We start from the raw sequence: 115,343 nt of genomic DNA on the forward strand, positions 1-115,343 counted from the left end.
TCCATCAGATGAGGCAATTGTTTGATTTTCGAGGTCAACTTCAATTATTGAATTCGCACCCTTTTCTGCATCCCTCATTAGAATATCGACCTGATCTTGCGGCAAAACCACGGGCAAAATACCATTTTTAAAACAGTTATTATAAAAGATATCAGCAAACGAAGTGGAAACGACGCACTTTATCCCAAAATCTGCAATCGCCCAGGGTGCATGTTCTCGCGAAGAGCCACATCCAAAATTATCACCCGCCACTAAAATCTTTGCTTCTCTATATTGAGTTTTATTTAAAACGAAATCTGGCTTCTCATTTCCCTCACGGTCATAGCGCATTTCATCGAATAAGTTTACACCCAAACCAGAGCGTTTAATCGTCTTTAAAAAGATTTTTGGTATAATCATATCGGTATCTATATTTACCAAAGGCATGGATGCGGCCACACCAGCTAATTTTTCAAATTTTTCCATTATTGGATCTCCCTCACATCGGTAAGCTTCCCAGTAATTGCCGCTGCTGCCGCCATCGCGGGAGAGACCAAATGTGTTCTTCCACGATAACCCTGGCGCCCCTCAAAGTTACGATTGGAAGTTGATGCACAACGCTCTCCTTCAGCCAGCTGATCTGGATTCATAGCCAGACACATTGAACACCCCGCCAGCCTCCACTCAAAACCAGCCTTGCGAAATATTTCCGCGATTCCCTCTTCTTCCGCTTGCATTCGGACCAATCCAGAACCTGGTACAACCATTGCACGCATACCATCCTTAACTTTCTTGCCCTTTAGGATTTCAGATGCAGCACGCAAGTCTTCAATCCTACCATTCGTACAAGATCCTATAAAAACGGTATCAATTTCTATTTCGGATAATTTTTGGCCAGCTTTCAGACCCATATACTCCAAAGATCGTTTAACAGCTTCAATCTTACCACCAGAAAAGCTTTCCGGATCAGGCACTGCGGCCGTAATGGGCAAAACGTCCTCGGGCGATGTACCCCACGTTACTAATGGCGCTATCTCCTCTCCTTTTATGGTGACAACCTTATCAAATTTAGCCTCTTCATCGCTGAAAAGGGTTTTCCAGTAGGCAAGCGCCATTTCCCAAGACGCTCCTTTGGGGCTGTGGGGTCGGCCTCTACAATATTCAAAAGTCTTTTTGTCAGGAGCAATTAAACCAGCTCGCGCACCACCTTCTATGGCCATATTACAGACTGTCATACGACCTTCCATCGAAAGCTCTCGGATCGCTTGTCCACAATATTCTATTACATAACCCGTTCCTCCGGCTGTTCCTGTCTCACCAATAACAGCCATTGTGATATCTTTTGCCGTAACACCCGGCCGCAATGAACCGGTAATCTCTACTTTCATATTTTTAGATTTCTTTTGGATTAAGGTCTGGGTCGCCAAAACATGTTCTACCTCCGAGGTGCCAATCCCATGTGCAAGAGCGCCAAATGCACCATGTGTCGCTGTGTGGCTATCACCACATACAACCGTCATTCCCGGTAATGTCCAGCCCTGCTCAGGACCTACAATATGCACTATCCCCTGGCGAATATCGGAAACTGGATAATAATGTACTCCAAAATCCTTTGCATTTTTGTCCAATGCTTCGACTTGAATCCGGCTTTCCTCATTATCGATACCATCATTTCTGTTTGATGTTGTAGGAACATTATGATCCGGAACCGCTATGGTTTTTTCTGGGGCGCGTACTTTTCGTCCCAACAGACGCAAACCCTCAAAAGCTTGCGGGGATGTAACTTCATGTACCAAATGACGATCTATGTACAGCAAGCAAGTGCCGTCTGGATCCATTTGTACAATGTGAGCGTCCCATATCTTGTCGTATAATGTTTTTGCCGTAGACATTTTGTTCCTCTTAAAAATCCCAGATAAAGGTTTGCTTTATTATTTAACACCAACCTAATAAGACCAATTACCAGCAGCTTCAAGAGATATAGAAAGTCATACTTTACATAATGTTTACATCTCTCTGCTTTGATCGTTGAGAATATCTAATATAGATGCTAATATATAAGTATCTTTTTATAGGAGGGCTAAACTCTGACCTTGAATATCCAGGCGGCCATCACCGCAAGTAGGACTTCTCCAAATCAAAATGGAGACTTTAAAGAATCTAGCGAAATGCTATTGAACTGTATAATCAAATCCCTATCCGAAAATAAAGCAGAAGACATTACCACCATCGATCTGAGAGGAAGAACGTCGATTGGAGATTACATGGTAGTGGCATCTGGAAGATCAACGCGTCAAGTCTCTTCAATATCTCAAAAATTAGTTGATATATTAAAAACCGAGCTTGGGCGCATTTCAAAAGTTGAGGGCAAAGACGCCGGTGATTGGGTATTAATTGATACAGGGGATGTAATTGTCCATGTATTCCGACCAGAGGTCAGAGAATTCTACCAAGTCGAAAAAATGTGGACACCCATGGACCAGAAATAAAGGTCACTAATATGCTAGGTGTTACTATCTGCGCGGTTGGTCGGCTTAGGCAGAGCCCGGAAGCAGTCTTAGTATCTGACTACATTACTCGCTTCAACAAATTAGGACGACAATTGGGTTTAGGGCCCGCGAATATCGTTGAGGTTGAGGACAAAACAAATAGTGGTATTTCTGCGGAGGCTATTCTCCTTGAGAAATCTATACCTAAAAATTCCGTAGTCTGCATTTTGGATGAAAATGGGAAAGCGATGACCTCACCAAATCTTGCCTCTCTTTTTTCAAATTGGAACGATAATTCAATCAAAAATGTCACATTTTTAATAGGTGGGGCTGATGGCATTGAACCAAATTTGAAAAAAAAAGCAAATTACAGTTTATCTTTTGGTAGAATGGTATGGCCACATAGTTTGGCAAGGGTTATGCTAGCAGAACAAATATATAGAAGTGCTACTATACTTTTAAAAACTCCATATCACCGTAATTAATTTTTCATTAAATAATAAAAAAATACCAATTTTAAGGTCAGAATATTGAAAAAATATAGCCCAGTAGTCTTATGTATTCTTGATGGTTGGGGACAAAGCGATACGGTTGAAGGCAATGCCCCACTGATTGCTAAAACACCCAATTTTGATACTATCATGGCCAACAGTATTACTGCAAAACTAGTCACTCATGGAACAGATGTAGGCTTACCACATGGCCAGATGGGTAACTCCGAAGTAGGTCACACAAATATTGGAGCTGGCCGGGTAGTATCTATGGACCTTGGTCAAATTGACTTAGAAATTGAGAATGGTTCTTTTTACAAAAACAACGCGATTTTGGAGTTCGTTCAATCAGTAAAATCTAGCCAAGGTATAGCACACGTTATCGGGTTGTTGTCAGACGGTGGCGTCCATGGACATATAGACCATCTACTGGCCTCATTAAAAATTTTTTCAGAAGAAAAGGTAGGAGTCGCCCTACACCTCATTACAGATGGACGTGACGTTGCACCAGTCTCTGCGCTTAAATATGCGGACAAATTATTAAAAGAAATGCCCAGCAATGTAGAAATTTCTACGATTACTGGAAGATACTACGCTTTGGACAGAGACAATCGGTGGGAAAGAATAAGCCAAGCTTACAACGCGATTATAAAATCAGAATCTGACGTTGTTTGTCAAAATATTCATGAGGCAATCAATTCCGCGTACAAAAGTAATTTGACCGATGAATTCATTCCAGCAACTATCATAAACGGCTACCAAGGTGTAAAAGACGGCGATGGTATATTTTGTTTAAATTTTCGCTCCGATCGCGCAAGGGAAATATTGAGCGCAATTGGTGATCCAAGCTTTAAGTCATTTTCAGTTGGCGACAGGCCAAAACTCTCAAGCTTATTAGGCATGGTGGAGTACTCAAAACAACACAATAAGTTCATGGAGACGTGTTACCCAAAAGAAATTATAAGAAACACACTAGGCGAATGGGTTGCTAAAAATGGCAGAACCCAATTTCGCGTGGCCGAAACCGAAAAATATCCGCATGTTACCTTTTTTCTGAATGGCGGAACGGAGTTACCTTTTGAGGGTGAAACTAGAGATATGCTACCATCTCCTAAGGTTGCAACATATGATTTGCAGCCAGAGATGTCCGCAGAAAAAGTTACGGATCGCTTAGTTAACGCAATAGGAGCCGGCATCGATTTTATTGTCGTTAATTATGCTAATCCTGACATGGTTGGTCATACCGGCAACCTTGAGGCAGCGGTAAAAGCATGTGAAGCAGTAGACGCTGGACTAGGTCAATTGATGGCTTCTATAAAAGATAAGAATGGATGCCTTATAATGACGGCAGATCATGGAAATTGCGAGGTTATGATAGATCCAGAAACTAAAATAAATCATACCGCCCACACAACAAATCTGGTACCATTTGCAATTTATGGTGTAGATCAGAATATAGAACTACGAAAACATGGTCGCCTTGCAGATGTGGCACCAACAGTGCTTTGCTTAATGGGATTACAACAGCCTCCTGAAATGACGGGAAAAAGTATGATCGAGAAAGAAAATTGCGATTAAAGATTGCCATTTTTTTTATTCTTTTGGGTGTCGGGTTCGCCCCAAAATTGCTGGCTTATGAAACTATTTTTTCTCAAACGCAAATTATTATTGATGACTTAAATATCGCTCGAACCAAACTGAGTTCTGCCGATTCTTATCGTAACAGGATAAAAGCACTTTCCAATTTAATTCAAAAAACTGAGAACTCATTAAGTGATTTAAGATCTAAGTATAGGTTTATTAAATTACAGACAGGAAAACTAAACAAAGACCTTATATTTCAAAAAGAGAAAATATCAAAACTGGCAGGTGCACTATTAGTTGTGGGACAAGAGCCCCTTCAATCAAAATTATTACACCCAGAAGGTGCATTAAATACTGCTCGTTCATCACTAATTTTATCTGATATTTTAGAGGGGATACGTACTGAAGCTGAGGGGCTTAATAAAGATCTAGACAAGCTGCAGCTATTAACAAACCTTAGTCAAAGGGCGGAAAAGGAAATGCAGCTTTCTCTTGAAATTATTCAAACCGCAAGAGCCACTCTTGTAAAAGCAGCATCCGATAGAACGGACCTTCCACAGCGTTTTATTGATGATCCAGAAAAAATCTCCTCATTATCAAAAAGCTCCAAATCATTGGGTGAATTTGCTGTTGCACTGAATTTTCTGGAGAGAAAGCTCATTATACCGAACGAACCCATTTTAAAAAATAATAAAGGAGGCTTGGCTCCTCCAACCGAAGGTTTGGTCACTCGCAAATTTAATGAGGCAGATGCTGCTGGGATAGTAAGGCCAGGAATAATTATACGTACTAAAGAATATGCAATTGTAACTTCACCTGTCGCCGCGACAGTGCGCTATGCAGGACCCTTATCAGACTATGGAATGGTATCCATTTTGGAACCTAGTGAAGGGATTTTATTTATTTTCGCAGGCTTAAATCAAGTATTTGGTGAGCCAGGTCAAATACTGCCTGAAGCAAGCCTTGTGGGATTGATGGGAGGTGAGGATATAAATATTGAAACTTTTACAACTGAAAAAGAATTGAATAGTGGAAGACTTTCACAATCCCTATATATTGAAGTAAGACGCAATAATGAACCCCAAAATCCGTTTGACTGGTTCGAATTCGATAAGGAATAATGATATGAAGAAGTATTTGTTAGCTGGAATTGTGGGGTGTGCTTTAGGGGCTCTAGTATCTGTTAAATTAGCAGGGCCAGTATTAGCACAAGATGCAGAAACCAAAAAAACAATATACGAACAATTAGACCTCTTTGGAGATATTTTTGAACGCATCCGATCTGAGTATGTTGAAGAAGTAAGCAGCAAGGATCTAATTGAAGCAGCCATCGACGGAATGCTCACATCACTTGACCCTCATTCGAGTTATCTATCTGCAGATGATGCTGCCAAAATGAGAGTACAAACAAGAGGTGAGTTTGGAGGTCTGGGAATAGAAGTTACCCAGCAAGAAGGTTTCGTAAAGGTAGTTTCACCGATCGATGGTACTCCAGCTGACGCTGCAGGCATGGAAGCGGGAGATTTCATAACTCATGTTGATGGCCAGAGCTTATTGGGATTAACTCTTGACGAGGCAGTAGGAATGATGAGGGGACCTGTTGGATCTGAAATTGTAATTACAGTTGTAAGAGAAGGAGAGGATGAACCCTTCGATGTCTCAATAATTCGCGACACAATCAAGTTAACCGCAGTACGAGCCAGAACCGAAGGTGACACAGTGGTACTTAGAATAACTACCTTTAATGATCAAACCTACCCAAATCTAGTTGATGGCTTAGAAAAGCAGGTTAATGAAGCTGGAGGCATGGAAAATATAAACGGAATAGTTCTTGACTTACGAAACAATCCCGGTGGACTTCTAAACCAAGCAATTCGAGTATCAGACGCCTTTTTAGAAAAAGGAGAAATTGTTTCCACACGCGGTAGATACAGCAAAGATAGTGAACGATATACCGCAAAGCCGGGAGACTTGGCAGATGGAAAGCCAATTGTTGTCTTAATAAATGGCGGATCTGCATCTGCCTCTGAAATTGTTGCAGGCGCTTTACAAGATCACCGCAGGGCAATTGTTGTTGGCACCCGTAGTTTTGGTAAAGGTTCCGTTCAAACTGTCATGCCCCTAAGGGGCGAGGGAGCAATGAGACTTACAACATCCCGCTATTACACTCCTTCTGGAAGATCTATACAAGCTTTGGGTGTATCACCTAATATTATAGTCGAACAGCCAAAGAGAAAAAGTGCAGATTCAGAGGAAGAAGAAAGTAGGCGTAATCGTAGTGAAGCAGATCTTAGAGGTGCACTCTCCAATGATAGCCTTTCAGAAGATGAAATTCAGCAGATAGAGGCTGATAGGCTGAAAGCAGAAAATGCTGCTAAACTACGAGAAGACGATTATCAATTAGCCTATGCAATTGATATTTTAAGTGGCCTATCTGCTATCGCCATCCAGAATTAATGCAAACCATATATAAAGATCTCCCATATCGAGCCAATGTTGGGATAATGTTGGTAAATGATGACGGATATGTATTTGTGGGTCAAAGGTTAGACAACAATCAAAATGCTTGGCAAATGCCACAGGGAGGTATTGATGGAAATGAAGAACCTGAAACAGCAGCATATAGAGAACTATTAGAAGAAACGGGCGTTAAAAGACACAACGTTCAATTGATTGCTTCAACTTCAAAATGGCTATCATATGATTTACCAGAGGACTTAATCCCTAAACTTTGGAATGGTAAGTACAGAGGTCAAAAACAAAAATGGTTTTTATTTAAATTTCTTGGCAAAGACACAGACATAAACATTACCACTGAGCAACCTGAGTTTTCAAAATGGAAATGGATATCAAAAGAATATTTATTAGATGAAATAGTTCCATTTAAAAAATCTGTTTATAAAACTGTTCTTGAAGAGTTTGATAATATTTAAACAATCTCAAAACTTGAGTTTGTATCCCTCAAGAGCCCTATAAAATGGCAATGCATTTCTTGAAATTCCGTTTTGCTCCGAATTAAGAATTGGGAGATTAGCCTCTTCACCAGAAAAACCTTCCGACAAATGAACAGACCCATACCAATGACTAGCCCAAATTCCATCACTTTTGTGTCCACCTTTTGGCCAAGAAAGCATTTCAGACATAAATTCTAAACCAACCTCGTTACAAAGACATTCTAAAGCTGATCGGGGGTCTTTGCGAATATCAAAGCTATCAATAACTATCGGTTTTTGACCAATTGAAGAAACATAATTAAATAAATTAAGTTGTTGTTTGAACCCTATGTCCTCAATAGTGGCATGATTTAATTTTTCACCAAAACTTTTTATGACCCTCGCAGGGTGTCTGATTAAAAAAACATTTATTACTTTTTTCATCCAGGTTAGATCAAAATCTTTGAGCATATGCTGAGTCATATGTTTTTGATAACGATGAGACCCACCGTCATATTTTTTATTTAACAAGTCACTTATAACAGACTCTGGATCTATCTGCTGAGATGAAATTATTTCATCTCGCATTGGATGAACGATCCCAGTTTTATTTAGATATGCTGCATAAAAGGGCTCATCAATAACATCAAAATCAGGCCTATTTCCAAATGAATACATCATCGCTGTTGATAAATTTCTAGGTCCAGACCACATTGCAATTTGCATTAATTTGTGACTTTCTTGATTAGGTCTTTATAGGCTTGTCTTAAGAAACTGGTTATTGGACCCATAGTGCCATCACCTATTACTCTCCCATCAATTTCACCTACTGGAGTTTGGGCACCAAAAGTGCCTGTTAAAAATGCTTCTTTAGCACTGTAAGTCTCTGATAATGAAAAATTTTTTTCATAAACTTCTATATTATTCTCTTTACATAAATCTATAACTTTTTGACGGGTAATGCCGTTCATGCAGTAATCACCAGTGCTGGTCCAAACTTGCTCTTTTCGAACTATGAAAAAATTACACGCATTTGTTGTGTTAACAAAACCATTCACATCCAACATTAAAGCCTCATCTGCACCAGCTTTCTCTGCAGCAATACAAGCTAAAACGCAATTGAGCTTTGAATGACTATTCAGTTTTGGATCTTGCGACATAGGTAAACCCCTTATATGCGGGACGCTAGCTAATTTAATTGGCCTTGGTAATTTTGGCTGCGAATGCTCAGCTATAATTACAAATGTTGGACCTGATTGAGATAACGATGGATGCTGAAAGGGACGGGTTTTAACCCCTCTGGTAACCATAAGTCTAGCGTGAGCATCAGTATGCATCGAGTTAGCCTGCTGAACTTGCACAAGAGCTTTCTCAACTGCCTCTCGATCAAGCCCGATATCTAGATCGATTGCACGCGCTGCCTCAAAAAGACGATCAAGATGTTCATCAATGAAAGTCCATTGTCCGTTGTGCAATCTCAATCCTTCCCAAACACCATCTCCAAGCATAAACCCGCTATCATAGACACTTACTACTGCATTTGCTTTCTCAACAATGTCACCATTGAGATAAATTTTAAGATCTTCATTTCGAAAATCCTCTTTAGCTTGATGGGTACTTACATGCATTGACGCGATACTCTTTCGGTTGTTTTGAAGTGGTTTCATATTAGTGACGCAAAAAGCTTCAATATAAAATAATAAATTTGTTTCAATGGACTAAATTGAATTTAAATCTAAGTCGAACTTCAAACAATATTTTAAATACGCAAGGGCAAGCAATGCTTTCAAGATTCTTACTCAAATCTGTTATTCTTTTTATTGGTTCTATGTTTGGTCAAAACATGTTGTTAGCAGGAACAGATAAGATTGTTGTGGCAGGTGGCTGCTTTTGGTGTGTTGAAGCCGATTTCGAAGGTCTTGAAGGAGTAAAAGAAGCAATCTCAGGATATACGGGTGGGACCTCACAAAACCCCACCTACAAAGAAGTCGTTCAAGGTGGTACTGGCCACTATGAAGCAGTGGAAATTGAATTTGATCCTGCCATAATTACATTAGACGAGATCTTGCATATTTTTTTGAGATCCGTTGATGTCACAGATGATGGAGGGCAATTCTGTGACCGTGGAGAAAGTTACAGAACGGCTATATTTACAAAAAACAAAATACAAGATGAAAAAGCAAAGGCCGCGATAGAAAAAGCAGAACAAGAACTTGATAGAAAAATAGTTACCCCAATAATTAAATTGGAAAAATTTTACATCGCCGAAGATTATCACCAAGATTACTATAAAGGCGAAAATTTTGTTCTCACCAGATTTGGTCCAAGAAAACAATCTAATGCGTATAAACTCTACAGGAATTCATGTAGAAGAAACGATACCGTCAAAGAGCTTTGGGGGTCTTCAGCGCAATTTACGGAATAAACTACGATGATGATTAAATATGACCCTAGCTTTGATGCGTGCCGACTTTGCAGGATGCCAGAACAGCCATATTTAATATATCTGTTGCATTTGAGGCTGTAGAACAAATCTGAATGGATTTATCTATGCCCGTAAGAATTGGGCCAATAACCGTTGCACCAGCCATTTCTTGCATCAGTTTAACGGAAATACTAGCTGAATGACGTGCCGGCACAACCAGTATATTCGCAGGGCCTGTTAAGCGACAAAAGGGATACGCTTCCATCGCCTTCATATTCAGAGCGACATCTGCTGTCATTTCTCCCTCATATTCAAAATTAACTGACCTAGCATCAAGTTCTGCTGGTGCGAGATACATTTTTTCTGCTCGCTCGGATACTGGATGGCCAAATGTTGAGAAGCTTACGAATGCAACCCTTGGCTCTAAACCTAATTGGCGAGCTACCACTGCCGCATTTTCCGCAATATCAGCCAGATCCTTTTCATTAGGCCACTCTTGGACCAAAGTATCACTTATTAATATTATTCTTCCCTTGTGAATTAATGCTGTGACCCCTGTAACACCATTATCAGCATTTGCATCAAATACGTGATTAATTCTATCAAGAACAATTGCTGATTTTCTGGTCACCCCTGTAACCAGACCGTCTCCATGTCCATGTGCCAACATCAATGCAGCAAAAACATGCCTATCTCTTGAGGCTATTCTGTGTACATCTGCTGGATCAAAACCTTTTCTCTTCAGGCGGTCATATAAAAAATCTTTATAGGATTCCAAGTGCTCTGTTTTTGCGGCATTAACTACCTTAAGCTCATTAATAGCGTCTGCTAAGCCTAAATCTTCAAGCTTAGATTTTACGTCATCATCTCTTCCAACTACAAGAGACTTACCCAGACCACTACGCTGATATGTTACAGCGGCTCTAAGAACTCTTGGGTCGTCACCCTCTGCAAATATCATCGTTGCTTGGTTTGACCGGGCCCTAACATGCATGCCTTGTAGAATTGACGCAGTTGGATCCATCCTGGATTTTAGAGATAATTCATAATTGGGAAGGTCGATGATTGGACGCCTCGCCGCTCCCGTTTGCATTCCAGCTTTTGCAACAGCCGGCGGGATTCGAAAAATCAAGCGCGGATCAAATGGGGTTGGTATAATATAATCGCGCCCAAACTTTAATTCCCTTCCGTAAGCTACAGCAACCTCATCTGGCACATCTTCGCGAGCAAGTTCCGCAAGGGCGGTAGCACATGCTATCTTCATCTCTTCATTAATTGCCCTGGCATGAATATCTAAAGCCCCTCGAAACAGATATGGAAATCCCAAAACGTTGTTAACTTGGTTTGGATAATCGCTTCTGCCAGTAGCAACAATCGCATCAACACGAACCTCATGTGCTTCTTCAGGAGTTATTTCAGGATCAGGATTTGCCATTGCAAATATTACTGGATCTTTTGCCATGGTCTTAAGCATCTCTTGGGTAACAGCACCTTTAACGGAAACACCAATAAACACGTCTGCTCCATCTAATGCTTCCGCCAATGTTCTTGACTTTGTTTTTGCTGCATGTGCAGATTTCCATTGGTTCATACCCTCTGTACGTCCCTGGAAAATTACTCCTTTTGTATCACAAACTATACAGTTTTCATGACGAGCACCCATAAACTTTAAAAGCTCAATACAAGCTATTCCTGCTGCACCCGCACCATTCAAAACAATTTTTACTTCTTCGATCTTCTTATCGGATAAGTACAAAGCGTTTATTAGACCAGCTGCACAAATTACTGCTGTTCCGTGTTGATCGTCATGAAATACAGGAATGTCCATCTCATCCTTAAGGCGCTGTTCAATAATAAAACACTCTGGAGCCTTAATGTCCTCCAGATTGATACCACCGAAAGTTGGCCCCATCAGTTTTACTGCCCTGCAAAACTCATCAGGATCTTCTGTATCTAGTTCTATATCGATTGAATTAACATCAGCGAACCTTTTAAATAAAACCGACTTCCCTTCCATAACAGGTTTACTTCCTAGCGCCCCAAGATTTCCCAATCCTAAAACGGCACTCCCGTTAGAAATTACTGCAACTAAATTTCCTTTGTTTGTGTAGTCATAGGCGAGCTCAGGGTTTTCCGAAATTTCCGAACAAGGCACTGCAACACCGGGAGAATATGCCAGTGATAAATCACGCTGAGTTGCCATAGGGACTGTAGCATTAACCTCCCATTTTCCCGGTACTGGCTCCATGTGAAACGCAAGTGCTTCATCTCTAGTAAACTTTGTATTTTTCATTAGTAAATTCCCCAGCTGTAAAGTAACTGTACTATCATGATTACCGAGATACTATAATTTGTTTTCTGTTCAGTTTTATCGAATAGTCTAATAGGCTTAAAAGATAATAAATGTAAGGAGATTTTTGTGACACCTATGATGGCTCAGTATCTGGAGATTAAAGGTCAATATCCTGATGCTCTGCTATTTTATAGGATGGGTGATTTCTACGAATTATTCTTTGATGACGCTGTAACAGCATCGAGAATTCTTGATATCGCACTCACAAAAAGAGGTAAAATCAACAACGTTGATATTCCTATGTGTGGAGTTCCTCATCACTCATCCGAAAGTTACCTATTAACCTTAATTAAGTCAGGTCACAAAGTAGCTGTATGTGAACAGTTAGAAAGCCCTGCAGAGGCAAAAAAAAGGGGCTCAAAATCAGTTGTAAAACGTGACGTTGTGAGGCTAGTGACCCCCGGCACATTGACGGAGGACAGCCTTTTAGAAGCAAGGTCAAACAATTTTTTGGCGGCATATTCATTAGTAAGAGAAGAGCACAGCTTAGCATGGGTAGACATTTCCACAGGTTTAATGAGTGTCTTATCTCTAAATAAAGTTGAAGACTTTCTTGCAGAATTAGCACGTTTAACACCATCTGAAGTGCTCATAGTTGAAAATGTTGATAAGAATGTTGTTGAAGCAATAAAAGAAAACGGTGCAACGGCAACGCAAAGAGGTAAATCTGCATTTGATAGCACTTCTGGGGAAGAACGATTAAAGACACTCTTCTCAGTTTCTTCTTTGGATGCATTTGGAGGATTTAGCCGATCACAAATATCCGCGCTCGGTGCATTAGCTGAATATTTAGATGCTACCCAAAAAGGTAAGCTGCCAATACTCAGACCACCACGAGTTGAGTTAAAAGCAGATAGTATGCAGATAGATGCTGCAACAAGACGAAATCTCGAATTGACAAAATCAATTAATAAAGGAACGAAACATGGGTCTTTGCTGGGAACTATTGACCTCACAGTAACAGCAGCGGGCGGAAGGCTTTTAGAGCGTCGCATATCATCTCCAAGCATGGATTTAGCTCTAATTAAAAATAGGCATCAAGCTCTTGAATTTCTGATTGACAACGTTGAGCTAAGCGAGACCCTTACCACTTTACTAAAGAGTGTGCCTGATCTTGAACGTGCCCTCTCAAGAGTGTCTTTGGACCGTGCAGGCCCAAGAGATTTGGTAAACATCTGTAGAAGCTTGGCACAGGGGAAACAAATAGCTAAGAGTTTAAAAGATCAAGACCTTCCTGAAGAGATAATAATAGCAGTTGAAAAACTTACAGGGCATGAAGAAATTATTTCGATACTTGAGAAAGCAATAGTTCCTGAGCCACCACTACTGATCCGTGATGGTGGGTTTGTTTCAGAAAAATATAACTCAGAATTAGATGAAACCAGGAACTTAAAAAAAGATGGTACTAAAATAATTGCTGAGATGCAGAGAGATCTAATAGAACTCACTAACGTTCAGTCCCTGAAAATTAAATTCAACAATGTTCTTGGCTATTTCATAGAAACTACCACAAAGAATGCAGAAAAGCTTCAGAACAGCTCAATGTCAGATAGATTTATTCATCGGCAAACCACCGCTAATCAAATGCGCTTCACTACATTAGATTTATCGGAGACCGAAACCAAAATCATAAATGCAAATGCGAGAGCTTTAGAAATAGAGAAACGTATTTTTAACGAATTGAGTTCATTGGTAATCAAAAATTTTGAAAAACTATCTAGTGCTGCCGTGGCTTTAGCCGTGCTCGATGTTACTAACAGCTTGGCGACTTTAGCGCTTCAAGAAGACTGGTGTAAACCTAACGTAGACAAGTCTAAGACCTTTGAAATCGAAAGTGGGCGCCACGTTGTGGTTGAGAGGGCACTAAAAAATGAAGGTAAGGGCTTCATCCCAAATGACTGTCAATTAAGCGATGGGTCTATTTGGCTACTAACCGGGCCTAATATGGCGGGCAAATCAACTTTCCTTAGGCAAAATGCCTTAATAACTATTCTAGCACAAATGGGATCTTTTGTTCCTGCTACTAAAGCTCATATTGGGGTCGTAAGTCAGTTGTTTAGTAGAGTTGGTGCTTCTGATGACCTCGCTAGAGGCAGGTCAACATTCATGGTTGAGATGGTAGAAACGGCTGCAATTTTAAACCAAGCTGACGATCGAGCATTAGTAATTTTAGATGAAGTCGGCCGAGGTACAGCAACATATGATGGGTTAGCAATCGCCTGGTCAACATTGGAGTATCTTCATGAAGTCAACAAATCCAGATCTCTATTTGCCACGCATTATCACGAGATAACCACCCTTTCAGATACGCTAACAAGGGTTAAAAATGCAACTGTTGCTGTAAAAGAGTGGAAGAATGAGGTGATTTTTCTTCATGAAGTACGCCAGGGGGCTGCCGATCGCTCCTATGGGCTCCAGGTTGCAAAATTAGCTGGGCTACCCGCTACAGTTATCAACCGAGCAAATGTCATTCTTAATGAGCTCGAAAAAAGAGACACCGAGAAAGGCCCTGCGAAGGAGCTTCTTGGAGAGGGTTTACCTCTATTTTTACATCACCTAAATGATGACTTTAACGCAGACGCCGACCATAATAAAGAACTGTTGAACGAGTTAAAAGACATTTACCCAGATCAAATATCGCCCAATGAAGCGTTACAAATATTGTATAAACTTAAAGAAATTTCTGATAAAACCGACCTTTGAAGAATATCGCTTAACTAACCATCTACAGACGATGATACACCGACTTTGGCCGGTCTTAAGAGCCTATCGTGAAGCATAAATCCTTCGCCTGAAACTTGTATAATATCACCAGCTTTCGTATCGGGTAAAGGTGCCTCAAACATCGCTTCATGAAGTTTTGGATCAAATTTATCACCAACTTCTGGAGATATTAAAGTAATACCATGCTTTGTAAAAACATTTAGCAATTCACGCATCGTTAATTCAACACCCTCGATTAAACCTGAGGCGACCGACCGCTGCTCCTCTGTGACTGCGTCAACAGCTCTTTTTAGATTGTCATATACCGGAAGCAAATCTCTTGCTAACTTTGATCCCCCATAATTTTCAGCCTCTCTACGATCTTTATCAGCACGCTTCCGTGCATTTTCCGCGTCGGCTAAAGCGCGTACAAAACGATCCCTAAATTCATCTCGCTCACTCTTAATAGCCTCTAACTCATCTAATCGATCTGCTTCTTCGTTAATATTAATCATTTCCACTTCTGCTTCTTCGGAAGCGGCATCTTCTATGTCATCTAAAAAGTCGTCCTCTTTGGGGTCCGCCATATTTCACCTCTAACTACGATCGGAAATTAGTTTTCCAACCAGTTGCGCTGTATAATCCACAATTGGCACGATGCGGCCATAGTTTAATCTCGTTGGACCAATCACACCAACCGCACCGATAACCTTTTTATCAGAATTCATATAGGGAGAAAAAACCAAAGATGAACCCGAAAGTGAAAAAAGTTTGTTTTCTGAGCCAATAAATATGCGAACACCATCACTTTGTTCAGTCAAGTCAAGAAATTCTTCTATATCTTGCTTTCTTTCCAAGTCATTAAATAAAAGTCTAATGCGTTCAAGCTCTTCTTCTTCCGCCTCGCTTGCAAGTAGATTCGCTCGCCCCCTAACAATTAATCTTTCTTGCCTGTCTCCCTTAGCCTCCCAAAAGACAACTCCATTCTCGACAAGTTCTGCAGCTAAACTATCCAACTCCTGTCTTCTAATTGAAATTTCCTGTTTAATAATTTCCTTAGCTTGTGACAAGGTTCGACCTTGCATTATAGAATTTAAAAAGTTTGCTGCCTCTTTTAGTGAGCTTGGAGTTTGGCCTAACGGGGGTTTAAAAAGCCTATTCTCAACATGACCATTTGAAAAAACTAAAACAACAAGTGCTCGATCATGCGCAAGTGACACAAATTCAATGTGTTCTATTTCTGATTCCTGTTTCGGACTTAAAACTAAAGAGGCCCCCTGGGTTATACCAGAAAGAGCAGAACCTATTTTATCCAAAGCCCCTGCAATATCATTGGAGTTTTCATTTATGGTGCCATCAAGCTTTTCCCTATCCGTAATCTCTAAGCCGTCTACTTCAAGGAGGCCGTCCACAAACATTCTTAAACCTATTTGGGTCGGTATTCTACCTGAGCTAATATGCGGACTATCGAGCAAACCAAGATATTCTAAATCTTGCATAACGTTTCTGACGGTAGCAGCACTTAAATTTTCACTTAAACTTCGTGTTAAAGTTCTAGAGCCTACTGGTTCACCGCTTTGCAAATACCCCTCAACAACACGCTGAAAGACCTCCTTGGAACGATCATTCATTTCAGTTAAAATGTTATTCGATTTAGTCATAAATTTTCCTCACTAACTAAATAATGTAACGATAGGGAAAAGGTCAATCGGGGTTGCAAAATACATTAAAGGAAATGTATTCCTTTACCAAAAAAAGGAAATTTTATGCGTCCATCTGGTAGAAATCTTGACGAAATTCGACCTATTACAATTGAAACAAATGTTACAAAACATGCTGAAGGCTCCTGCCTTATCAAAATTGGAGATACCCACGTCCTATGTACCGCGACGGTGGAAGATAGAGTGCCACCATTTGTAAAGGGATCGGGCTTGGGATGGGTTACTGCAGAATATGGCATGTTGCCGAGATCAACCGGTAGCCGGATGCGTCGTGAAGCTGCCTCCGGAAAGCAAGGAGGGAGAACCGTTGAAATTCAGAGGTTAATTGGGCGATCTTTGCGAGCTGGTGTTGATAGAGTCGCGTTAGGCGAGAGACAAATAACAGTTGATTGTGATGTTATACAAGCAGATGGAGGCACCCGATGTGCATCAATTAGTGGTGGCTGGGTCGCTCTTAAGTTAGCGGTTAAAAAACTTTTAAAAGAGGGGACAGTAACAACCGATCCGTTAATTTCCCCAATAGCAGCTATCAGCTGTGGAATTTACGCTGGTCAGCCTATACTGGACCTAGATTATTCTGAGGACAGTGAGGCAGGAGTGGATGGAAACTTTATCATGATGGGATCTGGCAATATGATAGAAACACAGATCAGTGCTGAAGGATCAACGTATTCACGAAGCCAATTAGATGAACTTATGGACCTGGCTATTAAAGGTATCAAGGATTTGATAATAGCACAGGAAAAGGCAACTGAATGACAAGGAAATTTTCTGGCGAACAGCTAGTAATTGCCACTCATAATCAGGGTAAGCTCGAAGAAATCAGGCATTTATTTGAGCCATTCAAAATTAATATTATAGGAGCAAAGCAGCTTAATATTAATGAACCTGAGGAAACTGAGGATTCTTTTGTCGGTAATGCACGGATTAAGGCACACTTTTCTGCAAAAATGAGTAATTTGCCATCATTGGCTGATGACAGTGGGATTACCATTGACGCTCTAAACGGTGCTCCAGGGGTATATACCGCCGATTGGGCAGAAACTTCGGGAGGAAGGGACTTCGTATATGCTATGGAGAAAACTCATAATGCACTAAGTGAGGTTGATGCAGCATATCCAAGATCTGCGCAGTTTCGGTGTACCTTAGTTTTAGCATGGCCCGACGGTCATGATGAAGTTTTTGAAGGACTGATAGAGGGTTCTTTGGTGTGGCCTATGCGGGGAGAAAATGGTCACGGCTATGATCCAATTTTTTTACCTAACGGCTACAGTGAAACGTTTGGAGAAATGGACCGTTGGGAGAAGAATAAAATCAGCCACCGCGCTGACGCTTTTTCAAAATTATTATCTGGCTGTTTTTAATTGGAACAAGACTGGAAAAATGGTGGCTTTGGAATTTATATACACTGGCCTTTTTGTGAGTCCAAATGCCCATATTGTGACTTTAATAGCCATGTATCGCTAGAGATTGACCAAAAAGCCTGGCTCAAGGCATATCTAAAATGCCTTGAAAATGCTTCAAGAAAGACGACGCCAAGGCTACTTAACACGATATTTTTCGGAGGCGGCACTCCCAGCCTAATGAATCCCGAAGTGGTGTCTGAAATTATCGATAAAATTAAATCTCTTTGGACTGTTTCAAATGAGTTAGAAATAACTTTAGAGGCTAATCCGTCTTCCGTTGAGGCTATTAAATTTAAAGACTACCAACTCGCCGGTATCAATAGACTATCTGTTGGAGTACAGGCCCTAAATAATATAGATTTGAAAAGACTTGGACGCTTACACTCTGCAACCGAGGCGATTAATGCAATAGAAATTTCAAATTCTATTTTCAGTCAGACAAGTTTTGATCTTATCTACGCCAGGCAAGAGCAAACAGTTGATGAATGGTCCGCCGAGCTTGAAAGAGCACTTAGATTGCAAACCGGCCATATTTCTCTTTACCAATTGACTATTGAACAAGGTACTGCTTTCGATAGTTTGTACAAGAAAGGTAAACTCAGAGGGCTTCCAACGGATGATCACTCTGCGACCCTTTATGAGCTAACCCAAAGCCTGTGTGACAAATATAATTTGCCCGCGTATGAAGTGTCCAACCACGCAAAACCTGGGTCCGAAAGTAAACATAATCTAATTTATTGGAAGTATGGTGACTATTTAGGGATTGGGCCAGGGGCACACGGTCGTGTAACTGTCGATAACAAAAAAATTGCCACAGAGAGCGAGCGCAACCCTCAAAAATGGTTAAATGCTGTTATAAACGAAAAAATTTATGAAAATAATGCCAATATAGCACCTTTAGATCAGGCAAAAGAATATATTTTAATGGGTCTACGTATTGCCGAAGGAATATCTCTTTCAAGAGTGGAGAAGATTTGTGATCACAAAATAAAAGAACATAAAATTAGATACCTTTCTGATCTTGGGTTAATCACTATAGATGATGATAGGCTTTTCGTTAATACCTCTGGGCGACTAGTTTTAAACCAAATTATTAATAAGCTGACTGAGGATACTTTTTACTGACTCACTCTTCTCCAATTAAGAGATCACGAACTCGATCAAACTCTTCTAAAGTTTTGTACTTCAAAATTATACTACCATTTTCACCACCAGCACTGTGCTCTATGAAAACCCTCAAACCCAAAGCAGCAGACAACTCGTTCTCAATAGCCTTCGTATCCGTATCTTTATGTTTTAAAGTAGTTTTTTTCGGTTTTTGATTTAAGATCTTATTGTCTGACTTATTAAGTGAGCGCGCTAATTTCTCTGTCTCCCTTACTGACAGATTATCTGAGATTATCAACCTGGCGATTTTTATTGCCTCGTCAGATGAAACCAAAACCTTAGCATGACCAGCACTGATCTGCCCTGACACTAAATAACCTATTACTTCATCGGGTAAATTTAACAACCTTACGAGATTAGCAACATAACTTCTACTTTTTCCTAGAGCAGTAGAAACCTGTTCCTGGGTCCTTCCAAACTTTTCCATCAGCTGCTGATACCCACGAGCCTCCTCAATTGGATTCAATTCTTCACGTTGAATATTTTCGATAATTGCAACCTCAAGAACCTCATTATCTGAGAAATCTTTTACTATCACCGGCAAAGAGTCCAATTGCGCAAGCTGAGCTGCTCGCCACCTTCTTTCCCCAGCTACTATTTCAAACCCATCGGCATTTGATTTTTTTCTAACAATGAGCGGTTGAACGATACCCCTCTCTTGAATGCTCTTTGATAGCTCTCTCAAGCCTTCATCACTAAAAGTTCGACGGGGCTGTTCCGGATTTGGGAAGATGTTTATTATTGGTTCACTACGATATCCTGATCTATCAACCACCATAGAATCTGATGACATCTCTGTATCAGCCAAGCCTGAAACATCAGCAATGAGAGAACTGAGGCCCCTCCCTAAGCCCTTGTTTTTATTAGTTTTATTATTCATAATGGTTACCCAAAATTTGCATTAAATACTTTTATTATTTTTTAAAAACTCTTTAGCTAATCTTCTATAAGCCTGCGCCCCCCGGGATCTAGGCTCGTAAGTCAAAACGGGCACAGAGTGCGATGGCGCCTCACTTACTCTAACATTTCTTGGTATCACTGTCTTAAAAACAAGTTCGCCCAAGTTTTCTCTGGCATCTTTCTCAACTTGCTGACTTAAATTATTACGTCGATCAAACATTGTTAGTACGACACCCTCAAACCGAAGCCCAGTGTTTACAGACTTTCTGACCTCTCGGACAGACAGCATTAGTTGTGACAGTCCTTCCAAAGCAAAGAATTCACTCTGCAAAGGTATAAGAACAGAATCTGAGACAACCATTGCATTAATAGTTAATAGGCTCAACGAAGGCGGACAGTCCACAAAAATAAAATCATAATTACCCGCCAAGGTCTTGTCATCAACCAAAGCCCTGGAAAGAGCAGTACTGTGATTTGATGTTTTAATTAACTCTATATCCGCTGAGCTAAGGTCTACTGTTGACGGCACAATATCGAGGCCCTCCATGGAGGTAGGCAAAATTGCGCTAGAAATAGCTGCTTCTGCCAAGAGGACATCATAGACAGTTAGGTTCCTCTGCTCATAATCGATTCCAAGACCTGTCGACGCATTTCCCTGAGGGTCTAAGTCGATAATAAGTACTTTTTTTCCTAGCTCCACAAGAGCTGCGCTCAAATTTATTGTGGTTGTGGTCTTCCCAACACCGCCTTTTTGATTTGTAACAGCTACCACCTTAAAGTCATTGTTGGTACTACTATTAGACACCTTTAATACCTCTTAGAGCCAATATAACTGACCCTTCATGCAATTTACTTTTAACAGCGTCAAAATCAAAAATCCAATTTTTTTGGGCTTCAAACACCTCTGACTCCCAACTTTCGCCTTTTGCGAAAACCGCCAAACCATCTTTTTTCAAATGTTTTTCAGCGTAAAAACATAGAGTCTTAAGAGGTGCGAGAGCTCTAGCACTTAAAACATCAGCCGACATCTTTGGCAACTCTTCTATTCGACTATTGTACACATCAACTTTTAGGCCGAGCTCTCTACAAACTGTTTTTAAAAATACAGATTTTCGAACATCGGCCTCTACAAGAGAGAGTCTGTTTGGTATACCAAGCTCATCTGATAAAATTGCAACAACCAGGCCTGGAAAACCACCACCACTCCCAAGATCAACCCATTTTCCAGTTTTTTCACCAAATAATGAAAAAAGTTGAGCACTATCTAGGATATGGCGACCCCAAAACTCTGGAAGAGTTGATTTAGAAACAAGGTTAATTTTGGAATTCCACTTAAAAAGCAGCTTTTCATAGTCTTTTAGCCTTGAATATGTTTCACGTGAAACATCAAGTCCGGGCAATAATTTTCTATCGCTCATGCGGAGGCAGCTTTGCCTAAAAACTTTATCTTGGCCATTACTAACATTAGGGCTGCGGGGGTAATCCCATCTATGTTGGAAGCTTGAAGCATGTTTTTTGGACGTGCCCTAGACAACTTCAGCCTTAACTCCGTGGATAGACCCTGAATCGAATTGTAATCTAAATCCATTGGAATTAAGACGCGCTCATCCTTTTTGATCGTATCAATATCTTTTCTTTGTCTATCTAAATAGTTAACATAAGTGGCGTCTTTTTGGATTTGTTTAAGCGTCTCCTCATCTATCTTTATCAGTTTGGGTTCTAACTTAAACAGATCCTTATAAGAAACATTTGGGAACGCTAGAACCTGCATAAGGGTTCTACGATTCCCATCTTGGCTAATAGAAATTCCATTTTGTGAAAGGGTTTTTGGTGTGTATGTTTGGTTTTCAAAAAGCTTTCTAGCCTTTTTTATCCTATTGATTTTATTTATAAAATTATCTTCTCTCTCTCTGCCTACACAGCCAATTTCAAGCCCTTTTGGAGTTAGCCTTTGATCCGCATTATCAGCCCTAAGCGACAATCTAAACTCTGCTCTCGATGTGAACATTCTGTAAGGCTCTGTGACACCCCGACAAACCAAATCATCAATCATAACACCAATGTAACTATCAGATCTAGAAAACTGCACCCCCTCAGAACCAAGAGAAACTAGCCCCGCGCTTAAACCCGCTACCAATCCCTGTGCTGCTGCCTCTTCGTAACCTGTGGTCCCGTTTATTTGTCCAGCCAAATAAAGTCCATCAATGCCCTTAACTGCCAATGTGCTATCAAGAGACCTTGGGTCAACATAATCATACTCAATGGCATATCCGGGCTGTAATATTGCCACGTCCTCTAGACCAACGATACTTCTTACATATTGTTCTTGCACCTCAACAGGCAAAGATGTCGAGATTCCATTCGGGTATACGGTATGATCTTTCAAACCTTCTGGCTCCAGGAATATTTGATGGGAATCTTTATCTGCAAACCTGACAATTTTATCTTCAATTGATGGACAGTAACGAGGTCCAACACCTTCTATTTTACCACCGTACACTGCTGATTTGTCTAGATTTTTTCTGATAATCTCGTGGGTTTTTTCATTTGTGTGAGTTACCCCGCAGGACACCTGAGGAACAACAGGAGCACTGTTTAAAAAAGAAAACATCACTGGCTCTTCATCACCGTGCTGCTTTTCAACTTTATCCCATGCTATAGTGCGCCCGTCTATTCTGGGGGGCGTACCTGTTTTTAATCGCCCAATATCTAAACCTAAGTCTTTAATTCTATCCGCTAACAAATTTGACGCCTTGTCCCCCACGCGACCACCAGAACGATTATCTGTACCTATATGAATTCGGCCATTTAAAAAAGTCCCTGAAGTAATAACCACAGAATGGGCGGATAGCTCCACTCCGTCCGCAAGCATAACACCACAGACACGGTAACCATCTACCAGTAGATCAACAACTTCTCCCTCAACCAAATGCAGGCCCTTAATGCCTAATAGACGCATGCTCATCGAAAATTGATATAGCTTTCTATCAGCTTGGGCTCTTGGACCTTGTACTGCTGGACCCTTTTTTTTATTTAACAACCTAAACTGTATACCCGCATCATCGGCGGCCAGAGCCATCAAGCCACCTAGAGCGTCTATTTCCCGCACCAGATGTCCTTTTCCCAAACCACCTATCGCCGGGTTACAAGACATTATTCCAATGTCTGAGCTTTTCATTGTTACTAATGCTGTATTAGCGCCTATACGGGCTGCTGCCGCTGCTGCTTCACAGCCAGCATGCCCTCCACCGATAACAACTACGTCATACTGTTTCACGTGAAACACCTATTTACCGAGACAAAAACTTGAGAAAACTTCATCTAAAACGTCTTCTACACCGATTCTTCCAATTAAGCTATCTAGTGCAGATGTTGCAGCTCTTATTTCTTCTGCTGTTATATCATAATATTCTGGCCCATCCCTTAATGAGACGACTGCATTGCCTAAAAACTTCTTAGCATTAACCATTGAACTTTTGTGCCGCTCACGAGTTGCAATGCCTACATATTGTGCTTTATCATTCAATATATCCCAGATGTTGTTTTTTAACCTATCTATACCGGCACCAGTTTTTCCTGAAACACCACCTCTATTTCCCTGATCATCCTTTGCAATACAAGTTATATCCGTGTCTCTCCTTTTTAACTCCGATGGGTACTCTCCATCCTCAGTCAAAACTATCCGGAGATCACTCAAACTTGATCTCTCTAAGGCTCGGCTAATACCGATCTCTTCTACCCTATCGTCTGATTTACGTATTCCTGCCGTATCCAATATAGTTACTGGCAGGCCACGCAAATCGAGCTTTACCTCTATTACATCTCTAGTCGTACCACTAACGTTTGAGGTGATTGCTGCGTCTCTGCCAACCAAATAGTTAAGTAATGTTGACTTTCCTAAGTTAGGCGCACCCACAATCGCTACTTCGAAACCTGAACGTATTCTTTCTGCTGTCTGAACACCAATAATTTCTTTATCTAGGTCGCTGAGCACCATATTAATTAGTTTTTCAACTTCCGATGTAACTTCTTCAGGAACTTCTTCATCGGCAAAATCTAATGTTGCTACTAATAATGCTCCAGCTTTTACGAGCTTTGCCCTCCACTCTTTAGTTTTTTCACCCAGCGCACCGTTAAAAATTCTTGCAGCCTGTTTATGTTGTGCGTCTGTTTCTGCATCTATAAGATCTGCCAAGCCCTCTACTTGAGCTAAATCAATTTTGCCATTTTCAAGAGCGCAACGAGTAAATTCTCCAGCTTCTGCAGGTCTTAAGCCTTTGAAATTACATAATAATTTAATTACTGACGATACGACTGCACTCGAACCATGCAAATGAAATTCTACTACATTTTCTCCCGTGAAACTATAAGGTTTGTTAAATATAAGTATAAGTGCTTGATCTATAAAATGATTATCAGAATCATAGATCACTCTTAGATTTGGTTGCTTTTCCTTTAATTTTGATTTTGTGAGCTTCTCGGCAACATTAATTGCAAGAGGCCCAGACAGCCTTACTATTGATATACCGGCTTTACCGGGTGCGGATGCAAGTGCGAATATAGTATCCAATTAGCATTCTCTTATTGGGCTAAGTATTCATCGAATCAAAAAATTCTGCATTTGTTTTAGTTTGTTTTAGTTTAGATAATAAAAACTCTATTCCGTCTGTCGTCCCCATAGGGTTCAGTATTCGTCTAAGCACAAAAGTTTTCTGCAAATCTAGCTTGTCAATTAATAGATCCTCTTTTCTTGTACCAGATTTTAATATGTCAATCGCGGGGAAAACTCTCTTATCAGCTACTTTACGGTCTAAAACAATTTCACTGTTACCTGTACCCTTAAATTCTTCAAAAATAACCTCATCCATTCTGGAACCTGTGTCGATTAATGCGGTTGAAATAATAGTTAATGAACCACCCTCTTCTATATTTCTTGCCGCACCAAAGAACCTTTTTGGCCTTTGAAGAGCATTTGCATCTACACCACCTGTTAAAACTTTACCCGAAGACGGTATTACAGTATTAAAGGCCCTGCCAAGTCTAGTTATAGAATCCAGTAAAATAACGACATCACGCTTGTGCTCAACAAGACGCTTAGATTTTTCTATTACCATTTCAGAAACTGCGACGTGCCGCGTAGCAGGCTCATCAAATGTGGAAGATATTACCTCTCCTTTAACTGACCTCTGCATATCGGTAACTTCTTCTGGTCGCTCATCGATTAGCAACACAATCAAATAACATTCTGGATGGTTTTTTTCTATGCTATGCGCGATGTTTTGCAAAATGACGGTCTTTCCTGTTCTGGGCGGTGCTACAATTAATGACCGTTGACCTTTACCTATTGGTGCGACTAGATCTATTACTCTGGCTGATCTATCCTTAACCGTAGGATCTTCAATCTCCATCGTTAAACGTTCATCTGGGTAAAGTGGTGTAAGATTATCAAATGCAATTTTATGTTTTGCTTTTTGCGGATCTTGAAAATTTATTTGGTTGACACCAACGATAGCAAAATAGCGCTCATTTTCATCCGGCGCTTTGATCATACCTTCTACTGTGTCACCAGTTCTCAACGAAAACTGACGTATAATTTCTGGGGATACATATATATCGTCTGGACCGGGAAGATAATTTGCCTCAGGTGCTCTTAGAAAACCAAACCCATCTTGTAATACTTCTAGTACTCCTTCTCCAAAAACTTCCCAACCTTCATCCGCTCGCTCTCTAAGAATTTGAAACATCATTTCGCCTTTACGCATAGTAGAAGCGTTCTCTATTTCTAGCTCTTCTGCCATTGATAAAAGGTCTTTAGGACTCTTTGATTTAAGGTCAGATAAATTCAATTTTTGAGCAGACATCATGTACCCTCTCAAGCAGTGTAATTTTGAAGTTTGTATCCAGAACAGGATATGTTCCCGTAATGAAATTTTTTATTTAAGTCAATAAAAGTTAATATTTCAGTACTACAGATACTATTATTATTACTAGTAGAATTGTTGGAACTTCATTCAGTAACCTATATTGTTTACCTGACAAAGTATTATTATTGATTTTAAAATCGCTGATTTTTAATCCTAACCAAATATTAAATATAGTCATAACTATTATCGCTAATAATTTTACCCAAACCCACATGTGCGAAAAATCTATGATACCAGGAGTAGCTGCTAATAAAAAACCACAAATCCATGATACGATCATAGCAGGTGTCATAATAAAAGAATGGAGCTTTTTCTCCATGATAAGAAAGACCTCATTAATTTGATCTTTGCCATCAGAACGCTCGACATGATAAACAAGAATTCTTGGTAAATAAAATAAACCAGCCATCCAGGATATCACTGATATCAAATGGAGAGATTTTATCCACGGATATAGTACGATTAATATATCGTTCATATTAACATCACTTATTCTTTACAAATAAAATATTAATATAAAAGAGTAGTTTTAGTAATAGATAAAAGGGAAATGGTGGATTAAATTTTATCAAGAACATATTAACAAGTCTGTTAAAAAATAAATGTTATAAAAAATTATATAAAATTAGTAAGTTAAATACTTTTCCACAAGAAAATAAACAAAAAAATTATACTTTAATTTATCCTTATCCACTGTATATAAATCTATCATAAAATAAAAAAAAAGATTAAAAAGTTTAAAACAAAACAGAACTTTTGAAACATCCTTAGATATTAAAGATTTATTAACATGACATGTGGGATAGTATTAGCATCAAAATCTCAAATCAGATCATTACTTATGGAGAAAGCAGGTATTGAGTTCAGTACTGTTGATCCAGCGATAGATGAGAAAGAAGTGAAGCTATCTTATATCAGTAATAACTATCCTGCACGTGATATAGCAGACGTACTAGCAGATATGAAGGCGAGGAAAATATCAAACAGATTTTCTGATAGCATAGTTATAGGCTGCGATCAAATTTTAGACTTTAACAGTAAAATACTATCTAAAGCGAAAGACCAGGAAGAGTTAATTCATCAACTTAAACAGCTTCAAGGAAATAAACATAAGCTACATTCTGCGTGTGTAGTTTATAAAGCGCAAAAACCTGAATGGCGTTTCATTGGATCAGTAAGTATGACCATGCGGAATTTATCAGATCGGTATATATCAAAATATGTTCAAGATAACTGGGATGATATAAAACATAGTGTGGGCGGCTATCAAATTGAAAATTCAGGTATTTCTCTTTTTTCAAAAATAGATGGAGATTATTTTAGCGTGCTAGGTTTACCAATAATACAATTAATAGACCACCTATTAAATCGAGGAGTAATAGAGCAGTGAGCTTATCTCCTATACCAGTGGCAGCAGTATTAGGTCATCCCATAAACCATTCTAAATCACCCAAACTTCATAATTATTGGTTGTCATTATTTAATATAGGTGGCTACTACATACCACTTGATATAGATCCAAGAAATTTCGAAAACAGCATTCGAGCTCTCATTGATTTAGGTTTCGTAGGAGCCAATGTGACGATACCTTACAAGGAGAAAGTATTAAAAATAGCAGATAAAATTTCTGATAGAGCAGCAATAATTGGTGCGGCTAATACTCTTACATTTTTACAAGATGGCAGAATTTATGCTGACAATACAGATGGTTATGGATTTTTACAAAATATAAAGTGCAAATATAATGATTGGTCGGCCGGCGAAGGTACATCGGTTGTATTCGGGGCAGGTGGGGCGTCACGCGCAATACTGGGGGCACTAATTGAAGATGGAGCAAATGAAGTAATACTTGCAAACAGAACAAGATCTAGAGCAGATCAGCTAAGGTCTGATTTTGGAGCTAAAATTAAAGTTGTAGATTGGACGAAAGTCCAGAATTATCTCAGTGATGCATCGACTGTTATAAACGCAACATCACTTGGTATGGACGGTAAAGAAGAGCTTCCAATTTCGTTGCAGGGGTTGAGAAAAAACACTCTTGTTACAGACATAGTGTATACCCCCCTTAACACACCCCTTTTAGAAAATGCAGCAAAAAGAGGCTGTCGTACAGTAGATGGCTTGGGAATGTTAATCCATCAGGCCATACCTGGGTTTGAACGTTGGTTTGGGGTGAAGCCAGACGTTTCAGAAAATTTGCGCGAATTGTTGATCAGCCAATGATAAAGATTGGGCTAACAGGTTCCATAGGAATGGGCAAAACAACCACAGCAGGTATTTTTGTAAAACATGGTTGTGCGCTCTGGGATGCTGATAAAACCGTTCATAAACTATATTCAAAAGGTGGTATAGCAGTGAAAGCTGTATCTAAGTTATTCCCCACATCAGTAGAAAACGGTTCGATTTCAAGGAATAAGTTAAAGGTGCTTTTGAAAAAGCAGCCTGAAAAACTTAAAGAGTTGGAAAAAATTGTATATCCTCTCATACAAGCTGATAGACAAGACTTTCAAAATCAAAATACCGCTGACATAGCAGTTTTTGATATACCGCTTTTATTTGAAACTGGCCTGGATAAAGAAATGGATAAAACGGTATGTGTTTTTACTAGTGCGAAAAATCAAATAGAAAGATTAAAAAAGAGAACTGATAATATTGATAACTATTACAAAGAATTGATTTCAAAACAAATGCCCAGTGAAGAAAAATGCAAACTTTCTGACTTTACCATTGAGACAACATCTCATGAAAAGGTTGAAGAAAAAGTACTGGAAATACTCAATATGTTGCGAGTTTAATATAATGAGAGAGATAGTCTTAGATACGGAAACCACTGGCTTGGATCCAGAAGATGGACACCGGATAGTAGAAATTGGAGCAGTGGAATTAATGAACCACGTTCCCACAGGAAAAGAATATCATCAATATATTAATCCACTTATGGCTATGCCGGATCAAGCGTTTGCGATACACGGGTTAAGCGATGAGTTTCTTTCCAACAAACCAAAATTTTCAGAAATCGTTAATCAATTCTTGGAGTTTATAGGATCAGCGAAGTTAGTTATTCATAATGCTATTTTCGATATGAAGTTCATTAATGCAGAATTAATAAAGTGTGAAAAAGAAGAGATACCATTTGACAGAGCGACAGATACACTAGCTATCGCACGAAAAAAATATCCAGGATCACCCGCTTCGTTAGATTCTCTTTGTAGAAGGTTTAAAATTGATAATTCAGCGAGAGTGGTACACGGCGCATTGCTTGATAGCCAAATTTTAGCGGAAGTATATTTAGAGTTGGTTGGAGGAAAACAACCCGATTTCACGCTAAATATTACTGATGTTGAACATGGAAATAGTAGTAACCCCGGAAAAGCAAAGAGAATACGTGAAAGGGCTGAAAATTTGAAACCAAGGATAACAAAAGACGAAGAAAATAGACATAGAAAATTTATTAAGCAGCTTGGGGACCATTCAATGTGGTCAGAAATTTTAAAGGCGTAGCACCCCCTAGTGTTTCACTTTAGATCCATTTTTTTCTTTTGCATTTTTTCTCCTGTCTATTTCTTGCCTGTATAATTTTAAGAAATCTATGTTTTCTAAATTTAGTGGTGGAAAACCACCATCACGAGTAACATCACTCACGATTCTGCGAAGAAATGGAAACAACATTCTGGGGCATTCTATAAGTAAATATGGGTGTAATTGATCGTCTGGGACATTTTCGATTTGAAAGACGCCGCCGTAATCTAGCTCCAATACAAAGAGAATATTATTTGTATTTTTAGATTTACTATCAACGCGAAGTTTTATTATTACGTCAAACTGTTTATCTGTCGTACGCTTTTTTGCGTCTATGTTTACATTAACTTGTATTTCTGGGTTCAACTCACCATCGACCCCCTTTTGTGCAAGAATGTTCTCAAAGGAGAGGTCTCTTACATACTGTGCAAGAATATTCATTTTTGGCGGTGTTATTTCATCTGTTTTCTTAGCCATTAAATTCTCCTGTCGAGCAATACTATAATCTGATTACTCTATAAGATTTCAGTCTTTAGGGTTTGTATTTTTTTTCCAAGGTGATCCATCATTAGGTGTGATATCTTTATATTCTGCATCATAAATTGTTCTGTTTTGATATGAAGTACCCTCATCAAAACGACCCACGTGAATAAATTTTTTTTCAAGTTTTCTAAACAGCCAATATCGAAAATTTGGGATAAGTAAAAGGAAACCAATAAAATCTGTGAAAAAGCCTGGTGTAAGCAATAATGCTCCCGCAAAAAGAACTAATACACCATGCCCAATAGGTTCGGAAGGGTCCTCCAATCTTCCCGCTTTTCGTTTGAACAAATCGAAGAGTTGTGAGGCTTGTTGTTTAACAAACACAGTTCCTGCAATGGCTGTAATTAATATAATAAAAACTGTTGGCATTAGGCCAATTGTACCGCCTACCTTAATGAATAAGACGATCTCAATTACTGGTACTGTAAAAAATAGAAGAAAAAGCCACATCTAATTTATTATCCTTAATTCACTTTAGTGGACATTAACACCTTTAGCACCTACATAAGTAGTTGAAAGTAAAATTACCACTATCGCACTGATCAGGAGCGTGAAATGAGTCCAGCAATTATTGAAATTCTTGTTTTAGCAGGAATAGCCATTTTTTTGGTTTTAAGATTAAAGAATGTACTGGGTACCCGCGAAGGCTTTGAAAAACCTCCGTTACAAGATGCTGCTCCTTCCAAAAACGCTAGAGATTTTCGCGTAATTGATGGCGGTGAAGATACGGACATTACTGACAATGTTGACAAAAAAAGTCCATCTGCTGAAGCTTTGGCGCGCATGAAAAAAGTAGACGCAGATTTTATGGTGAATGATTTTTTGACTGGGGCAAGGTCCGCATATGAAATGATACTAATGGCATTTGAAAATGGTGATTTAAAAGATGTTGAGAGCTTCCTTGACGAAGATGTGAAAGACGCATTTCAGCAAGTAATCGATATGCGAGCAAAAAAGAAGCTGAAGGTTGAGGCAGAGTTTTATGGGATAAGAGAACTTAGCTTAAAAAATGCAGACTTTGATGATAAAACTAATGTAGCAGAACTTTCCGTTGCATTTACGGGAGAGCTTTCTTCAGTTGTGAAAAATAAAGATGGTGAGATTGTGGAGGGTGATGCTAAACAGGTAAAACGTCAGCGAGACACATGGACGTTCTCTCGTGATTTATCATCATCTGATCCGAATTGGCTCCTTGTTGCCACAAGTAGTTAGAATAATTATTCAACTGTGTAGTGAGGCCAACTTCATAAGTCTCTGGGTGCAAAGTCATGAAAAGGAGAAAACTTAGTCTGGAAGAAACAAAGCTTTGGGAAAAAGTAGCCAAGTCTACTCTACCCCTTAACGATAAAACTCTGACTGAAAGTGACATTAGCTCGGGTCAAATTAGTCCAAAAAATAGTAAACCCACCAATGCCCCCCCTAAGAGAGCCCTCAGGCCGCAATTAAATGAAAATATAGCTATCAAAAAAGGGTTCGTTTCAACTGGTGCTCAAAAAGTAAAAATGGATATGAAGGCTTTTGACAAGCTGAAAAAAGGCATGCTCGAACCAGAGGCGTGGCTGGATCTTCACGGCATGACACTAGAACAAGCATATCCAGCCTTATTAAATTTTATAGTTTCTTCTCACAATAGACAGAAAAGACTGGTATTGGTAATAACAGGAAAAGGTAAAAACTCTGATCCTGGTTATGTTATTCCGCAACGCAATGGGGTGCTCAGATCGCAGGTTCCTCTTTGGTTAAAGGAACCAAGGTTGTCTAATTTAATACTCCAAGTCGAAAAGGCGCACCAAAGACACGGTGGCTATGGTGCTTTATATATATACCTACGCCGTAGTAGGCCATAATAGACAGATTGAAGAACTCTCTAGTTTATAAAATTTAACTTATGTAAAAGATTTTTCGTTGTATCGATCGATCTTAAAATATATAGCACAGGAAATTATTGGAGAAACATATGTCAAATTCAGAGCTGGTAAATTCTATAGAAGCTGCTTGGAATGTTCGAGAAGAAATAACCCCTTCAACAACTGGTGAAACGAGAAAAGCTATTGAAGCAACTTTATCTGCTCTTGATACTGGAAGTTTACGTGTTGCTGAGAAAAATGACAAAGGTGATTGGATCGTAAACCAATGGGCAAAAAAGGCCGTTTTGCTCGGCTTTAGACTTAAAGATATGGAGGTACACGAGGGTGGCCCGCAGAACTCAGGTTGGTGGGACAAAGTTGATAATAAGTTCAAAGGATGGAACACTAAAGATTGGAAAGAAGCAGGTTTTAGAGCTGTACCAAGTTGTGTTGTAAGACGTTCTGCATATATAGCGCCAGGAGTTGTTCTAATGCCTTCATTTGTAAATCTTGGTGCATATGTAGATACAGGAACAATGGTAGACACATGGGCTACGGTTGGCAGTTGTGCCCAAATAGGTAAGAACGTACATTTATCTGGAGGTGTTGGTATCGGTGGCGTATTAGAGCCAATGCAGGCCTCTCCGACAATAATAGAAGATAATTGTTTTATAGGTGCCCGTTCCGAAGTGGTAGAAGGTGTAATCGTTCGAGAGGGTTCAGTTTTTGGGATGGGAGTTTACATAGGGCAATCGACCAAAATAGTAGATCGAGAAACAGGAGAGGTAATGTATGGAGAAGTTCCTCCTTATTCAGTAGTCGTTTCTGGTTCAATGCCAAGCAAAAATAACATAAGTTTATACTGTGCAGTGATTGTTAAAAGAGTTGATGAGAGAACCCGTAGCAAAACGGGAATTAATGAACTTCTCCGTGATTAATAATTTATAGAATTACACCTTTTGGTATGACGGCTCCTAGTCTACCACTCGTACAGCACCCTTAGAAGCAGATGTCGTTAATGCAGCATATGCTTTAAGGGCAGTGGTCACCTTCCGCTTACGTTTCTTTTTGGGTATCCAGCCGTTTTTATCTTGTTGAATACGACGTTTAGCAAGTGTTTCATCAGAAACATTTAAATGAATTTTTCTTTCAGGTATGTTGATTTGAACTTCATCACCAGTTTCTACCAGCCCAATTGTGCCGCCCTCTGCCGCTTCTGGTGAAACATGTCCTATCGATAAACCAGAGGTGCCGCCGGAAAAACGCCCATCTGTAACAAGTGCGCAAGCAGAGCCAAGACCTTTCGACTTTAAATAGCTGGTAGGATAGAGCATTTCTTGCATTCCTGGTCCCCCACGAGGTCCTTCATGTCTAATTATTACGACGTCTCCTGATTTAACCTTTCCTGTCAGTATGTCATTGACAGCATCATCTTGGCTTTCAACAACATAAGCTGGGCCAGTAAATTTTAATATTTTTTCATCAACACCAGCTGTTTTAACGATACAGCCGTCTTCTGCTAAATTTCCATAAAGCACAGCAAGACCACCATCTTGTGAGAAGGCCTTTTCCTTACTGCGAATAACACCCTTCGCTCTATCAAGATCGAGTTTTTCAAAGCGGCGACTTTGTGAAAATGCTGTTTGGGTCGGAACGCCTCCTGGTGCGGCTTTATAGAAAGATAAAGCTTTCTCATCAGTTGTTTGAGAAATATCCCAAACCTTAAGGGCGTCAGATAATGTTTTGCTATGAACCGTCGGCAAGCTTGTATCAATGAGGCCAGCTCGGTCTAGTTCGCCCAAAATTGCCATTATACCGCCCGCTCTGTGTACATCTTCCATATGAACATCAGATTTTGCTGGAGCAACCTTACATAAAACAGGTACTTTTCTAGATAACCGATCTATATCATCCATTGTAAAACCAACGTTGCCTTCATATGACGCCGCTAATAGGTGGAGAACAGTATTGGTCGACCCACCCATGGAAATATCCAGCGTCATTGCATTTTCGAATGCCTTAAAAGAAGCAATGGACCGTGGTAAAACGGATGTATCACCCTTTTCATAACAACGTTTAGCTATTTCAACTATTATTCTACCGGCGTTCAGAAAAAGATTTTGTCGGTCCGAATGAGTTGCTAAAACTGATCCATTTCCAGGTAGTGAAAGCCCTAAAGCTTCTGTAAGACAGTTCATTGAGTTTGCAGTGAACATTCCAGAGCAAGATCCGCATGTTGGGCATGCAGATCGCTCAACTTCTGCAACTTCTTCGTCAGAATATTTTTCGTCTGCAGCGTAAACCATTGCATCAACTAAATCTAATGCCTTTTCTTTGCCGTCCCAAATTATTTTGCCGGCCTCCATTGGTCCGCCGGAAACAAAAACAGCTGGTATATTGAGACGCATCGCTGCCATCAGCATTCCAGGGGTAATTTTATCACAATTGGAAATGCAAACCATTGCATCTGCACAATGCGCATTCACCATATATTCAACCGAGTCGGCTATAACTTCCCGCGATGGTAGAGAGTAAAGCATCCCATCATGACCCATGGCAATTCCATCATCGACGGCAATAGTATTAAATTCCTTAGCGACGCCGCCAGATTTTTCTATTTCACGAGCTACCATTTGGCCCAAATCTTTGAGGTGAACATGGCCTGGAACAAATTGTGTGAACGAGTTTACCACAGCGATAATTGGTTTACCAAAATCATCATCTTTCATTCCCGTGGCACGCCATAAGCCTCGTGCCCCAGCCATATTTCTTCCATGAGTGGAGGTTCTAGATCGGTACATGGGCTTTCCTTTTAATTACCTTTTTATGCATTATTGAATAATTTTAATATTCGCAACTAAATTGAAATTCAAACTATTCAAGAAGCATTATATAGATTTCCGGATACACGTAATTTTTATGTCAGTAAAATTTAGTATATGATATCTAAATGTAATATCGATGAAATTAACAAACCCCTGGTTTATGAAAAAAATTATTGATAAAAATAGAAAACAGCGCGCGATATTTACTTTAGAGGTAAGTCTAGGTCGATCAAAAAATGATGGTCTTCCAAGAAACTCTATTGGTGCGACATTAATTTGTTATTCTACTGGAATTGATGAAGAAGAAGCGGTTCGAGAAGCAGTTGCAACGTTGAAGCGTTCTAATATGTCTCCACTGAATGTAGTTGGCTATGGTTCAATTGAAGAAAGATTGAAAAATGGACATGAAATTGATCTGGAGGAAAACAAAATCATGTTGCGCGCCCTAAATGAAAACTCTGTCATAGTAGCTGATGTTATGCCCTTATTTGGAAATGAAACAGAGGAAGACATAGTAAATTGAGACGTATCATATTTTTTGATCTAGATGGGACATTGACGGACGCTGGGCCGGGAATAAAGGCATGCATTAACTATGCTCTTGATAAAATGAAACTAGAAAAGCTTGGACCTGAAAGTGACTGGGTAGTGGGACCATCTCTTTGGGGCACATTTAATAAGCTAGGTGTTCCGGAGGAAGATTTAAATTACGCTGTTGATTTGTATCGAGAGCGATACGATGTAAAAGGATATATCGAAAATAGTGTCTATACTGGTATTCCAGAGCAGCTTTCGGAATTAAAATCGATGGGTTATATGCTTGGTGTTGCAACATCAAAGCCAACTGCTTCGGCTATTTCCATATTAGAGTATTTTCAGCTATCAAGATATTTCTCATATCAGTTTGGTTCTAATCTGGATGGCTCATTATCTGATAAGTCCAGCTTATTGCAACATGCATTAAGTACTACAGGTTCTCAACCCAGCGATGCTTTAATGATAGGTGACAGACGATACGATATTATTGGTGCAAAATCTAACTTGATTAAATCTATAGGAGTGAGCTATGGATATGGATCAATAAATGAGTTGAGAGCAGCAGGAGCCGACTGCCTGATTAAAGAAACAAGGGAGCTGGCCACAGTGGTAAATAAACTGTTACCAATTTAGGTGAAATTATGAATGAAATTGATCCTGTAAACCTTACAGCTGAACTCATAAAATGTCCGTCCGTAACACCAAAAGAAGCGGGGGCAATTACTTTGATAGAGGATTTGCTAAATAAAAATGGATTTATATGCTCTCGAATTAGCCGTGCGGGAGTAGAAAATCTTTTTGCTCGCTGGGGTTCGGGGAGAGCTGAAAGAAGTTTCGGTTATAATGGGCATACGGATGTAGTGCCGGTTGGAAATGCAGAGTCATGGTCAGTAGACCCTTTTGGGGCTGAGGTGAAGGATGGCTATTTATTTGGTCGAGGTGCCACCGATATGAAGTCGAGTGTCGCGGCATTTGTCGCGTCAGCCATAGATTTTGTATCAAAAAATCCGCCAAATGGTTCTATCGTTATTACTATTACGGGAGATGAAGAAGGGGAAGCTAAAAACGGAACGGCTGCAATTCTAGATTGGATGCAGAAAAATAATGAAAAAATAAGCCATTGTTTGGTGGGTGAGCCGACTTGTCCGGATTACCTCGGTGAAATGGTAAAGATTGGGCGTAGGGGATCAATTACAGCAAGGTTTTGTGTTAAGGGTCTGCAAGGGCACACCGCTTATCCACAGCTAGCAATAAATCCGCTTAATGCACTTGTGCAGTTAATGCATTCTCTTAGTGAAGAAAGTTTGGATATTGGCTCCAAACATTTTGATGCGTCGACCCTAGTCATAACTTCCATTGATACTGGAAATTCTGCAACCAATGTAATTCCAGAAATGGCAAAAGCCGTGATTAATATAAGGTTCAATGATAATCATACCAGTGAGTCTATAAAAAAATGGTTGGAAAGAACTTCAAAAGACTTTGCTGAAAAAACTGGGACAGAAATTACAGTTGATACGCATACGTCCGGGGAAAGCTTTTTGACACCTCCAGGGCAGTTATCTGACATAATTTGCAATTCTATCCAGCAAGAACTTGGGGTTAAACCGTCTTTGTCGACGACGGGTGGAACTTCTGATGCAAGATTTATAAAGAACATCTGCCCTGTCGTGGAATTTGGGCTAGTGGGAAAGACTATGCATGCAATTGATGAGAGGGTTGAGATAAGTCAAATCCGCAATTTAAAGAAAGTCTATACTCGCATTTTGGAAAATTATTTTGCCGAAATATAAACCAACTTTGGTGGTTATGGTAAAAGAACCAAGACCTGGGAAAGTCAAAACACGGTTGGGAAATGATATCGGAATGATTGAATCTGCTTGGTGGTATAGACATCAAAGTTTATCGCTTATACGAAATGTTGTACACCCTAAGTGGGAAACTGTAATTGCTGTTTCTCCAGATATTGAGGGACAAAATAGTAGGATTTGGCCTTCTGAATTGATGCGGATCTCCCAGGGAATGTCAGGGTTGGGAGAAAGAATGCTCAAGATATTAGATAGTTTTCGCGTTGGTCCGATTTGTATAATTGGTTCTGATATTCCAGATGTAAGTAAGGAAAAGATAGATCGGGCTTTTAAGATTTTACGTAGGAACGAGTACGTTTTAGGACCTACTTTCGATGGCGGGTTTTGGCTTTTTGGTGCAAAAAAAATTAGGAAGATATCAAAAAAAACTTTCACAAAAGTGCGGTGGTCATCAAACTATGCTTTCGACGATACTATAAAAACTTTGGAAACTGACAGATGGGCTGCTTGTGATGTGCTACGTGATATCGACAACGGCATCGATTATGACACTATACAAAAAAAAACATCCTAATTTCGTCTTGGCTAGGCGATTCATCGATTTTGTATTATGAAAATACGGCCTGGATAAATGAAAATCATACGTTATCTAAAGGATAGTACAGGGTTTAAGTTTATACCCATATCGGCTGAGAGAAAAATATTGGATTCTTTGTGAAGACTAATAAAGCTCATAATTCTTCAAAGACTATGGATAAAATTCTCATTTTACAAGTTATGGCGCCAACCAGCGATGGTGAGATTTTTGCACGTCCCGTTTCTTGGGAAGAGGCCGGAGACGAGCCAATCGTTTATATTGAGCATGATAAGTTCACGGGTCTCTTATCCTATGGCGACCGAATTCTGACTCGGATTAAACCCGTCAATTCTAACAATTTCGACTATGTTGGAAAGATTATAAAGAAAATAGACGATAATTCTCAAACAAAACTTGGAATTTTCCAAATTACGCCAAATGGACCGAGAGTTAAATCGATAGATAAATCTGGCAAAGATTGGTTGGTAGAGTTGGACAAAGGTGTGGTTATTGAAGATGGAGAATTAGTTGAATTCAGTAAAATTGACTCTGGAAGAAGAATTCGCTCTGAAAAGGTTAGAGTTTCTGAAAGGTTGGGCGATCCTTCTGCTCCAAAATCTGTATCTCTTATTGCAATTCACCAACATAAGATTCCCAATATTTTTCCAGAAGATGTACTTCTTCAGTCTAAAAAAGCCTCCTTTTTACAAAATAAAAAATGGGACGATTATTCGCACGTGCCCTTTGTCACGATTGATCCTAAAGACGCCCGTGATCATGACGATGCTTGTTATGCAAAACCGGATGACGATCCAAAAAATATTGGTGGTCATTTAATATGGGTAGCTATAGCTGATGTAGCACACTTCGTCCGATCTGGCGATGCAATAGACAATGAAGCACGTCACAGGGGTAACTCCACTTATTTTCCTGACAGAGTTGTTCCAATGCTTCCAGACAACTTATCTGGCAATCTTTGCAGTTTGCATGAGGGGGAAAAGAGAGCGTGTATTGTTGTAAAAATAAAAATTGACTCAGTAGGTAATAAAATAAGTCATAAGTTTACGCGTGCAGTAATTCAATCTTGGGCATCTCTTGAGTATGGCGAAGTTCAGGAAGTTATTGATAAAGGTAAAGGAAAACCGAAAGTTCTGGATCTTGTAAATACTGTCATTAAACCACTTTATGATGCCTATTCCTGTCTAAAAATTTCAAGAAAGGCTAGAAGTCCTCTAGATTTGAACCTTCCAGAACGGAAGATAGAAATAGATGAAAAAGGTATAGTCAAAGACGTTAGATTCAAAGAAAGGTTAGAGGCACATAAACTTATAGAAGAATTTATGATTCTTGCGAATGTTTGTGCAGCAGAGACATTATCTTACAAAAAAACACCTACAATTTTTAGGGTACATGAAGAGCCCGATAAAGAGAAGATTGAAGCTTTGAGAAAGACAGCGGTTTCGGTAGGATTAAAGTTGTCAAAGGGTCAAAATATAAAAGCTTCCCATATTAATGAACTATTAGCTCAGGCAGAGTCAGCACCCTTTCGAGACTTAATAAATCTATCGGCATTACGCTCTATGAACCAGGCATTTTATTCACCAGAAAATTTTGGTCATTTTGGTTTGTCTTTGTCTCAGTATGCCCACTTTACATCACCCATTAGGCGTTACTCTGATCTCATTATTCATCGCGCTTTGATATCTGCAGTTGGGTTGGGCGATGATGGTCTTAAAGATATAGATATTGATAATATTCATAGTACAGCAGAGAAAATATCTGAATCTGAGCGGCGCTCTATGGTTGCAGAGCGAGATACTAATGACAGGTACCTTGCGCATTTCCTGTCGGAAAGAATTGGAAATGAATTTTGTGGTAGTATAAGTGGGGTATCAAATTTTGGGATATTTGTAAGGCTAGATGAGACAGGTGCAAATGGCATTGTTCCAGTAAGGACAATAGCTAATGAATATTTCAAATATGATAAATCTGCGAACAGGTTGATTGGTTCAGAAACTGGGCTAAAGCTGGAATTAGGAATGTCGGTTCGGGTGAAGCTTTCAGAGGTAGACCCTTTTGCGGGCGGTATAGTGTTTCAGCTTACCCATCTTGAAAATGAGCAATTAAATTATGAGGGTAGCAAAGGTAGATCTAAATTTTTTAATAAAAACAAATATAAAACACGGAATAAGAAATTAAAAATAAAGAGAAGAGAAAGAAGAATAAAAGTATCCTGATAGTCGCTACTCACCATAGGGTATCCAAATAGTTTTATTTTCAGTCGCGTTCTCTAGGAATTCTCTACCAAAGCCCTCTTCACTATTCCAATCCCTCCCGCAACCATTGTTAACCCATGTGCGTTTTAAATTACTTACAGACGCTTTTTCTATATCCCTTGAAACATCAGAAGGAGAAAAGCTCCAGACACTTTCAATATCCATATGCCCTGCAAGCTCTATTGCTAGATCTGCATGTTTGCCAGTTAATATGTTAATGGATCCAGGAGGAACGTCTGAGGTGTCTAAGACTTGATAAAAATCAGTAACAATAGGAGAAAAGGTTTCAGAGGGAATAATAATTGAGCGATTACCTGTAGCGAATAATGGGGCCATTACGGATATAAACCCAAGAAGAGGATACTGATCATCACATAGAACGCCACAGTTTCCTATTGCTTCTTTCATAACAAGCGCCACTGCTTTGAGAGGTACGCTTCTAGCGCTCCCATCGAACTTATCGGACCAAGCAGCATAGAAAAACAATCTCTGAATACTTTGCTCTACTTCAGTTTGAGCATCAGACCTTCCTGTGAGTGCTTGCAAAGTGTTGGCAAATTCTGCTTTCCTTGCTGATAAATTTTCAGCCATATAATATAAGATTTGAGCTCGAAGATGTGCTGTGGAATGCGACCAATTTTTTGCAGAGTTCATGGCCTCAACGGCGTTTCGAATATCTTTGCGGTTCGATAAAGGCACTTGGGTTACAGGTTTTCCGTTATGATCAAAAATTGACTGAGAGTAGCCACTGTCTGGGCGACATTGTTTTCCCCCGATGTAAAGCTTTGCCGTTCTGTCAATATAGTCAGCCTTTCTAATTTGGTTTTTAACTAGCGTGCTTTTGATCTTAGGTGAGAACTGGTTCTTTGGTTTACTGTAAGCTAAAAGGCCTTCCCATCCACCTTCTCGGCCAAACCCACTTTGTTTTACCCCACCAAACCCAGCAGCAGCATCGAACATATTTGTTCCATTTATCCATATTACCCCTGCCTTAATTTTTGGTGCGAGCTCTAGGCATAGATTTATATTTTCACTCCATACAGAGGCTGCCAGCCCAAACGTAGTGTTGTTTGATAGTTCTATGGCTTCCGAAGGGGTTCTAAATGTTGTACTCACCAACACTGGACCAAAGATTTCTTCGTGCATGAGTGGATCTGCAGTATGCAATTCTGTTATTAGGGTTGGAGGAAAGAAACATCCTTCTTGGGGTAATGGTGAACCAGCTTGAAAGACTTTTCCCTGTGTCTGAGAAACCATTCCACTAATTTTTTTGTGTTGTTTCTTATCTATAATTGCCCCCATGTCTATTGACTTGTCGAGAGGACTTCCCAAGCGTAGATTTTTCATTCTATTTCTGAGTTTATTGTAAAATTTTTCTGAAATCGCTTCATGAACTAATAGGCGAGACCCAGCACAACAAACTTGCCCTTGGTTAAACCAAATTGCATCAACGACCCCTTCAACGGCACTATCCAGATCTGCATCATCAAAAACAACAAAAGGCGATTTTCCACCTAATTCTAGTGTCAAGGACTTGCCGGAGCCAGCTGTTCGTTCTCTAATTAATTTTCCAACTTCTGTTGAACCAGTAAATGCAATTTTATTTATATCTTTATGTCCGACAATTATTTCGCCGACTTTTCCGTCGCCAGTTACAATATTTATGAGGCCATTTGGAACTCCAGCAGATGTACATATTTCAGCGAATAAAAGGGCTGTTAAAGACGTGTATTCTGCAGGCTTTAGCACCACAGCATTACCCATGGCGATGGCAGGAGCTATTTTCCATGAAAGCATTAGGAGTGGAAAGTTCCAGGGAATAATTTGACCACAAACTCCTATCGGAGATCGCTTTGGAAGCTCAGCCTGCATTAATTGAGCCATTCCAGCATGATAATAGAAGTGTCTTTGAGCAAGAGGAATATCAATATCACGAGATTCTCTAATTGGTTTTCCATTGTCCAGGGTTTCCAAGACAGAGAAAAGCCGAGAGTTTTTCTGCAAGAGACGTGCAATTGCATATAGAATGCGGGCACGCGCATGATCACTTTCTTTGGACCATTTTTTTTGAGCGGCTCTGGCTGCTTTAACTGCAGAATCTATATCAGATGGAGACGACTGACCAATTTTTGCTAATACTTGATCGTCAGCAGGGTTGACGGTGTTGAAATGATCTTCGCATTGTTTCCATTTGCCATTTATAAAATTACCAAAAGTATAATTATGGCTCTTCAACCAATTTTGGGCTTCTCTGGCGCTTTCGGGTGCTTCTCCATAATCCATTTTATCAAAGATATTCTTTATTTGCATGTTTTACCCCAATGGATGCCGATAATTAGCAGAATAATTTCCAGTTAAGTAGTGTTCTAACTGTCGTTCAATGTCTCCAAGAAGGCTTGAAGCCCCAAAGCGAAATAAAGAAGCGTCCATCCAATCGTTGCCTAATTCTTCTTTTATGAGACTTAAATAAACTAGTGCATCTTTTGCTTTTGATATGCCACCCGCTGGTTTGTAACCTACTTTAAACCCTGTTTTTTCCCAGTACTCTCGGATTGCACGCACCATTACAATGGACGTACCAAGCGTGGCATTAATACTTTCTTTTCCTGTTGAGGTTTTAATGAAATCTGCCCCAGCCATCATACAAACCATTGATGCACGCGCGACATTTCTGAGGCTTCCTAACTCACCAGTTGCTAAGATTGTTTTGAGGTGTGCATCTCCACAGGCAGAACGAAATGCTTTAACTTCATTAAAAAGTTCCTGCCAGTTTTGAGTCAGGACATGCCTCCGCGAAATAACAATATCTATCTCTTTGGCCCCAGCTAGTACACTTTCATCAATTTCTAATAACCGAGTTTTAAATGGAGACAGACCTGCAGGAAAGCCGGTTGAAACGGCGGCGACCGGAATGCCGCTATTACCCAAGGCGGCAATGGCGGTTTCTATCATTTCATGGTATACACATATAGCTCCAACATGGAGGCCATCCATTCCCAATGCTCTTGTTAAATCTGGCCTAATAGGATGAATCCCTTTAGCGCATAACCTTTTTACGCGACCTGCTGTATCGTCTCCAGATAGCGTCGTAAGGTCTATGCAGGAGATTGCTTTCAGTAGCCAAGCGGCCTGATGAGCTTTTTTTATTGATCTGCGTGTGCCAAGAGTAGCAGCGCGACGTTCGATTGCTGAGGTGTTTGCGCTCTGTGACATAACCCAGTCGACGTCAAGCTCGCATCCTTCATTTCTATTAGTTAAACTATCATTCATTCTTTACGACCAGGAATGTCTCATAAACATTGAACATTTGCATGTGCACAGAAATATATCAATACAGTATTAGCTGATATAGTATTTAACTTGTTTTAAATTTCCTGCTCGTACCAATCAGTGCTGTTATGAAACATGCAGTGAGCAATAGAATAATTGTTGGTGCGGGCGCACTATCAATAAAGAAGCTAACATAAATACCAAAAAAACTCGATAATAATGAAATTAAAGTAGCAATGATAAGCATTTGGTTAAATCTCTGCGTTAGCAAAAAGGCTATTGCTCCGGGAGCTATCAACAAACCGATTGATAGTATTATTCCCACTGCTGATAGAGTGGCTACTATTGTTACGGATACCATCGCGAGAAAGCTGTAGTGTAATAAGCGAACAGGGATCCCAACAGAACGCGCTTGGATTGGATCAAAGGTATGTAACAGTAAGTCGTGTCTCTTTATAGTTACGAGAATTGTAACCATGCTGGAAATTAAGAATGATATAAGCAAGTCTTCAAAAGTTATACCGAGTATATTGCCAAATAATATATGATCTAGATGCACTTCAGTAGATACCTTTGAATATAAAACAATTCCAAATCCAAACATCCCAGAAAAGACTATACCCATTATAGTATCATGTTTGAGCCTGCTATTTTCACTTAAAAACCCTGATAAAACTGCGCAAACCATGCCAGAGCAGAATGCGCCAATGATTAATGGAATACTCAGTAAATATGATATTATTATTCCTGGAAGTACCGAATGGCTTATTGCGTCTCCCATTAACGACCAGCCTTTGAGCACCAAAAAACATGAAAGCAGAGCTGCTGGTACCGATATGATAGCTGCTATTATGAAAGCATTTATCATAAAACTATAATGGAATGGGGTAACTAATATGTCAGCCATAATTAGTGTCTGCTTCTAACGCTGCTCGACTTTTGGATTTAAAGTATCCATGTTTTGGCGCTAAGATGAAGGTGGAAATAAATATTAAAGTTAAAATTGAAACAATTATTCCACCGGTAGCACCATTCAGGAAGTAGCTAATATAGGCACCAAAAAAGCTGCTTAATGTTCCAATAATCACGCTTATTATGAGTAATCTAGGAAATTTATCCGTAAGCAAGTAAGCAGTGGCTCCAGGTGTAACTACCATGGCAATTACTAGAAAAGCCCCAACAGTTTGAAGAGCGGCAACACAAGAAGCGGCTAAAATTGTAAAAAATAGTACTTTCAGTAAATCTGGATTTAAACCGATAGACCTTGCATGGTTTTCATCAAAAAATGTAACCATAAAATCTTTCCACTTTGTCGTAAGAACACAAAGAGACACAAGACCAATTATCACAAGCTGAAATGTATCTGTTGGTGTAATTGCAAGGATATTACCCATCGTGATAGTTTGGATGCTCACGGACATTGGTGACAGTGATATCATAAACAAACCAAGACCAAAGAAAGATGTAAAAATAACTCCTATTATGGCATCTTCTTTAAGTTTGGATCGCTGTTGTAAAAAAAGTATTGAGCTTGCGGCTAGTCCGCCAGCGACAAACGCGCCAAGCGCAAATGGTAGTCCTAGCATATATGCTCCTGCCACACCTGGTACTATTGAATGGCTGAGAGCATCACCTATCAGCGACCACCCTTTCAACATTAAGTAAGCTGAAAGAAAAGCACAGACCCCTCCCACTAAAGCACTTACCCACATTGCATTAACCATATAACTATAAGAAAATGGTTCCAATAAAGCTTCAAGCATCTTCATCACTTTTCTTATCACTGTCGTACAAGACGAAGGGACGCTCGTCATCTGAAATCACACGAACTTCGCGCCGGTCATTGTCATCATGAAGATCAGTTCCACTGAGAACAAAATGCCTTAGAACACCCCCAAATGCGAGCTCTAAATTTTGACGTGTAAAGGTATTTTCTGTCTTACCGTAAGCTAATACCGTTTCCTTGATTAAAATTGTTCTGTCACAAAACTCTGGTACTGACCCAAGATTGTGTGTTGAAACAAGCATTATTTTTCCTTCTTTTCTCATCTCACCAAGAAGTTTGATTATTGCAGTTTCGGTTTTTACATCCACTCCTGTGAAGGGTTCATCCAGCAAAATAATTTTACTTTTTTGTGCTAATGCGCGAGCTAAAAAAACTCTTTTTCTTTGACCGCCGGATAATTCACCAATTTGCCGGTCTTTAAAATCGGTCATCCCAACACGATTTAAGGCATTCGCAACCTCCATTATGTCTTGTTGTCTCGTTTTCCGAAAAAAGCCCATATGGCCATAGCGGCCCATCATGACAACATCCTGCACCAGCACTGGAAACGACCAATCTACTTCCTCTGCTTGTGGTACATATGCGATAAAATTTTCTTTAAGCGCAGATTTTACAGATTGACCCAAAATTGAGATTTCACCTTTTACAGTAGGTATAAACCCCATTAGCGCCTTGAATAAGGTTGATTTTCCTGCACCGTTTACTCCCACTAATGCTGTTATTGTGCCCGTGGGTATTTCAAAGGAGACATTTCGTAAAGCTGTGGTTCCGTTGTTGTAAGTTACGGTTAGACCGCTAGTTATTATGCCTGACTCTGCTTCGATCATTTAGGTGCTTTGTTTCCTTAAGTGAATATCGTTAAATGGAATAAAAGAGTTTTAATTGCTTAATCCTGCCAATATTGTTTCGGACGTTACTTTTAAAAGATCAAGGTAACTTGGTACTGGCCCATCCGCTTTGGTGAGGCTATCAACGTATAAAACACCGCCGTATGCTGCTCCCGTTTCTCGTGATATTTGTTTGGCTGGTGATTGTGAAACAGTACTTTCGCAAAAAACTGTAGGGATATTATATTTCTCTACACTATCAATGACCTTTTTCACTTGTTTTGGAGTTCCCTGTGCGCCAGCATTTATTGGCCAAAGATACAATTCGTTCATTTTAAAATCTCTAACCAAATAACTGAATGCACCTTCGCACGAAACTAGCCATCTCCTATCTTTAGGAACCTTCAGTATCGCATTCCTCATTGGTAAAATTGTATCCTTAATCTCGCGTTTATATGCTTCTGCGTTCTTAATATAAGTCGAAGCGTTTTCAGGATCGTGCTCGACAAACGCTTTTCTTATGTTATCTACATAAATTAGTGCACTATCGAGGCTCATCCATGCATGAGGATTTGGTCGCCCAGCATATTCCCCATCTCTAATATCTATTGGGAGTATACCGTCTGTCAGGATGGCGCTTGGGACATCGGAGAGGTTTGAGAAAAACTGGTCAAACCAAAGCTCTAAGTTTAAACCATTCCACAATATTAAATCTGCATCCTGTGCCCTAACGATATCTCTTGGAGTGGGCTCGTATCCATGAATTTCTGCCCCAGCCTTGGTGATTGACTCAACTATAGCAATATTACCAGCTACATTCTGTGCCATGTCAGCGATGACAGTAAAAGTCGTAACAGCTTTGAATTTTTCTGCTGAAAGATGGCTGGTGAGTATAAAAAAGATAAAAAGGGATACGTACGCTACGTTCCGTGAAAAAATTTTATTGATAATGCGCATTACTTTATTTCTTTAGAAAGTTAACCGTTTAATATTAAGAAAGATAAATCGTTTTGTCAATGCAATTGATAATCATTCTCATTTAAAAACAGTTTAATTTTATTTAACTTTAAGATTGGAAATCTGATCCCTCACTGACCAGAATTTTCTTTAACTCTTCTAAATGTTTACTGTCATCGCTTGGATAGTTTTCGAGTTCGGTTGCAGTTTTTTCTGCAATCTCATCTGGTAAAACTCTAAGTTTCATTCCCGTTTGTAGTGCCTTAATGTAGGTTCTAGCAGCACGCTCGAAATAGTACATTCTATTAAAAGTTTCTGCAACATTACTGCCAATTACCAAGATCCCATGGTTACCCATTATCATAACCTTTTTCTTTGCATCTAAAAAAAACGCTGCACACCTCTCGCCTTCCTCTTCGAATGCTAGTCCACCATAGTTATTGTCTACTATTACACGATTAAAGAACATCGCAGAATTTTGGTCTATCGCTGGTAGGTTACTGTCTTCTAGGCTTGCTAAAATGGTTGCGTAATCTGAGTGAACGTGCATTGCACACTTTGCATGAGGACAAAGCCTATGAAGTGTGCCGTGCAAACCCCACGCGGTTGGATCTGGTGCATTTGGCAGCTTCAGTGTGTCGGGGTTTTGCGAATCAAGCTCAAGTAAATCACTAGCTCTTATTCGTGAAAAGTGCACCATGTTGGGGTTTACAAGAAATTTAGTTCCATCGTTGCTTACGGTTAGTGAGAAGTGATTAGCCACAGCTTCATGCATATTTAGTCTTGCTGTCCATCGAAAAGCAGCGGCCAGATCTGTGCGTTCACGCCAAAAATTTACATTTGATTTTACCTGAGCGATTTTCATATTCACTCCTTTTTTAATACTCTAACAGCAACAAAAAAAGAGGCAAGTTATATGAAAATTGATGGCAAATATTAAGTTGTTAAGACATCGAAACACGTGACATTTGACCAAAAAATAGGTATATTAAAACAAATTATAAAAAAGGTCACATTAATGTCCGAAATCGAGCAAAACAACCAACAATATGACGCTGAATCTATTAAGGTTCTTAAGGGCTTAGAAGCAGTACGAAAAAGGCCTGGGATGTATATTGGCGACACCGATGATGGCTCTGGTTTGCATCATATGGTCTATGAAGTAGTTGATAATGGAATAGATGAAGCCCTTGCTAAACACGCAGATTATGTAGAAGTAAAAATTTGTCCAGACAACAGTGTTTTAGTAAGAGATAACGGCAGAGGCATACCTGTAGATATTCACGAAGAAGAAGGGGTGTCTGCGGCAGAAGTAATCATGACGCAGCTACATGCTGGTGGTAAATTTGATAGCAATTCGTACAAAGTTTCAGGTGGTTTGCATGGGGTTGGCGTATCCGTTGTAAACGCATTGTCTGTATGGTTAGAGCTACGAGTGTGGCGCGGTGGCAAAGAACATTTTGCACGGTTTGAGCATGGTGAAACGGTAGAACACCTTAGAGTTTTGGGAGAAGCAGGGGAAGAAAGAGGAACAGAGGTTAGGTTTCTTGCGTCTACTGACACCTTTTCTAACTTGGAATATTCATTCGAAATACTGGAAAAGCGTCTTCGTGAACTTGCCTTCTTAAACTCAGGAGTAAAGATCATATTGATTGATGAGCGTCCTGCAGAAATTCGAAAAACAGAGCTTTATTATGAAGGAGGAGTGAAAGAGTTTGTAAAATACTTAGACCGGTCCAAAGCATCAATTATGCAAGAGCCCATTTTTTTTGTTGGTGAGCGCGATGAGATTGGCGTTGAGGTAGCAATGTGGTGGAATGATAGTTACCATGAGAATGTTTTGCCATTTACTAATAATATACCTCAACGGGATGGCGGAACTCATATGGCTGGTTTTAGAGGGGCATTGACTAGAACAATTAATAATTATGCTCAATCTAGTGGTATAGCAAAAAAGGAGAAGGTGAACTTCACTGGTGATGATGCACGTGAGGGGCTCACATGTGTGCTTTCAGTTAAAGTTCCAGATCCAAAATTCAGTTCACAAACTAAGGATAAGCTTGTTTCATCGGAGGTTCGCCCTGCTGTTGAGGGGCTAATGAATGAAAAGCTTTCTGAGTGGTTTGAAGAAAACCCTAATGAAGCAAAAACTATAGTTAGTAAAATTATCGAAGCGGCTTTAGCGAGAGAAGCTGCCCGCAAAGCACGTGAGCTAACACGTCGCAAAACAGCAATGGATGTCAATTACCTAGCTGGGAAGTTAAAGGACTGCTCTGAAAAAGATCCATCAAAGGCAGAAGTTTTTCTTGTTGAAGGAGACTCTGCGGGAGGCTCTGCTCAAACTGGACGAGATCGACGCACTCAGGCGATTTTACCACTGAAGGGAAAAATTTTAAATGTAGAACGTGCTCGTTTTGATCGAATGCTGGCCAGCCAAGAAATTGGAAATTTGGTAATGGCATTAGGGACTGGTATTGGACGAGATGAATTCAATCTAGAAAAATTGAGATATCATAAAATAATAATAATGACCGATGCAGATGTAGATGGGGCTCATATTAGAACGTTATTACTTACGTTTTTCTATCGTCAAATGCCAGAATTAGTCGAGGGGGGATTTCTGTATATTGCGCAACCTCCTTTGTATAAAGTCGCAAGAGGTAAATCAGAAGTTTACCTTAAAGATCAATCTGCGCTAGAGGATTACCTAATTCAGCAAGGGAGTGAAGGTAGCATTCTGAGATTAGGGGATGGATCAGAAATTTCTTCACAGGATTTAATTCGGGTCGTAGAAGAAGCGCGTCAGCTTAAGAGGGTTCTTGAGGCTTTTCCAACGCATTACCCTAGACATATCTTAGAACAAGCAGCCATTGCTGGGGCTTTTGTGCCTGGAGTAGTTGATTCAGACTTGCAGGGTACAGCTGATAAAGTAGCTGAGCGTTTAAACCTAATAGCGTTGGAGTATGAAAAAGGTTGGAATGGTCGCCCAACACAAGATCACGGTATGAAGCTTACTCGAATTTTGCGAGGTGTGGAAGAAATGCGGACACTTGATGGACCAATGCTAAGATCTGGTGAAGCCAGAAAAACAGGCAGCTTCACAAAAAGTCTGAATGAGGTCTACGGCAAGCCTGCAAGATTACTTAGAAAAGACCGAACACAGATTATTCATGGACCACTAGATTTATTAGACTCTATTTTTGTTGAGGGTGAAAAGGGTTTAAATCTGCAGCGGTACAAAGGTTTAGGAGAGATGAATCCAGACCAACTTTGGGAAACTACGTTAGATCCTGATGCGCGAACACTTTTGCAGGTAAAAATAGATGATGCGGCCGAGGCAGATGATCTTTTTACTCGCTTAATGGGTGAGGTTGTTGAGCCACGGCGGGAGTTTATCCAACAGAATGCACTTACAGTAGAAAACCTTGATTTTTAATAAATAACTTTCTGTGCCGCCACTATAAATGCATTAATATCCTCTTCTGTGGTAGACCACGAGCAAACAAACCTGGCTGTAATAAGTTCGTCTTCGTTTCCATCTAAGCCCCCATTACGGAGGTAATATTTCGCTCCAGCTTTAAAAAACTGTTGGTGTACTTTGCGAGGCATATCAGCAAAAATCATGTTTGCCTCAGGTTGATGGTGTAGCTTTATGTAAGGTATAGACTCAAAAAACGCACTTAATTGTTTTGCCATGGTGTTTGAAGATGTGGCCAACTTTAGCCAAAGGTCATTATCTAAGTAGCCTAGCATTTGTGCTGCGAGATATCTGTTTTTTGAAGAAAGATGTCCCGCGCGTTTTCTGCGTAACTCAAATTCCCTTGCGTACTTAGTGTTAAAGAAAATAACAGCCTCTACTCCGAGTAACCCATTTTTTGTACAACCAAATGTAACGGCATCTACTCCAGCTTTCCAGGTCATTTCTGCAGGAGAACAATTAAGCGCCGAGAGAGCATTTGCGAATCTTGCTCCATCCATGTGCAGTAACGAACTAAACTTAGATTTGATTTTAGAAATTTGACGAATTTCTTCTAAACTGTAGCAACGTCCCTTTTCTGTAATTTGCGTAATTGAAACAGGACCACGTTGTGGCCCGTGTATACCTCTTGTCTCTTCGGACAGCATTGCAGTAAGAAGTTCATCAGGATTAATCTTATCGCTTTGACCAACTAAAGTGAGTTTCGCTCCTCCAGTATAGAATTCTGGTGCATTGCACTCATCTTGATGTAGGTGGGAAATTGGGGAACAAAAAATAGTATCCCATGGTTTTGATAAACAGGCTAGTGCAAGCGAATTTGCTGCTGTTCCAGTAGATACCAGGTATACTATTGCTTTCTTTGTTTCAAAAATATTGTTAATACGATCTGTAAGTTCACGCATATAATCATCTTCACCATAACTATTTTGGTACCCATGATTTACATCGTTTATTTTCTCTAGAATTTGGGTCGGAACAGGGCTTGTATTATCTGAGGCAAAATTCATTTCGGATCCGTAATTATATAGTTTTCCCAATCATCTTCATTTACAGATTTTTCTGAAATAGTAGAACCTCTTACAGAAACTCCTGAGCCATGTGTAGTTTCTTTTTGTCCAGTTAATAAGGGGTGCCATGCTGGCAATGGTTTTTTTTCGTAAAGTAATTTGTAGGCACAGGTCGATGGTAGCCAATAAGCATTTTTTTTGATCGTGCATGGAGTAAGTTTTATACATTCTGGCACGTGTTCAAGACGTTTCTTGTAGTCACTGCATAAGCAAGTTTCATCGTTGAAAAGACGACATGCGATCCGTGTTAAAAAAACCTGTCCGGTTTCCTCATCTTCAATTTTGTTTAGGCAACACTTTCCGCAACCGTCGCAAAGTGCTTCCCACTCTTTAAAATTTAATTTCTCTAAAGGTTTATTTTCCCAAAATTTGTCCGAAAATGTAGAATCGTTGTTTTTTTTATGGGTCATGATGTGGAAAGAGTTTTTTTAGCATTTTCACAATCAGAATCCATTTGCTCAACGAGTGCTTCGACACTATCAAAGCTTAATTCTGGTCTCAAATATTCGACAAGTGCAACTGATATTTGAGCACCATAAATATCGCCAGAAAAGTCAAAAATATAAGTTTCTAGATTTGGACTGTTTTGACCAAACATCGGCCTAACGCCTAGAGATGAAGCTCCCTTATAGCTCCCTTTGTGTGGCCCATCTAATATGTCAATAAGCACAGCATAAACGCCTAGTTTTGGTATATGCAGGTCTCGTAATTCCATATTTGCGGTTGGATAGCCTAAAACACGGCCTCGCTGCTCACCTCCAATTACAGGCCCTTCAATCCTATGCCAATGTCCTAACTGACCGGCCGCTTCCTTTGGCTTTCCTTGTGATAATAAATTTCTGATAGACGTTGACGAAAGCTCACCATGCTCACCTTTAATTAGTTCGAGAGAAGTAACGCCAAAACCCAGATCAGTTCCCAACCTTTTGAGAGTTTTCACATTTCCCTTTCTATCTTTTCCAAAACAGAAATCTTCGCCAACTAAAATATGCTGTAGCTTCAAACCGTTGTGTAATACATTACGAGCAAAATCTTCAGGGTTTAATTTTGATAGCGTAGCGTTAAAATTTAACTCGTATAGTTTGTCTACGCCTAACTTTTCTAGCCTAGTGGCTTTTGCGGAGGAGCTCATTAAGCGAAAAGATGGAGCATCTGGGGCAAAATAACTCCTGGGGTGCGGCTCAAAAGTAATAACCCCACGGGGTGCATTTAATTCTTTTGCGATAGTGTGGACTTTTTTTAAAACTGCTTGGTGTCCTAGGTGTACCCCATCGAAGTTACCAATTGCTGCGACGGCATTAGTGTCACTCTTATCCACATACTCATAATCTCTAATTATTCTCATAGTGAATGAAGTAGCGCCAGTCGAGCTGTGGTGCAAGACAGCTTTTTATTTACTGTACAATTGATTAATCAAACTTACGGCTAGGTGCCAGTACCATGGCCTCACCGACAAGAACATTTTTCCCGTCTACCTCGCATTTGCAGTCAAGCTTTACTCTACGCTTATCAATTTGAATGTCTGTTACTTTCACTTCTGCATAAACCAAATCTCCTGGCCTTACTGGAGCTAAAAATCTTAATGATTGGCTCATATAAATTGCACCATGACCAGGCAGCTGTTCTCCAATGACCGCAGAGATCAAACCTGCTGTCAACATACCGTGAGCAATTCTTCCCTCAAATATTGTATCTTGAGCATAATCATCATCCAAATGCACTGGGTTATGGTCTGTGCTAACCTCTGCAAACATCTCTATATCTCTATCGGTAACGTGCTTTTGCAGATAACGAGTCATTCCCATTTCAATATCTTCAATGCAAATTGTTCCGCGTGGCTGATTATCTAGCATGCTATCCTCATTTCAAGACGAAATAATACTTCCTGATTCGGTAATCTAGTGTAACTTTATTACTTTGCAAGCGCAGAAAATCAAGTTAAAGTTGTCTAACTTTAAATAATTGATAAAAATTTTGGTTATCGTAAATACCCAATACTATAGGTGCACTGCACTTTTTGCTTTGTAATATACTTTTCCAGCGCTTCTGGGTTTGGGCTGTAGGATGTTTGGGTTTCTTTTGCTGCCAAACCACCAGTTACAAACAAACTATCAATTTCTTGAGAGTTGGCGCCCTTTATATCAGTGCCAATTCCGTCTCCTATAGCTAAGATTTTCTTACTATCAATTGGAGTCCCAAGCTCTGCCAATCGCATTCGAGCCAAATCATAAATGGCATTGTGTGGTTTTCCAAAATACAGACTTTCTCCACCCATTTCTGTGTACATTTTTGCCAAAGCTCCAGCACACCATTGTCTAACCTCTCCTCGATCTACAACGATATCAGGATTAGCACATAAAAATTTCATGCTTTTATTTATACCAAATAAAAAATCCTCTTTGTTAACAGAAGGATCCGCAGATCCATCGAAAGGTCCAGTACAAACTATACCTTCCGCATTTTGTATTGATACTTGTTCAATTTTGATAGGCGACTTTATAATAGAGATTGGTTCAAAAAATAACTGATCTCGGGGTTCCCCAATAAAAAAAATCTTTTTTCCTACTACACCGGTAAACATTGCCACTCTGGCACTATCTCCTGATGTAGCAACTGTATCGTAACATATCTTTGGAACATTAAAATGAAGTAATTGTTTTTCCACACCAATTCTCGGCTTTGGGGAATTTGTAACCAGCACAACTTTGCCACCATTTTTTCTATATTCTATAAGTGCTTCTACAGCGGCCGTATACGCTACTATTCCATTATGCACGCAACCCCAAAGATCAACGAATAATGCGTCATAGTGATGTGAAATCTCATCTAGGCTATTTATGATATGGGTCACTTTTATTACCTAGTTGGCCATCTAATAGAAAATTTATACTTTGAGTTGTGGTATTATTTGCTTCTTTCGGCTAAGTATACCTGGCAAAATTGTCGTATCTTCAACGCAGCTAGTTCCGAATGATTTTTCTGCAATCTCTTTAACTAATTTGTTTGGCACAAAAAGGATCGCTTCCTGTTTCAATATATCAATAACGAAGAATAAAATTTGATCCACGCCTTCTTCTGCTTCAATATCTTTCATCGCTTTAAGTAAGGATTTTTTTCTTCCAAGTATTTCTTGGGGCTGCGTAGTTTCCATAACAGATATTCTAAGTTTTTTGCCACCGACATCGTATTTTTTTGAGTCCATCAAAATCAACTCGGGGTCTGTATATTTTGAGACATCTGACTTTGCTTTGAAGAGCTCTGAAGCAAAATTTTGTACATCAATCTTTAAGTCTTCTGCGAGTTTCTGGGCAGTCGATCGATCCAAATCTGTCGTTGTTGGGCTTCTAAATCCAAGAGTATCTGATAAAATACAGCTTAACGCGGCACCCTTAATTCTGCAGGGCATTTCATTTAAATTTTCACCCATTATTTCGATCATCACTGTTGCTGTGCAAGCTAGTGGGCGGATTATCACATCGATAGGGTAGTTTGTTTCTAGGCCACCAACCAACTTATGATGGTCAATAATACTCAGAATATCGCAGTCGTTGATATTATCAGGTAGTTCATCAGGATTGTTGGTATCAACGACTACGACGGAGCTTCCATTATCTAAATTATCTATTATGCGAGGCATATCTATGCCCCAATAATCTAGCATGAAAAGTGCTTCGCTATTCGGTTTTCCGAGAAGAACTGGCTCTGCATCAGTTTTAAGAATATGGTTAAGATACCAAGCCCAAATTATTGGTGCTCCAGTGGAGTCTGTATCGGGCGATTTATGCCCGAAAACCAAAACCGACATAATACTATCCTTCTTAAACTTTATCCTTCATCCATCCTGTAAGCACTTACCATTTTTTTAGGTTCTTAATTTCTAACAAAAACGGGAGCCTCTAAGGTGGATTTTTCAGGCTGATACTTATAACCTCCTAAATCAAATTCCAACAACGAATTTGGATCACTTATTCTGTTTTCCATAATATACCGCGCCATGGCTCCCCTGGCCTTTTTTGCATAGAAACTAATAATTTTTATGCCATTTTCGGTATTTTCATAAAAAGTTGGGGTTATAATTTTTGTATTCAGCATATCTGCTGCCACAGAGCTAAAATATTCTTGGCTTGCACAATTAACTAGAAACTCAGAGTCTGTTTCTTTTGCTGTTTCATTAAGTGCTTCTGATACTCGGGCTTTCCAAAAATCGTGAAGTGATTTTTTATCACCAATATTAAACTTGCTTCCCATTTCAAGTCTATATGGTTCAATTTCGTCAAAAGGACGAAGGACACCATATAATCCAGACAATATACGTAAATGGTCTTGCGCCCAACGTAATCCGTCTGAATTTATAGTTGAAGCATCAAATCCTTGATAAGTGTCACCAGCGAAAGCAAACACAGCAGCTTTTTTATCTTGAGTTCCAAAAGACTTGAAGCGTTGTAAATTTAGGTCAGCCAATTTTTCACTAATTTTCATTACTGAAATAAGACCATCTTTGCCTAAATTCGATGCTATCTTTGCCAAATTGTGTGCTTCATCTGAAAACTTAGGCACTGATGTCACTTCCGTATCAACGGGCGACATATCAAGTTTTTTTGCTGGTGATACGACTACTAACATTTAATCTCCAAAAGCTGTACCAATTATTTAGGACTATTTGATGCTCTCGTCCAGTTTCCTAGTTTAAAAGTACATAATATCTATATGGGATCAGCAAATTAAATCATGCACTATCTGAGTAATAACTCTGGTAAAATGTAATCCCTCAATGATATCAGGATTACAAATGCTACCAATGGTGCTAGGTCGAGTGGTCTAGTGTCCGGCAAAATATTTCTTATGGGAGTGTAGATAGGCTCTAAGAGTTTATTCAACCCTAACCAAATCTGAGTTACGATAGGCTGACGTAGATTTAAGATCTGGAATGAAATAAGCCAGCTAAACACAATGTGTACAATCATTATAAAAAAAGCCACATCCAGTATTAAGCGTAAAGGTCCATAAATTGCCATCATAGTGCTACTCTCTCACTTTCTAAGTATTAGTTAGGTAAGTTTGCGGCAATCGGCAAGTATAAGGTTTTTGTTGGAATTTATTTTTCATCATTTTGCTTTGGTGACGGTTTCTCTGACGCAGAATTTTTTTTCTGAATTTCAACCATTTTTTCGTTAGCTAAGAATGGAAGTAGATCCTCGCTTACAGTGAAATCAGTAGGGTCTTTAGGTGGCACTTTCCATTCTAAAGAGTCCATTGCAGAACAACTTGAGCAGATTGGTTCCCAATCTGCGTGGATACTGTTGCATTTTGCACAAATCCACTGTGGTCCGCGCTTTGCGCTTATTGCTAGGTTCAAAAAGTCACGAATTTTTGCGTCTTCTCCGCCTTTAGCCCGCTCGTTCACTGCCATAAGTGTTAAAACACGAGCGTCGTGGTCTTCTTTTTTAATTTTATTAAGCACCCTTTGCGCCATAGGAAAATTTTCCTGTTTTAAATATAGTTCTGAAAGAGAAATTTTTGATTCTAAATGGTCTGGGTTTAACCTGCAAAGCTTCTGTAACCGTTTTAGTTTATCTTCTTCACTTTCATTTGGGTATATTTCATAAAAAACTGTCTTGAGATCAGGGTGTGGCTGTGACTGCCAGGCTTTGTTAATTATGCGGCTCGCATTACGTTTGTTATCCCGTTGTATATATGCGCGAGCAGCGAGAACCGCAGCAGGTACTAAGTCCGGTGACAATCTATTTGCCTCAATAGCTGCTTCTTGTTTTTCTATTGAAGTATCCTCAGCTAATAGATCCTTAGCCTCGGCAAGCGCCAAAACAGCATCACGACGACGGTGTATGTCTTTGGGAATTGCGCCCTTTTTAAATTTTGTTCCGAGCGTTTTACGCGCTCCTCGCCAATCGCCTGACTCGGCTTGAAGCTGTAATAGAATATCCTGTGTTTCAATATGTGCCGGTCGTATATTAAACGCTTCTTTGGCAAGTTTAATTGCCACTTCTGTTTGTCCTTCTGCTAATTTCTGTTTGAGTATTCCGCGCAGGCCTACAAATCGAGTTTTTGGATTCTGAATCAGGGATTTATACGTCTCATTTGCTTTTTTAAGATCTCCTGAAAGCTCTGCGGCCTGTGCAAGTAGCACATTTGTCAATTCAGGTCTTTTGAGATATTTTTCCGCTTTACTTGCCTTCGCTAAAGCGTTGGTGCCTTCTCCTGAAGCTAATGCTAACAATCCATCAGAAAGAGCGTTAAATCCTTTTCTCTCTCTATTTTTTGAAAAATATCGTGTTATGGCAGTTTCATCACCATTAATAAAGCTCAAAATTGCCAAAAAGAATGATAACAGTTTTAGCATTATTATTGCTAACACTATGACCAAACACAAAAATATGACTGTTTGAATAGGGCTGAGTATAAACTCAGTTGTGCCAATATTAATGAACACTTCACCTAAAACAGTTTGCTCATTATCAAGCAAATAAGTTATTGCAAGCGCAATAATAGCAATTATCACAATAAAAAAAACTATTTTAAAAAGTGATAGTAGCATTCTGAGTGTCCTAATCTGTATGAAAATAGGTCAAGTGATTTATAGCAGTATTGATTTCTAAACGATTTTTTGCATCCATATACCAATCCCGAATTTCATTCTGTAAATGTGAGGGTAATTGGTCTAGCTCGTCTAATGCTTTTTTAATATCACCATTTTTGACAGCATATTCCGCTCTGGAAAGAATGGCGTCACTACTATTACCCAATTGAGGGCTAGTTGATCTCGTTTTCACGAACTTTTTTAGAAACGTCGTAATATCTAAACCGCCTTCTTCTTTTACAGGTTCATTGATTTGTTCACTTTTTAAAAGTCTTCTTGCGTATTGGGGAAAAGTTTGGACCAAATCAAATTGTGTAGCTACACCGGTTTTCGCTAAAGACTTTATAATAGCTGGTGCATTATCGCCACCAGCCTGTTCGTATTCTTTAAGAGCTTTTTGAAATGGCAAACCTGCTAATATTGCCCTTTGCATGGATAGCAATGCTTCATCCAAAGAAACATTAGAACTTTCTTCAATGATCGGCACATCGTTAGGTATATTATTATCAATTTTTGTGCCTAGCGAAGAGATATCCTCTGCAAGTATTTTAGTTCGCTCATCTATGAGAGCCTCAATTTTTTCAATACTAACAGGGCTTTGGGAAAAATCATACTTTTCAATTTCTTGCATTTTTTTTCCTAATTCCTCTAACTCAGTCACAATTGGCACTATATCAACTTCTTCTTGAATATTACCTTCTATCTCAGCGATCATTTTTTTTAGCTCGTTCATTTGGACAGATAGATTATCGTAATTTTTGATAGATTTTTCTTGATCTGCTTTTAATTCGTTCATGATAGGTAATCTCGGAATAAGACTAAAACCTAGTAAAAAGCTTATGATTGCTCCAAGTATCGCACCAAAAAAAACAGGAATAAGTATAGCCTTAATTTTAGTTTTGTCTGGAGTGCTGGTAACTGTTTCAGTTGAAGGTTTTGGTGAGGTTTCTTTTTTATCAGATTTAGATTCTTCCACTTTAGCTTTGGTCTTCTCTTTTGTGGTTTTTTTCTCGTCTGTCATTTTTTACCTAAATAAAAATATTACCTGATAATAAACTAATCTTTTGAAGTAAATTACTCAAGCAACACGTTCTTTAGTATCGTTTTGGTTAGAGATCTCATACCTGCTAAATCTGGTGTTTTTGCTCTGTTTATAGAGCCCAGTTTGATTCCCAAAAATACATTTTCTACTGCCGAACTAATAGCAATTATATGACATTTATCGAATGTTGAAATCTGCTCCTTAAGCAACAGAGCTGTGCGTTCTGAAAAAATTGGTAAAACTATTTTGTTGCCTCTTTTAACAGCATTCAAAGCGGAAATTGATAGCTTAGAAGCTACTTGATCATATCCGACCCACTCATTGCATAAAAACCCTGCTCCCCTCAATTTAGTTACAACGTTACCTTTGGTGTATTTTCCGTGAACATGAAGGATCTCTTCTTTGATTTTTTGATCTTTGCATAGCGTGCTAATCAGTTGTTCAACATTATCACCAAATTTTTCAGCTAAATATCCAAAACTCGATGCAAGGTTTGTTGTTCTATCACCAACACACATTGCTCTTATATTGCTATTAGAGGCTTCTCCTGCGGCTTTTACACCGTTGGACGACGTAAAAATAACAAAATGGCTTTTCTCCAGTTTTTTTGGTCGTTTAAAAAACTTAATTTTGAGCACTGGAGATATTATAATTTGATTTTTTTGAAGTTCTCTTTCAAAAAAAGATGCGAAATCACTGGCTGAATTTACAGGCCTTGTAATAAGTAATTTAGGTTTTAATTCGTTGTATGTCATCTACTGTAATGGTAACTGCCCGGAAACTTTCGTACAATGGGGTTTGAATTGAAGTTATCTGCTCATGTAATTTTAGGTATAGAGAGTAGCTGCGATGATACAGCTGCTGCTATCGTATCATATGAAAAAGGTAATTCAAAAATACTTTCATCAGTAGTGGTCAACCAAAATACGTTGCATGAAAAGTATGGTGGAGTTGTCCCAGAGATTGCAGCAAGGGCGCATGCAGAGAGAGTAGATACAGTTGTAAAGGAGGCCTTGGCGGGAGCTAAGGTAAGCTTATTAGATATCAACTTGATTGGTGTTACTGCTGGACCAGGTTTAATAGGTGGTGTGGTTGCTGGTGTTATGTGTGCCAAAGGGTTGGCCTACGGTGCGAACCTACCTTTGGTCGGTGTTAACCATTTGGCAGGTCACGCATTAACTCCGCGCCTTATTGGAAATTTAGAATATCCATATTTAATTTTACTTGCATCAGGAGGTCATTGCCAATTTTTAATAGTGGTGTCTGCAAATAAATTCTTACGGCTAGGTGGTACTATTGATGACGCTCCGGGGGAGGCTTTTGATAAAACAGCACGGCTGTTGGGTCTGGAACAACCAGGGGGGCCGTCCATCGAAAGGGAAGCTATCAATGGTGATTCTAAACGATTTGATTTCCCGAGGCCACTATTAAACCGCACTGATTGTGATATGTCTTTTTCTGGTTTGAAGACGGCTGTATCTAGGTCCCTGGAGGATTTAGATAAACAGCAAGGTGGGCTGTACGAACGAGATGTTAAAGACTTTTCCGCGGGTTTTCAGGCGGCAATTTCTGATGTGCTTGTAGGAAAATCGAAGCGAGCAATAATTGAGGCGCGAAAGAGATCTTCAGATTTGAAAACCTTTGCAATCGTTGGAGGGGTTGCTGCAAACGAGCAAATTCGTCAAAATTTATCATCTGTTTGTAGCGACTTGGAAGTCAATTTTATCGCACCTCCGCTAGAACTTTGTACCGACAATGCAGCTATGATAGCATACGCTGCAGGGGAACTATATGATCTTGGGCAAGAGGATGACTATTCCTTATCACCAAGGTCTAGATGGCCATTAGATGAAAAAAAACCACCAATGCTAGGAGGTGGAAAGAGGGGAGCTAAAGCATGACTTTTGGAATTATTGGTTCCGGTGCTTTTGGAACCGCTCTATCGATTTCTTTATCATCTACAAAAAAAAAGCTAATACTTTGGACAAGAAATCAGGATGTAGTAAACTCTGTTCAGGAAATAAGGGAAAATCGGTTAAGATTACCTGGCTATATTCTACCTCAGAATATCATAGTGACAAATGATATCAATCAGATGGGAAATTGTTCCATAATTTTAATTGCTGTACCTATGCAACAATTAAGATCTGTAGTGGAGTTACATAGATCAAGTTTGGAGGGGAAGATACTAGTTGCATGCTGCAAAGGCTTTGAAGTGTCTACTGGTCTGGGACCAACTTCAATCCTTGAGATGGCATCAAATAGGACAGCAGTATTAACTGGTCCAAGTTTTGCTGCAGATTTGGCTTCAGGGTTTCCTACTGCGCTCACCGTTGCTTCCAAAGTAGAAGGTTTGGCACAGTATATTCAAAGCGAATTGGGAACAGAAACATTAAGGCTTTATTGGTCTGATGACCCAATTGGAGCTGAATTTGGCGGAGCTTTGAAGAATGTTATCGCTATTGGGTGTGGGGTTACTATCGGTGCTGGCTATGGAAGTAGCTCTCGTGCTGCATTAATGACGCGCGGGTATTCAGAAATCATAAGTATTGCTCCTTATTTTGGTGCAAAACCAGAAACGCTATCAGGCCTGTGCGGCTTAGGAGACTTAAGTTTAACATGCATGTCCTCCGAGTCTAGAAACTACCGATATGGGCTTGCGCTTGGAAAACAGCAGTCGTTTGATAAAAATATTACGGTAGAGGGCACCAGTACTTCTAGTGCTATAATTTTAAAGGCTAAAGAATTTAAACTTGATACGCCAGTAATGGCAGCAATTAATAACCTTGTGGTAGGTAAAGTTTCAGTAAGTGTGGCAATACAGAGCCTTTTATCCAGGCCGCCTAAGAAAGAATAAATTTATTCTTTACTAATATCTGTAATGCTCTGGTTTATATGGTCCCTCTGGAGTAACTCCAATATAATCGGCTTGATCTGCTGCTAACTTAGTTAATTTTACGCCAATGCGATCTAAATGAAGGCGCGCTACTTTTTCATCAAGATGTTTTGGTAAAATAAACACTTCATTTTTGTAGTTTTGTCCATTTGTCCATAATTCAATCTGCGCAAGCACTTGATTAGTGAATGATGCAGACATCACAAATGAAGGATGGCCGGTTGCATTTCCTAGATTTAGAAGGCGACCCTCAGACAGCAGAATTAGCCGATTACCATTTGGCATCTCTATCATGTCGACTTGTTCTTTGATATTTGTCCACTTGTGATTTCGCAGATGTGAAACTTGGATTTCATTATCGAAATGTCCGATGTTTCCGACAATGGCCATATCTTTCATTTCTCTCATGTGTTCTATACGGATGACATCTTTGTTTCCTGTAGTTGTGATGAAAATATCAGCATCCGATACTACATCTTCAAGGACAACCACTTCAAAACCATCCATCGCCGCCTGTAATGCGCAAATTGGATCAACCTCTGTGACTTTAACACGCGCTCCTGCACCTCTAAGTGAGGCAGAAGAACCTTTTCCTACATCGCCGTAGCCACACACTACTGCGGTTTTGCCTGCCATCATTGTGTCTGTGGCTCTGCGAATGCCATCGACGAGAGATTCTTTACATCCGTATTTGTTATCAAACTTGGACTTTGTTACCGAGTCATTTACGTTAATAGCGGGAAAGGGGAGCTGCCCGTTTTTCACAAGGTCATAAAGTCTATGAACTCCCGTTGTAGTTTCCTCTGAGACACCGCGTATAGCATCTCTAGTTTTAGTGAACCAACCGGGGGACTGTTTAATTCTTTTATAAATCTGAGCTTTTACCACTTCTTCTTCTTCCGATCGGGGGACGGAAAGAATTTCTTCACCTGCCTCAGCTCTAGCACCTAAAAGAACATAAAGTGTTGCATCACCTCCATCGTCTAAGATCATATTTGGACCATTTTCAAATTGAAATGATCGGTCTAAGTAATCCCAATGTTCTTCCAAAGACTGGCCTTTGATTGCAAATACAGGAACACCAGCTTTCGCTATCGCTGCCGCTGCGTGATCTTGTGTAGAGAATATATTGCAAGATGCCCATCTTACATCAGCTCCAAGAGCTACTAATGTTTCAATTAAAACGGCCGTCTGTATTGTCATATGTAAAGAACCAACGATCCTAGAACCTTTTAAAGGTTTAGAAGTACCGTATTCCTTCCGGAGTGCCATTAGACCAGGCATTTCTGTCTCTGCTATATCGAGTTCCCGACGTCCAAACTCTGCAAGTGAGATTTCTTTTACTATGTAATCGTTAGCCATATTTCAACTCCGTTTTAACGTCTGCTACCACAACTAAAACAAGGCTGCAATTAATCAATAATTTGTTTAAAGTATTTAAAAATTGTATTTAAAAAGTTCATTTGAAGGCAGTATTATGAAACCAGCGCGCGCATGGCAAAGAATGTTATCTGGACGGAGATTAGATTTACTAGATCCTACGCCATTAGATATTGAGATTCAGGATATAGCCCATGGTTTATCATTTGTTGCTCGTTGGAATGGCCAAACAAGTGGCGACTTCCCCTATTCTGTTGCTGAGCACTCACTGCTGGTCGAAAGAATTTTTAGTGAATTAAACCCTAACAGTAGCCCACAAGCTAGATTAGTAGCTTTGCTTCACGATGCACCGGAATATGTACTTGGAGATCTTATATCACCGGTTAAGGCAGCAGTTGGTTATGGCTACGAAACGTTGGATGAGAAACTCACTGAAGCGATCCATAGAAGGTTTGGCGTGCCCGCAAAAATATCGCTAGATCTAAAGAAAAAAATAAAGAAAGCCGATAAAATTAGTGCTTGGCTAGAGGCAATTGAGATAGCTGGATTTTCAAAGCATGAGGCTGACAAATTTTTTGGAAAATTTGACAAGTCTTATTTAACTAAATTTTCAATTCAGATCCGACCGCCTGCCCTGGTTCGAAGTGACTATATTGAGAAATGCTTTACTCTACTGGATAACAGCAAATGATATTTTCTGTGAGAAAGGCTGAATATGGTGACATTAAAAAGATGTCCAATATTTTAAATGAGATCATCAATGAAGGTGGTCATACACTTCAAAATAGTATCACGACGCCAGTAGATTTTAGGAGGAACTATTTTACAAATCCATTTAGCCTTTGCAATCACGTTGCTACCCAAGGAACAAAAATTATTGGCTTTCAATTTCTTGAATGGTCAGATCCAAATTGGTCTGGAGTAGACAAATTGCCTTCAGATTGGGGATTGATAGCTACTTATGTCTCAAAAAATGTGAGGGGTCTTGGTGTAGGTAAGCAACTTTTTGAAGCTACAAGATTAACTTCCAATGATAAAGGGATGTGCTCTATTAGTGCAACAATGAACTCTACGAACAAAGGTGCGATAGGATACTATGAAAGTTTAGGGTTTTGTGAATATTTTACATTTGAAAATGAATACAAACAGACTTGCATTTCGAAAAGGTTCGATTTTAGAATATGAATATTTATTTTGGACTGCGCTTTGCCAATATACGCTGAAGTGTTCTTCTATGCATATTTAGGCGCCTTGCAGTTTCGCTAACATTGCGATCGCACAGTTCATAAACTCTTTGAATATGTTCCCATCTCACTCGGTCTGCGCTCATAGGATTTTCTGGGGGTGGCGGAAGTTCATCATCCCGAGTTAACAGAGCATTAATTACATCATTTGCATCGGCTGGTTTTGATAAATAATCAGTGGCCCCGATTTTAACGGCAGCGACGGCCGTCGCTATAGCACCGTACCCAGTTAACACCACTATGCGACAGTCTGGTCGTTTTGAGCGTAAAATTTCTACAACGTCCAGTCCGTTTCCGTCCGCTAATCTTAGATCAATGACTGCATAGGCAGGTGTCCTTGCAGTAGCTATTGCGCTACCCGCGGCGATTGAACCAGCCGTTTCTACTGCAAAACCACGCTTTTCCATTGCCTTGGCTAAACGGCGTAGGAATGGTTCGTCGTCATCTAAAATAAGTAGTGAGTTATCTTCACCAATTGATCTTTTTTCAACCTCTTTCACGGGTTGTCTCCTGCCGTTGGTCGTGTGTTTTTTTAAATAACTAATACTTTGTGGTCAAATGTCTTGTAAAATTAACTATTTTCGACAAAACATGCTGTTGTTTCGGCCATAATTTCTGGAGAAGTATCAGCTCTAAAAAACTCTACGAAGCCGTACTTTGGTAAAACCAAATATGTAATCGTTGAGTGGTCAACCAGATAGTATTCATCATTGCTTTCCTGCTTTTTATAGTAGGTTTTATAAGCCTTACTTGCAGCCCTTATTTGCTCTTCGCTCCCAGTATACGCAAGCATCCGTGGATGAATCATTTCTGCAAACTCTGTCAAAACCTGGGGAGTATCCCGGCTTGGGTCAACAGATATAAAAACTGGTGTTGTTTGTATGCCTCGTTCGTCAAGCAAATCTACAGCATCGGCGTTTCTGGAAACATGTAACGGACAAACGTCTGGGCAAAAAGTATAACCGAAGTAAACTAATGAGGGTTGTGAAAAAATTTCAACTTCTGAAACAGCTCTGCCATCGGTAGAAATTAAATCAAGTTTTCCTCCAATACTTCCAGAGCCCCCGGTGACTTTTGAATTTCGGCATTGAGCAAACCTATCATCTTTATTAAATGGCCAGATTGGAGTCGTAGCTAAATATGTCAGACTAATAAGTATGAGTAATGACGCGGCTGATAAGTAAACAATATTTTTCATATTCGTCATTTTCTTGAACTGCCTCGATACCTTGTTATACATGAGCTATAAAGAATATCCTTTTAAATAAAGAGGGTGCGACAATGATACCCGAAAATGCATTAACGGTTTCTAGAGATAATCAACGTAGTCGATGGATAAGACTGCGAACAATGATTTTATTGCGTTGGGTTGCAATACTTGGTCAAAGTGCGGCAGTTCTGGTCGCTGTACAGTTTTACAACTTGCGGTTAGAGCTAGATCTAATCATTTTTGCCATTGGAATATCAGTTGCAGGCAATCTTGTAGCTATGTTTGTTTTTCCAAAAAATGAACGTTTATCTGAAAAGCAAAATATGGCCATGATATTATTTGATCTACTTCAGTTACTTTTACTGCTTTTTTTTACTGGTGGGCTCAACAATCCATTTGCAGTTTTAGTTATTGCTCCTGTCGCCATCTCTGCTACCTCATTGCCTGTAAGATATACGTTTTCGCTTGGCATTATAGCCATTTTTGCAGTCACTTTGCTGGCTAATTACAATTATCCTTTATTAACAGAACAAGGGTTTATTTTAAGAGTACCCAATATTTTTATTTTTGGAAATTGGACTGCTATAGTTATCTCAATGCTATTTTTAAGTTTCTATTCTCGGAAGGTTACGGTTGAAGTTAACGATATGTCAGATGCATTATTTGCTACCCAGATGGCGCTTTCTAGAGAACAAAAGCTCACGGATTTAGGGGGTGTCGTTGCAGCAGCGGCGCATGAACTTGGAACACCACTAGCAACTATTAAACTGGCTAGTAGTGAGTTAATGGACGAATTAAAGGACAAAAAAGAGCTCTGGGAAGATGCCGTTTTAATAAGAGACCAAGCGGATCGTTGCCGTGATATTCTGCAGTCTATGGGTCAAGCTGGTAAAGATGATCAGCATATGCGTAATGCGCCCGTATCTGAAGTTATTCGAGAAGCAGCAGAGCCCCACTCGGATCGCGGGAAAGAGATCATTTTTGAGCTAAATCTAAAATCAAAAGAAGATATATCCCAACCCTTAATCAAACGGCGACCAGAGATAATTCATGGTCTTAGAAATATGATTCAAAATGCGATTGATTTTGCAAATAATAAGGTGTGGATTGTGCTCAGTTGGAGTGAAACAGATATAAAAATCACAATAAATGATGATGGTCCCGGTTTCCCTTTGCAAATGATTTCACGGATAGGGGATCCTTTTGTAAGTTATCGGAAAGCCTCTTCACCTCGCCTCAAACAGATAGATTATCAAGGTATGGGACTCGGCTTGTTCATAGCAAAAACCTTATTGGAGCGAACAAATGCAAAGCTGAGTTTTTCAAATGGTGGCGCTAAAGAAATTGAAAATTCAAAAAATGTTACCCAAATCGGCGCTATCGTTGAAATTGTTTGGCTTAGATCAGATATCGAGGCGCAAAATAATTTTCTGGGTGAAAATGAAAACTTACAGGTGTTTTAGATTATTTAAAAGTTATATTAGCTTTCGTAAGATCTTATATTTATGAAAGAATTCATTTTGCTTAATCAGACTTTTGAAACTCATAGTATCAATGAAAAGGAAATGGCTGAGCTCGCCAGACAAATTGGTCAGATTATACAGTTTGATGACACTCTATTGCTATCGGGAGAAATAGGCGCTGGCAAAAGCTATTTTTGCCGAAAACTCATTCAGTCCCGGCAACTTTATCCTGAAGAAGTGCCATCCCCAACGTTTACCTTGGTTCAGACATATGATACAAATTCAGGTGAAATTTGGCATGTGGACCTATACCGCCTAACAAGCGCCGAAGGTTTGATAGAATTGGGTCTTTCTGAAGCTTTTGAGGAGAAAATCTGCCTGATTGAATGGCCAGCTTTGGCGCTTGAGATAGCGCCAGAAAATGCTCTCAATTTAGAGATTTTGATCACTGGCGAACAGCAGCGAAAGGTCAAGTTCAGCTGGACTTGCTCAAATACGTGGAACAAGCGTATTGAAGCTATTTCGGAAAATTTTATTGCAAAATAAAAATTCTTTTTTGTGTGAAAAGAATAATTTGGTAGCTTGATTAAGGCCAGAATTATCTTTATTTTCCAACTCTCATGGTACTAGAAAAAAAAATATTTGGGATGCCTTGTGGAGTAGATTTTCCAAGGTCTTTGGCTTCCGGGATTCTTAAATTTTTTTCAGCTCATCCTCCAGAAGTTTTGGCTAGAGTAAATATAGTAGTAAACACCAAACGTATGCGACTTCGATTATTGGAAGAGTTTGTATCATTAGGTTCAATCCTAATTCCTAACGTACATGTAGTGTCGGATTTATCAGAATTGATAGGCACTTTTAAAGACCCAAATCCGAAGTCGCATTTGCAATATAGATTTGAGCTAATGGTTTTGGTTCAAAAATTAATCGAACAGCAACCTGATCTAGCATCAAAATCGGCACTTTATGATCTCACTGATAATTTAGCAAAATTAATAGATGAATTACAGGGTGAGAACGTCGCACCGAGTATAATAAAAAAATTAAATGTAGAGGACCAATCAGGTCATTGGCAACGTATTCTACATTTTGTCGATATCGTAACAACCTATCTTGAGAAAAGAAATTTGGAGCCAGATTCTGAAGGTTTTCAAAGAAATCAAGTTCGCGCATTACTAAAAGGTTGGGAAGAATTCCCACCAGAAAACCACATCTTTATAGCGGGGTCAACTGGTTCACGTGGTACGACTTTAGAATTAATAAAAGGAATTTACGGGCTCAATAAGGGTGTTGTTGTGTTGCCTGGATTTGATTTTCATATTCCGGAAACAGTTTTAGGCAGTATTTCTGATCCACTTATTGGTGAAGATCACCCCCAATATCGGTTTGTTAAAATGCTCAAAGGTTTAAACGTCAAATACAAGGATGTTGGTATTTGGCCGACAGGATCACCCCCAAGTATTCCTCGCAACAAACTAATTTCCCTTGCTTTGCGTCCAGCGCCTTTCACGGATAGTTGGATGTCAGAAGGGCCTAAGCTAGAATGCTTGGATCGTGCCTGTGAAGGGTTAAGTTTATTTGAAGCTGAGAACCAAAGAGAAGAAGCTTTGGCCATAGCAATGGTTTTAAGAAAGGCAGCTGACATAAACAAAAGAGCCGCTCTGGTGACTCCAGATCGAAGACTTGCTCGCCAAGTAACTGCTGAACTTTTGAGATGGGGAATTATTCCGGATGATAGTGCAGGACTCTCATTTCATCTAACATTGCCAGGCCGGTTTCTCAGAAAAGTATCTGCAATTTTTAATAGGTCGCCAACTGCTTCTGAATTAATTGCAATATTAAAAAACCCAATATGTCATAGTGATGACGTAAAACGTGGGAAACATTTGCGTCTAGTAACAAAACTAGAAACGTTTCTGAGAAAAAATACAATAATTGACCCGACTGTTGATCATCTACATAGGTTTTTGAAAGAAAATAATCAGGAATTTTCTCAAAAATGGGTAAAATGGTTATCAATTTTTTTGGAAAAATTTCAAAATGAGGGACAGCAAGAACTGGGGTATTGGCTTTGTGAACATATATCTAACGCTGAGTACCTGGCAGTGGGTTGCGATCCGCTAGAAGAAAAAACGTCTGGCTCTTTATGGCAAAATGATGCTGGTGAGATGGCGAAAAAGATAGTTGATAATATTTTTGCGGTAGCCAGTTCTGCGCCATCAATTTCTTCCTCCGATTACAATAAAATGCTTAATACAATTTTCTCTAGCTATGAGGTAAGAAATTCCCATATTTCACATGATAATATTTTAATTTGGGGAACACTAGAAGCTCGTGCCAATGGAACAGATTTACTAATTTTAAGTGGTCTGAATGAGGGTATCTGGCCAGCGCAGCCAGAGCCAGATCAATGGATGAACAGAAAAATGCGGATAGATGCCGGACTACTACTGCCTGAAAGGAGGATAGGTCTATCAGCTCATGATTTCCAACAAGCTATGGGTGCAAATGAAGTTTGGATAACTAGATCTAAGAGAAACTCTGAATCTGAAACAACTCCGTCACGTTGGCTAAATAGGTTAATTAACTTACTTGCGGGACTTAATTCTAATGGAGGGAAACTTGCTCTTGAAAATATGCGAAGTCGAGGTTCTCAACATTTATTATTGTTAAATGAATTAGAAAAAACAAAGAAAATAAAAAAGCCCTCTAGGCCTGAACCAATCCCGCCTTTAAAAGTAAGGCCAAAAAAACTATCAGTAACAGAAATCAAAACGTTAATCCGTGATCCGTACTCTATTTACGCTCGTCACATATTAAAAATTGAGCCTTTGGAGCGCTTAGATAAGTTTTCTTCTTACGCGTTACGCGGGACCGTTTATCATTCAATCTTTGAGCAGTTTGTTATGAATTGGAATTCTGATGCTGATTTAAAGAGCCACCAAGAAAATCTGGAGAAGATAGCATCCGATGTAATTAAAGTCGGTACTTCAAATAAAATCCTGCAAAACTTCTGGAGAAAGGGAATAAACGATATCTCGTTGTCATTTATTAAAGACGAGATCGAGCGTCAACTGGAGGCTACGCCTTCAGCTTTTGAACGAAGCGGTAAATTGTATATTAGAGACTTAAATTTTGAAATATCTGGAAAAGCTGACAGAATAGATTTGAATAAAAATGGTGGTGCAATTATTTATGATTACAAGTCAGGAACTTTACCATCTTTAAAACAGCAAGTTGCTTATGATAAACAGCTTTATCTACTTTCACTGATCCTGCAAAATGGTGGTTTTGAAGGAATTAGTAGCACTAAAGTAGACGCCTCTTTCTTCGTTCCAGTTAAGCCAAACTTAAAGAAAATACATATTCCGGTTGATTTGGAGAGTGTAGAAGAGTTTGAGGTTAAGCTAGGTGAATTGCTCTCTGCTTATCTAATGCTCTCGACAGGCTTTAAGGCTCGGCGCGCTCTTTTCTTAAAACAGGACTACTCTCCATATGATCAAATTTCACGTTATGGTGAATGGGATACATCTGATAAATGTGAAATTGAAATTTTATGAAAACTAATTCTGCAACAAATGCTCAAATAGCTGCATCAGATGCCAAATTATCAACGTGGCTGACCGCAAATGCTGGATCTGGTAAGACAAAAGTTTTGATAGATAGGGTCGCGCGTTTACTCCTCGATGGTGTACAGCCAGAGCAAATTTTATGTTTAACTTACACTAAAGCTGCTGCGGCGGAAATGAAAAATAGGTTGTTTGATCGGCTTGGAAAATGGGCAATGTTAGCAGACAAGGAACTGAATTTTAGTCTTCTTGAGATGGGTGTTCATACGCAACTCGGGACCGAGGAGCTTAAAAAGGCAAGAACATTGTTCGCGCGTGCCATAGAGGTGCCTGGGGGACTAAAAATTCAAACAATACATGCATTTTGCGCATCGTTATTGAGAAAATTTCCTCTTGAGGCAGGTATATCGCCACAGTTTAGAGAATTAGATGAAAGAGGACAGCGTGAACTTTATTTGAGAGTTCTTGAGCTGATTTCTAAAGATAAATTAACCCAAGAAAGTTTTGAACATTTTTTAAAGATTGCCAATGCAAGTAATTGGGAAGAGATAATTTTAAAAATTGTTTCAAAAAGGCATGTTTTTTCAAAAAATAAAAGCCATGTAGAAATATTTGAAGCCTTTAATCTAGATAGCAATGTTTCAATAGACGACGATATAAGTGCTCATTTTGAACAAAATACCCTAAATTTAGTTAGAAAGATATCTGATTGCTTAAAAAAATCTTCAAGTAAGGCTGATCAAAAGACTGCTCAAGAACTAACTGAAATTGCTTCTATTAATTTGGCCAGCATTCAGCTTCTAGAAAAAATGTTTCTTTATGGCAAAAGTGCTAAATCTCCATTCACGGCGAAGTTAGGAAAATTTTCAACGAAAGAAATGAGAAGTAGTTTCTTTGTTCATTTTATGGATGATATTGATGACTTTATGGTTCGTCTTGAACACTTCAGGAATAGGCGACTTTCTTATCAGGCGGCTGAAGCTTCATTATCCATTCACAAATTCGCTGAAACGTTTCTGGCGGTTTATAAAGCTCAAAAGCATATCAAAAGTCTTTTAGATTTTGACGATTTGATAGACATCACAGTCAATCTCCTTACTACCGCAGAAGTTGCTGACTGGGTGTTATATCGACTAGATGGTGGTATAGATCATATTTTAGTTGATGAAGCTCAGGATACTAGTCCTTCTCAATGGAGGGTGATTAAAACTTTAGCTCAAGAATTAACAAGTGGGCAAGGCGCAAGATCAAGTAAGCCGCGAACAATTTTCGTCGTAGGAGATCAAAAGCAATCCATCTATTCATTTCAGGGTGCTGATCCAGCTCAACTTGATAGGGTTCGTGACAGTTTCTCAGCAAAGTTAGAAGGGGCTGATAAAAATCTGCAAGTGGCTTCTCTCGACTACTCATTTAGATCTTCAAAAACCATTTTGAGTCTTGTTGATAAAATTTTTGGAAATACCAATAAGGATAGCTTTGGTTGGGGGCGGAACCATTTAGCATTCAAGGCAGATTTACCAGGTCGTATTGATTTATGGCCAATTATTCCAAAAACAATGAATCCAAATTTGTTAAAATGGGAAGAACCAATGGAGCTGATTAGTGATGCTAATCATTTTATAAGTTTAGCCCGATTGATAGCCCAAGAAATAAAAAGAATGATAGATCAGAGGGTTCAAATACCAGAGCAGAAAAATATCCAGCAAAAGCCTACCTTTCGTCCAGTTCGGGCAGGTGATTTTTTAATTCTTGTTCAGCGCCGGTCAGAAATATTTCACGAAATAATAAGGGCCTGCAAAGATGTCGATTTGCCAATAGCCGGTGCTGATAGATTGCGTTTAGCCGGTGAGCTTGCGATCAAAGATATATGCAATTTTCTTTCATTTATTGATAATGCAGACGATGATTTTTCACTAGCGGCAGTTTTAAAGTCACCGTTGTTTGGCTGGAATGAGAAGCAGTTGTTTGACCTGGCCCATTCTCGTGAGGATATGACGTTATGGCAAGCAATGAGAAAAAATCCGAAGAAATTTTCAAACGAGCTGAATGTTTTGGAGGATCTAAGATCTGTTGCTGATTTTTTGAGGCCTTATGAATTAATCGAAAGAATATTAATTCTTCACAAAGGACGGTCTTTATTAATTGGTAGACTTGGAAAAGAAGCAGAAGAGGGTATCGACACATTGCTGAGCCAGGCAATGAATTATGAAATTTCTGAGATACCAAGTTTGACGGGGTTTCTGTCATGGATCTCTGATGAAAATATTGAAATTAAGAGGCAATTCGATAGCTCCATGAATCAAATTAGAGTAATGACTATTCATGGTGCCAAGGGACTGGAAGCTCCGATAGTAATTTTACCTGAGACTAATGACTTCAAAGATGATCTGTCAGATGAGATATTATTTACTGATAATATTGCATTGAAAAAGTTTTCCAGCACGGAGCGGTGTAGTAAAACAACTGAAATTTATAATAGCCAAAAGCAACAAAACGCTGAGGAACGCGACCGTTTGTTATACGTTGCATTAACGCGGTCTGAGGTTTGGTTGATAGTGGCCGCAGCAGGTAATGTATCCGATTTTGGTAATAGTTGGTATAAAAAAATTGAGAAAGGCCTTGTTGATCTTAATGCTGTTTCAGAGAAATTTTTGAATGGTGAAGGTCTTTGCCATAAGCATGTTGATTGGTGTTATGACCCTTCTTCTGAATATTTAATTCAAGAGAAAATAGAAGTAAATTTGCCAACTATTTTTACAGAAAACGTAAAGTCACCACTAAAACTTGAGAAATTTATTAACCCGTCAAATCAACCAGGCTCTAAGACTATTCAAACTATTGATAATGAACTTCACGGTGATGATGCTAAGATTTTTGGTACTATAGTGCATCTACTTTTGGAGAAACTACCAAAAATTAATCCGAATAACTGGCAAACTACACTGCCTAATATTTTAAAGTGGGCAGATATAAATGTGTCTGACGAAATTCAGAATAAAGCTTATAAGCAGGCAAAAAAAATAATAAATAACCCAAGTTTTGAATTTATATTTGCTCCTGAGACTTTAGCAGAGGTCCAGTTTTCAACAATTGTGGAGCCTCTTGGAAAGTTACCTATTGTTGGGGTGATTGATAGGCTTGTGTTGTCTGAAGACTTAGCATGCATAATCGACTTTAAAACTAATCGGGAGGTGCCTTCATGCGTTGATCAGGTACCCCTTGGGATTCTACAACAGATGGGTGCGTATGCTGCATCGATGCAAAAAGTATTTCCAGAAAAAAATATTGAATTAGGAATTATTTGGACCCATTCAGCAGAGTTAATGAAAATCGATGTAAATACAGCTTTAAGTTCAATAGAACCCATTCGAATGACTTGACCTTTCTACTATGCGATCATAGTTTCTTAACAGGTCAAGTTTAGGAGAACTCCATGGCAACAGTAGCAGTAACCGATGCAACATTTGATACAGAAGTTAAGAATTCAGACATACCTGTCGTAGTAGATTTTTGGGCAGAATGGTGTGGTCCATGCAAACAGATTGGACCGGCATTGGAAGAGTTGGCAACGGAGCTAGAAGGAAAAGTCAAAATAGCAAAGGTTGACGTTGATACCAACCCTAGTGCAGCTGCTTCGATGGGTGTTCGAGGAATTCCAGCATTGTTTATCTTTAAAGATGGTGAGGTAGTTTCTAATCGTGCCGGAGCTGCTCCAAAAGCCGCACTACAAAGTTGGATTGAAGAAAGTATCTAGATCTTAATTCGAAATTCAGCCTTTTTGTTCTGTTCGAGACTAAAGTATTGTTTAAGCCAGTTTTTTGGTGAGGTGTAGACCCAATGGCACAACCGGAATTTAATACATGGCATGGCACCACAATTATTGGTGTTAAAAAGGGTGGAAAAGTAGTTATTGCCGGTGATGGCCAAGTTAGCTTGGGTCAAACAGTTATAAAAGGGACGGCTAAGAAGGTTCGAAAGTTGTCACCAGGTGGACATGATGTGGTGGCCGGGTTTGCTGGGTCTACGGCAGATGCATTTACACTATTAGAACGTTTAGAAGCTAAATTGGACGCGATGCCTGGTCAGTTGGCTAGAGCATCTGTGGAGTTGGCCAAAGATTGGAGGACAGATAAGTATCTCCAAAAACTGGAGGCTATGCTGATTGTTACTGATGGCAAGCAATTGCTTGTGATTACTGGGGCTGGAGATGTTTTGGAGCCGGAGCATAATGTTGCAGCAATTGGTTCTGGTGGTAATTATGCGTTGGCAGCAGCCAGAGGTATGATGGATAGTAAAAAGAGCGCTGAAGATATAGCTCGTCAAGCTATGGCAATAGCAGCTGATATATGTGTCTACACCAATGGGAAGCTTACGGTTGAGACACTTTAATTTTTTCTGGAGAATAAAAAATGACTGATCTTACTCCAAGAGAGATAGTATCAGAGCTTGACCGTTACATTATCGGGCAACGAGATGCTAAGCGAGCGGTCGCGGTTGCATTAAGGTCAAGGTGGCGGCGGAAACAACTCGGTGATGATTTGCGAGACGAGGTGTATCCAAAAAATATTTTGATGATAGGTCCTACTGGCGTTGGCAAGACGGAAATAAGTCGCCGTTTGGCAAAGCTTGCCAGAGCACCGTTTATAAAAGTTGAAGCTACCAAGTTTACCGAAGTAGGTTACGTTGGGCGAGATGTTGAGCAAATTGTTAGAGATTTGGTAGATGCGTCTATAAATCAGACAAGAGAGTGGATGAGAGATGAAGTCCGTTCTAATGCGGAGCGTGCTGCAGAGGAAAGAGTCCTGGATGCGATAGCAGGTGTTGATGCCAGAGAGGCTACAAGGGAAATGTTTCGAAAAAAATTACGTTCTGGAGAATTAGACGAAACAGAAATAGAGTTAGACGTAAATGATACCTCTAACCCACTCCCAATGTTTGATATACCTGGCCAGTCAGGATCACAAATGGGAATGATGAACCTATCTGATTTATTTGGCAAAGCGATGGGCGGTCGAACTGTGAAAAGAAAAATGACAGTTGGAGAGAGCCATGAGGTCTTGATGAGTGAAGAAGCAGATAAGTTGCTAGATGATGAAACAGTCACCCGAGCTGCAATAGATGCGGTTGAGCAAAACGGCATTGTATTCCTCGATGAGATTGACAAAGTTTGTGCAAGGTCAGATGCGCGAGGTGGAGACGTTAGCAGAGAGGGTGTGCAAAGAGACTTGTTACCTTTAATAGAGGGTACGACTGTATCTACTAAACATGGCACAGTTAAAACTGACCATATCCTTTTTATAGCATCAGGTGCTTTTCACGTAGCAAAACCATCTGATTTACTGCCGGAGCTTCAGGGCCGTTTGCCAATTAGAGTTGAATTGCGCGCTTTAACAGAAGAAGATTTTGTCAGAATTTTAACAGAAACAGACAACGCTCTTACTCTTCAATATACAGCCTTAATGGCAACAGAAGGAGTTGAGGTAACATTTTCCACGGAAGGAATAAACGCATTGGCGAAAATAGCTGCCGATGTAAATGAAAGTGTAGAAAATATTGGAGCCCGTAGACTTTACACTGTAATGGAGCGGGTTTTTGAGGAGCTATCGTTCACTGCTCCTGATAAGTCGGGAACATCCGTTGAGATAAACTCTGAGTTTGTTGAGAGCAATATTGGTGATTTATCAAAATCAGCTGACCTAAGTAGATATGTCTTATAGCTAATTGATTTCATAAATAATCAGCCAATGGCCCATTTATTGGATCCAGTGCTTTCTCTGTGGTTAGCGGAGGGTGCACCTTTTTATCTTTTACGACGAGTGTTTGAGATGCGACTTTTTTTGCATCGGCTGGCTCGTGGGTGACCATTAAAACTAATAATTTTTTATTTTTAGCAATTTTTTTGATTAATTCTAACATTTGATCTTTGAGAGATGGGCCCAATGCAGAAAATGGTTCATCTAATAGCAAAATTTTATTTTTTTGCAGTAAAACTCTCGCTAACGCCACGCGACTTTGCTGTCCTCCTGAAAGTTGTGAGGGTTTTCTGTTCTCTAGGCCAAGTATTCCAACTTCTGACATAACGGCCTTTAGCTTCTCCTCATTATCTCTGGAAATTTTTGGCCAGTGAGTAACAGCCAGTGCTAAGTTTCGCCAAACGCTTAGGTGAGGGAATAGGTTATTATCTTGAAATAAAATTGATACACTTCTTTTTGCTGGAGGTAGATTGCTAATCTCCTGTCCATTCCATATTATGGTGCCACTAGAAATAGAAGCGAAGCCAGATATTAGATTTAAAAAGGTTGATTTGCCAGCACCAGAGGGGCCTACTACTGCGTAAATTTTGTCGGCTTCTAAGGAAATGTTGGTAGAAATCGTTAAATAGCTTTCTTTCAAAGAAAAATTAAGTTTAAGCATTTCTTGTCTTTCCAATTCTGTCAAAGATTAAGAAAATTCCTATTGAAATTGAAACTAATATTACGGCTGATGCCATGGCTTGTTCTGTACGGTAGGCACTCATTAGCTGATAAATAACAAGCGGAAGTGTTTCGAAATCTGCGCCTCCGAATAAAACAATTACACCTAAGTCTCCCATAGATAGTGCTGCTACCAAGCCCATACTGTAGGTTAAAGCACTTTTTAATCTTGGTAGATACACCCAGTAAAACCAAGCGTAAGGTGACATCGCATGCGCGTGAGATAAGCGTCTAAAGTTTGATATTATTTCATTAGACGCTGGACGCATAATTCGAATTGAAAATGGAAGGCCCATTACCGAGTTTACCGTTAAGGTCACCCAGAAGGTAATTTCAAAAGGGTTGGTTATATTTCGAACCATCAGAAACAGGCCTGCTCCTATAATTATTGGAGAGACTGCGATGCTCAGAGTTCCAACCACTTCGCCCCATCTATTCATAAAACCCATTGCTAAAATAGTAGAAATAAGCGCAGAGCAAAGTGCAAGTATGATTGAGTTAATTATTGGAATCCAGATTGTGTTTTCTATTAAATAGAAATTTTGAATTCCTTTTATCAGTACTGAAATTAATGGTAAAGTTAGAAAAAGACCTAGCAGTATTATAACACCAAAGTCCCAGAAGAAAGACCAAACGCTCAAGTATCTTTTACGCAAAGGACGATCAAAGCCACTGTTGAAATTAGTGGGTAGACCAAAAATTAAGATTGATAATGTGCATGTGAATGCGGCGATACACAATTGTATGAAAGCTAAAAATGCTGCCCTTCCAAAGTCTAGCTCAAACCGAAATGATTGATAGATAGCTAACTCAAGAGTAGTTGCTTTTGGTCCTCCACCCAAAGTTAGTACAACAGCGAAACTCGTTAAACACAGGACAAAAATAAGACTAAAGATTTGTGGAGCTACAAAGCGGATGATTGGCCAATCCAAAATCCAAAAACGTGTTAAAGAAATTAGGTTTAATCCATCTGCTACTCGCTCTAGTTCTGTTGGCCTTCTTTCCAGAGCAAGCAAAAACGCCCTTGTCGCTAAAGGTATGTTGAAAAAAATATGAGCTAATAAGACACCAGAAAGTCCATACACTGAAAGTATGGGAAATCCAAAAAATTGTAATAAAGAGTTTAAAATTCCTGAATGGCCAAAAATAGATAGTAAACCTAATACAGCAACTATAACTGGAAGAATGAAAGGCACACTTAAAGCGACTATTAAGAGCTGCCGCCCTTTAAATTGCCTTCGAGACAAAGCTAAGGCTAAAGGCCATGCAAGTAGTACAGACCAAAGGGATGATAGAGCAGCTTGAAGTAAGGTAAATTCTAATGCTGCCTTATCAGCAGCTGTGAAAATAAAATTTTGGTCCGTATGGAATATTAATACAAACAACGGACCAAAAACTACAAAAAGCAAAATGCAATTTGAAATTATTGAGAAAGTGCGCTTCGCCACTCTTCTATCGCTTGCTTAGTGATTTCTGATGCTGCATTTTCAGAGAGATATACAGCAGATTGCGGCATGGGTAGATCAGAAAATACAGAAGGCCACTTTTCTACTGCCTGTGCGGATGGGTATGACCAATTCGTCATTGGAATTAAATCCTGAAATTCGTCAGAAAGTATGAACTTCATAAACATGGAAGAAAGTACATCATTTTCTGAAGATTTGACTTTGGCTGCAAGCTCAAAGAAAGGATAATGTCCTTCCTTAAATATGGCAGCTTGCTTGGTGTTATCTTCCTCCACCGCAATATGATAAGCTGGTGATGTTGTGAAAGAAAGAACTCCTGCTGCTTCTCCATCCGTAAAAAGGCCGTAGGCTTCTGACCAGCCCTTCGTAACTGTTAGTATTTTTGGTGCAAGTTTTTGCCAATATGCTGCAGCGTTGTCTCCATATATTTGTTTAATCCACAAAACTAGTGCTAGACCAGAAATCGAACTTCTGGGATCTTGGATAACTATCTTTATATTTTCTGGTAAACTCGCCAATTCTTCGAAGTTATTTGGCAGATTTGTTTTTGTAGTATCGAATACAAAACTGACATAAGACCAGTCAAATGGCAAAAATATTTCATCCTCCCATTCAACTGGAAGGTTCAGACGACTATTGTCTTGATTGTGGGGCGAAAAAATTCCTAATTCTCGAGCTTTTTTTGTTATATCTGTATTAAGGCCAATAACCACATCTGCCTTAGTATTTTGTCCCTCTAATACAAGCCTCGGCAATAGCTCTCCAGCTGAAAAAACTAGATCACAATTGCAAGTCTCTTCAAATTTAGCTTCGATTGAGGGGCCTGGACCCCACTCAGAGGTAAAATAATCTGGTGCGTATACTGTTAATATGGGGTTCTGAGCCATGACTATTCCTGCGCTCAATAATCCCGCTGCAAAAGTAAGTTTGAACATTTCTTCTCTCCTTATGCTAGCGGAGAGTGGTTCAGGACACTGCCCAGACCTTCCCTCCGCCGGTTCTAACCGGTTCAGGTTCAACGGGTTCATTTAAATGTCTCAGCCCGAAGGCACCCCGAGGTACTTTCTTAGTATATACAGATTTGATAATGATCAAGAGGAATTGACTTGAGGAAAGGCTGACCAACGTTTACACCGTTTCTAGGCAGAGGAAGTTTTAATGAGTTTAAATACATTTGGACACTTATTTCGCGTATCAACTTGGGGTGAGAGCCATGGTGAAGCCATTGGTGCAACTATAGATGGTTGTCCTCCAGGTGTAGAAATAACCCAAAACTATATTCAACATTTCATGGAAAAGCGACGGCCGGGGCGAAGTAAATACACTACACAACGACGCGAGATGGATTTGGTGGAAATTTTATCTGGTGTTTTTGAAAACAAAAGTACAGGAACGCCAATCCAACTCCTGATAAAGAATACTGATCAAAGATCCAAAGACTATAGTGAAATTGAAAATACGTTCCGCCCAGGGCATGCCGATATAACTTATTGGCAAAAATATGGTATTAGAGATTACCGAGGTGGTGGTAGGTCTTCAGCAAGAGAGACAGCTTCCCGTGTTGCGGCAGGAGCGGTGGCTCGTGCCGTTCTATCGGAATTGATGCCAGACCTCCAAATTCAAGCTTATCTAACTCAAATAGGACCAGATAAAATTGATAAAATTAATTTTGATTGGAAAGAAATAGAGCAAAATGATTTTTGGTCTCCAGACAAAAAGGCAGCCGCAAGATGGTCTAAATATCTAGATAAAATTAGGAAATCACATAATTCCACGGGTGCTGTGATTGAGGTGCAAGCAATCAATGTGCCTCCTGGATTAGGTGCACCAATTTATGGAAAATTGGACATGGATATAGCTGCTGCATTGATGTCTATAAATGCTGTTAAAGGTGTTGAGATTGGTGAAGGAATGCAAGCCGCTGCGTTAACTGGTTCAGAAAATGCAGATGAGATATTTATTGGGGATAATGGAAGGCTAAAATATTCCTCTAACCATGCTGGTGGAATTCTGGGCGGCATATCAACAGGGCAAGATATTGTTGCTAGATTTGCAGTCAAACCTACGTCTTCGATTTTGAGCTCACGTAAGTCAATTACCAAGGCCGGTGAACCAACTGAAGTGGTCACCAAAGGACGCCATGATCCCTGTGTTGGAATACGAGCCGTACCTGTAGCAGAGGCTATGATGGCGTGTGTTTTACTAGATCACTTTCTTCTTAACCGAGGACAAATAGGAAACGAAGGTGGCCAAATTGGCTGATGAAAGTGATATGCTCTGAGATGTTAAACACTTTCTTTTGACGTTTGTACTAACAATATTCCTATAGTCACAATTACCACTCCGAAATAGTCAGATAAACTAAGTGGTTCACCTAGTATCAATGCAGCTATAGAAACGCCAAAGAATGGATTCAAGAAATGAAAAGTTGCTGCTTTTACCGCTCCAATTTCATTAACTAACCAAAACCAAACTACTGTGGCTATAAGCCCTGGAGCTAGTGTGGTATAAATAAAAGCCACCATAAGTTCCCAGTCAAAAGAGACTTTATAGGTTTCAAATATAATTGAAAAAATGGATAGCGAGGCTCCACCAATTAACATTTGGTAACCTACTATCACCATTAAATTGCCCCCAGAATTGGTGTTTCTTACTGCAAGGGTTGCGATTGATAGGGCCAAAGCGCCTACGATGCAGTAGATCAGTCCTAATTCACTTATGCCTGCAGTCAGTCGAAAACCCATTATTAGGATTACACCTACAAAACCAAGACCAAGTCCTAGAAAACCAACCGTCGATAACCGCTGTCCTAAAAAAAACCACCCTAAAAGGGCTACCAGTAGAGGCATACTTGAAGCTATTATTGCTGCTAAAGACGCTTCAATCCACTGCATTGCCACAAAATTCAGGCCAAGGTAGATCGTATTTTGACAAACCCCAAATACTACCGTTGCTTGCAACTGTTTCTTTGTCAATTTGAACGTCTGTTTTAACCAAAGTGCGATGATTAAAGCTAGAATGCCTGATAGAAAAAATCTTAATGATAGTACGCCTAATGGTGGAGCATGGCTGACGATAATACGTGCAGAGGTAAAGGCGGAGGACCAAATAAGAGCAAACACCAAACCCAGAAGTAAAGCTTTGAGACTCAAATATCCTCCCAAAATTTAAGATCTAAAGGCAATTTAACAAAAAGCAAAGGGCCGCACAAAGCGACCCCCTTAAAATTCAACTTTAATTGATTTTAGTTGTTTACACTTTCTTTTAAAGCCTTTGCGATTGTCATTTTGACAACTTTGTCTGCTGCTTTTTTGAATTGCTCGCCTGTTGAAGGATTACGTACCATTCTTTCTGGGCGTGCTCGGCACATGATTTTTCCGACGCCTGGTAAAGTGATTGCTCCACCGCCTGAAACTTCTCTTGTAATGAGCCCACAAATTGCGTCTAGCGCTGCACTGGCAGATTTCTTATCTGTACCCATCTCTTCAGACAGAGCTGCTACAAGCTGTGTCTTTGTCATTGGCTTTGACATATTCTTCTCCTTATTAAATACCCAATAGGTTGGGCTTCACTGTCCAATTGTAACTGAATATTGTGCAACAACACAACAAATAGTATATGATTTTGAGTATAAAATGGCATTTTTTTGCGTTTTTGTGTGAAAATATGGTGCAATTTCTGCAAAATAAGAAAATAGCCAACTAAATTAAGTTCAAATTGTAAAATTTGATTGCTGTGATTTGGATTATTATAAATACGCTGCGCGTGCATTTGTTGGATGTAAAATGACTTAATTTTCTTCTTAATTAATCTAAAGGAATATTCTTTGTGGAAATTCTGGCCCGATTAGATTTCAGGTCAGCTCTATTTTTCTTTGCAGTGAGGCGCCTTCGATTACTTGCTAAGGTTGGCCTAGTAGCTAAACGCCTTTTGGGTGTGACTAAAGATTTTTTAATCATTTCTTTCAAGCGCTTTAGAACAATCTCACGGTTGCGAACTTGGTGTCTTGTTTCATCACATTTAAGCACAATAGCACCCTCTTTTGTCCACTTAGCTCCTGCGATTTTTTTTAGTCTTTTTTTCACTGGCTCTGATAATGATGGAGATCTTTCTGCTTCAAACCGTAATTCTACTGCACTACTCGTTTTATTCACATTTTGTCCCCCCGGTCCTGAGGCTCTTATAAACTGTTCGCTTAACTCCCAGCTCTTTATGGTTATCTTATCGTCGATCTTTAGCATTTTTGGAATTTACCATTTTAATCTATTCGATAACTTAGTAGAAAAGGCCGCTCAAATTGAGCGGCCTTCCAAGATTTTCGGAGGTGGGCCGGTTAGGTGGCTCACCAATTAAAAGCTTTGCATTTCAGGTTTGCCCTAGATGAGACTGCCTCTAACTGTTCCGACACCTCTCTCCAATACCTTTATAGACACTGGACCACCTCCTTTCAGTTGTTAACTCTACGACATATGGTGTCATAGAATGAAAATTTTTCAAGATGTTTTGTTATCTCGCGATAAAAAAAATGAAACAAAAATTCGAAAGGGAATTAATGCCGCTAATCCAATGAGCCACTTCACCATTAAATCTGCGACAGCAAGGGATACCCATAGTGGCGTGTCAGCACCAAAGGTTAGAAAGGGAACTATCTCCCATGACCATGAAATCTCATTATTTGCGGCCTCAGAAAAGAATGCTATTTGTGCTGAAAATGCAATCGTAAAAAAAACAGCAGTATCGATTAAAGATGCGAGCAGCGTTGAGGCCAGAGGCGCCTTCCACCATTCAGCTGAACGTAATTTGTTGAACACAGCTATATCAAATAGTTGTGCTATAATAAAAGCCAGGCCTGATGCAATTGCTACTCTTAATGCTACGGCTGGATATTCATAGCCATCACCTTGTAACATAATTTTGCTGCCAACAAGAGAGCATAAGATGCCTGTGATAAATCCCGCCAGCACTATTTTCCGAGCTGCCGTGGGACCGTAACTTTTGTTCATCAGATCAGTAATTAAGAATGCGATGGGATAAGTAAATGCGCCCCAGGTGAGAAGGCCATCTAGCAATAAGAATTGGACTAGAATGTTTGACGCAACTACAACTGACGCCATGGCAAGAATGCCAATAAGAAGTTTTTCCATAAAATTTATTCCCGTTTTTTATCCAAGGTAGCGGTGACTTGTTATAATAGATTAACGTGCGAGGGTTATCTTCAGATCAAAAATTTTGCAAGCGTAAAGTATAATAATTAACTTAGCTCGTATCTCCATCGGGGTTTACTCTAAGCATAAGAACTAAACCAATTAAAAAGAGAAAAATAAGAGGAGATACACCAAGATTGTTACTGTTTGTTATTGCTGTAACATAGGCAATTAATGCTGGAGCAAGAAAAGCGGTGGCTCTACCAAGTAATCCGTATATACCAAAATACTGAGTTGAATTAGAAGTGTTCGTGTGTCTTACCATCATAGTTCGACTTGCCGATTGTAGAATTCCTCCAAAGCCACCAATTAGAACCCCACATCCATAAAAAATATTGTCTGGAATGCTTGAGCCTTCGGCTAACGGAATGCCAAAGAAAGATACTCTGGACATTCCAACAACTATAACGCAAACCGCCGCTAAAACTATAATACTTACGAGTATGACTGGCTTCGGCCCTACCCGTCTATCCCACTTACCACCGAGCCAACTACAAACAGCTGCTGCAAGTGCTGCAACTATTCCAAAAGTTCCAATTTGAACAATCGACCAGTCTAGAACTAAGGCAGCATAAACTCCTCCGAAGCTGTAAAGCCCATTTAAGCTATCGCGGTAAAACATATTTGAAATTAGATATCTAACTGTACTTTTTTTGTTGCGTAAGCTCACTACTGTTTTCCACAGATCTTTCAGACCGCTTCCAAAGCTCGCACCTATGCGTGGCTTGGACTTATCATTAATCCATAAAAAGTAAGGTATGGAAAAAATAATAAACCACAAAGCAACAAAAGGACCAACAAAGCGTGTTCCTTCTTTCGCCTCAGCGTTTAGGCCAAAAATTGGATCAAAACCAATTAATGTTTTCCCATTCTCCTGTTCAACAAACAGGGTAAGGACTATTACAAGAGAAACTAGGCCTCCAACGTACCCAAATCCAAAACCACTCCCAGAGATTGCACCTGTTTCGGATCTATTCCCCAACGAGGGCAGTTGTGCGTTACTGAAAATGTAAGCCAATTCAGCACCAACAAACCCTATCCCAAATGAAACTAAAATCCACTGCCAATTTGATCCATCGGGCAGGCTGAACCAAGAACTAAAGGCGCCAATTATCAATAAAGCAGAAAAAAGATAAATCCATTTCATCCTGTTCCCGTAATTATCAGCAATGGCACCGATAATTGGTGCGGTAAAACCGACTATCAGGCCAACTATTGTTATCGTCAAAGACCAATAATATTGAGCATTGGCTCTGGAAGATGCGCCGTCTAATCCGTTAGTTATAAAATACTCAGCAGCTACAGTGGCAAAATAAGGGCCTATGATAAATGTAACCATCAGCGTATTGTAAGGCTGGCAGGCCCAGTCATAAAAAAACCAGCCCCATATTTTTTTTGAAGTGTTCATAAGACTAGTCTCCCATTGCTCTATGTACTAAAACAAGTTCGCATAGACTAAAGCAAGTTATTCTTGCATTGGGGGCCAAGGTCTTTTTTCTTCTGAGTCAACCCAGTCTTTCAACCAGTCTGGCATTTTAGGTGACACAAGTGCCACTTCGATCTCATCAAAAATCTTTTGCGGATTAATAATTCCATTATTCCCTACAAACGCTGCGCGATAAATAATATGTCCAGCGCACTCTTTATTGGAATTCCACATAGATTGTTCAATGTACAAGAATCTTTTGTCCCAGCAGACCGTTCTGGTCTGCATTCGTATACGGTCAAAAGCCCGTATACGTTTTCGATACCTTACATTTGCGCCCGCCATTGTCATCGACCATCTATTTTTGAAAATGACCTTGCTAAAGCCTGATCTGCTCGAAAATGGTATACGGCCCAAATCATATAATGTTAGTGCACGCCCATTATTAAGTTCAAACCAGAAATCAAGATCCCATGGCCAGCAAATATGGGATGATTCATGGATTTCACCGACAGATATGTGCTGCTGAGATCTGTTAACTAATAGCTCTTTTGCCATTCTTATAAATGGGTACATTTAAAGTTCACAATTCTTCAGTGGAGGGGTGTCATATAGAGGTAGATATTTTTCCAAAACTTGGCCCAAAAGCTAATTCAAATAGTCACCAACACTTCGAACGTCAGAAGCTAAGCCTTCAAGAACAGAGCCTGCACCATCTAGAACTCCCTTGGTCGTTCCACAAGAGCAAAGCAATAGAACTAAAGATGTACAGAATACTTTTTTTAACATTTTCTGATATCTTGCCATAAACACGCATAGGTAACTTACATATGTTGCTGCAAAACATCAACGTCTGGTAGTTAGACAAATGTACATGCTTTTAGATCAAGCTGCAGTCTGGTTTTCTATTACTGGGCGTGACTGGAAAACAAACTTAGCGTCTTGGAAAGTCTCAAGTACAATTTTTGTTGCATGAGCCTCATCATAAGCAAATACTAACTGGTCGTCGACGTCTTCGTAATGTTCATTAACGTAACCAATTAAGTATGGTTTTAAGTAAGGTTTAAGCATGGCGATATCCTTGTATTATAAAAGATACGTTGGCTTACTCCTTTTGGATCACTCTAACCTTTTGAAAGTAATACATGTCTTGGTCTTTAGATTTATAAAAAAATTGCAGAGCCAAAATGATTTGATTAAATCGTTAATGACCCTGCTTAATTAAAAAACGCAATAGGGAGACTATTCGTTTAAGGCTAAGATTTAATTATAAGGACAATTAGAGAACTAAATCTTAGCTAGCTAATGTTATATTACAACTTCTCGGAATGTAATGAGATCCTTAGTTCTGGCTTTGCCCCACTTTTATAAGTTCTAAAACTAGGCTAAATTAAACAAAGAAGCTTAAGAAATAAGCATGTTTAAAAAAAATTGAAGGACAACTTAGGTTGATGTCATCAGTGACGGAACTCTTTATCTGTTTGATGGTCAGGCTCATTGATTTTAATGGTGACGAATTATGACTTCTCCTCCTAACGTTTTATGGATTATGGCTGATCAGCTTAGATATGATTATTTGAGTTGTTATGGTCATTCAAATTTGCATACGCCAAATATAGACGCCCTGGCTAGCCGGGGAGTTCAATTTAGCAACGCGTATGTACAATCTCCAGTTTGTGGGCCATCTAGAATGTCAGCATACACCGGTAGATATGTCAGAAGTCATGGTTCTACTTGGAATGGAATGCCGCTTAGGGTTGGCGAGCGCACTATTGGCGATCATTTAAAAGAAAATGGTATACAGTCTGTTTTAGTCGGCAAAACGCACATGGTTGCCGATGCTGAAGGTATGGCTTGGCTTGGCATTGATCCGAGTAGTGAAATTGGAGTTCGTGTTTCTGAATGTGGGTTTGTGCCTTTTGAACGAGACGATGGTTTGCATCCAAATAGTGCTCGCCAGCGCTGGTCTTCCTATGATGATTATTTAGCAGAAAAGGGATATATTTCAGACAATCCATGGGGTGATTTTGCTAATTCTGGGTTGGATGAAAATGGAGATTTGTTATCTGGCTGGCTTTTGAAAAATTCAAGATTGCCAGCAAACATTCCGGAGGAGCATTCTGAAACTGCTTATATGACAAATAGGGCTATGGATTTCATGGCTCAAGCTCGTGAAAATGATCAGCCTTGGCTCTGCCATTTATCCTACATCAAACCGCATTGGCCATATATTGTTCCTTCTCCCTATCATGAAATGTATTCAGCTGACGACATAAATAACCCAATTCGTTCCGATAAAGAAAAGCAGACCAATCATCCGTTACTTCGTGCTTATCAAAATGCAAGGGTTTCAAAATGTTTTTCTAGAGATGAAGTGCGTGAGCATGTGATACCGGCTTATATGGGATTAATAAAGCAGCTAGATAACAATTTAGGTAGATTATTTCAGTGGATGGATAAGTCCAATTTAAGTGAAAATACGATTATTATTTTTTCATCTGATCATGGCGATTATCTCGGTGATCACTGGATGGGAGACAAGGATTTTTATCATGAAATGGCAGTAAAGGTGCCGCTAATAATCCACGACCCGAGGAAAATTTCAGATAAATCTAGGGGCACCGCTAAAAATGATCTCGTGGAAATGATCGACTTAGCGCCTACTATTCTAAGCTTTTTTGGATGTCCACCTAAGCCGCATATAATTGAGGGGCGTGATCTTACACCTATTCTGACTGGAACTGCAGGCTTTTCTCGAAATTATATTATCAGTGAACATGATTACCATTGGTCTGAAATGGCAAAGGAGCTTGATCAGCCACAGGATTTAGCACATACAAAAATGATATTTGATGGCCGATGGAAATATATAAGATGTGAAGGGTTCGAACCTATCCTATTTGATTTATTTTCGGATCCAGATGAACTTGTTGACCTTGCGGACTCAACAACTGCGATGCATCGAGACGCAAGGTTGCGGTTAGAGACGGCTCTTGAGTCTTGGGCAATGCGTCATCATACGAGAATTACTGCAACCGAGGAATTATTAGAAACTCAAAAGAAAGCAGCAGAGTTAGGTATATTAATTGGTTTCTGGGATGAAAACGAGTTCGAAGCCATAACTGGGAAAAAGTTTGAGAAGTTGAAACCTGTTGGGAAAAAAGAAAAATAATTTTTCATTATTTCCTACGGCTTTTAATTTAGGCCAGCATCTTGGTATCACCATCGATAGAAATCGATTGCCCAGAAATGCGAGCGCCCATTGGTGAAGCTAAAAACATAATCTGATTAGCAATGTCTTCGGCAGTGACGTATGATTTTATCGATGTAAATGAAAAGGCTTCTTTTTCTATATCGGCAAAGCTTTTCCCTAAGCGTTGTGCTTTTGCCATTAAAACATTTTTCTGTCTTTCACCTTTAACTAAACCGGGCAAAATAGCATTAACTCTTATGTTGGCTTCACCTAACTCAATAGCAAGTGACTTTGTTAAACCAATAACTCCCCATTTGGCGGCAGCGTAAGGTGAACGAAGAGCAAAGCCCATCTTACCTGCAGCAGAGGATAGGTTTATTATTGACGCGTTCTCGCTGAGCCGAAGTTTTGGGACGCAATTTTTGATGAACAAAAATTGGCTCGTTAAACATACATTTAGACATTCGGACCAGTCTGCAGTGTCAATTTCTTCAATTTTACTAGTCGGTCCAGCTATTCCTGCATTGTTTATTAGACAGTCAAGGCCTCCCAATTTCTCCAACGCATTCGAACAAAATGACTGAACTGCATGCTCATCCGAAACGTCCAAAACTTCTGCGTAAATATCAGGGTAGTCGTCTTTTAAAGTTTTAACCATGTCTGGGTTAATATCACAAGTTGCAATTTTTGCCCCCTGTGAATGAAATCCTTCCAAGATTGCTTTTCCGATACCGGAGCCTCCTGCAGAAATCATTACTTTTAAGTTTTTTAACGAAATATCCATGATTACTATTTTCCAAAATGGTAAGTATTTAATTTCCTAAGTATATTAATCACAGTGTTTATAAAAATTAACAAGCTCTGAGTTCTTTTCAGGATTCTGCTTGCTTACTTTCTCCATTTGAGTCCAATCTATTTCTTGGCAATATCTCAAAACTTCTAAGGGGAAGTAGTCATGGCTTGGGATTTTTATCTTGAAAAAAATCAGGACCGTTTTGTGGATGAGCTAAGCGCATTCATATCAATTCCATCAATATCGGCTGCGGATGAACATTTTGAGGATGTTGTTAAAGCAGGTGAATGGGTCGCATCTAAGTTGCAGTCAATCGGCATTTCCAATGCTCGTTTAATGAAAACACAAACGCACCCTGTTGTTTATGGCGACTGGTTAAATGCTGGGGAAAATAAACCGACTATACTAATCTATGGACATTTTGATGTTCAGCCAGCGGATCCATACGAGCTTTGGGATAATCCACCTTTTGAGCCACTTGTAAAGGATGGGAAAATTTATGGTCGTGGTGCGTCAGATGATAAAGGAAATATGTTAGCACCTATTCTGGCAATCGAAGCTCTGCTCTCTAGTGATGGAAAGCTGCCTGTAAATGTTAAGTTTTTTTATGAAGGACAGGAAGAAATTGGGTCGCCCACGATTGGTTCATTTATAAAAGACAACATAGAACTATTGAAAGCAGATATGATATTTTCATCTGATGGAGGACAGTGGTCTGAGGATCAGCCGAGTTTGGTTTATGCCTTACGAGGGTTAGTTGGGTGTGAGATTACGTTAACTGGAGCGAGTGGTGATCAACATTCTGGAACTCATGGCGGTGGTATAGCCAATCCGATACATGCATTGTCACATTTAATAGCATCAATGAAAGACCTCGATGGTAGAATAACAATAGATGGCTTTTATGATGATGTTATCGAATTATCGGACGAAGAAAAGGAAATGTTTGCTGGGCTGCCATTCGATGAAAAGGACTATGTAGAAAAATTAGGTGTTCTGGAAACTTTTGGGGAGACGGGTTATACTGTTCAAGAAAGACTTTGGGCACGTCCAACTTTAGAGCTGAATGGGATATGGGGCGGATATCAAGGTGGAGGCTCTAAAACAGTATTGCCTTCTCAAGCTCACGCAAAAATCACGTGTAGGCTTGTCGCTAACCAGAAGCCTGAAAGAATATATGATTTAATAAAACAGCATGTTGAAAATAACCGACCACCGGGAGTTAAAGCTGAGGTTAAAAAACTTGCTGGTGATGCTGATCCATTTCTGGTCCCAAGAGGCCATAACTCCAGTCAAATAGCGGGCCGGGTTTTACACGATTTATATGGAAAAGAGCCATTGGAGACCCGAGTTGGAGGATCTATTCCAGTGATGTCTACCTTATTGTCAGAGTTGGGTATTCATGCAACCATGTTTGCTTTTGGCTTAGATGACGAAAAAATACACGCGCCAAATGAATTTTTTAGACTTTCTAGCTTTAAGAAAAGTCAAATTGGATATTGTAAACTTCTGGAAGAATTTGGTAAATAATGAATAACTTAAAATAAATGAGATCAAGTTTTGTATTGCCGCGTAGTTCATGTAAAGGCAGTCAGTGAGATTCAGTTAAAGATGATAACTTCCTATATTGAATCTACAATGATGCCCAGAAACCTAGCCGCAGGACAAGTTTCGGGTGAAGTTTTTGAAAAGTCTCCAACCGAAATTTTTACTGTTTCCAAATTTTCAGACGAAGAAACGGCAAATAAAATAATGGGTTTAATGAAAGATGAAATTCGGGAAATTGCCAAAGGGTGTAAAATGAGCGTAATAGAGGGTCCTCGAATTATAGAAGGAAAATCCTCTTAAGACTGATCTTTAAAGGAGGGATTCTATTATAATGGATACATATTTGAAAGTGATGTTTACCATTATAACAGTATGTGTAGTGATAGTAACTCTTATTATAGTTGTGGAAATGCTTTCTAGTCTTGGTCATCATGAAGAGTATGATGAGGGCTATCATGAAAAACTAGATTATCTCATTGATCGCATTGAACAGTTAGAGAGAGACTAGGCCCATTTTTTAATCTTATGGAAATGGTGATTTAAAAAGCTAACATTCTTACAATGAGAAAAGATAGAAACAAGAAAAAGTCCGATGCCAGGATAAGCGGCGAAATCGCAGTATATGTTTTGCTTGCCTTAGCGGCCTTTGTTTTTGTTTTTGTTTACCTTGGTTCCTAAATCTATCAGATAAGCAGTAGTTACATTGCCGCTAAAGTATGCTCCAAGCCATTTAATATGTGTTCTTCCAATATATCTGCTGCACCAGATGCATTTCTATCTAACGCGGCTTGAAAAATTTTGTGATGTTCCTGTGCGGCTTCATCTCCCCGGAAAGTGAGAACCAACATTTGATATCTGAGATACTTGTCGTAAAGAGTAGAGTGTAATTCCAGCAGGTTTCTTGAATTACAAGCCTGTATAACAGCTAAATGAAATTCCCAATCATAGCGCTTCCAAGTCTCCTTTTCTGAGCTGTCTCCGGAAATCATTTTTTTCTCCATCAACTGCAATTTATGGTGCGCTGCAACCAAGTTACCTTCCCAATCAGCATCTCCATTTTCCACAGAGGTTTTAAGTGCATGACATTCTAAGAGTACTCTAAGTTTAGCAACCTCCGTTAAATCCTCCTTAGATACCTTTGTTACAAAAAAGCCTCTTTGTTCTTCCGCCAAGACAAATCCTTCGCTTGCGAGCCTGTTTAATGTCTCTCTTAGCGTTGAAACACTGGCTTCGTATTTAGTTTTTATGACGTCGAGCTTTAGCTTTGATCCAGGAGCAAGCTCGCCAAAAATAATATCGTGTTTTATTTTCTCATAAGTAGACGAGCCCACTGTGCTTAATTGTTTTTCCATTACCAAATATACCATATAATTTTTTTTTTCTCTTATGATTAGGCAGAGAGAAATTTTTTTTCAAGTTTTATAAATATATGTATAAAATGAAAATACCATATAATATTGCAATCCTCAATTTTCTTGCTTACCAATGAGTCTGGGAGTTTTGGGAGTTTTGTTCGGAGATTTGGATTTTGCGAAATAGCAAAATGTGATCTCAGAGCTAAAGATAATAAGCAAATGAGTGACAGTATAAAATTGGTTATTGCAGGCCTGGGACTTGTAGGTAAGCGTCATGCTGATGCGATAGTCAAAGAAGATAACATTGATCTTATTGCAATTGTTGATCCAAGCGAAGGCGCGGTAAATTATTCAAATAAAAACAATTTACCGATATATCCTTCTTTAGAAGATATGTTCCTAAAGGAATTACCAGACGGTGTTATATTGGCCACGCCAACGCCGATGCATGCAGAGCATGCAATGTATTGCCTAAATAAAAAGTGTCCAATAATGATCGAAAAGCCGATAGCGACTTCCTCCGAAGAAGCCCGTGCGCTAGTTGAGGCATCTGAGCACTTTGAAATTCCAGTACTTGTAGGTCACCACAGACGGCACAATCCAATAATCCAGAAGGCTCGTGAAATCATTCTTTCTGGTGAGATTGGCGAAATAAGAGCAATCCATGCTACTTGTTGGTTTTATAAGTCTGATGACTACTTCGAAATAGCTCCCTGGAGAAAACAGAAAGGGGCTGGTCCAATTTCTGTAAATCTTGTTCATGATATAGATCTTATTAGGCATTTGTGTGGTCAAGTAGAAAGTGTACAAGCACAATGCTCACCGTCTATTCGTGGATTTGAAAATGAGGATTTGGCGGCAGCACTTTTGAAATTTGAAAATGGAGCAATTGGCACGATAACTGTTTCCGACTCTATAGTTGCCCCTTGGAGTTGGGAAATGACTTCAAAGGAAAATCCAATTTATCCATCAACTTCCGAAAGTTGTCACGTGATTGGTGGAACCCACGGGTCACTTTCCATTCCAGATTTAACAGTCTGGACGCATAAAGAGGAACGCGATTGGTGGAAACCAATAACTTCAGCTTCAGCTTCCTATGAGCCAGCCGATCCACTTCAAAATCAACTTAGACATTTTGTGAATGTGGTAAAAAATAATGAAGAACCATTAGTTTCTGGCCGTGAGGGCCTAAGGACCCTACAAGTTATTGAGGCAATTCAGAAATCAGCATTGACTCAGCAAGCTGTAAAAGTAGAGACTTTAGAGGGGATTCGTTGTTATTAGCAGATAGGCATATCCTAAAAATATCATATATTTTATATTAAATATTGCAAAATTTAAAAAATATGATAACGAGTATCTAGGTGCTAGTAGGGCACATTTGTATATTGGGAGGACTAATTAATGATTACTAAATTAACTCGCCGTTCGGTTTTGAGTACGATAGCTGCAGCAAGCATGCTTGCAGGTACGACAGCGACTACAGTTGCTGCAGACCAAATGACATTTACGTTGGCAACAGCTGGCTCAGAGACAGATATGAGATCGGCAGCTATGGCAAAAGTTTTTGCGCCTATGGTTGCGGGCTTTGCAGATTATCAGCCTGGCTATAATGCTACTTTGTTTGCTCAGGGAACAGAGCTTGAAGCCATAAGCCGTGGGAATTTGACTATGTCAATCGCTTCTGCGCAAGAACTGGCACAGTTTTTTCCAGAGTTCTCAATTTTTGCAACTGGCTATGTCCATCAGGATGCAGCTCACCAGGTCCGCGTTTTCAATGATCCACTAATGGATCCATTCAAGAAAACTGTAGAGGACGAATTGGGAGTAAAACTACTCTCTGTTATGTACCTTGGACGGAGACATGTGAATTTGCGCCAAACTCGAGATGAGGTTGATGTGCAAACACCCGCAGACTTAGCTGGTGTTAACCTTAGAATGCCAGGCACAGATGCGTGGCAGTTTCTCGGTTCAGCTCTAGGAGCTTCGCCTACACCTTTTGCGTTTACAGAAGTGTACACAGCACTATCTACTGGAGCTGTTGATGGACAAGATAATCCTTTACCTACCGTTGTAGACGCTAAGTTTTACGAAGTAACAAAACAAATTGCTCTTACATCTCATTTAGTAGACCTAAACTATGTGGCATTTTCCAAAGCGACATGGGATAGCTTATCGTCCGAGCAGCAAATGACAGTTCAGCGCGCCGCTGATGCAGCATCAGCATGGGGTCGTCTGAAGCAGCTAGACAAAGAGAACAATTTAGCAGATTTTATTAGAAGCAAAGGAGTTGAAATATACACTCCGGATCTTGATGCTTTCCGAACTCACGTTCAGGCGCAATATGTTGGAAGTGAGTTTGCAGCAAGTTGGCCAGACGGTGTATTGGAAAAAATCAACGCGCTTGGTAACTAAACTCTGACGCATACTGTGAGGGAGTCAAATATGCAAAAATTTGCAAACCGGCTCACTCGCGGATCTGAATTTATCGCCGCCATTATTTTGGCGGCGATTTTTATTATTTTTCTGCTGCAAATTTTTGCTCGTTATATTTCAAAGATAGCTTGGCTGATGCCGATTGAGTCGGTATCAAATTGGATGTCGTCCGTCGAACCAATCGGCTGGACAATAAATCTCATATCACTTCTTTGGGTATGGCTGATCTTTTTTGGTTGCGCTTTTATAGTTAAAGAACGTGATCATGTGACATTCGATATCCTTTATTTAGCTTTCCCTGACCATTTAAGAAAAGTAGCGATGATCATAATTTCACTCATAATGATTTTTGTTTTACTTTGGTCGTTTTTACCCACTTGGGAGGCAATATTTGGTAGCCGCCTGATGGAACTAAAGAAAATCCAAACTTTAAAAATTCCTATAACAGGAGATAAAATACCAATTAAATGGTTGTTTGCGTCTTATATTACATTGATGATTGTCGTAATCTTACGCTATGCTTGGATTTGTTATGATGTTTCCAAAAATGGAGCTCCAAAAGGGGCTATAGAAGAGCTTTCAAAGACTCAAAAGGAAGAGCTCAATGAGTCTTGAGATATTAGCTGGTATTTTTGTATTATTTTCTATGGCAGCTTTGGGCGCACCTGTTGCCTATGCAATTCTATCAGGAATTATCGTTTATCTGGGTGTTGCTGGTCAGGATCTCGCTATAGCGGGAGAAACGATGGTGCAAAGGCTTTTTGATGGCTTTCTTTTATTGGCAGTTCCTCTTTTTATTGTAACTGCAAATATAATGAATGCAGGTTCCATTTCAGATCGGTTACTCAGTTTTTGTGTGGCTGTGGTGGGAAGATTTAGAGGTGGTTTGGGTCATGTGAATGTCATGGCCTCACTAATATTTTCTGGCATGTCTGGTTCTGCAGTTGCTGATGCAGCCGGCATAGGAAAATTAGTTATAGAAATGATGGTAAAAAGTGGGCGCTACTCAAGAGGGTACGCAGCTGCAATTACAGCTGCAACGGCCACGATTGGACCGATCATTCCACCCTCTATTCCGATGGTATTATATGCTCTCGTTTCTAACACATCGATTGGGTCTTTGTTCTTGGCAGGTATATTGCCAGGTTTGATTATGGGTGCAGTTCTTATTGGTATGAATACTTTGATTTCCTATCGTCGGGATTTTGGAAAAGAAGAGCCAGTACCAATAAAGAAATTACCATTAATTACTTTAAAATCGTTTCCTGCGCTTTTAATGCCTGTGATACTCTTAACGTGCATATATAGTGGTGTAACTTCACCGACAGAGGCGGCAGCAATAGCAGCTCTGTATGCTTTTATTCTGGCAGCTGGTTTCTACCGCGCATTGACAGTTAAGTCACTCTATCAGTTATTTGTAGACAGTGCACGCTCATCGGCGTCCGTTGCGCTGGTAATTGGTGCGTCAATGATTTTGACTTACGTAGTTGTAAAAGAAAATATCCCACAAACTTTGTCAGAATTATTAGCAGGAGCAGAAATTAGCCCAATCATATTTCTACTTTTAATAAATTTACTGATCCTTTTAGTTGGCTGTATTTTAGATGCTACTGTGATTATTTTAGTAATTGTGCCTTTATTTATACCTACATGTGAGGCTCTCGGCATAGATCTTGTACATTTTGGAGTATTGGTGGTCGTAAACTCAATGATAGGTTTGATTACGCCACCGTATGGAATGCTGCTCTTTGTTATCAATGCTGTAACGGATATTCCATTGCGTGAAATAATAGGCGAAATCTGGGCTTTTTTAGCAGTCTTAATTTTTGCTTTGTTGATCATGATTTTTTCACCAAATATGGTCTTATGGTTGCCCAGATTATTTGGCTACCAGGGCTGAAAAATGGTTTTGGTTAGTTCTGCAATAGTTGAATACGCTGTAGGAAGCTAATGATGTCATTATCAATTCAAGCAACTTGGTTACGCGGTGATATAAGGTCTAAATTAAGCAGAATATCAAAAGCTAAGTTCAAGTCTATAGAACTTACTGAGAATGACTTAATTGATGCAAAAGAAGATGGTGAAGATCTAAAGGCTTTGTTGTTTGAATATGGATTAAGACTATCCATTTTCGAAATTTTTTCCAACCTTCAGGGGATAAATGATAATCCAGATAAAGAAACCATAAAAAAGATAGATTTAAAATTTGAGGCTGCTAAATCCCTTGGTTCAAAATTAATCCTCCTGAAATCTACCAACTTAAAAAAAAATTACTTGGACTGTTCCTCAATTGAGCGAGCCTTGAATTACATCGCTTTGCGTGCATCGCATTTTCGTGTCCGTGTTGCTTATATGAGCATACCAACTGATGTTTCGATTGGTAATTTAGATCCTGCGATAAAAATAATTGAGTCAATTGGTAGCCCATACCTTGGTTTGGCTATTAATTCTCGTTATACCTTATCAAATGGGTCAAGGCCCTCGGAATTACGGGATGTGCCAATTCATCGTATTTTTCATGTTCAGCTTTGTGATGGATATGTGCAGCAGCCTGCTAGTGAAGAGCAATCAAATCATAGTGACATGTTACCCGGCCAAGGAAATCTTAACTTAGCAGGTTTTGTCAAAGTTATTGCCGCTAGTGGATATAAAGGTAATTGGTCGCTCGCAAAAATTGATAGTAAAAAAGCAAAAAAAAGTTTTATAGACAACGCATATGACGCTTACAGAGCGTTAGTTAATCTTCTTGATGAAGTTGAACGTAGTGATCCACAAATAAAATTTGAAACACCCAATATGCCTGCTAGAGTTTATACTTCAGGCGTTGAATTTCTTGAATTTTCTGTTGATGATGAAAGCCATTATCAAATTACAAAAATTTTATCATCTTTATGTTTTCGCATGGAAAGAAAACATATATCAAAGGCTGTTGAGCTGTGGCGCCAAGGCTCTGTGAACATAGTTCTTAATAATGAAAAAAAAGGGTTCTCGCGTAGTTCATTTTTAGAACATGGGCCCTCCTTATGTGCGATAGGTCTGCGTGTAAGAGACTCTGCGGATACAGTAGAGAGAGCCTCAGCGTTAGGTGCAAGTTTATTTAGCCAAGCTGTTGGCTCTAGTGAGTTAGAAATTCCTGCAATAAATGGTGTTGGTGAAAGTCTTGTGTACTTTATTGATGAGCAGTCCGATTTACATCGTGTATGGGATATAGAATTTAATCCGGTTACCAAATCGGAAGCAGTACAACCTTGTGGTGTAAGACGAATTGATCATATTGCTCAGACAATGAAGTTTGATGAAATGCAAAGTTGGTTACTGTATTATATTTCAACCTTCGAGATGGAGAAAAAACCAGTAGTCGATGTGATTGATCCATCAGGAGTTATTTACAGTCAGGTTTTAGAGAGTCCGGAAGGTGAAGTGAGGTTAAATTTAAATGGAGCAGATAATAGTGAAACGTTTGCTTCTAAATTTCTTACAAGCCGTTTTGGTGCTGGAACCCAGCACATTGCGTTACTTTCTGACGATATATTTGAAACTTCAAAAATCCTTGAAGCTTCACGGTTCGAGAGACTTCAAATGCCTGATGGATATTATAACGATTTAAAACAAAAATATGGACTAGCCGAAGATTTTGTAAACAAGCTTCAAGCTTCTAATATTCTTTATACAAAGAATAATGGGGAATATTTTCAAATATATTCAGCACCAATTTTTGATGGTTTCTTTTTTGAAATTGTTGAAAGACGCGATCAATATCAGGGTTATGGTTCAAGAAATGCCTCTGCTCGTTTAGCTGCTCAAAGTAATTATAAACAAGCAGATAGGACCGCATATGTGTAATTTCTACCCACCTTTGCACCAGAAATTTAAGGACAAGAGAAAATGAAAAAGGTTGATGAAGCTGAAGTATTAGGCAACTGGTGGAAAACTTCTATCATTGATATGGAGCCCGGCCGTATTGAATTTCGCGGTCATCCAATACAAGACTTAATCGGTACAGTAACCTTTCCACAAATGATTTGGTTAATGATAAGAGGAGATCTTCCAAGTTTGGATGAGGCAGCACTCTTTGAGGCTGCTTTAGTTGCCGCAGTTGATCACGGCCCACAGGCACCGTCTATTGCTGCAGCCAGAATGGCTATAACCTGCGGTTTGAGTATAAATAATGCAATGGGTTCTGCAGTGAATATGTTGGGTGATATACACGGTGGTGCAGGTGAACAATGTGCGGAACTATTTTATGATATAGACGAAAAAATATCTAAAGGCCTTGAGCTTCAAGAGGCAGTCAAATTGGGCATTGACGGGTGGAATGCCACTCATGGGAAAATCGTTTCTGGTTTTGGGCATCGGTTTCATAAACCAAATGACCCAAGAGCACCTCGCATTATGGCTCTAATTAGAGAAGCCGCATCGAGAAACATAGTATCGGGAAAATTTGCTGAAATCGCAGAAGCTGTACAACGCGAAATTGCAGCTCGGCGTGGCGGCCGTCCTATTGCAATGAATATTGACGGTTCAACAGCTGCCGTTTTTTGTGAATTGGGCTTTCCTCCGCCACTTTCGAGAGGTTTGTTTTGTATCTCTAGATCTGTGGGTATTCTTGCACACTCCTGGGAACAGCTTAATCAAGGTGGGCGAAATAAGGGACCAATGCCTCCAAATTATCTGCCAAAATTTGAGGCAGATTGACCAATGGATCTTGCAAAGAAAGCTTTTCAAATAGGTCTTATTGGCACTGGTCGGATAAGTGATATTTATCTAGAAAATTGTTTAAAATTCCCAGAGTTAAATATTGCAGCTTGTGGTAGCCTTGATCAAGAGGAGGCTGAAAAAAAGGCGAAAAAATATGGGATAAAAAGAATATGCCTTCCTGAAGAAATAATTTATGATAAGTCGATTGATTGCATTTTGAATCTTACCGTTCCTGCTGCTCATGCAGAAATCAGTAGGAAGTCACTGATGGCCGGGAAGCATGTATATTCTGAAAAACCTTTTGCGACCTCTGTTTCAGAGGGTGAAGCAATCTTAAAGTTAGCAAAAGAAAAAAACTTGAAGGTTGGAAATGCCCCAGATACCTTTTTAGGTGGCCGATGGCAAACCGTCCGTAAGATACTAGACGATGGAATTATAGGGAAACCGGTAGGTGTTATGGCGTACGTTGGAACTCATGGCGTTGAAAGGCATAATCCTAATCCAGATTTCTACTATAAAAAAGGTGGTGGGCCGCTTTTAGATCTTGGGCCATATTACCTTACTGCAATGGTATCTTTACTAGGGCCGATAAAGCGCGTTTCTGGAATGGCTTCCCGTTCCTTTTCGCATAGAGAGATAGAAAATGGTCCGCGATATGGCGAATTAATTGCAGTTGAAGTGGAGACACACTCTCTATCAACATTAGAATTTTCAAACGGGATACTCGGTTCAATGACGATGAGTTTCGACATATGGGATAGTGATACACCTAGATTTGAAATATACGGCGAAGCAGGTACTATATGTATTCCTGACCCTGATCCTGTTCATGGTGCAAATGTTTTTCAAGGTCCTGTTTATTTTCGCACCAGAGCAGACTCAAGATGGGAGTTTCAGCCAAGGCCAAAGGGTCGTGAAAACTGGAATGTGGCAAATAACCTACATGGATTTAATGAAGATAGTAGAGGTTTAGGTCTTTTAGACTTGGCGTATTCAATTCAAGAAGACAGACCTGTGCGCCCTAGTGGTGAACTTGCCCATCATGTTTTGGAGGTAATGTGTGGAATACAGGAGTCTTCTCAGAAAAATATATCGGTAAACATTCAAAGTAGCTGTATCAGGCCCGCGCCCCTTCCCGTTAGTTTTCCAAAGAAAGCAAAGGGAATTGAAGAGGAATTACAGAATGTCAGTTGAAGATATTACTATCGGAGATCCTTTTTTTCCGGTGAAATTAATAAAAAGTAACAAGAATATTTTTGTTAATGGAAAGGCGATCGTTTTAAATTTATCGAATACTCCATTGAAGATAAGGCAACAAGTGCTTGGGCATTTACAATCAGTAATCGTAGTTGATACCGCACTTACTGATGTCCAATGCGCTCTTCTCATTGAAGGTCTATCAAATCATCTAAGCGATAGTGATTTACTTAAAAAAGTATGTATGAAATGGCCAACTGCATTTGAAGTCAGAAAAGAGGAGCGTTTGCGAGGCGTTGAACACTATATGTCTCCTAAACAGTGGGTTGGTCGGATTGGATTGACTTTTTATTGTTCAATGTCGGTACCGTTGAAAGTAGGCCTACATAAAGATCATCCATTTTGCCCTTTGCCTGGTTTTCGAGAGGTACATACTCAGGTCGTAGGAGTTGGCAAAATGCAGCAGTGCTATCAGAAAGATATACGATCTTTATATATTGAAGAATTTATGGCGCCGGGGGTTACTCACATGCCAATGTATGATGCTGATGGAAATTATCCATGGCATCAATATGAAACGGTTACACCATCAATATTTATGGCAATCGAAATGCTTCCAGATGGCGCTAGTCCACCAAATAGTTGAGGTAAATATGTCTGAAAAAATTCTTCCGGAGAATATAACTTTTGAAAAAGAATTTCCAAAGTTTAAAAGACGCTTAAGGTTAGGTATCGTCGGGGGTGGTAGAATTTCTCAAACGCAGGCTATGGCAGCCCGTCTTACTAATCGATGGGAGGTCGTGGCAGGAGCATTCTCATCTGATCCCAAAAATTCCAAGAGACGTGCTGAAGAGCATTTTATTTCTGATGAGCGGGCTTATAGCTCATTTGAAGAGATGGCTATCAAGGAAGCGAAGAGGCGAGATAGAATTGACGCAGTAATGATTACAACGCCCAATCACTTGCATCATGAAGTTGCAAAGGTGTTTATTGAAGCTGGGATCGATGTAATTTGCGACAAGCCCCTAACTAATGCTACTCCTGAAGCAGAGATGCTTGAAGATTTACTTTCTAACGGAAATGTAAATTTTTGCGTATGCTATACGATGTCATGTTTTCCAATGGTAAGGCAGGCGAGAGAGTTTGTTACTGCTGGTAAGATTGGAAATATTAATCAAATACATGTAGAATTTTTACAGGATTGGATGGTGCCGGAAGAGGCTTTGCTGGCACCCCATGTTAAGTGGCGACTGGATCCAAAAATATCAGGACCAACAAGCTGTGTCGGGGATATTGGAACGCATGCAGCGCATTTAGCTCAATTTGTTTCAAGTTTAAAGTTGACGGATGTAAAAGCAGAATTTCATGTTTGTGGTGCCCCGAAAGCTTTGGAAGATACGGCATTTATGATGACTAGATACGAGGGCGGGGTTCCAGGAACATTGTTAACTACCCGACTAGCTACTGGTAAAAGGGGTGGCCTAAACCTAAGAATATATGGTTCTGAGGGAGGAATTGAATGGAATTTGGAAAGTAGCGAAGAATTAAAACTAAGTGTTTATGGAAAACCAGATCAAACCATCAGTCGTGGTCATGGTCATGGTGTGTCATCTGATACAGAGCGGCTGGTGCGAACTGCAAGGGGTTTTTCGGAAGGGATAATTGAAGCGTGGGCAAATCTTTATTCAGAGTTTGCAATTGCAGTAGCTGCGCGTCTTGATGAAAAGGAATTACCTAAAAAATTGCTGAGTTTTCCAACTATTTCTGAAGGGGTGGCTGGCGTTCGTTTTATTGAAGCATCCGTACTATCAAACTCGAAAGGTGGGACGTGGATACCGATAAACGGGTAAATGTATACTTTAGTGATGTACATTAATCGAAATAATAAAGTTGATTTTTTGTAAAATATCTGATATTATCGTTCATATTGGTTAAAAGCTATTTAATCGGATGTAATATTGGAGCTTTTAAATATGACTGATATGAATAATCAGGGCATTGAAAAAAGCTTATATTCTCTTGCACACCTAACTTTGATTGGTGCGACTCCTGCTGAGCTCGTGTATATTGCTGCTCGTGCTGGATATGATGCGGTTAGCCCCAGATTTATACCTATGCATGTTGCTGGTGAGTTCAAACACTCTCCTATCCAAAAGGATCAGATAATTGCCACAAAAACGGCTCTCGCTACCACTGGGTTAAAAGTCCTTGACGTCGAAATCGCTCGGATCACTGACGAGACGGATCCGCGGTCCTTTGTGCCAGCACTAGAGCTGGGTGGGGAGCTAGGTGCGAAACAAATGATTATGAGTGCATGGACAAAGACCAGGGATGATAGAAATTTCCTGATTGATAAATATGCGGAAACATGTGATTTAGCAGCTCCTTTCGATATCACTGTAGACTTAGAGTTCCCAAGCTTTTCTAGACTGAGAACCCTAGACGATGCTTTAGACATTGTTCGAGCTGCAAATAAACCAAATAGCGGTATACTTATTGACACATTATATCTGCACTTGAGCCGCGTAGATATTGGAGAACTGCTTCACGTTCCTAGTGAATTTCTTCATTTTTTGCATGTTTCAGATTGTTTGCCTGGCATCGCTGACACGCGGGCCGGGATGATTCAATTAGCACGAGATGCGCGATTATATCCAGGTGAAGGTTGGATAGATTTTAAAGGAATAATAGAGCGAATGCCTCCAGTTCACTACTCTATAGAATTACCAAATCAGAGCCGTGTTTTGGAATTAGGATATGAAGAACACGCAAGGCGTTGTCTTGAATACGCCAAACGAACTTTTGGAAAGGTTGTGTCAAAGAGAAGAAAAACAGCTGAAAAAAATGACTTAGTATTACAAGATTAGAGGAAAAGAATGGGCCGAGAAATTACTAAAAAAGAGCAAGCTCTAGTTGATAAAATGGTCTCTAAAGCAAAGTCCGCGATGGTAAAGATAGAAAATTGCACGCAGAGAGACCTTGATCGGTTAAGCCAAGCAATCGCATGGTACGCGGGTAATGAAAAAACCTTCACAAGGCTTGCTCAACAGGGCGTGGATGAAAGTGGCATTGGGGATAGGGCTGGGCGCCCAGGAAAAAGATTTAAAATTCACATGGTCCTCAGGGATGTTTTGCGCACCCCATCCACTGGTATTGTGGAAACTGATGCTAAGAGAGGATTAGTAAAATATGCAAAGCCAGCGGGAGTTATTGCTTCGTTGATACCTATGACTAACCCTGCCATGACACCGCCGGTAACGGGTGTATCATCTGCAAATGCAAGAAACGCAGTTATTTTTTCTCCTCATCCCAGAACAGCTGCAACTACCTGTGAGATGTCACGTATAATGCGAGCGGCTTGTCATGCAGTAGGAGCACCAGAAGACTTATTTCAATGTATTGAACGGCCTTCCATACCAATGACACAATACCTAATGGAGAGTTGCGATTTAACTTTGGCAACGGGCGGGAAGCCTATGGTTCAAGCTGCTTATTCTTCAGGAAAGCCTGCTTATGGAGTTGGGGCTGGTAACAGCACGATAGTCGTAGATGAAACTGCGGATGTTAATGAAGCAGCGAAGAATATTATGATTTCAAAGACATCAGACTTTGGCTCTGGGTGTTCTGCTGATGGGAATATAGTAATTCAGAAATCTATTTATAGTAATATGGTCTCTGAGCTCCAGGCAAATAATGGATATCTATGCAATAGTGCTGAAAAAGAGTTATTATCTAGAGCGATGTGGGATAATAAAGAAAACCGCACATTCTCCACGATTGCCTGTAAACCTCAACAGCTTGCCTTAGTCGCAGGTTTTGAAATCCCCGAACATATCAAATTCCTTATTGTCGAGAATAATGGACAAATTGGGAAGGAACATAAATTTTCAAAGGAAAAGCTCACGACCCTAATGGCTTTATATTATTTTGAGGAGTTTCCCGATGCACTTAATATTATTCAAAAGATTTATGAGGTAGGGGGAAAAGGGCACTCTTGTGGAATATACAGTACTAGTGACAAGAATATAGATGCTTTAGCTAGAGTTGCTCCAGTTAGCCGCATGATGGTTCGTCAGCCTCAATCAAAATCCAATGCAGGATCTTGGACGAACGGTATGCCAATGACTAGTTCATTAGGTTGTGGAATTTGGGGTGGGAATATTACAAATGAAAACGTAACCATGAAGCACATGATGAATTACACCTGGGTGAGTAAACCAATACAGGAAGATCGCCCTTCTGAGCGAGAGCTTTTTGGGGAGTTCTTTGGTCAGGAGGTTGCAAGATGAAAGATCTTACTAAAGACAAGACCGGTCAAACGGTAGCTGAGCATATTGTCGAGTTTTTGAGACACCGTGGTGTTAAGCATGTATTTGGTTTGTGTGGTCATACTAATATTGCGGTATTATCAGCTCTAGAAAAAAGTGAAATAGACTTTGTTACGGTTCGTCATGAACAAATTGCTAGCCATGCTGCAGATGCCTATGCGCGCGTGACTGGAAAAGGATCGGTTGTTTTATCACATCTGTCTCCTGGACTAACAAATTGTGCAACTGGGGTGGCAAATGCTGCTTTGGATTGTATTCCAATGGTGGTAATCGCAGGAGATGTTCCAACTCACTATTATGGTAAACATCCACATCAAGAAGTAAATCTTCATGCTGACGCTCAGCAGTATGAAATTTATCGTCCCTTTGTAAAAAGAGCGTGGAGAGTAGACCGCGCAGACTTAATGGCTGAGATACTTGAGAAGGCTTTCCACTTAGCTGAAAGTGGACAACCGGGCCCTGTTTTAGTCAATGTCCCTATGGACATATTTTCACAGACTATCTTATCAACGAGTTTTGATCGAGTTAGGTCTAATACTAAAACTTTAATAAAGCCATCGATAGATGATAAAGTAGCAGAAGAAATAGTAAATAAATTAGCCCAAGCGAAGCAGCCTATAGCATACGTTGGAGGGGGCATTTTATTAGCGAGAGCCAGTACTGAGCTTGAAGAGTTTATAGATTATATGGATTTGCCTCTTGCACACAGTTTAATGGGTAAGGGTGCGGTTAGCGATGATCATCCTTTGGTACTGGGAATGAGTGGATTTTGGGGTACTTCACTTGTAAATGAGGCATGCTTACAAGCAGACTATGTATTTGCTCTTGGAACGCGATTTAAAGAAGCAGATTGTTCTAGTTGGTATCCTAACTATACATTCAACATACCTAAATCAAAGCTCATACATATTGATATTGAACCTCAGGAAATTGGGCGAAATTACCCGACAGAAGTTGGGATTGTGGCGGATGTAAAATCGTCATTAAAAGTATTACTGCGTGCTGCAAAGAGACTATATCCCGGTGGCTTTGAGAGAAGAGAAAAAAGAGATCAGATTGCAGAATTTAGGGCAGATTTCAAAAATAAAAATCGAGAAGTAGCAGAGAGTAACGCTTTTCCAATGATGCCTGAAAGGATACTTGCTGATTTAAGAAAGATACTGCCAGCAAATGCTATAATTACAACAGATGTTGGATGGAACAAAAATGGTGTCGGCCAACAATTTTCAATTTTAGAGCCAGGCTCAATTTTGACACCAGGAGGGTTTGCCACAATGGGGTTTGGACCTCCAGCTGCTATTGGTGCCAAGTTAGCTGCTCCCGATAGAGTAGTTTTGAGCTTGGTAGGTGATGGTGGATTTGGGCAAAACCCCTCAATGCTTGCGACTGCAGTTGAGTTGAATTTACATATTATTTGGTTAGTTATGAATAATAATGCTTTTGGTACAATTGCTGGCTTACAAAAGGCTCATTATGGCACGACATATGGAACATCTTTTCCTGGTACTGCGGCAGTACCTAAATATGGACCTAAATATAGTGAAATTGCCAAAGCATATGGCGCAGAGGGTATAAAAATTAAAACAGCGAGTGAACTTCTACCTGCCCTCGCCAAAGCCATTGAAAATGGCAAACCAACGGTACTTGATGTGCCAATGATTAATAATCCAACGCCAACAACTGGGCACTGGAACATTTTAGATATTTATTCTCCGGATAAAAATGTAAGTCATGTCTCAACTTGAGAAAGCTGTGGTATTAATCTATTGTTTTCGGCCGAAGAAATAATCGGTAGATCGTTAACTTAGTTTTTGCTTATTTTGGCTTCCAAATCGTAATTGCGATACCGCCTAGAACAAGGGCACAAGATAAAACAAATTTAAGCGATATTAATTCATGCATAAAGATCATTCCGCCTGCGGCGGATATTAATGGTACGCTTAGCTGTGATACAGCGGCATTAGTCGATGGTATTTTTGGCAGAATAAAATACCATAATGCATACCCTATTCCAGACGTAATCGCGCCTGAACAAATTGCCAACAGTGCCCCAGTATTTGACCATGAAAAACCAGTGTTATTTGGGAGTAATAAGATAAAAATTAAACAAATTGGTATGGAAATTAGAAAGCTGGCAGTTGTGGCAGAGATTGCGGATTCCGCATTTTTTCCTAAAATAGAATAAATTCCCCATGCCATACCTGCGATTGCCATAAGTACACTTGATTTCATATCAAGAGTGAAATCTCCGCTCGGCCAAAGTAGATATATTAGTCCGGTAAAAGCAATGATTGCACCAATACTTTTATTTTTTGGTACTTGCCTATCAGAATGAAATGATGACGCGAACATTACCAACTGTACTACCCCGAATTGGATCAACACGCCTATCCCAGTCTCAAGCCCTGTGAATGCATAAGAAAACCCTATCAAATATAAGCTCAACGCGGCGGCAGTTTTTAAATGAAGATTACTAAATATTTTTAACGAGTATTTTCTCAGATAACATACTAAAAGTAACGTTATGGCACCAGCGGATACACGGAGAAGGAGAACTAACTCGGGATCCATATTGTAACTTGCTAGTGCAGCACGGGTCAAAAGGGCATTCCCCGAAAATGCCAGCATCGTCAGTAAAACAAGTGAATAGACGTATACCAAACTTATCTTTCTAATAAAGTTTCTTCCATAAACTGCACTTGTACCAGTTTATGAATTGATAGCTAGTATAATACTGTTATCATTAAAAACTTCAGCCTCAAGTATCGCGAATAAAGATTTTGAGAGGTATGCATAATAATCATTAAGATTGACAAATTAGCCAATTATCAGACAAACTTGCAGTAGGTGGAGGCACGTTAAAAGTGTATCAACTCGTTATATGGCAAGAGTGCTCTAAAAGTGGTCAAAAAGGCCATATTAGTTTTACAACAACGCAAGATTTTATTCCCAAAGTAGGTGAGCTATTTTCTGCTCCGCCGCTATCAGGGCATGTAGTCGGCGTAACGCATGATCTGCACGTGCAAGATTTTAATCTTTCAAAGTTCATACATTTTGTTCAGTTGGAAAAAAAATCATTAGAACTCGCCGATGCGTTTGAGCTTCCAGCACAACTTGAATTTGTTGAGTATTAACTTTCTTTATATTAAAAAAAAGGCTGCATTAATGCAGCCAGTAGGAGGTTATATGAAGCAGTTCTGTTCGTTATTTGCAAACGGTATGCCAAGTGAGCGGCTAGGTGAATTTTTTTAGGGTTATCTGTTGAGATGCGAGATATATTGATCACTGGCCTAACCACCCTAGACTTGATTTTTAAAATGGAGAATTTCCCTAATAAAAATGAAAAATATAGGGCAGACACTGCTATGTTTTCTGGAGGCGGTAACGCTGGTAATGCTTCTGTGGCTGTCGCTCGACTAGGAGCTAATTCGACGATATTTTCTGCTGTAGGTAAAGATGATGTTGGATCTCTTATTCTTGCTAAGCTACAGCGCGAAAGTGTTAATACAGAATTTGTTTTGACTATAGAAAATTGGCAATCATCTTTTTCGTCAGTGTTTGTAGATATTAATGGTGAGAGGCAGATTATGAACTATAGAAACTCGCTTCCAGAAGGTGCCGCAAAAAGTATCTTGGGTTTTCCGGTTTATGATGCCTATCTTTCTGATAGTAGGTGGAACGAAGCTGCCATTGCTACTCTTTCTTTGGCAAAAAAATTAAAAAAACCAGGCATTTTAGACGCAGAGGCACCCGTTTCGGACCAAGCGGTAGAGCTTGCATCTCATGTTGCATTTTCCAAGCAGGGGCTCAGCCACTTCACCAATAAGGATGATGTAACGGCAAGTTTGAAGCTTATCGAAAATGACTTTAATTCGTGGGCCTGTGTTACTGACGGACCAAATGGCGTTTATTTTCTTGAGGAAGGCATATTATGTAATTTGCCTGCACCTGAGATAAATGCAATAGACACTCTTGGTGCTGGAGATGTTTGGCATGGAGCATTCACAGTTTGTTTAGCTGAAGGAAAAAGTGAGAGAGAGGCAATCAAATTTTCCAATCTCGCAGCTGCAATTAAATGTACAAATTTTGGCGGACAGTCCAGCATTCCAACCCGCACAGAAATTAATGAATTTATTAATTCAAATTAGGGAAGAGATTATTTTTGCCTTTATTAAATCTCGATAAGTTTACGATTAAAGATGAAGTAATTCCGGCTGAAAAACTTGCCTCTATGTTAGAGGCTCATCAGTCTAAGGACTTATCTGCTCAATTGCGAGATAATGGCTATCTACTTTTGAGATCTGTGTACAACCCTTCAGATGTTCGAGCTGCTAGGGACGAGATATTAAAAAGGCTAGCAGAGGTTGGAGAAGTTGCTGAGCCCATATCTGATGCAATTTCTACAGGAACATCGGAAAGGCGTTTGCATTATCCAAATACGAAAGAGCTAGGGGCATTCTGGAAATCAGTCAGTGAAGGTTCGGCATTAAGAAGGGTAATAAATGGCCCGGAAATTACCGGTGTGATGGAGGAAATTTTTGGTGAAAAAGTAACTCATTTTTCGTTTGCTTGGCTCCGGGCTATGCAGGCGGGAAAGGCTAGCCCGGTTCATATTGACCATCCTTATATGAACAGGGGTACCAAAAATTTGCTCACTTGCTGGTGTCCAATAGGTCCAGTTGGATTGGATGAAGGTACATTGTATATATTAGAGAATTCTCACACTTGGAGTGATATTAGGGCACAATTTGAAGGATTAGATGTCGACAGAGACAAAACCCGTCTGGGGCATATCGAAGATACTCCTTTGGCTTTAGCTGAAAGAAAGTCGAGTCGTTTTCTCACCACGTCATTTAATCCAGGTGACTGTTTGATTTTTGGAATGTTCATGGTACATGGTTCATTTGATAATAATTCGCCTTTAGGTCGAATAAGATTGTCTTGTGATACTCGTTTTCAACCCATAAATCAGCCAATGGATCCGCGGTTTTCGGGTAAAAACCCACTGGCCCATTCTGGTTTAGGTTATGGCTGTTTAACAGCTTCGTTACCAATGAATGAAACTAGAGCACCTCGATAGGTAATGGAAATGAAAGGTATTTTGCCCAGTCTGAATACTCCATTTACAAATTCGGGTGAATTAGATCTCTATTCCCTGACTCGCCTGGTGCAGCACACGATAATGTCTGGCTGTGGAGGAATGCTCGGACTAGCAGTAGCAGGAGAATACGATACTTTAAATTTTGATGAGAAAATTCTATTTATTGATACAGTTACAAAAGTTAACAAGCGCCGCATCCCTTTTATATGTAGTGTAACGGCAGCTGATGTTGACGAAAGTATTGAACTTACTAAAAGTGCTAATTCTTTCGAGGCGGATGGCATATGTGTTCAACTACCCGCGACCTTCGAATTTTCTCAAAAAGAGAATTTTTTAAAGAAATTAGAAAAACTGTCACCTAGGATTTTAATGATACAAGATCTAGATTGGTCGGGTAATGGAATGGCTTTAGAGGAAATTGTAAAATTATTTCATTCAGTAGATAAATTTAATTGGTTAAAAATCGAAACAGTCGGGGCAGGTAAAAAGTATAGTGCTGTTTTGAAAGAACTAGATGGTCGACTGAAAGTATGCGGTGGCTGGGCTGTAACGCAACTTATTGATGCAATGGCCCGATCAGTTAATGCTTTCATACCTACTGGATTAGAAAAAATTTATGTAGAGATTTATCGCTTATATCAAAATGGTAATAAAGAAGAAGCTCAGTTGTTATTTGAAAAAGTTCTGCCTGTATTGAACTTCTCAAATCAAAATATTGGAACAAGTATTCGGTTTTTTAAGAATTTGCGAGTTCTTGAGGGGCTATTCGAAAGCAATTATTGCCGTTATGAGCAAGCTGTTTTTAGTGAATTACAGGAAACTGAAGCAGCACAGGCTACTTCAATAGCTATAGGGTTATTAGAAAGACCTGGTTAGAAAAAATGTTATATGAAATTCATTACTTTCATGTTTGGCTGCGTCTTAATTTTTGAAAGCGCCTTAAATTATCGGGCATTAATTCTTTACCCATAACTGCTTTCCAATCTGTTTCTGCCACATCTCCGATATATAGGTCGCCAAAACTGTCTAGTGCTATACTGTGAGGTGATATAAATTGGCCAGGATAAACCCCCGGCCCAACTCCTTTATCTAACCTTGAAAGCATAGAACCTTGTCTATCAAAGAAACTTACAAATGGACCTAAATTTGGGAAATCCTTATTTACCTCAAGGTAAGAAGCTAACTCACCAACAATTAAATCGGGCGAAGAGCCTGCAGTTATCGCTAAACCGCTAGGTCGGTGCATATTATTAATTTGGGTTTCAAAATTACCTAATGTATCAAAAATCTGTATGCGAGAATTCTCACGATCTGCCACATATATCCATCCATCCGTATCGCAACATATATTATGAGGTAGATTGAACTGACCAGGTCCAGCTCCAGCTTGCCCCCAGCTTTTTATGTGTTTTCCTTTGGGGTTATAGTGATGGATACAGGCATTATTATATCCATCGGAAACAAAAATATCCCCTGAGGGCGATATTGTGGAATGTGTACATTTACAGAATGGTTTTCCACTCATAAATCCAGAACTTATGCCTGGAGTGCCAAGTTCCATGAGTAGTTCACCAGTTAGGGAAAATTTCCGTACGGTATGATCAAAATTATCGGTAAGATAGATACATTGGTCTGGTCCTATCGAGGCTCCATGTGGATTTGTGAAAATACCGTGACCCCAGGTGCGTAGTAGTTCCCCATTTTGAGATAGAACTACAACAGGATGCTGTCCTCTATTGAATAAATACACCTGATCATTGGCGTCTATTGCAATTCCTGCAACATCTCCCAAAATGACTTCATCTGGGAAATTCCCCCAATCTTCTACTGGCGTGTACGTGTAGTTTCCACTTCCTAACATCAAATATTCATCTAATTTCTTTATATTCTGTATGCATACACGCTACAGTAAAATGATTGTTGAATCCACCTGGCTATTCTGTAATTCAAAGGCTTGACAGCCAGAACTGTATACTGCTTAGAATACTCTCTCAGGTCTGTGGAGAGCACTCAAGTGTCAAATAAATATGAGACATTATTTACACCCGTTAAAATTGGACCAGTAACAGCACCTAATCGTTTTTTCCAAGTTCCTCATTGTACAGGAATGGGACATTTGAGACCAAAGGCTGATGCTGCCACGCGAGCAATAAAAGCAGAAGGGGGATGGGGCGTAGTTTCAACGCAGGAGACAGAAATTCATCCTAGTTCAGATTTAACCCCTTACCCTGAACAAAGAATTTGGGATAAGCGCGATATTCCAGCTTTGAGATTAGTCACCGATTCTGTGCATAAGCACGGTTCTCTTGCAGCGATTGAGCTTGCGCATAATGGAAATCATGCAATCAACCAATTAACTCGGGCTCCCATTCTTGGAGTAAATGAGATGAGCGCTGATATCTTAAGTCCTCGTCAAGCTCGGCAAATGGATAAAAGTGATATCAAAAATCTGCGCTACTGGCATCGGATGGCTGCACGGCGTGCAAAGGAAGCCGGATTTGATATTGTTTATGCGTATGCCGGTCATCATATGACCCTAGCCCACCAATTTTTATTGCCAAACGTAAACGATAGAATGGATGAATACGGCGGAAAATTAGAGAACCGGGTTAGACTAATAAAAGAGCTAATCGAAGAAACAAAAGAAGAAGTAGGTGATAAGTGTGCAGTAGCCTTCAGGTTTGCTGTAGATGAAGTCAAGGGCGCTGATGGTATGCAGGCTCGGGAAGAAGGTCGGGCAGTTGTTGAGATGCTAGCGGAACTTCCCGATTTATGGGACGTGAATGTTTCTGATTGGTCAAACGATTCTGTTACCTCAAGGTTTGAACCCAATGAGGGCTATCAAACTTCTTATATTGATTTTGTTAAAAGCGTCACCTCCAAACCTGTAGTTGCAGTTGGTAGATTTACTTCACCTGACCTTATGGCGAGTCTTGTAAATAAAGGTATTGTTGATTTTATTGGGGCGGCTCGACCTTCGATTGCTGATCCATTTTTGCCTAAGAAAATTGAAGAAGGACGATTTGAAGATATTCGCGAGTGTATTGGATGCAATATATGCGTTGCCTCTGATAACTTGGCAATCCCAATAAGATGCACTCAAAACCCAACTATGGGTGAGGAGTGGAGGCGTGGATGGCATCCTGAAAAAATTCAACGTAAAGGAAGTGAAGAGTCAGCGTTGGTTGTAGGATCAGGGCCAGCGGGACTTGAATGTGCAATGCAATTGGAGCGACGTGGCTATAAAGTTACACTGGCTGAAGCCAATGAAGAGTATGGTGGAAGAGTACTGTCTGAGTCTAGGTTAAAGGGACTAAATGCTTGGCGAAGAGTGGCAGATTATCGTATTAGATTCTTACAGCAGTCAGCCAATGTAGATCTTTTTTTAGATAGTAGACTAACTGCTGAAAATGTGCTCGAGCTTGGAGTAAAAAATGTATTTTTAGCAACAGGATCTAAGTGGCGATCTGATGGAGTTGGTCGAAGCAATCGTAAGACGCTGAGAGTTCAGCCAGCAAAAAATATTTTTACTCCCGATGATATTATGGGAGGCGCCTTACCCAAAAGTGGTCAGCTTGTAATTTATGATGATGATCAAATATATCTTGGTGGTGTCCTCGCAGATCATCTCAGTGATCTGGGATTAGACATAGTCTTTGTAACCCCTGCAAATAATGTTTCGCCATGGTGTGAGAATACGCTAGAGCAGCACAGAATTCAGAGAAGTCTTATAAATAAGAATATTGATTTAAAGTTTGGTTACGTAATCAGTGAGATTAGTGAAGATAGAGTAGAGTTTGAATGTAATTACACTGGGAAAAAACTAGATGTGACCACCCAATCTGTTTTGCTAGTTACTGAAAGACACCGTGAAATCAGTCTATATGAAGATCTAATGAAGTTAGTTTCAGAGAAAGATAGCCAGAAATTTTTTCTAAAATTAGTTGGTGATGCAGCTGCACCAGGTTTAATCGCTGATGCAGTTTTTGATGGTCACTTAGCGGCGCGTAATTTTGAACGCGACGATGGTGAAGTGGAAAAAGAATTCTATATTAGAGAAATTATTTCTTTAAAATAGTTGTTTCTAATAGTTTTAGGTTGGAGGTCAAAGAGTGGAAGAGGGATTTAAGGAACTTATTTCGAAGTACCAAGGGTCTCAGAGTCTCCCTCGCCAATTTTATACGTCTGAGACTGTTTATAAGATGGATATCCAGCATTATTGGAACCATAGTTGGATTTGGGTTGGGCATATAAATCAAATCCCAAATGTTGGGGACTTTTTTGTATTCGATTATGGTTATGAGTCGGTGATAATTGCTCGTGACAAAAATGATAGTGTAAATGCGTTCTTAAATGTATGCCGCCACAGAGGTTCAAGGGTATGTATTGAAAAGAGCGGAAATACTCGGCTATTTGTATGCCCCTATCATGCATGGACTTATGAACTTAATGGAAGCCTGCGAGCTGCACGCGAAATGGAGGAAAATTTCAACACAGCAGAATATTCATTAAAAAAAGTCAATCTCCGAATTTTTCACGGGCTCATTTTTATTTGCGTAGCAGATAATCCGCCTAATATAGATGAAGGCTTACTTCAATTGGAACCATTAGTTGAACCTTTTGAATTTGAGAATTTAAAAATTGTGCATAGCGCAAATTACCCGGTAGCTGCGAATTGGAAATTGGCTTTAGAAAATTATATGGAATGCTACCATTGTGCGCCTGCCCATTTGGAGTATTCTCGCTCCCACAGTCTAAAAGATCCATCAAGCGCCAATATCGAATTGAAAAATTGTATGCTTAAGAAAAGTATGGATGTGGGGTTATCTGGAGAAGAGCTACATATAAATCTTTTGGAGTCAAATAATGTAGAAATGGACTTCTATTTTTCTCGTTATCCTCTCTTTCAAGGGTACAAAACTGGTAGTAAATCTGGGGAAAAATTAGCACCATTGTTAGGTAGGCTTAAAGATTTTGATGGTGGGACAAGTGATATACAAATAGGCATTTTGAACAACTTCTTATCTTACTCCGATCATGTTATTGGTTACCGTTTTATACCAAGGTCTCTTCAAATAACGGATATTGAAGTAATTTGGATGGTAAGAGAGGATGCGGAAGAAGGGAAAGATTATAACTTAGAAGATCTGACTTGGTTATGGCACTGCACATCTCAGGATGATGAACGTATTATTGCTCTTAATCAAAAAGGGGTTAATTCTAATCACTATGTGCCTGGCCCATTATCGAATATGGAATGGGGTATAAAAGCGTTTCATGCTGGATATCTGAAACAATTAGAAGAAAAAACAAATATTAATTCCTAAAATTTTG

The 115,343-nt window shown here is 39.6% G+C and carries 111 protein-coding genes and 1 riboswitch; of the genes, 58 read left to right on the plus strand and 53 right to left on the minus strand.

The window, feature by feature from the left end; all coding sequences use genetic code 11:
* The coding region (gene leuD / locus ACTF5Q_RS08210; protein WP_438954143.1) for a 3-isopropylmalate dehydratase small subunit at positions 1–465 on the minus strand (465 nt) is incomplete at its 3' end.
* Positions 465–1,871, minus strand: a complete 1,407-nt coding sequence (leuC, locus tag ACTF5Q_RS08215; RefSeq protein WP_438954144.1) for a 3-isopropylmalate dehydratase large subunit — start codon at positions 1,869–1,871, stop codon at positions 465–467. The genes leuC and leuD, both read right to left, overlap by 1 nt.
* A 276-nt stretch (positions 1,872–2,147) precedes the next feature.
* On the opposite strand from leuC, the gene rsfS reads away from it, so the two are divergent.
* From rsfS to ACTF5Q_RS08245, 6 genes are read left to right on the plus strand one after another with little or no spacing between them, the layout of a single operon-like run.
* Positions 2,148–2,468 carry a ribosome silencing factor gene (rsfS, locus tag ACTF5Q_RS08220; protein WP_153691870.1) on the plus strand — a complete coding sequence of 107 codons (321 nt, stop codon included), beginning with the start codon at positions 2,148–2,150 and terminating at the stop codon, positions 2,466–2,468.
* 11 nt (positions 2,469–2,479) lie between these two features.
* The gene (gene rlmH, locus ACTF5Q_RS08225) at positions 2,480–2,953 is read left to right on the plus strand and encodes a 23S rRNA (pseudouridine(1915)-N(3))-methyltransferase RlmH (RefSeq protein WP_438954145.1); all 474 of its coding nucleotides are present in this window, start codon (positions 2,480–2,482) and stop codon (positions 2,951–2,953) included.
* A 45-nt stretch (positions 2,954–2,998) separates the two neighbouring features.
* Entirely contained in the window at positions 2,999–4,537 is a 1,539-nt protein-coding gene (gene gpmI, locus ACTF5Q_RS08230; RefSeq protein WP_438954146.1) for a 2,3-bisphosphoglycerate-independent phosphoglycerate mutase, read from the plus strand.
* Positions 4,528–5,664: a murein hydrolase activator EnvC family protein gene (locus ACTF5Q_RS08235; RefSeq protein WP_438954147.1), complete on the plus strand. Its 1,137-nt coding sequence runs from the start codon at positions 4,528–4,530 to the stop codon at positions 5,662–5,664. The genes gpmI and ACTF5Q_RS08235 overlap by 10 nt, the downstream gene beginning before the upstream one ends.
* A 4-nt stretch (positions 5,665–5,668) precedes the next feature.
* A complete protein-coding gene (locus ACTF5Q_RS08240) occupies positions 5,669–7,000 on the plus strand; it encodes a S41 family peptidase (protein WP_438954260.1) in 1,332 nt (443 codons plus the stop codon).
* Positions 7,000–7,476 carry an RNA pyrophosphohydrolase gene (locus ACTF5Q_RS08245; protein ID WP_438954148.1) on the plus strand — a complete coding sequence of 159 codons (477 nt, stop codon included), beginning with the start codon at positions 7,000–7,002 and terminating at the stop codon, positions 7,474–7,476. Before ACTF5Q_RS08240 ends, ACTF5Q_RS08245 begins: the two co-directional genes overlap by 1 nt.
* A 6-nt stretch (positions 7,477–7,482) precedes the next feature.
* On the opposite strand, the gene ACTF5Q_RS08250 is transcribed toward ACTF5Q_RS08245, so the two are convergent.
* Positions 7,483–8,190: an HAD family hydrolase gene (locus tag ACTF5Q_RS08250; protein ID WP_438954149.1), complete on the minus strand. Its 708-nt coding sequence runs from the start codon at positions 8,188–8,190 to the stop codon at positions 7,483–7,485.
* Positions 8,191–8,201: 11 nt separating this feature from the next.
* A complete protein-coding gene (locus tag ACTF5Q_RS08255) occupies positions 8,202–9,104 on the minus strand; it encodes a D-amino acid aminotransferase (RefSeq protein ID WP_438954150.1) in 903 nt (300 codons plus the stop codon).
* Between the two features lie 152 nt (positions 9,105–9,256).
* Between ACTF5Q_RS08255 and msrA the strand changes: the two genes are divergently transcribed.
* On the plus strand, positions 9,257–9,901 hold the full coding sequence (gene msrA, locus ACTF5Q_RS08260; RefSeq protein ID WP_438954151.1) for a peptide-methionine (S)-S-oxide reductase MsrA: 645 nt from the start codon (positions 9,257–9,259) through the stop codon (positions 9,899–9,901).
* Between the two features lie 25 nt (positions 9,902–9,926).
* On the opposite strand, the gene ACTF5Q_RS08265 is transcribed toward msrA, so the two are convergent.
* Positions 9,927–12,194 (minus strand): NADP-dependent malic enzyme, encoded by a 2,268-nt coding sequence (locus tag ACTF5Q_RS08265; protein ID WP_438954152.1) that lies wholly within the window; start codon positions 12,192–12,194, stop codon positions 9,927–9,929.
* Between the two features lie 135 nt (positions 12,195–12,329).
* Here ACTF5Q_RS08265 and mutS point away from each other — a divergent pair, with 135 nt between their 5' ends.
* On the plus strand, positions 12,330–14,957 hold the full coding sequence (gene mutS, locus ACTF5Q_RS08270) for a DNA mismatch repair protein MutS (protein WP_438954261.1): 2,628 nt from the start codon (positions 12,330–12,332) through the stop codon (positions 14,955–14,957).
* Positions 14,958–14,971: 14 nt separating this feature from the next.
* On the opposite strand, the gene ACTF5Q_RS08275 is transcribed toward mutS, so the two are convergent.
* On the minus strand, positions 14,972–15,544 hold the full coding sequence (locus tag ACTF5Q_RS08275; RefSeq protein ID WP_438954153.1) for a nucleotide exchange factor GrpE: 573 nt from the start codon (positions 15,542–15,544) through the stop codon (positions 14,972–14,974).
* Positions 15,545–15,553: 9 nt separating this feature from the next.
* Positions 15,554–16,618: a heat-inducible transcriptional repressor HrcA gene (hrcA, locus tag ACTF5Q_RS08280; protein WP_438954154.1), complete on the minus strand. Its 1,065-nt coding sequence runs from the start codon at positions 16,616–16,618 to the stop codon at positions 15,554–15,556.
* A gap of 105 nt (positions 16,619–16,723) precedes the next feature.
* Between hrcA and rph the strand changes: the two genes are divergently transcribed.
* Genes rph through hemW form a run of 3 tightly spaced genes read left to right on the plus strand, consistent with a single transcriptional unit; the run spans position 16,724 to position 19,209 of the window.
* Entirely contained in the window at positions 16,724–17,437 is a 714-nt protein-coding gene (rph, locus tag ACTF5Q_RS08285; RefSeq protein ID WP_438954155.1) for a ribonuclease PH, read from the plus strand.
* Positions 17,434–18,042, plus strand: a complete 609-nt coding sequence (rdgB, locus tag ACTF5Q_RS08290) for an RdgB/HAM1 family non-canonical purine NTP pyrophosphatase (protein WP_438954156.1) — start codon at positions 17,434–17,436, stop codon at positions 18,040–18,042. The genes rph and rdgB overlap by 4 nt, the downstream gene beginning before the upstream one ends.
* Positions 18,043–19,209: a radical SAM family heme chaperone HemW gene (gene hemW / locus ACTF5Q_RS08295; protein ID WP_438954157.1), complete on the plus strand. Its 1,167-nt coding sequence runs from the start codon at positions 18,043–18,045 to the stop codon at positions 19,207–19,209. It begins immediately after the preceding gene.
* 1 nt (position 19,210) lies between these two features.
* Here hemW and ACTF5Q_RS08300 read toward each other — a convergent pair whose 3' ends face one another.
* The 7 genes from ACTF5Q_RS08300 to ACTF5Q_RS08330 all read right to left on the minus strand — a co-directional run bounded on the left by ACTF5Q_RS08300 (position 19,211) and on the right by ACTF5Q_RS08330 (position 26,553).
* Complete coding sequence (locus tag ACTF5Q_RS08300) at positions 19,211–20,131, minus strand: ParB/RepB/Spo0J family partition protein (RefSeq protein ID WP_438954158.1); 921 nt, start codon at positions 20,129–20,131, stop codon at positions 19,211–19,213.
* A gap of 21 nt (positions 20,132–20,152) precedes the next feature.
* On the minus strand, positions 20,153–20,956 hold the full coding sequence (locus ACTF5Q_RS08305; RefSeq protein WP_438954159.1) for a ParA family protein: 804 nt from the start codon (positions 20,954–20,956) through the stop codon (positions 20,153–20,155).
* Positions 20,949–21,569 (minus strand): 16S rRNA (guanine(527)-N(7))-methyltransferase RsmG, encoded by a 621-nt coding sequence (rsmG, locus tag ACTF5Q_RS08310; RefSeq protein WP_438954160.1) that lies wholly within the window; start codon positions 21,567–21,569, stop codon positions 20,949–20,951. The genes ACTF5Q_RS08305 and rsmG overlap by 8 nt, the downstream gene beginning before the upstream one ends.
* Positions 21,566–23,437: a tRNA uridine-5-carboxymethylaminomethyl(34) synthesis enzyme MnmG gene (gene mnmG, locus ACTF5Q_RS08315; protein ID WP_438954161.1), complete on the minus strand. Its 1,872-nt coding sequence runs from the start codon at positions 23,435–23,437 to the stop codon at positions 21,566–21,568. Before mnmG ends, rsmG begins: the two co-directional genes overlap by 4 nt.
* Positions 23,438–24,721, minus strand: coding sequence for a tRNA uridine-5-carboxymethylaminomethyl(34) synthesis GTPase MnmE (mnmE, locus tag ACTF5Q_RS08320; protein ID WP_438954162.1), 1,284 nt, complete (start codon positions 24,719–24,721; stop codon positions 23,438–23,440).
* A 19-nt stretch (positions 24,722–24,740) separates the two neighbouring features.
* Entirely contained in the window at positions 24,741–26,012 is a 1,272-nt protein-coding gene (gene rho, locus ACTF5Q_RS08325) for a transcription termination factor Rho (RefSeq protein WP_438954262.1), read from the minus strand.
* A gap of 91 nt (positions 26,013–26,103) precedes the next feature.
* Positions 26,104–26,553, minus strand: a complete 450-nt coding sequence (locus ACTF5Q_RS08330; RefSeq protein WP_438954163.1) for a CopD family protein — start codon at positions 26,551–26,553, stop codon at positions 26,104–26,106.
* Between the two features lie 312 nt (positions 26,554–26,865).
* Between ACTF5Q_RS08330 and ACTF5Q_RS08335 the strand changes: the two genes are divergently transcribed.
* From ACTF5Q_RS08335 to dnaQ, 4 genes are read left to right on the plus strand one after another with little or no spacing between them, the layout of a single operon-like run.
* The gene (locus ACTF5Q_RS08335) at positions 26,866–27,465 is read left to right on the plus strand and encodes a Maf family protein (RefSeq protein ID WP_438954164.1); all 600 of its coding nucleotides are present in this window, start codon (positions 26,866–26,868) and stop codon (positions 27,463–27,465) included.
* Complete coding sequence (locus ACTF5Q_RS08340) at positions 27,462–28,298, plus strand: shikimate dehydrogenase (protein WP_438954165.1); 837 nt, start codon at positions 27,462–27,464, stop codon at positions 28,296–28,298. Before ACTF5Q_RS08335 ends, ACTF5Q_RS08340 begins: the two co-directional genes overlap by 4 nt.
* Positions 28,295–28,870, plus strand: coding sequence for a dephospho-CoA kinase (gene coaE, locus ACTF5Q_RS08345; protein WP_438954166.1), 576 nt, complete (start codon positions 28,295–28,297; stop codon positions 28,868–28,870). The genes ACTF5Q_RS08340 and coaE overlap by 4 nt, the downstream gene beginning before the upstream one ends.
* A 4-nt stretch (positions 28,871–28,874) precedes the next feature.
* Positions 28,875–29,576 (plus strand): DNA polymerase III subunit epsilon, encoded by a 702-nt coding sequence (gene dnaQ, locus ACTF5Q_RS08350; protein ID WP_438954167.1) that lies wholly within the window; start codon positions 28,875–28,877, stop codon positions 29,574–29,576.
* Positions 29,577–29,582: 6 nt separating this feature from the next.
* Here dnaQ and secB read toward each other — a convergent pair whose 3' ends face one another.
* Both secB and ACTF5Q_RS08360 read right to left on the minus strand, forming a co-directional pair.
* On the minus strand, positions 29,583–30,092 hold the full coding sequence (gene secB, locus ACTF5Q_RS08355; RefSeq protein WP_438954263.1) for a protein-export chaperone SecB: 510 nt from the start codon (positions 30,090–30,092) through the stop codon (positions 29,583–29,585).
* Between the two features lie 27 nt (positions 30,093–30,119).
* On the minus strand, positions 30,120–30,587 hold the full coding sequence (locus tag ACTF5Q_RS08360) for an FxsA family protein (protein WP_438954168.1): 468 nt from the start codon (positions 30,585–30,587) through the stop codon (positions 30,120–30,122).
* A gap of 105 nt (positions 30,588–30,692) precedes the next feature.
* Between ACTF5Q_RS08360 and ACTF5Q_RS08365 the strand changes: the two genes are divergently transcribed.
* The 3 genes from ACTF5Q_RS08365 (at position 30,693) to dapD (ending at position 32,922) form a co-directional block, all read left to right on the plus strand.
* Entirely contained in the window at positions 30,693–31,349 is a 657-nt protein-coding gene (locus tag ACTF5Q_RS08365; protein WP_438954169.1) for a Tim44/TimA family putative adaptor protein, read from the plus strand.
* Between the two features lie 56 nt (positions 31,350–31,405).
* Positions 31,406–31,984 carry a Smr/MutS family protein gene (locus tag ACTF5Q_RS08370; protein ID WP_438954170.1) on the plus strand — a complete coding sequence of 193 codons (579 nt, stop codon included), beginning with the start codon at positions 31,406–31,408 and terminating at the stop codon, positions 31,982–31,984.
* Positions 31,985–32,094: 110 nt separating this feature from the next.
* The gene (gene dapD / locus ACTF5Q_RS08375) at positions 32,095–32,922 is read left to right on the plus strand and encodes a 2,3,4,5-tetrahydropyridine-2,6-dicarboxylate N-succinyltransferase (RefSeq protein ID WP_438954171.1); all 828 of its coding nucleotides are present in this window, start codon (positions 32,095–32,097) and stop codon (positions 32,920–32,922) included.
* A gap of 36 nt (positions 32,923–32,958) precedes the next feature.
* Here the strand turns inward: dapD and ilvD are convergent, their stop codons facing one another.
* Positions 32,959–34,785, minus strand: a complete 1,827-nt coding sequence (gene ilvD / locus ACTF5Q_RS08380; protein ID WP_438954172.1) for a dihydroxy-acid dehydratase — start codon at positions 34,783–34,785, stop codon at positions 32,959–32,961.
* A gap of 160 nt (positions 34,786–34,945) precedes the next feature.
* Here ilvD and ACTF5Q_RS08385 point away from each other — a divergent pair, with 160 nt between their 5' ends.
* The 5 genes from ACTF5Q_RS08385 (at position 34,946) to rnr (ending at position 39,968) form a co-directional block, all read left to right on the plus strand.
* Positions 34,946–35,332 carry a hypothetical protein gene (locus tag ACTF5Q_RS08385; RefSeq protein ID WP_438954173.1) on the plus strand — a complete coding sequence of 129 codons (387 nt, stop codon included), beginning with the start codon at positions 34,946–34,948 and terminating at the stop codon, positions 35,330–35,332.
* A complete protein-coding gene (locus ACTF5Q_RS08390) occupies positions 35,329–35,979 on the plus strand; it encodes an HAD hydrolase-like protein (RefSeq protein WP_154033983.1) in 651 nt (216 codons plus the stop codon). The genes ACTF5Q_RS08385 and ACTF5Q_RS08390 overlap by 4 nt, the downstream gene beginning before the upstream one ends.
* 8 nt (positions 35,980–35,987) lie before the next feature.
* A complete protein-coding gene (gene dapE / locus ACTF5Q_RS08395) occupies positions 35,988–37,139 on the plus strand; it encodes a succinyl-diaminopimelate desuccinylase (RefSeq protein WP_438954174.1) in 1,152 nt (383 codons plus the stop codon).
* The gene (locus ACTF5Q_RS08400; RefSeq protein WP_438954175.1) at positions 37,126–37,728 is read left to right on the plus strand and encodes a TIGR04282 family arsenosugar biosynthesis glycosyltransferase; all 603 of its coding nucleotides are present in this window, start codon (positions 37,126–37,128) and stop codon (positions 37,726–37,728) included. Before dapE ends, ACTF5Q_RS08400 begins: the two co-directional genes overlap by 14 nt.
* A 140-nt stretch (positions 37,729–37,868) precedes the next feature.
* Entirely contained in the window at positions 37,869–39,968 is a 2,100-nt protein-coding gene (gene rnr / locus ACTF5Q_RS08405) for a ribonuclease R (RefSeq protein WP_438954176.1), read from the plus strand.
* A 6-nt stretch (positions 39,969–39,974) separates the two neighbouring features.
* On the opposite strand, the gene ACTF5Q_RS08410 is transcribed toward rnr, so the two are convergent.
* The 7 genes from ACTF5Q_RS08410 to ACTF5Q_RS08440 form a co-directional block, all read right to left on the minus strand.
* Positions 39,975–42,317, minus strand: coding sequence for an aldehyde dehydrogenase family protein (locus ACTF5Q_RS08410; protein ID WP_438954177.1), 2,343 nt, complete (start codon positions 42,315–42,317; stop codon positions 39,975–39,977).
* 3 nt (positions 42,318–42,320) lie between these two features.
* Entirely contained in the window at positions 42,321–43,277 is a 957-nt protein-coding gene (gene deoC, locus ACTF5Q_RS08415) for a deoxyribose-phosphate aldolase (RefSeq protein ID WP_154033979.1), read from the minus strand.
* Positions 43,278–43,362: 85 nt separating this feature from the next.
* The gene (locus ACTF5Q_RS08420; RefSeq protein ID WP_438954178.1) at positions 43,363–44,184 is read right to left on the minus strand and encodes a metal ABC transporter permease; all 822 of its coding nucleotides are present in this window, start codon (positions 44,182–44,184) and stop codon (positions 43,363–43,365) included.
* Complete coding sequence (locus ACTF5Q_RS08425) at positions 44,177–45,040, minus strand: metal ABC transporter permease (protein ID WP_438954179.1); 864 nt, start codon at positions 45,038–45,040, stop codon at positions 44,177–44,179. The genes ACTF5Q_RS08420 and ACTF5Q_RS08425 overlap by 8 nt, the downstream gene beginning before the upstream one ends.
* Complete coding sequence (locus ACTF5Q_RS08430) at positions 45,033–45,890, minus strand: manganese/iron ABC transporter ATP-binding protein (RefSeq protein ID WP_438954180.1); 858 nt, start codon at positions 45,888–45,890, stop codon at positions 45,033–45,035. Before ACTF5Q_RS08430 ends, ACTF5Q_RS08425 begins: the two co-directional genes overlap by 8 nt.
* Positions 45,891–45,941: 51 nt before the next feature.
* Entirely contained in the window at positions 45,942–46,829 is an 888-nt protein-coding gene (locus tag ACTF5Q_RS08435; protein ID WP_438954264.1) for a metal ABC transporter substrate-binding protein, read from the minus strand.
* A 127-nt stretch (positions 46,830–46,956) separates the two neighbouring features.
* Positions 46,957–47,712 carry a class II aldolase and adducin N-terminal domain-containing protein gene (locus ACTF5Q_RS08440; RefSeq protein WP_438954181.1) on the minus strand — a complete coding sequence of 252 codons (756 nt, stop codon included), beginning with the start codon at positions 47,710–47,712 and terminating at the stop codon, positions 46,957–46,959.
* A 153-nt stretch (positions 47,713–47,865) separates the two neighbouring features.
* Here ACTF5Q_RS08440 and gyrB point away from each other — a divergent pair, with 153 nt between their 5' ends.
* Positions 47,866–50,283, plus strand: a complete 2,418-nt coding sequence (gene gyrB / locus ACTF5Q_RS08445) for a DNA topoisomerase (ATP-hydrolyzing) subunit B (RefSeq protein WP_438954182.1) — start codon at positions 47,866–47,868, stop codon at positions 50,281–50,283.
* Here gyrB and ACTF5Q_RS08450 read toward each other — a convergent pair.
* The 11 genes from ACTF5Q_RS08450 to ACTF5Q_RS08500 form a co-directional block, all read right to left on the minus strand.
* On the minus strand, positions 50,280–51,332 hold the full coding sequence (locus tag ACTF5Q_RS08450; RefSeq protein ID WP_438954183.1) for a threonine aldolase family protein: 1,053 nt from the start codon (positions 51,330–51,332) through the stop codon (positions 50,280–50,282). The genes gyrB and ACTF5Q_RS08450 overlap by 4 nt on opposite strands.
* Positions 51,329–51,802: a YcgN family cysteine cluster protein gene (locus ACTF5Q_RS08455; protein WP_438954184.1), complete on the minus strand. Its 474-nt coding sequence runs from the start codon at positions 51,800–51,802 to the stop codon at positions 51,329–51,331. Before ACTF5Q_RS08455 ends, ACTF5Q_RS08450 begins: the two co-directional genes overlap by 4 nt.
* Complete coding sequence (locus tag ACTF5Q_RS08460; protein ID WP_438954185.1) at positions 51,799–52,737, minus strand: bifunctional riboflavin kinase/FAD synthetase; 939 nt, start codon at positions 52,735–52,737, stop codon at positions 51,799–51,801. Before ACTF5Q_RS08460 ends, ACTF5Q_RS08455 begins: the two co-directional genes overlap by 4 nt.
* A gap of 64 nt (positions 52,738–52,801) precedes the next feature.
* A complete protein-coding gene (locus tag ACTF5Q_RS08465) occupies positions 52,802–53,245 on the minus strand; it encodes a MaoC family dehydratase (protein WP_438954186.1) in 444 nt (147 codons plus the stop codon).
* 125 nt (positions 53,246–53,370) lie between these two features.
* On the minus strand, positions 53,371–54,243 hold the full coding sequence (locus ACTF5Q_RS08470; RefSeq protein ID WP_438954187.1) for a TIGR01459 family HAD-type hydrolase: 873 nt from the start codon (positions 54,241–54,243) through the stop codon (positions 53,371–53,373).
* Between the two features lie 33 nt (positions 54,244–54,276).
* Positions 54,277–55,197 (minus strand): manganese-dependent inorganic pyrophosphatase, encoded by a 921-nt coding sequence (locus tag ACTF5Q_RS08475; protein ID WP_438954188.1) that lies wholly within the window; start codon positions 55,195–55,197, stop codon positions 54,277–54,279.
* 65 nt (positions 55,198–55,262) lie between these two features.
* Positions 55,263–56,015 (minus strand): peroxide stress protein YaaA, encoded by a 753-nt coding sequence (yaaA, locus tag ACTF5Q_RS08480; protein WP_438954189.1) that lies wholly within the window; start codon positions 56,013–56,015, stop codon positions 55,263–55,265.
* A gap of 110 nt (positions 56,016–56,125) precedes the next feature.
* Positions 56,126–56,410, minus strand: coding sequence for a YggT family protein (locus ACTF5Q_RS08485; RefSeq protein ID WP_153696016.1), 285 nt, complete (start codon positions 56,408–56,410; stop codon positions 56,126–56,128).
* A 77-nt stretch (positions 56,411–56,487) separates the two neighbouring features.
* A complete protein-coding gene (locus ACTF5Q_RS08490) occupies positions 56,488–57,945 on the minus strand; it encodes a heme biosynthesis protein HemY (RefSeq protein WP_438954190.1) in 1,458 nt (485 codons plus the stop codon).
* A 10-nt stretch (positions 57,946–57,955) separates the two neighbouring features.
* Complete coding sequence (locus tag ACTF5Q_RS08495) at positions 57,956–59,008, minus strand: COG4223 family protein (protein ID WP_438954191.1); 1,053 nt, start codon at positions 59,006–59,008, stop codon at positions 57,956–57,958.
* Between the two features lie 53 nt (positions 59,009–59,061).
* Positions 59,062–59,784 carry a uroporphyrinogen-III synthase gene (locus tag ACTF5Q_RS08500; protein WP_438954192.1) on the minus strand — a complete coding sequence of 241 codons (723 nt, stop codon included), beginning with the start codon at positions 59,782–59,784 and terminating at the stop codon, positions 59,062–59,064.
* A 48-nt stretch (positions 59,785–59,832) separates the two neighbouring features.
* Here ACTF5Q_RS08500 and tsaD point away from each other — a divergent pair, with 48 nt between their 5' ends.
* Entirely contained in the window at positions 59,833–60,930 is a 1,098-nt protein-coding gene (gene tsaD, locus ACTF5Q_RS08505; protein ID WP_438954193.1) for a tRNA (adenosine(37)-N6)-threonylcarbamoyltransferase complex transferase subunit TsaD, read from the plus strand.
* Entirely contained in the window at positions 60,927–61,886 is a 960-nt protein-coding gene (locus ACTF5Q_RS08510; protein WP_438954194.1) for an NAD(P)H-dependent glycerol-3-phosphate dehydrogenase, read from the plus strand. The genes tsaD and ACTF5Q_RS08510 overlap by 4 nt, the downstream gene beginning before the upstream one ends.
* 12 nt (positions 61,887–61,898) lie before the next feature.
* Here ACTF5Q_RS08510 and ahcY read toward each other — a convergent pair whose 3' ends face one another.
* Positions 61,899–63,287: an adenosylhomocysteinase gene (gene ahcY, locus ACTF5Q_RS08515; RefSeq protein WP_438954195.1), complete on the minus strand. Its 1,389-nt coding sequence runs from the start codon at positions 63,285–63,287 to the stop codon at positions 61,899–61,901.
* 115 nt (positions 63,288–63,402) lie between these two features.
* Here ahcY and ACTF5Q_RS08520 point away from each other — a divergent pair, with 115 nt between their 5' ends.
* Positions 63,403–63,996 carry a YfbR-like 5'-deoxynucleotidase gene (locus tag ACTF5Q_RS08520; RefSeq protein WP_438954196.1) on the plus strand — a complete coding sequence of 198 codons (594 nt, stop codon included), beginning with the start codon at positions 63,403–63,405 and terminating at the stop codon, positions 63,994–63,996.
* Positions 63,993–64,490, plus strand: coding sequence for a GNAT family N-acetyltransferase (locus ACTF5Q_RS08525; protein WP_438954197.1), 498 nt, complete (start codon positions 63,993–63,995; stop codon positions 64,488–64,490). The genes ACTF5Q_RS08520 and ACTF5Q_RS08525 overlap by 4 nt, the downstream gene beginning before the upstream one ends.
* Positions 64,491–64,494: 4 nt before the next feature.
* On the opposite strand, the gene ACTF5Q_RS08530 is transcribed toward ACTF5Q_RS08525, so the two are convergent.
* Both ACTF5Q_RS08530 and ACTF5Q_RS08535 read right to left on the minus strand, forming a co-directional pair.
* Entirely contained in the window at positions 64,495–65,049 is a 555-nt protein-coding gene (locus ACTF5Q_RS08530; RefSeq protein WP_153691681.1) for an ActR/PrrA/RegA family redox response regulator transcription factor, read from the minus strand.
* Positions 65,050–65,120: 71 nt separating this feature from the next.
* Positions 65,121–65,756, minus strand: a complete 636-nt coding sequence (locus tag ACTF5Q_RS08535) for an SCO family protein (protein ID WP_438954198.1) — start codon at positions 65,754–65,756, stop codon at positions 65,121–65,123.
* 74 nt (positions 65,757–65,830) lie between these two features.
* Between ACTF5Q_RS08535 and regB the strand changes: the two genes are divergently transcribed.
* From regB to hslU, 7 genes are all read left to right on the plus strand, one after another.
* Complete coding sequence (gene regB, locus ACTF5Q_RS08540; protein ID WP_438954199.1) at positions 65,831–67,222, plus strand: sensor histidine kinase RegB; 1,392 nt, start codon at positions 65,831–65,833, stop codon at positions 67,220–67,222.
* A 42-nt stretch (positions 67,223–67,264) separates the two neighbouring features.
* Entirely contained in the window at positions 67,265–67,768 is a 504-nt protein-coding gene (gene tsaE, locus ACTF5Q_RS08545; RefSeq protein WP_438954200.1) for a tRNA (adenosine(37)-N6)-threonylcarbamoyltransferase complex ATPase subunit type 1 TsaE, read from the plus strand.
* A 74-nt stretch (positions 67,769–67,842) separates the two neighbouring features.
* A complete protein-coding gene (addB, locus tag ACTF5Q_RS08550) occupies positions 67,843–70,782 on the plus strand; it encodes a double-strand break repair protein AddB (protein WP_438954201.1) in 2,940 nt (979 codons plus the stop codon).
* Positions 70,779–74,171 carry a double-strand break repair helicase AddA gene (addA, locus tag ACTF5Q_RS08555; RefSeq protein WP_438954202.1) on the plus strand — a complete coding sequence of 1,131 codons (3,393 nt, stop codon included), beginning with the start codon at positions 70,779–70,781 and terminating at the stop codon, positions 74,169–74,171. Before addB ends, addA begins: the two co-directional genes overlap by 4 nt.
* Positions 74,172–74,224: 53 nt before the next feature.
* Complete coding sequence (gene trxA, locus ACTF5Q_RS08560; RefSeq protein ID WP_153691676.1) at positions 74,225–74,545, plus strand: thioredoxin; 321 nt, start codon at positions 74,225–74,227, stop codon at positions 74,543–74,545.
* Positions 74,546–74,628: 83 nt separating this feature from the next.
* Positions 74,629–75,180: an ATP-dependent protease subunit HslV gene (gene hslV, locus ACTF5Q_RS08565; protein ID WP_153691675.1), complete on the plus strand. Its 552-nt coding sequence runs from the start codon at positions 74,629–74,631 to the stop codon at positions 75,178–75,180.
* A gap of 20 nt (positions 75,181–75,200) precedes the next feature.
* The gene (gene hslU, locus ACTF5Q_RS08570; protein ID WP_153691674.1) at positions 75,201–76,508 is read left to right on the plus strand and encodes an ATP-dependent protease ATPase subunit HslU; all 1,308 of its coding nucleotides are present in this window, start codon (positions 75,201–75,203) and stop codon (positions 76,506–76,508) included.
* A 10-nt stretch (positions 76,509–76,518) separates the two neighbouring features.
* Here the strand turns inward: hslU and ACTF5Q_RS08575 are convergent, their stop codons facing one another.
* From ACTF5Q_RS08575 to ACTF5Q_RS08585, 3 genes are read right to left on the minus strand one after another with little or no spacing between them, the layout of a single operon-like run.
* Positions 76,519–77,205, minus strand: coding sequence for a thiamine ABC transporter ATP-binding protein (locus ACTF5Q_RS08575; RefSeq protein WP_438954203.1), 687 nt, complete (start codon positions 77,203–77,205; stop codon positions 76,519–76,521).
* The gene (locus tag ACTF5Q_RS08580; protein ID WP_438954204.1) at positions 77,198–78,712 is read right to left on the minus strand and encodes a thiamine/thiamine pyrophosphate ABC transporter permease ThiP; all 1,515 of its coding nucleotides are present in this window, start codon (positions 78,710–78,712) and stop codon (positions 77,198–77,200) included. The genes ACTF5Q_RS08575 and ACTF5Q_RS08580 overlap by 8 nt, the downstream gene beginning before the upstream one ends.
* Positions 78,688–79,665 carry a thiamine ABC transporter substrate-binding protein gene (locus tag ACTF5Q_RS08585; protein WP_154033957.1) on the minus strand — a complete coding sequence of 326 codons (978 nt, stop codon included), beginning with the start codon at positions 79,663–79,665 and terminating at the stop codon, positions 78,688–78,690. The genes ACTF5Q_RS08580 and ACTF5Q_RS08585 overlap by 25 nt, the downstream gene beginning before the upstream one ends.
* A 34-nt stretch (positions 79,666–79,699) precedes the next feature.
* A riboswitch (TPP riboswitch) is annotated at positions 79,700–79,796 on the minus strand.
* Between the two features lie 92 nt (positions 79,797–79,888).
* Between ACTF5Q_RS08585 and aroC the strand changes: the two genes are divergently transcribed.
* Positions 79,889–80,992, plus strand: a complete 1,104-nt coding sequence (gene aroC, locus ACTF5Q_RS08590; RefSeq protein ID WP_438954205.1) for a chorismate synthase — start codon at positions 79,889–79,891, stop codon at positions 80,990–80,992.
* Between the two features lie 23 nt (positions 80,993–81,015).
* Here aroC and ACTF5Q_RS08595 read toward each other — a convergent pair whose 3' ends face one another.
* From ACTF5Q_RS08595 to ACTF5Q_RS08630, 8 genes are all read right to left on the minus strand, one after another.
* Complete coding sequence (locus ACTF5Q_RS08595; RefSeq protein ID WP_438954206.1) at positions 81,016–81,882, minus strand: DMT family transporter; 867 nt, start codon at positions 81,880–81,882, stop codon at positions 81,016–81,018.
* A gap of 92 nt (positions 81,883–81,974) precedes the next feature.
* Positions 81,975–82,262: an HU family DNA-binding protein gene (locus tag ACTF5Q_RS08600; protein WP_438954207.1), complete on the minus strand. Its 288-nt coding sequence runs from the start codon at positions 82,260–82,262 to the stop codon at positions 81,975–81,977.
* Positions 82,263–82,536: 274 nt separating this feature from the next.
* Positions 82,537–82,971 carry an alternative ribosome rescue aminoacyl-tRNA hydrolase ArfB gene (gene arfB / locus ACTF5Q_RS08605; RefSeq protein WP_153691667.1) on the minus strand — a complete coding sequence of 145 codons (435 nt, stop codon included), beginning with the start codon at positions 82,969–82,971 and terminating at the stop codon, positions 82,537–82,539.
* A 252-nt stretch (positions 82,972–83,223) separates the two neighbouring features.
* On the minus strand, positions 83,224–83,874 hold the full coding sequence (locus ACTF5Q_RS08610; protein ID WP_154039906.1) for a queuosine precursor transporter: 651 nt from the start codon (positions 83,872–83,874) through the stop codon (positions 83,224–83,226).
* A 112-nt stretch (positions 83,875–83,986) separates the two neighbouring features.
* Positions 83,987–85,342, minus strand: a complete 1,356-nt coding sequence (locus ACTF5Q_RS08615; RefSeq protein ID WP_438954208.1) for an MFS transporter — start codon at positions 85,340–85,342, stop codon at positions 83,987–83,989.
* A gap of 57 nt (positions 85,343–85,399) precedes the next feature.
* Complete coding sequence (locus tag ACTF5Q_RS08620) at positions 85,400–85,936, minus strand: acyl-CoA thioesterase (protein ID WP_153696038.1); 537 nt, start codon at positions 85,934–85,936, stop codon at positions 85,400–85,402.
* 72 nt (positions 85,937–86,008) lie between these two features.
* Entirely contained in the window at positions 86,009–86,149 is a 141-nt protein-coding gene (locus ACTF5Q_RS08625) for a hypothetical protein (RefSeq protein WP_153696039.1), read from the minus strand.
* 96 nt (positions 86,150–86,245) lie between these two features.
* Complete coding sequence (locus tag ACTF5Q_RS08630; RefSeq protein ID WP_438954209.1) at positions 86,246–86,431, minus strand: hypothetical protein; 186 nt, start codon at positions 86,429–86,431, stop codon at positions 86,246–86,248.
* Positions 86,432–86,879: 448 nt separating this feature from the next.
* On the opposite strand from ACTF5Q_RS08630, the gene ACTF5Q_RS08635 reads away from it, so the two are divergent.
* A complete protein-coding gene (locus ACTF5Q_RS08635; protein WP_438954210.1) occupies positions 86,880–88,532 on the plus strand; it encodes a sulfatase-like hydrolase/transferase in 1,653 nt (550 codons plus the stop codon).
* A gap of 28 nt (positions 88,533–88,560) precedes the next feature.
* On the opposite strand, the gene ACTF5Q_RS08640 is transcribed toward ACTF5Q_RS08635, so the two are convergent.
* Entirely contained in the window at positions 88,561–89,337 is a 777-nt protein-coding gene (locus ACTF5Q_RS08640; protein WP_438954211.1) for an SDR family oxidoreductase, read from the minus strand.
* Between the two features lie 171 nt (positions 89,338–89,508).
* On the opposite strand from ACTF5Q_RS08640, the gene ACTF5Q_RS08645 reads away from it, so the two are divergent.
* From ACTF5Q_RS08645 to ACTF5Q_RS08655, 3 genes are all read left to right on the plus strand, one after another.
* The gene (locus ACTF5Q_RS08645; protein WP_438954212.1) at positions 89,509–90,876 is read left to right on the plus strand and encodes a dipeptidase; all 1,368 of its coding nucleotides are present in this window, start codon (positions 89,509–89,511) and stop codon (positions 90,874–90,876) included.
* 108 nt (positions 90,877–90,984) lie between these two features.
* A complete protein-coding gene (locus tag ACTF5Q_RS08650; RefSeq protein ID WP_438954213.1) occupies positions 90,985–91,194 on the plus strand; it encodes a hypothetical protein in 210 nt (69 codons plus the stop codon).
* Between the two features lie 31 nt (positions 91,195–91,225).
* Complete coding sequence (locus tag ACTF5Q_RS08655; protein ID WP_438954214.1) at positions 91,226–91,402, plus strand: hypothetical protein; 177 nt, start codon at positions 91,226–91,228, stop codon at positions 91,400–91,402.
* A 190-nt stretch (positions 91,403–91,592) separates the two neighbouring features.
* On the opposite strand, the gene ACTF5Q_RS08660 is transcribed toward ACTF5Q_RS08655, so the two are convergent.
* On the minus strand, positions 91,593–92,246 hold the full coding sequence (locus ACTF5Q_RS08660) for a GntR family transcriptional regulator (protein WP_438954215.1): 654 nt from the start codon (positions 92,244–92,246) through the stop codon (positions 91,593–91,595).
* Between the two features lie 222 nt (positions 92,247–92,468).
* On the opposite strand from ACTF5Q_RS08660, the gene ACTF5Q_RS08665 reads away from it, so the two are divergent.
* The 12 genes from ACTF5Q_RS08665 (at position 92,469) to ACTF5Q_RS08720 (ending at position 106,653) form a co-directional block, all read left to right on the plus strand.
* Entirely contained in the window at positions 92,469–93,533 is a 1,065-nt protein-coding gene (locus ACTF5Q_RS08665; protein WP_438954216.1) for a Gfo/Idh/MocA family protein, read from the plus strand.
* A gap of 120 nt (positions 93,534–93,653) precedes the next feature.
* Positions 93,654–94,664 (plus strand): TRAP transporter substrate-binding protein DctP, encoded by a 1,011-nt coding sequence (gene dctP / locus ACTF5Q_RS08670; RefSeq protein WP_438954217.1) that lies wholly within the window; start codon positions 93,654–93,656, stop codon positions 94,662–94,664.
* Positions 94,665–94,694: 30 nt separating this feature from the next.
* Positions 94,695–95,300, plus strand: coding sequence for a TRAP transporter small permease (locus ACTF5Q_RS08675; protein WP_153693342.1), 606 nt, complete (start codon positions 94,695–94,697; stop codon positions 95,298–95,300).
* Positions 95,290–96,585, plus strand: coding sequence for a TRAP transporter large permease (locus tag ACTF5Q_RS08680; protein ID WP_153693341.1), 1,296 nt, complete (start codon positions 95,290–95,292; stop codon positions 96,583–96,585). The genes ACTF5Q_RS08675 and ACTF5Q_RS08680 overlap by 11 nt, the downstream gene beginning before the upstream one ends.
* 50 nt (positions 96,586–96,635) lie before the next feature.
* Positions 96,636–98,528 carry a bifunctional sugar phosphate isomerase/epimerase/4-hydroxyphenylpyruvate dioxygenase family protein gene (locus tag ACTF5Q_RS08685; RefSeq protein ID WP_438954218.1) on the plus strand — a complete coding sequence of 631 codons (1,893 nt, stop codon included), beginning with the start codon at positions 96,636–96,638 and terminating at the stop codon, positions 98,526–98,528.
* Positions 98,529–98,570: 42 nt separating this feature from the next.
* Positions 98,571–99,380: a citryl-CoA lyase gene (locus ACTF5Q_RS08690; protein ID WP_438954219.1), complete on the plus strand. Its 810-nt coding sequence runs from the start codon at positions 98,571–98,573 to the stop codon at positions 99,378–99,380.
* A 3-nt stretch (positions 99,381–99,383) separates the two neighbouring features.
* Positions 99,384–100,577, plus strand: a complete 1,194-nt coding sequence (locus ACTF5Q_RS08695) for a Gfo/Idh/MocA family protein (RefSeq protein WP_438954220.1) — start codon at positions 99,384–99,386, stop codon at positions 100,575–100,577.
* Positions 100,567–101,226, plus strand: coding sequence for a hypothetical protein (locus tag ACTF5Q_RS08700; RefSeq protein ID WP_438954221.1), 660 nt, complete (start codon positions 100,567–100,569; stop codon positions 101,224–101,226). Before ACTF5Q_RS08695 ends, ACTF5Q_RS08700 begins: the two co-directional genes overlap by 11 nt.
* Positions 101,227–101,233: 7 nt before the next feature.
* Positions 101,234–102,430 carry a Gfo/Idh/MocA family protein gene (locus ACTF5Q_RS08705; protein ID WP_438954222.1) on the plus strand — a complete coding sequence of 399 codons (1,197 nt, stop codon included), beginning with the start codon at positions 101,234–101,236 and terminating at the stop codon, positions 102,428–102,430.
* A gap of 123 nt (positions 102,431–102,553) precedes the next feature.
* Positions 102,554–103,447, plus strand: coding sequence for a sugar phosphate isomerase/epimerase family protein (locus ACTF5Q_RS08710; RefSeq protein WP_438954223.1), 894 nt, complete (start codon positions 102,554–102,556; stop codon positions 103,445–103,447).
* A 9-nt stretch (positions 103,448–103,456) separates the two neighbouring features.
* Positions 103,457–104,869, plus strand: coding sequence for an aldehyde dehydrogenase family protein (locus tag ACTF5Q_RS08715; protein ID WP_438954224.1), 1,413 nt, complete (start codon positions 103,457–103,459; stop codon positions 104,867–104,869).
* Entirely contained in the window at positions 104,866–106,653 is a 1,788-nt protein-coding gene (locus ACTF5Q_RS08720; RefSeq protein ID WP_438954225.1) for a thiamine pyrophosphate-binding protein, read from the plus strand. The genes ACTF5Q_RS08715 and ACTF5Q_RS08720 overlap by 4 nt, the downstream gene beginning before the upstream one ends.
* Before the next feature lie 70 nt (positions 106,654–106,723).
* On the opposite strand, the gene ACTF5Q_RS08725 is transcribed toward ACTF5Q_RS08720, so the two are convergent.
* Positions 106,724–107,509 (minus strand): DMT family transporter, encoded by a 786-nt coding sequence (locus tag ACTF5Q_RS08725; RefSeq protein ID WP_438954226.1) that lies wholly within the window; start codon positions 107,507–107,509, stop codon positions 106,724–106,726.
* 263 nt (positions 107,510–107,772) lie between these two features.
* On the opposite strand from ACTF5Q_RS08725, the gene ACTF5Q_RS08730 reads away from it, so the two are divergent.
* The 4 genes from ACTF5Q_RS08730 to ACTF5Q_RS08745 all read left to right on the plus strand — a co-directional run bounded on the left by ACTF5Q_RS08730 (position 107,773) and on the right by ACTF5Q_RS08745 (position 110,885).
* Positions 107,773–108,042: a hypothetical protein gene (locus tag ACTF5Q_RS08730; RefSeq protein WP_438954227.1), complete on the plus strand. Its 270-nt coding sequence runs from the start codon at positions 107,773–107,775 to the stop codon at positions 108,040–108,042.
* A 132-nt stretch (positions 108,043–108,174) separates the two neighbouring features.
* Entirely contained in the window at positions 108,175–109,056 is an 882-nt protein-coding gene (locus ACTF5Q_RS08735) for a PfkB family carbohydrate kinase (protein WP_438954228.1), read from the plus strand.
* 14 nt (positions 109,057–109,070) lie between these two features.
* A complete protein-coding gene (locus ACTF5Q_RS08740; RefSeq protein WP_438954229.1) occupies positions 109,071–109,988 on the plus strand; it encodes a phytanoyl-CoA dioxygenase family protein in 918 nt (305 codons plus the stop codon).
* 9 nt (positions 109,989–109,997) lie between these two features.
* A complete protein-coding gene (locus ACTF5Q_RS08745; RefSeq protein WP_438954230.1) occupies positions 109,998–110,885 on the plus strand; it encodes a dihydrodipicolinate synthase family protein in 888 nt (295 codons plus the stop codon).
* Positions 110,886–110,913: 28 nt separating this feature from the next.
* Here the strand turns inward: ACTF5Q_RS08745 and ACTF5Q_RS08750 are convergent, their stop codons facing one another.
* On the minus strand, positions 110,914–111,870 hold the full coding sequence (locus ACTF5Q_RS08750) for a peptidyl-alpha-hydroxyglycine alpha-amidating lyase family protein (protein WP_438954231.1): 957 nt from the start codon (positions 111,868–111,870) through the stop codon (positions 110,914–110,916).
* 153 nt (positions 111,871–112,023) lie between these two features.
* Here ACTF5Q_RS08750 and ACTF5Q_RS08755 point away from each other — a divergent pair, with 153 nt between their 5' ends.
* Together ACTF5Q_RS08755 and ACTF5Q_RS08760 are read left to right on the plus strand one after the other, a co-directional pair.
* The gene (locus tag ACTF5Q_RS08755) at positions 112,024–114,087 is read left to right on the plus strand and encodes an FAD-dependent oxidoreductase (RefSeq protein WP_438954232.1); all 2,064 of its coding nucleotides are present in this window, start codon (positions 112,024–112,026) and stop codon (positions 114,085–114,087) included.
* A 34-nt stretch (positions 114,088–114,121) separates the two neighbouring features.
* On the plus strand, positions 114,122–115,336 hold the full coding sequence (locus tag ACTF5Q_RS08760) for an aromatic ring-hydroxylating oxygenase subunit alpha (protein WP_438954233.1): 1,215 nt from the start codon (positions 114,122–114,124) through the stop codon (positions 115,334–115,336).
* Positions 115,337–115,343: the final 7 nt, after the last annotated feature.

Source organism: Candidatus Salinivivens marinus (genome assembly GCF_965655845.1).
In the GTDB taxonomy this organism is placed as follows: Bacteria; Pseudomonadota; Alphaproteobacteria; order Rhodobacterales; family Rhodobacteraceae; genus Salinivivens; species Salinivivens marinus.

What these genes read in the sequence shown, in the direction of transcription:
- leuC (WP_438954144.1), bottom strand. Translation starts at nt 1,871, where the DNA reads ATGTCTACGGCAAAAACATTATACGACAAGATATGGGACGCTCACATT.
- rsfS (WP_153691870.1), top strand. Translation starts at nt 2,148, where the DNA reads ATGCTATTGAACTGTATAATCAAATCCCTATCCGAAAATAAAGCAGAA.
- rlmH (WP_438954145.1), top strand. Translation starts at nt 2,480, where the DNA reads ATGCTAGGTGTTACTATCTGCGCGGTTGGTCGGCTTAGGCAGAGCCCG.
- ACTF5Q_RS08240 (WP_438954260.1), top strand. Translation starts at nt 5,669, where the DNA reads ATGAAGAAGTATTTGTTAGCTGGAATTGTGGGGTGTGCTTTAGGGGCT.
- ACTF5Q_RS08245 (WP_438954148.1), top strand. Translation starts at nt 7,000, where the DNA reads ATGCAAACCATATATAAAGATCTCCCATATCGAGCCAATGTTGGGATA.
- ACTF5Q_RS08250 (WP_438954149.1), bottom strand. Translation starts at nt 8,190, where the DNA reads ATGTGGTCTGGACCTAGAAATTTATCAACAGCGATGATGTATTCATTT.
- ACTF5Q_RS08255 (WP_438954150.1), bottom strand. Translation starts at nt 9,104, where the DNA reads ATGCATGTAAGTACCCATCAAGCTAAAGAGGATTTTCGAAATGAAGAT.
- msrA (WP_438954151.1), top strand. Translation starts at nt 9,257, where the DNA reads ATGCTTTCAAGATTCTTACTCAAATCTGTTATTCTTTTTATTGGTTCT.
- ACTF5Q_RS08265 (WP_438954152.1), bottom strand. Translation starts at nt 12,194, where the DNA reads ATGAAAAATACAAAGTTTACTAGAGATGAAGCACTTGCGTTTCACATG.
- mutS (WP_438954261.1), top strand. Translation starts at nt 12,330, where the DNA reads ATGATGGCTCAGTATCTGGAGATTAAAGGTCAATATCCTGATGCTCTG.
- ACTF5Q_RS08275 (WP_438954153.1), bottom strand. Translation starts at nt 15,544, where the DNA reads ATGGCGGACCCCAAAGAGGACGACTTTTTAGATGACATAGAAGATGCC.
- hrcA (WP_438954154.1), bottom strand. Translation starts at nt 16,618, where the DNA reads ATGACTAAATCGAATAACATTTTAACTGAAATGAATGATCGTTCCAAG.
- rph (WP_438954155.1), top strand. Translation starts at nt 16,724, where the DNA reads ATGCGTCCATCTGGTAGAAATCTTGACGAAATTCGACCTATTACAATT.
- rdgB (WP_438954156.1), top strand. Translation starts at nt 17,434, where the DNA reads ATGACAAGGAAATTTTCTGGCGAACAGCTAGTAATTGCCACTCATAAT.
- ACTF5Q_RS08300 (WP_438954158.1), bottom strand. Translation starts at nt 20,131, where the DNA reads ATGAATAATAAAACTAATAAAAACAAGGGCTTAGGGAGGGGCCTCAGT.
- rsmG (WP_438954160.1), bottom strand. Translation starts at nt 21,569, where the DNA reads ATGAGCGATAGAAAATTATTGCCCGGACTTGATGTTTCACGTGAAACA.
- rho (WP_438954262.1), bottom strand. Translation starts at nt 26,012, where the DNA reads ATGTCTGCTCAAAAATTGAATTTATCTGACCTTAAATCAAAGAGTCCT.
- ACTF5Q_RS08330 (WP_438954163.1), bottom strand. Translation starts at nt 26,553, where the DNA reads ATGAACGATATATTAATCGTACTATATCCGTGGATAAAATCTCTCCAT.
- ACTF5Q_RS08335 (WP_438954164.1), top strand. Translation starts at nt 26,866, where the DNA reads ATGACATGTGGGATAGTATTAGCATCAAAATCTCAAATCAGATCATTA.
- coaE (WP_438954166.1), top strand. Translation starts at nt 28,295, where the DNA reads ATGATAAAGATTGGGCTAACAGGTTCCATAGGAATGGGCAAAACAACC.
- dnaQ (WP_438954167.1), top strand. Translation starts at nt 28,875, where the DNA reads ATGAGAGAGATAGTCTTAGATACGGAAACCACTGGCTTGGATCCAGAA.
- ACTF5Q_RS08360 (WP_438954168.1), bottom strand. Translation starts at nt 30,587, where the DNA reads ATGTGGCTTTTTCTTCTATTTTTTACAGTACCAGTAATTGAGATCGTC.
- ACTF5Q_RS08365 (WP_438954169.1), top strand. Translation starts at nt 30,693, where the DNA reads ATGAGTCCAGCAATTATTGAAATTCTTGTTTTAGCAGGAATAGCCATT.
- ACTF5Q_RS08370 (WP_438954170.1), top strand. Translation starts at nt 31,406, where the DNA reads ATGAAAAGGAGAAAACTTAGTCTGGAAGAAACAAAGCTTTGGGAAAAA.
- dapD (WP_438954171.1), top strand. Translation starts at nt 32,095, where the DNA reads ATGTCAAATTCAGAGCTGGTAAATTCTATAGAAGCTGCTTGGAATGTT.
- ilvD (WP_438954172.1), bottom strand. Translation starts at nt 34,785, where the DNA reads ATGTACCGATCTAGAACCTCCACTCATGGAAGAAATATGGCTGGGGCA.
- ACTF5Q_RS08385 (WP_438954173.1), top strand. Translation starts at nt 34,946, where the DNA reads ATGAAATTAACAAACCCCTGGTTTATGAAAAAAATTATTGATAAAAAT.
- dapE (WP_438954174.1), top strand. Translation starts at nt 35,988, where the DNA reads ATGAATGAAATTGATCCTGTAAACCTTACAGCTGAACTCATAAAATGT.
- ACTF5Q_RS08410 (WP_438954177.1), bottom strand. Translation starts at nt 42,317, where the DNA reads ATGCAAATAAAGAATATCTTTGATAAAATGGATTATGGAGAAGCACCC.
- deoC (WP_154033979.1), bottom strand. Translation starts at nt 43,277, where the DNA reads ATGAATGATAGTTTAACTAATAGAAATGAAGGATGCGAGCTTGACGTC.
- ACTF5Q_RS08420 (WP_438954178.1), bottom strand. Translation starts at nt 44,184, where the DNA reads ATGGCTGACATATTAGTTACCCCATTCCATTATAGTTTTATGATAAAT.
- ACTF5Q_RS08425 (WP_438954179.1), bottom strand. Translation starts at nt 45,040, where the DNA reads ATGCTTGAAGCTTTATTGGAACCATTTTCTTATAGTTATATGGTTAAT.
- ACTF5Q_RS08430 (WP_438954180.1), bottom strand. Translation starts at nt 45,890, where the DNA reads ATGATCGAAGCAGAGTCAGGCATAATAACTAGCGGTCTAACCGTAACT.
- ACTF5Q_RS08440 (WP_438954181.1), bottom strand. Translation starts at nt 47,712, where the DNA reads ATGAAAATCGCTCAGGTAAAATCAAATGTAAATTTTTGGCGTGAACGC.
- gyrB (WP_438954182.1), top strand. Translation starts at nt 47,866, where the DNA reads ATGTCCGAAATCGAGCAAAACAACCAACAATATGACGCTGAATCTATT.
- ACTF5Q_RS08450 (WP_438954183.1), bottom strand. Translation starts at nt 51,332, where the DNA reads ATGAATTTTGCCTCAGATAATACAAGCCCTGTTCCGACCCAAATTCTA.
- ACTF5Q_RS08455 (WP_438954184.1), bottom strand. Translation starts at nt 51,802, where the DNA reads ATGACCCATAAAAAAAACAACGATTCTACATTTTCGGACAAATTTTGG.
- ACTF5Q_RS08460 (WP_438954185.1), bottom strand. Translation starts at nt 52,737, where the DNA reads ATGAGAATAATTAGAGATTATGAGTATGTGGATAAGAGTGACACTAAT.
- ACTF5Q_RS08465 (WP_438954186.1), bottom strand. Translation starts at nt 53,245, where the DNA reads ATGCTAGATAATCAGCCACGCGGAACAATTTGCATTGAAGATATTGAA.
- ACTF5Q_RS08475 (WP_438954188.1), bottom strand. Translation starts at nt 55,197, where the DNA reads ATGTCGGTTTTGGTTTTCGGGCATAAATCGCCCGATACAGACTCCACT.
- yaaA (WP_438954189.1), bottom strand. Translation starts at nt 56,015, where the DNA reads ATGTTAGTAGTCGTATCACCAGCAAAAAAACTTGATATGTCGCCCGTT.
- ACTF5Q_RS08485 (WP_153696016.1), bottom strand. Translation starts at nt 56,410, where the DNA reads ATGATGGCAATTTATGGACCTTTACGCTTAATACTGGATGTGGCTTTT.
- ACTF5Q_RS08490 (WP_438954190.1), bottom strand. Translation starts at nt 57,945, where the DNA reads ATGCTACTATCACTTTTTAAAATAGTTTTTTTTATTGTGATAATTGCT.
- ACTF5Q_RS08495 (WP_438954191.1), bottom strand. Translation starts at nt 59,008, where the DNA reads ATGACAGACGAGAAAAAAACCACAAAAGAGAAGACCAAAGCTAAAGTG.
- ACTF5Q_RS08500 (WP_438954192.1), bottom strand. Translation starts at nt 59,784, where the DNA reads ATGACATACAACGAATTAAAACCTAAATTACTTATTACAAGGCCTGTA.
- ACTF5Q_RS08510 (WP_438954194.1), top strand. Translation starts at nt 60,927, where the DNA reads ATGACTTTTGGAATTATTGGTTCCGGTGCTTTTGGAACCGCTCTATCG.
- ahcY (WP_438954195.1), bottom strand. Translation starts at nt 63,287, where the DNA reads ATGGCTAACGATTACATAGTAAAAGAAATCTCACTTGCAGAGTTTGGA.
- ACTF5Q_RS08520 (WP_438954196.1), top strand. Translation starts at nt 63,403, where the DNA reads ATGAAACCAGCGCGCGCATGGCAAAGAATGTTATCTGGACGGAGATTA.
- ACTF5Q_RS08525 (WP_438954197.1), top strand. Translation starts at nt 63,993, where the DNA reads ATGATATTTTCTGTGAGAAAGGCTGAATATGGTGACATTAAAAAGATG.
- ACTF5Q_RS08535 (WP_438954198.1), bottom strand. Translation starts at nt 65,756, where the DNA reads ATGACGAATATGAAAAATATTGTTTACTTATCAGCCGCGTCATTACTC.
- regB (WP_438954199.1), top strand. Translation starts at nt 65,831, where the DNA reads ATGATACCCGAAAATGCATTAACGGTTTCTAGAGATAATCAACGTAGT.
- tsaE (WP_438954200.1), top strand. Translation starts at nt 67,265, where the DNA reads ATGAAAGAATTCATTTTGCTTAATCAGACTTTTGAAACTCATAGTATC.
- addB (WP_438954201.1), top strand. Translation starts at nt 67,843, where the DNA reads ATGGTACTAGAAAAAAAAATATTTGGGATGCCTTGTGGAGTAGATTTT.
- addA (WP_438954202.1), top strand. Translation starts at nt 70,779, where the DNA reads ATGAAAACTAATTCTGCAACAAATGCTCAAATAGCTGCATCAGATGCC.
- trxA (WP_153691676.1), top strand. Translation starts at nt 74,225, where the DNA reads ATGGCAACAGTAGCAGTAACCGATGCAACATTTGATACAGAAGTTAAG.
- hslV (WP_153691675.1), top strand. Translation starts at nt 74,629, where the DNA reads ATGGCACAACCGGAATTTAATACATGGCATGGCACCACAATTATTGGT.
- hslU (WP_153691674.1), top strand. Translation starts at nt 75,201, where the DNA reads ATGACTGATCTTACTCCAAGAGAGATAGTATCAGAGCTTGACCGTTAC.
- ACTF5Q_RS08575 (WP_438954203.1), bottom strand. Translation starts at nt 77,205, where the DNA reads ATGCTTAAACTTAATTTTTCTTTGAAAGAAAGCTATTTAACGATTTCT.
- ACTF5Q_RS08585 (WP_154033957.1), bottom strand. Translation starts at nt 79,665, where the DNA reads ATGTTCAAACTTACTTTTGCAGCGGGATTATTGAGCGCAGGAATAGTC.
- aroC (WP_438954205.1), top strand. Translation starts at nt 79,889, where the DNA reads ATGAGTTTAAATACATTTGGACACTTATTTCGCGTATCAACTTGGGGT.
- ACTF5Q_RS08600 (WP_438954207.1), bottom strand. Translation starts at nt 82,262, where the DNA reads ATGTCAAAGCCAATGACAAAGACACAGCTTGTAGCAGCTCTGTCTGAA.
- arfB (WP_153691667.1), bottom strand. Translation starts at nt 82,971, where the DNA reads ATGCTAAAGATCGACGATAAGATAACCATAAAGAGCTGGGAGTTAAGC.
- ACTF5Q_RS08610 (WP_154039906.1), bottom strand. Translation starts at nt 83,874, where the DNA reads ATGGAAAAACTTCTTATTGGCATTCTTGCCATGGCGTCAGTTGTAGTT.
- ACTF5Q_RS08615 (WP_438954208.1), bottom strand. Translation starts at nt 85,342, where the DNA reads ATGAACACTTCAAAAAAAATATGGGGCTGGTTTTTTTATGACTGGGCC.
- ACTF5Q_RS08620 (WP_153696038.1), bottom strand. Translation starts at nt 85,936, where the DNA reads ATGTACCCATTTATAAGAATGGCAAAAGAGCTATTAGTTAACAGATCT.
- ACTF5Q_RS08625 (WP_153696039.1), bottom strand. Translation starts at nt 86,149, where the DNA reads ATGTTAAAAAAAGTATTCTGTACATCTTTAGTTCTATTGCTTTGCTCT.
- ACTF5Q_RS08630 (WP_438954209.1), bottom strand. Translation starts at nt 86,431, where the DNA reads ATGCTTAAACCTTACTTAAAACCATACTTAATTGGTTACGTTAATGAA.
- ACTF5Q_RS08635 (WP_438954210.1), top strand. Translation starts at nt 86,880, where the DNA reads ATGACTTCTCCTCCTAACGTTTTATGGATTATGGCTGATCAGCTTAGA.
- ACTF5Q_RS08640 (WP_438954211.1), bottom strand. Translation starts at nt 89,337, where the DNA reads ATGGATATTTCGTTAAAAAACTTAAAAGTAATGATTTCTGCAGGAGGC.
- ACTF5Q_RS08645 (WP_438954212.1), top strand. Translation starts at nt 89,509, where the DNA reads ATGGCTTGGGATTTTTATCTTGAAAAAAATCAGGACCGTTTTGTGGAT.
- ACTF5Q_RS08650 (WP_438954213.1), top strand. Translation starts at nt 90,985, where the DNA reads ATGATGCCCAGAAACCTAGCCGCAGGACAAGTTTCGGGTGAAGTTTTT.
- ACTF5Q_RS08655 (WP_438954214.1), top strand. Translation starts at nt 91,226, where the DNA reads ATGGATACATATTTGAAAGTGATGTTTACCATTATAACAGTATGTGTA.
- ACTF5Q_RS08660 (WP_438954215.1), bottom strand. Translation starts at nt 92,246, where the DNA reads ATGGAAAAACAATTAAGCACAGTGGGCTCGTCTACTTATGAGAAAATA.
- ACTF5Q_RS08665 (WP_438954216.1), top strand. Translation starts at nt 92,469, where the DNA reads ATGAGTGACAGTATAAAATTGGTTATTGCAGGCCTGGGACTTGTAGGT.
- dctP (WP_438954217.1), top strand. Translation starts at nt 93,654, where the DNA reads ATGATTACTAAATTAACTCGCCGTTCGGTTTTGAGTACGATAGCTGCA.
- ACTF5Q_RS08675 (WP_153693342.1), top strand. Translation starts at nt 94,695, where the DNA reads ATGCAAAAATTTGCAAACCGGCTCACTCGCGGATCTGAATTTATCGCC.
- ACTF5Q_RS08680 (WP_153693341.1), top strand. Translation starts at nt 95,290, where the DNA reads ATGAGTCTTGAGATATTAGCTGGTATTTTTGTATTATTTTCTATGGCA.
- ACTF5Q_RS08685 (WP_438954218.1), top strand. Translation starts at nt 96,636, where the DNA reads ATGATGTCATTATCAATTCAAGCAACTTGGTTACGCGGTGATATAAGG.
- ACTF5Q_RS08690 (WP_438954219.1), top strand. Translation starts at nt 98,571, where the DNA reads ATGAAAAAGGTTGATGAAGCTGAAGTATTAGGCAACTGGTGGAAAACT.
- ACTF5Q_RS08695 (WP_438954220.1), top strand. Translation starts at nt 99,384, where the DNA reads ATGGATCTTGCAAAGAAAGCTTTTCAAATAGGTCTTATTGGCACTGGT.
- ACTF5Q_RS08700 (WP_438954221.1), top strand. Translation starts at nt 100,567, where the DNA reads ATGTCAGTTGAAGATATTACTATCGGAGATCCTTTTTTTCCGGTGAAA.
- ACTF5Q_RS08705 (WP_438954222.1), top strand. Translation starts at nt 101,234, where the DNA reads ATGTCTGAAAAAATTCTTCCGGAGAATATAACTTTTGAAAAAGAATTT.
- ACTF5Q_RS08710 (WP_438954223.1), top strand. Translation starts at nt 102,554, where the DNA reads ATGACTGATATGAATAATCAGGGCATTGAAAAAAGCTTATATTCTCTT.
- ACTF5Q_RS08715 (WP_438954224.1), top strand. Translation starts at nt 103,457, where the DNA reads ATGGGCCGAGAAATTACTAAAAAAGAGCAAGCTCTAGTTGATAAAATG.
- ACTF5Q_RS08720 (WP_438954225.1), top strand. Translation starts at nt 104,866, where the DNA reads ATGAAAGATCTTACTAAAGACAAGACCGGTCAAACGGTAGCTGAGCAT.
- ACTF5Q_RS08735 (WP_438954228.1), top strand. Translation starts at nt 108,175, where the DNA reads ATGCGAGATATATTGATCACTGGCCTAACCACCCTAGACTTGATTTTT.
- ACTF5Q_RS08745 (WP_438954230.1), top strand. Translation starts at nt 109,998, where the DNA reads ATGAAAGGTATTTTGCCCAGTCTGAATACTCCATTTACAAATTCGGGT.
- ACTF5Q_RS08750 (WP_438954231.1), bottom strand. Translation starts at nt 111,870, where the DNA reads ATGTTAGGAAGTGGAAACTACACGTACACGCCAGTAGAAGATTGGGGG.